A 111,758-nucleotide genomic window follows, 5' to 3' on the forward strand; every position below is an offset into this window, starting at 1 on the left:
GTGCGCGTACAGCAGGTACGCCGCCCGGTGCAGCCCGACCGCCGTCTTGCCGGTGCCCGGCGCGCCCTGGACGCAGATCGAGGCGTCCAGGTCGGCGCGTACGAGGTCGTCCTGCTCCGGCTGGATGGTGGCCACGATGTCGCGCATGGGGCCGACGCGGGGGCGTTCGATCTCGGCGGCCAGAATGCGCGACCTGCCTTCCTCGCCCTGCTCGAGCCGTTCGTCCTCGAAGCTCGTCAGCGTCGTCCCCGACCAGCCGAAGCGGCGGCGCACCGCGACGCCCTGCGGGTCACGGGCGCTGGCCCGGTAGAACGCCCGCGCGACCGGCGCGCGCCAGTCGATCACCACGGGCGGGCCTCCGTGCTCGCCGGTGATGTGCCGCCTGCCGATGTGGTAGGCGCGCCCGCCGTGCTCGGCAGAGCCCTGGCCGAAGTCCAGCCGGCCGAAGAACGGCGGCCCGTCGGGCTCCTCGCTCAGCTCCTTGGCCAGGCTCTTCAGGTGGCGTCCCAGCCGCTCGGCGCTGTAGCGGTCGCCGGCCACGGTCTCACCGACGATCACGTTGTCGCGCGCGCCTTCGAGCATCCTGCGCAGACCGGCCTTGCAGCGTTCGACGTACTGCCTCTCGTCGTCGAGCGTGCCCACTCGCACCTCCCTCGGAAAGTGTTAACTCGGTTAAGAGATTAACCAGGTTAATACTTTTGCTAGGGTGTGCTCATGACGGGACTACGGGAGCTCCAGCGGCAGCGCGTCCACGAGGCCATCTCGGCGGCGGCCATCACGCTCTTCCTGGAGCGCGGCTTCGACGAGGTGCCCGTGACGGAGATCGCGGCGGCGGCGGGGGTGTCGAAGCCGACGCTGTTCAAGTACTTCCCGACCAAGGAAGACCTCGTGCTGCACCGGATCGCCGACCACCAGGGCGAGGCCGCCCGCGTCGTGCGGCGGCGAAAGCCGGGGGAGCGGCCGCTGGAGGCGCTGCGCCGCCACTTTCTCGACGGGCTCGCCAGGCATGACCCCGTCACGGGGCTCAGCGACGACCCGGAGGTGCTGGCCTACAACCGGATGGTGTTCTCCACGCCCAGCCTGGCCGCCCGGCTGTTCCAGCACATGTCGCTGGACGAGCGGGCCCTGGCCGAGGCGCTCGCGGAGACGACCGACGACCTGACCGCCGATCTGGTCGCCGGGCAGGTGCTGGCCGCCCAGCGGGTGCTGGCCCGGCGCAACGTGGACCTGCTGGCGGAGGGGCGGCCGCTGGCGGAGGTGGAGCAGGAGGCGGTGCGGGCGGCCGAGCGTGCCTTCTCGCTCCTTTCCGCCGGCGGGTGAACTTCCCGTTTCTCGCCTCGCGAACATCTCGTTTAGGCAGCTGAGAAGGGGTGTAATTCATACGGTGACAACCGCTTGACCAATTGCAGAAAGCTGCAATTTGGGGCATTGCGGGGCGGGCTTTGCTCAAGGGAGTGACAGTGAGACGACGCTTCACGCTCATGACCGGTCACAGAATGACACCGAAAGGTGACGTAACGTGACGGACGTGCTGACCTTTGCCTGGGGGCGGCTGCGGGCCGTGCTGCCGGAGCGCGAGGCGCTGGCCGCCATGTGCCGCCGTCCCCGCCAGGATCTGCTCGCCGGGCTCACGGTGGCGGTCGTCGCACTGCCGCTGGCCCTCGGGTTCGGCGTGTCCTCGGGGCTCGGCGCCGCGTCCGGGCTGGCCACGGCCGTGGTCGCCGGGTCGCTGGCGGCCCTGCTCGGCGGCTCCAACTTCCAGGTGTCGGGCACGAGCGGCGCCATGACGGTGATGCTCATGCCGATCATGGACACCCACGGCGCCACCGGTGTCCTCACCGTCGGCGTGCTGGCCGGGCTGCTGCTCGTCGTGCTCGCGCTGACCGGCGCCGGCCGCTGCATGGCCCTGGTCCCCGCCCCGGTCGTGGCGGGGTTCACCGTCGGCATCGCCTGCGTGATCGGCCTGCAGCAGGTGCCCCACGCGCTCGGCGTCGAGCCGGACGGCAGCCACAAGGTTGCGATCGTGGCCTGGCACGCCGTCCTCGACTTCCTCAGCCGGCCGCACTGGTGGGCCATGCTCGTCGCCGTCGCGGTGGCCGCGGCGGTGCTGGTGGCCGCGCGCGTGCGGCCGAGCCTGCCCTTCGCGCTGCTCGCCGTGGCCGCCGCCACCGTGGTCGCCGAGCTGACCGGGCTGCCGCTGGCCAGGATCGGCGACCTGCCGTCCGGCCTGCCCGCGCCGTCGCTGGGGTTCCTGGACCCGGGCGCGCTGCCGTCCCTGATCGCCCCCGCCGTCGCGGTGGCCGCCCTGGCCGCGCTGGAGTCGCTGCTGTCGGCCTCCGTCGCCGACGGGCTGAGCGGCGGGCACCGGCACGACCCCGACAGGGAGCTGTTCGGCCAGGGCGTGGCCAACCTCGTCACCCCGCTGTTCGGCGGCATGCCCGGCACGGGCGCCATCGTGCGCACTGCGGTCAACGTCCGCTCCGGCGCCCAGTCCCGGCTGGCCGCGCTGGCCCACGCGGCGATCCTGGCCGCGATCGTCTACACCGCCGCCGGGCTGGTCGCCAGGATCCCGCTGGCCGCGCTGGCCGGGGTGCTGCTGGCCACGTCGGTGCGCATGGTGGAGGTCGACACGGTCAGGGGCATGTTCAGGTCCACCCGGGGCGACGCCGCGGTGCTGGTGCTGACGGCCGTCGCCACGCTGACGCTCGACACGGTGCTCGCCGTCATCCTCGGCCTGGTGGTGGCGGGGGCGCTCGCCGTGCGCGCCATGGCACGCAACGCGCGCCTCGACGCCGAGCCGCTCCGCCACGACCTGCAGCCCCATCACACGGAGGACGAGCACGCGCGGCTCGCCGAGCACATCGTCACCTACCGCCTGGCGGGGCCGCTGTTCTTCGCCGGGGCCCACCGGTTGCTGATGGAGCTGTCGGAGGTGACGGACGTGTCCGTGGTGGTGCTGCGCATGTCCCGCGTCACCACCATCGACGCCAGCGGCGCGCTGGTCCTGGGTAACGCGATCGAACGGCTCGAGCGGCGCGGCATCAGCGTGTACGTCTCGGGCATCCCGGACCGCCACCACCAGCCGCTGAAGGCCCTCGGGGTGCTGGCCCGGCTCGACCGGGCGGGGCAGGTGTTCGCCACGACCGACGAGGCCATCGCCGCCGCCCGCGACCGTCTCCACAACACCGGCGTGCTTCCCCACCTCGCCGGCTGACCCACCGCCCGCTCAGCCCGATCGCCACGACTCCACCCGCCCGCCCACCTCGTCCGCCAACGGCGGCGGTCTTCCCTCGCCTCCCCAGCCGGCAGGCGGTGGGACGGGTGTGGTCCTCAGGACAGGGGGCGGGGGGCGGGCAGGCGGAGGCGGTCGACGGCGTCGCGGCGCGTCTTCTCCGGGCGGCGGTCATAGCGGGCCGTCGTGGCGGGGGAGGAGTGGCCGACCAGGGCTTGGGCCGTGGCCAGGTCCACCCCGGCGTCCAGCAGCTCGCCGATGAACGTGCGCCGGAAGTCGTGCGCGGTACGCCGGGACGCCCCCGCCTCGGCCAGGCGGCGGGCCAGGATGTCGGCGACGCCCTGCCCGGTCAGCCCCACAGGCCGCCCGTCGCGCATCCGCAGCCGGCCCGCCTTGCTGATCGGGCTGAACAGCGCCCCAGGCGAGTCCCCCCGGATCGCCAGCCACCGCTCCACCAGCCCGATCGCGTCGGTGGTGAGATAGACGAGGCGCTCCTTGTCGCGCTTGCCGCGCACCCGCAGCGACCGGCTGCCCGGGTCGTAGTCGGCCAGCGACAGGCCCCCGAGCTCGGCGCGCCGGCAGCCGGTGGAGTAGAGGACGGCGATCAGCGCCGCGTCCCGCACTCCCGCCGGCGAGTCGTCGCAGGCCGACAGGGCCGCCCCGACCACCTCGGGTGGCACGTGGTGCCCGGTTGGCAGGCGGCTCTGGCGTACCGGGGCCAGGTCGGAGGCGCGGGCGAAGTCCTCGGCGCTGGTCTGGCCCAGCCGCCACGCCTCCTTCAGCACGCGCCGCAGCGCCACCAGGTGCTTGTTCACGTAGGCCGCCGACCAGCCCTGGTCCGTGAGCATCGTACGGATGCGGACCGTGTGCTCGTAGCGCAGCAAATGCCACGGCTGGCCCGCGCCCATGGCGCTCTCGTCGCCGGTGAGCAGCCGGGCCAGCCGGTCGAGGCAGCCGCGCATCGTGCGGCGCGACTCGGGGCTGGTGAGGGAGTCGAGATAGACGTGGTACGGGTCGCGCGCCGGCTCGACCGGCGGCGCCGGCACCTCGGGGACGGCGGGCAGGCTCACCTCGCCGATCTTACGGCCCGCACCGCCGCCGGGCCGCCGTGGCTATCGGGACCAGGTCACCAAGAATCCGGACCTCGAGCGCGCGAGATCTGTGTCGCCGGCGGCCCACTGGCGACACTTGGCGCATGAACCGATCTTCTGCGCCTCCCCGCGCGCTGCCGGCCATCGCCCATCGCTGGCCCACCCTGCTCGGGCTGAGCTTCGCCACCTTGAGCCTCCTGGACTTCGAGGACGGCCGCAGCCTGGGCTTCGTCGTCTTCCTGGCAGCGCTCATCTACCTCGGTACGGCAGTGCTCGGCAAGCCAGGCACGGTCTGGGCCCTGTTCGTCATCAGCACCGTGGCGTGGGTGGCGCTGGACAAGCTCGGGATCGATCCCTGGCCCAGCCTGATCGGCGGCGCGATCTCCCTCATCGTCCTCGGACTGGCGGGCGGGCTGTTGCGCCAGCCGTTGCTGACGGCGGCGCAGGTCCCGGGCATGCTGGTCTTCGGCGGGGCGGCGGTGCTGGCGCTGACCCTGTCGCCCCAGACCGGCGGCTTCCTGGTCGCGGCGGCGCTGATCGGCCACGGCGTACAGGACGTGCTCGTCTGGCGGGCCAAGCAGGTGGTGGCGCGGTCGATGGCGGAGTTCTGCATGGTCCTCGACTTCCTGCTCGGCGCGGGGATCCTGGTGCTGAGCCTTTGACCCGATCAGAAGGGGCCGGTGAGCTCGCCCAGCTTGTCGGTCAGCTCCAGGTTCGCCGAGTAGTCGACCGGCACCGCGATCACCGACACCACGTCGTCCGCCAGCGCCTTGCGCAGCGTCGGCAGCAGCTCGTCCGCGCCGGTGATCCGGTAGCCGCGCGCCCCGAAGCTCTCCGCGTACTTCACGAAGTCCGGGTTGCCGAACGCGACATTGGAGTCGCGCCCCAGCTCCAGATCCATCTTCCACTTGATCAGCCCGTACGCGCCGTCCACCCACACCAGCACCACGAACGGGATCCGCTCCCGTACGGCGGTCTCCAGCTCCTGCGAGTTCATCAGGAAGGCGCCGTCACCCGTGGCCGCCAGCACCTTGCGGTGCGGGAAGGCCAGCTTGGCCGCCAGCGCGCCCGGCACCGAGAAGCCCATGGACGACAGGCCGTTGGAGACCAGCATCGTGTTCGGCTCGTACGTCGGGTACATGCGGGCCATCCACATCTTCACCGCCCCCGTGTCCGCCAGCACGATGTCCTCGCGCCCCATCGCCTCGCGGATGTCGGCCACCACCCGGCGCGGCGACAGCGGGAAGGCGCCCTCCGACCGCCCCTGCTCCAGCTCCTCACGCACCATGCGGCGGATCTTCTCCCCGGTGCCGTTGATCTCGAAGCGCCGGTGCACGGCGTCACCGAGCGCGTGCAGCGACCGCGAGATGTCCCCCTGAACGCCGACCGCCACCGGGTAGTGGTCGTCCACCTCGGCCGGGAACTGGTGAATATGGATGATCTTCTTGTCCCGCGCCGGGTTGATCTTGACCGGGTCGAACTCCTGGAGCTCGTACCCCACGCTGATCAGCACGTCCGCCTCGTCGAACCCGAAGTTCACGTAGTCGTGCCGCATGAAGCCCACCGCGCCCAGCGCGTGGCGGTGGTCGTCGGGGAAGACGCCCTTGCCGTTGAACGTGGTCGCCACCGGCAGCCCGAGCCGCTCCGAGAACCGCACCAGCGCCTGCGCGGCACCGGCGCGCGTGGCGCCGTGCCCGGCCAGCACGATCGGCCGGCGCGCGGCGGCCAGCACGTCGGCCGCGCGGGCGATCTGGGCGGGCGAGGGGTCCTGGGGGCGTACCACGTTGAGGGGGAGCGGGCGCAGGCCGGCGGGCACCGGCGCCGACTCGACGTCCTCGGGGATGGCGAGGTAAACGGCGCCTGGACGTTCGGTCTGCGCGGTCTTGAACGCCTTGCGGATCATCTCGGGCAGCGCCTGCGGCGACGGCACGAGCTCCGCCCATTTGGTGATCGGCCTGAACATCGACACCAGGTCCACCACCTGGTGCGACTCCTTGTAGATGCGGTCGAGCCCGACCTGCGCGGTGATCGCCACCACGGGGGTGCTGTTGGTGGTGGCGTCGGCCACGCCGAGCTGCAGGTTGATCGCGCCCGGGCCGAGCGTGGCCGAGGCCACCCCCGCCTTGCCGGTCAGCCTGCCGTAGATCTCGGCCATGAACGCCGCGGCCTGCTCGTGGCGTACGAGGACGTAGCGGATGGAGGAGTCCTGGAGCGCGTCGACGAAGTGGATGTTCTCCTCACCGGGGATGCCGAAGACGTACTCGACGCCTTCCGCCTCCAGTGCCTGCACGATGAGCCGGGCCGCGTCGGCCTGCGGGGACATGGGACACGCCTTCTTTCATGTACGACTGCTTTCCAGCAAGCGCGCGGAGGCCGGTGTTCATTCCGCGCAGGCCTGGAGAAGGGCGGGTTCGACGAGCTCACCGCCGGCGCCCTCGCCCGAACGCCACCGGCAGCGTCACCATCACCGCGCGGCCGAGCCTGCTGACCCCGCCAGGGCCGCTCACCGTCCAGGCCGGCTCCGACTCAGGGACAGAAAGGGGCGCGACGAGCGGCATGGCTGATCGATTCAGCACCCACGACGTTGAGGAGCGTTGCGGCTCTGCGGACCCGCGGCATGATCACGTTGCGGTGGACCGGTTCCGCGGTACCGGCTGTTGCCGCAGGTCAGACTCTGCGTCGTCGGGCTCGCCCGAATTGCCGGGCTGGTAGCCCTCGGCCTGCAGGCTGAACAGTCGCTCGTACACGCCACCTGAGGCCATGAGCTGGTCGTGTGTGCCCTCTTCTGCAACCCTTCCGTCAGCCAGCACCACGATGTGATCGGCGGTGCGGACCGTTCCCAGGCGATGGGAGATCAGCAGGCTGGTCTGGCCGTGCCGGTGCTCACGTAGCCGGATGTGGATCTCATGCTCTGCCTCGGCGTCCAAGCCGGAACTCGGCTCATCCAGGATCATCAGCTCGCGCCCTTCCCGCAAAAGCCCGCGGGCGAGTGCCAGCCGCTGCCACTGCCCTTCGGACAGCAGAACTCCGGTTTCGGAGTTTTCCGCGGCGCTGAGATGGGTGCGGCTCAGCATGGTGTCGTAGCTGAGAGGCAGCTCGGCGAGCCTGCGGTGGATGCCGGCGTTTCGCGCCGCCTTCTCGATGCTGGGTCGATCGCCCAGTGCCCGGACGTCGCCGATGGCGATGTTCTCGGCGGCGGTCAAGTCGTAGCACATGTAGTCCTGGAAGACGGCGCAGATCCGGGTGCGCAGTTCGTCCACCGGAACATCACGGATGTCGACTCCGTCCCAAAGGATCGCGCCTCGTTCGGGATCGTAGAAGCGGCACAGCAGCTTGACCAAGGTGCTCTTACCCGCTCCGTTGGCTCCCACCAGCCCAATTGCCTGGCCGTGTGGAATGAACAGGTCGATGCCGCGCAGCGCCCAGGGATGATCCGGGCTGTAGCGGAACCAGACGTCACGGAACCTGATGCCTTGGCTGAGAACAGGCAGCGGCAGAGGCTGGGCAGGAGACTTGAGGTCCGGTTCGCTGCTGACGATGTCTCGGTAATAGCCGAACAGCAGCAAGGCATGGTGTGCCGTAGCGATCTCGGAAACCATGTTTGTCGAGGAGGCCTGGGTGCCGGCCACTGCGGCGATGAACAGCGCGATGTCGCCTGCTGTCAGCTTTCCCTGGCCGGCTGCGTGGATGGCCAGAAGCAAGCCTCCGCCCGCGACCGTGGCGCTGAGCCAGCTCAACGTGCTTTGGATGACAAGTTCCCGCCGATCCATACGTCGTTTCGCCGCATTCGCCGCCTGCCGTTCGGCCGACATTCGCTTCCGCAGAAATGCGCCGGCCCCGAACAGCCGGACTTCCTTGGCCGCGTCAACGTTGCTCAGCAACCAGCCGTAAAACAGTTCCCGTCGCTCGGTGGGACTCACCGACCACAACATCCTTGCCCGGCTTCGACTGAGCGAGATCTCGGCGAGCAGAATCGGGATCATGGAGAGGAGAAGCGCGCCGGTGACGGCTGGGTCCAGCACGGCAAGAGAGGCGATGAATCCACCGGTCGTCAGAGCTCCGGCGGTGACTCCGAGCAGGCCGTCGAACAACTGGCCAGAGGTTCTGGCGGCGGCTTGTTCAGCGAGCCGCAGCCGGTCGAGAAAGCGCGGATCCTCGAATCGTCCGAGACCGGGAAACCCCCCGACCGCGGTGTAGAGCCGGTCCTGAGCCAGCAGGGCGGTCCTGCGCTCCATCTCTCCCCGGAGATACTGAACCGCCTGCGGCAGCAGTGCGGTGATCAGCCCGACGATCGCGAGGCCGGCTCCGAGCCAGTAGAGGCCCGGGCCGAACACCGACCCGCCAAGCCGGTCCAGGATGAGTTTGATCAGCCAGGCGGTGGCGACCGGGAGAGCGGCCATGAGGATGACGAGCAGCCCATACAGTGCCAGGTGAAACGGCGCGGCCCGGGAAGCCAGGCCTAATGCGACAACGGCTATGCGAATCATGATGGTCCAAGAGGAGGCCGGGGCAGGCTCTGCCGAGATCTGCCCCGGCTTGGGCGTCAACATCAGGCCTGGTTGCTCGTCAGGCGGTTGTGCAGTCGTCGCCGAAGACTTGGCAGCCGCAGTAGCACCAGACGTCCTGCCCGCTCTTGTAGCAGCACCTTCTCTTCCGCTTGGCGCAGCATGCTCCGATACCTCTGTCGCAGTTGGCGGATGTGCATGCGGCGGCCTGGCCGACGACCCTCGGGACGATAAGTCCGAGCAGTCGATCGCCTAGAGAGCTGATTACTCTTACCATTCCACTCCTTTCCTTTTCGTGGGGGACGCTGGATTGCGGCAAGGACATTGGGGCTGGTTTGTCAGCAGCCGATTGCGCAATCCCCGCAGCCAGTTCGGCAGCCGCAGTAGCACCAGACGTCCTGCCCGCTCTTGTAGCAGCACCTTCTCGTCCGCTTGGCGCAGCATGCTCCGATACCTCTGTCGCAGTTGGCGGATGTGCATGCGGCGGCCTGGCCGACGACCCTCGGGACGATAAGTCCGAGCAGTCGATCGCCTAGAGAGCTGATTACTCTTACCATTCCATTCCTTCCTTTTCGTAGGGGACAGTGGATTGCGGCAAGGGTCGTGCGTGCGCGTTCACGCATCGCTATAGACGGGAAACGTGTCGGGCGTTCGATCGTTCTTGGCGAAAGGCCCGGATGTGTATGACGACTCCCAGGACGTCGCGGCCCGGTACGCTTCCGTAGGCGCGTGAGTCGATGCTGTTGATCGCGTTGTCCCCCAGGACGAAAAGCCGGCCGGCGGGCACGATGGCTTCCCGGGGCACGTCGGGGGCATAGGTCAGCCCCTCCGGCACCGGTTCTCCGGGCAGCGCTGCGGCTCGCTTGATGACCCAATGCCGTCCCCGCAGGCCCACGGACTCGGATCGGCCGGGGCCACCACGTGAGTCAGGCGGTTCAAGGACGACGATGTCTCCGGCGCGGATCTGCTCCAAGCCCTTCCTGCGGACGACGAGCTGGTCGCCCGGGCGGAGAAGGGGAGCCATGCTGTCACCCTCGACCGTGACGATCACGAACTGGGCTCGTAGCATCATCACGGCGAGAATCAGAAGGAGGCCGGTGCCTGCCGCGGTGATGATCGCCTGAGTCAGCATGATGGGAATCCGTTGCGCTGCTAGAGGCCGGTTGCGGCGTGATGGCGGTTATCGGCTGGTGCGCCGGAAGGCTTCGGCAGGTCGGCGACCCTTCCCGCCGTGGCCGTGACGGCCCGATCCTCGCTCACCACGCAGAATGCGGGGAAGGCGCGTACGGCGAATGCCGCCATCGCCGGGCCTTTGTCGGTCTCTCGGATGACTCGCGCACCCGTTGCCAGTTGCTGAGCCTTCACCTCCGCCGCCTCGTCGTCGTCTTCGTCGGCGATGACGAAGGCCCAAACGTCGGCCTGGCCGTCCGGCAATTCGGCGGCATAGCGGAGGTATTCGGGAATCTCTTCCTCGCATGCGTCGCACCCTGGCATGAAGAATCCGACCACGGTGGGTCCGCGTTGAGCGCTCAAAGACACGTGCCGGCCGTCAATGGTCGACGCCGAGTAGGGTGGTGGAGACGCCCCCACCGGCAGGGTCATGTCCTTGAAGGGAATCGGCGCTCCCGCACCCTGTGCGAGCAGCTGAGTATGCTCCCGCAAACGCCCGATGACGCCGACGGTGAGCACCAGATCGATGAAACACAGCAGACCGACCGCCACTATTGCGGCGACGACGTAGGGCATCTCCATCCTCCTCAGTTGGTCGGCGGCACGCCCCGGGCGGCGAGGCCGGCCGGAGCGGGCAGCCCTGTGCGGGCTGCCGCGGTGAGCAGGCCGTTGCGCACCAGATGGGACACGCCGAGCTGACGGCGAAACACCGGCAAGCGGCCCGCACTTTCGCGTCGCAACGCCATGAAAATGTATGCAGTAAAGGAAAGTAACCGTGCCACGGCAATGGCGAAACCGCCGCTTGCCGCCAGCTGCCGACGTGATCGTTGAATTCGGCGAGTGGGCAAAATCAATTCGCCAGATCAAAGCGAATATGGTCTGAGTGGATCACGAACATTGTTTGCGGCTCCATCACATCGGGTCAAGGCCTTATGCTGTACGAACTTGTACGAAAAAGCGGGAGGTGCACGTTCTGCGCGCCGGAGGCGTTGCGGATGGTGTGGCTCCTGGAGTTCCAGTCAGATCTGTCACATGCTCATGTCCATGGGCTGGCAATGTGATGGTGCTGAGCGAGGAAATCCCGGGTGGTGCGCGTGCGGAAGCCGCTGATGGCCGTGGCGAACTGAGCGGCTAATCGCACGTTCAGCTCGGACAAGATGACCGGCCGGCTGAGGCGGAGTCCGGTGAGCGCATCGTGGCAACCCTGATCCGGCTCCCCTGCGGCGACGCGGGCAAGCGCCAGCTCGAGCCAGCGCCAAGTGGCGCAGCGCACGTAGTGAGCATCATGGTGAGCGTCCGCAACATGTACAGCCCGCTCGGCATGATCGAGGGCCTTGTCGTGTTCGCCGAGGGCAGCCCACCCCTCGGAGAGGGTGCAATGCATGGTGGACTCGGTGAACCACATGAGCCAGGGCGGGTCATTGTCGTCGTACCCGCGCTCCAGCGCGGTCACGGCGCGGCCCATCGCCCGCTCGAAACCGCGGCGATCGTGAAGTCGAGCGTTCGCGTAAGCTTCCCGGGCCGCACAGGCGGCCCGGACCCGTGCGGATCCGAGGCCCTTGGCGAGCTGGCAGGCGCGCTCGGCCGCCTGCGCCGCGTGGCGTAGATCATCGGACGCGGCATCGAAGCGGACCGGGACGAACGCCAAATCCATCAGGACGCAAACCTGCACGTCGACCGAGCCGGCGCTCTCGGCCAGTTCCAGGGCTCGCTCGTAGAATCGCAGCGCGGCCGGCAATCGTCCGGCATCAAAGCAGCTGAACGCGGTGCCTGCGGCGTCATAAGCCAAAGCGGCAAGGAGCCGCCGGCGATCATCCAGAGAGCCATCCCCGGTGGTGAGAAAACGGCTGGCGCGCTCATGATTGCTCAGCATCTGATCGACGACGGCATGCCCGCCGTACCTATCACCGATCGACTGAAACACGCCGGTCACAGCCCTGAGACGATTGACACCGCCCTGCCCCAGCCGTCCGTGGGTGCCTGCCGACCGCTCATCTTCCCGCATGGCGGGCCACGACACCCGCCCGGCGCGCGGCACAGCGGCCTCCATCGACAAGCGGCGCAGCGCCTCCACCCATGCTGACACCGATTGTTGATCGATGCCGCACGCCCCGACAAACGCCGCAACCAGCCGCTCCCGCGGCAAGGTCTTGCGGCCCAAAGCCGACGACAGCGTGGTGTACGGCAGCGAATCACCCGCAGCGCGGGCACGCGCTTCCAGGTCCCGATAGGTCAGGCCCGCCCACGCTTTGAGCTCACGCAGTTTCACCACGAACTCCGCCGCCGACCTGGCCACCGACGGATCAGGGGGCCCTGCCTCCGGCCTGTGGGCCGTCGAGATGATCACAATCACCATCCAGCCGTCAACTACATGATCACTCCGAACCGCCTCTCCGGCGATCAGGGAGTATCCGACGATGCGGGTGCGGCGTTGGTCGCAGGCGGCGTCGCGGACCGCTCCCCGCCGGCGGCCTGTGCCACCAGGATCGTGGCGGCCAGATTGTTTGGCAGCCCTTATCGGGCAGGCAAACAATGCCGAGGTCCCGCTCGCACGCGGTCGTGCGGATCGACGCTCGTCGCGCGCAGGTCGAGGTGATCGTTCTGGCCGATGGGCGTGAGCAGCGGCCCGGGCGTGCCAGGTCCTCGACATGCGTCCCTCGTGGCGGGGCGCTCCTCCTGCTCTGGGGCTGACGGTCCGCAGACGGCCCACGGCGACCGTGGGTGACCATCGCCGCACCTCGAACGGGGTAGTTCTGTGAGACGCCCTCTCTCATGTACGACTTCGTCCGCTGCAGGCACCGGAGGGCCGCCGTTCATTCCGGCGGACGGAGGGTAAGTGAACAACGGCTCCCCGGACTGATCCCGCACCACGAGGGGACCGGAAGATGGTGGAGCGACCTTTTCGTCTGACGCTTCTGGGCGGCTTCCGGCTGCTGGCCGGAGGCGAGCAGCTCGCGGTCTCCAGCGGGTCGGAACGCCTGCTCGCGTTCCTCGCCATCAGCCGCAGGACGGTTCCCCGCAGCATGATGGCGACCACGCTCTGGCCCGACGCGCCGGAGAAGCGCGCGCAGGCCAACCTGCGTTCCGCGCTGGCCCGACTCGACGACGCCGGGCGGCGGATGCTCGAGGTCGGAGCGAGCGAGATAGGGCTGTGCCCGGAGACCGGCGTGGACTTCGAAGAGGCCCGGTCGCTGGCGCGGCGCCTGCTCGACCCCGCCGCCGAGCTCGAGGAGCCCGAGGTCAGCGCGCAGTCCGTCGAGGTGCTGTCCGACGGCCTGCTGCCCGGCTGGTACGAGGAATGGGTCCTCGCCGCCGCGGACGAGTGGCACCAGTTGCGGCTGCACGCACTGGAGGCGCTGTCGGGGATCTTCGTCCGGCAGGGGCGGTTCGCCGAGGCGGTGACGGCCGCGAACGTGGCCGCGCATGCCGAGCCCCTGCGGGAAAGCGCGTGCGCCGCGCTCATCGAGGCCCACCTCGCGGAGGGTAACCAGGCGGAGGCTCTGCGCCACTTCCAGCTCTACGAGCGAAATCTCCACACCGAGCTCGGCCTCCAGCCGACTCCCCGATTGCGCGACCTGGTCGCGGGTCTGCGGCCGGCGCGCGGCCGCTGAGCCGGCCCCGGTGACGCCACCGTCACGCCGCCATCACGGCGCGGTGACACGGGTCCGGCCAATCTGGGTGGTGACCGGAAGGGAGACCAGGATGCGCATCAAGACGAGCCTGATGCTGGCTGGTCCAGCGCTTATCACCGCTGTCACACTCGGACCGGTCGCGGCCTCACCGGCCTCGGCCGCCCAGACCCTCGCAGAGACGACCGTGATCGGCGCGCAGACGAGCACGCACGTCGCAGGCCAGCCCCCGCGGGAGCGGCAGCGGCAGCGGCAGTACAACCGGGGAAGGGAGACCGGTTACACCGAGGGTCGGGCCGCCTGCTCGGCCAACAAGCCGTACAACCTCAAGTTCACAGGTAGCGACGACTACCAGATGGGCTTCGCGGACGGTTACAACTCGGGCTTCAACAGCTGCACCGCGCCCAGGTGACCTCCCGCCCCTAGACGGGGCCTCACCCTGCCGCCGCCGGGTGTGGCCCTGAACGGGACCCCACCCAGCCGCCGCCGGGTGGGGTCCCACCTTGCTCAGGCCAATTGGGCCACGCCGTCGAGCAGCCGGTCCACGTCGGAGCGGTCGTTGTAGTGGACCAGGCCCGCTCGGACCGCCCCGCCCGAGTCGCGGATGCCGAGCGCGCCGGTCAGCTCCCAGGCGTAGTTGTGGCCGTTCCAGACGTTCACCCCCAGCCCGGCCAGGTGCTCGGCCACCTGGCGCGGGGTGTGACCGGCCACGTTGAAGTAGGCCGTGGCGGTCCGCCTGGCCGGCTTGCCGTACACCGTGACGTGCGGCATCGTCTCCAGCCCTTCGATCAGCACCGCGAACAGCCCCAGCTCGTGCTCCTCCACCGCGGTCATCGAGGCCAGCAGGCGCTCGCGGCGGGTGCCCGTGCCGGGCACCATGGCGGCCAGGTGGTCCACCGCCGCCGTCACCCCGGCCAGGTCGGCGAAGGCCGCCGTCCCCGTCTCGAACCGCTCCGGCACCGTGTCAGGAGAGGAGGCCAGCTTGTCCGGCCTGATCGTCTCCAGCAGCGCCGGATCGGCCACGACCGCGCCGATGTGCGGCCCCGACCACTTGTACGCGCTCGTGGCGTAGAAGTCGGCGCCGAGCGCGCGCATGTCCACCGGACCGTGCGGGGTGGCGTGCACGCCGTCCACGTACATCAGCGCGCCCGCCCGGTGCGCCAGCTCGGCGATGGCGGGCACGTCGGGGCGGGTGCCGAGGATGTTGCTGGCCGCCGTCACCGCGACCACCCGGGTACGTTCGCCGATCAGCTCCGCGTACTGCTCGACCGGCAGCTCCCCGGTGACCGGGTCCACCTCGGCCCAGCGGACGGTGGCGCCGGTCTGCGTCCACGGGCGCACGTTCGCGTCGTGGTCGAGCCTGGAGACGACCACCTCGTCGCCCGGGCCCGCGATGGCCCTGGCCAGCCGGTACGTCAGGGTGGTCATGTTCGGGCCGAGTATCACGCCGTCCGGTTGGCCGCCGACCAGGTCGGCCACGGCGGCGCGGCAGCCCGCCACGATGGCGTCGGAGCGGTGGCTGGCGGGGAAGGCGCCGCCGACGTTGCCGAGGCCGGTCCGGTAGGCGGCGGAGATGGCGTCCATCACCGATTGAGGGGTCTGGGTGCCGGCCGCGCCGTCGAGGTAGGCGAAGCCGTCGGCCAGCGCCGGGTAGGACGAACGCACCGATTCGGTGGGGAAAGGCATGATATGTAAATGCTCACCCTCGGGGACCTCAACCGGGCCACTTTGGCCCGTCAGCACCTTCTCGACCGGCACAAGGGCGACGTGGCGGACGTCGTGCACCGGCTGGTGGGGCTGCAGGCGCAGGAGCCGCGGCCCCCGTACCTCGGCGTGTGGTCCAGGCTGGCGGGCTTCGCGCGTGACGACCTGCACGCGGCGCTGCACGCGCGCACGCTCGTGCGGGCCACCATGTGGCGGGCCACGCTGCACCTGGTGACGGCCGCGGACTTCGCCGTGTTCCGGCCGGTGGTGGCACCCATGCTGGCCGCCGCGGCGCGCCGCTTCGAGGGGATCGACTTCGACGCCGTCGTGGCCGCCGCCGACCGGCTGCTGGCCGCGGGGCCGATGACCTTCAACGAGCTGCGGCCCCGGCTGCTGGAGGAGTTCCCCGGCGGGTACGACCGGGCGCTCGGGTACGCCGTACGCATGCTCACCCCGCTGATCATGGTGCCGACCGAGGACCGGTGGAGCTTCCCGCGCGAGTCCGCCTTCGGCCTGCCCGGCATCGACCTCGAACCCGCCGGCGTGGAGACGCTGATCGAGCGCTACCTCGCCGCGTTCGGCCCGGCCACGCCCGCCGACGTGCAGACCTGGTCCGGGCTGCGCGGCCTCAAGCGGATCATGTCCGGCATGGACCTGGAAAGGCTCACTGACTTCACCGGCAGGGAGCTGTACGACCTGCCGGACGCGCCCAGGCCGGGCGGCGACGTGCCCGCGCCCGTGCGGTTCCTGCCCGACTTCGACACGCTGATCCTGGGCCACGCCGACCGGACCCGCGTGCTGGCCGAGGAGTACAAGGGCCTGGTCGCCACCAAGAACCTCCGGATCAAGGCGGTCTACCTGGTGGACGGCTTCGCGGCCGGGACGTGGCAGATCAAGCGCACGGGCAAGCGGGCCAAGCTGCTCATCAGCCCGTTCACCTCGACCTCGCCGGACCTGCTCGAGGAGGAGGGGCTGCGGCTGCTGGCCTTCGCCGAGCCCGACGCGGCCCCGTCCCTCGAGGTCGTGGACGGATCCTGATCGGTCGAGCCGCGCAATGCGGAAGCTTTCTTGCCGCATTGGTTCGTACGCTGCTCGTATGATCCTCAACCGCCGGGTCCTCGCCCGTACCACCCTCGACCGCCAGCTCCTGCTCCGCCGCTCGCCGCTGTCCCCGCTGGAGGCCATCGAGCGCCTGGTCGCCGTGCAGGGACAGGAGATCGACGCGCCGTACATCGGGCTGTGGTCGCGGCTGGCCTCCTTCACCCAGTCCGACCTGTCCGCGCTGCTGTACGGGAAGCAGGTGGTGCGGGGGTCGTTGCTGCGCGGGACCCAGCATCTGGCGGCGGCCGAGGATTACCTGTGGATCCGGCCGCTGGTGCAGGTGGTGCTCTCACGCAGCAGGCAGGCGGCGTTCGGACGGGTGATGCGGGACGTCGACCTGGACGAGCTGACCGGGCTCGCCCGCAAGCACCTGGCCGGGCGCACGCTCACCCGGCCGCAGCTGCGCGACCTGCTGCGCGAGCGGTGGCCCTCGGTGGATCCGACGGGGCTGGCGTGGTCGGCGCAGGCGCTGGTGCCAGTCGTGCACACGCCGCCGAACGGCATCTGGGGCACAGGCGGGGCCACGCCGTTCACGCTGGCCGAGGAGTGGCTCGGGCGGCCGCTGGAGGGGGCGCCGTCCGTGGAGCGGCTGGTGGTGCGGTACCTGGCGGCGTTCGGGCCGGCGAGCGTCATGGACGTGCAGATGTGGTCGGGGTTGACGCGGCTGCGGTCCGTGGTGGAGTCGATGCCGTTTTTACGGAAATTTCATGACACCGAGGGTCGTGTCCTTTATGACCTGCCTGATGCTCCGCTCGCCGCCGAGGACGTGCCCGCGCCCGTACGCTTCCTGCCCTGGTTCGACAACCTCATCGTCGCCTTCCACGACCGCGGCCGCCTGATGACCCCCGAACAGCGCAAGACGATCTGCGTGGGAGCCGTCATCTACCCCACCTTCCTCGTCGACGGAACTGTCGGTGGCATGTGGGACCTTAAGAACGGCGCGCTGACGATCGAGCCCTTCCACCCGCTGTCCGACGGCGTGATGGTGGAGCTGTCGGCAGAGGCGGCGCGCCTGATGGCGTTCGCGGGTGTCGAGGAAGGGAGCATCACATGGCTACCGCCCAGGAGCTCTACGACGACCTGATCATGGAGCACCTCGCCCGGCCCGAGGTGAGCCTGGGGCGCATGTTCCACGCCGAGGGCCTCAAGGTCAACGGCAAGGTTTTCGCGTTCTTCTCCGAAGCCAAGGGCGGAGTGGTGCTCAAGCTCCCGGCCGCTCGGGCGGGGGAGCTGGTGGGGGAGGGCACGGCCGAGGTGATGGTGATGGGGGCGCGGCGGATGCGGGAGTGGGTGGCGCTGCCGGTGCCGGACGAGGCCGTCTGGCGCCGCCTGATGGCCGAGGCGGCCGACTATGTGGAGTCGTTACCCCGCTGACAGGCCCGCCCGGCGCCGCACGACCGGCTCACCGACACGGCCCGCCGTCTGCCGACCGGGCCCGTGTGCCTGGCCTGTTGCCGCTGATGGGCGCGGCAACGTGGTGACCCTGTGCTGGGCGGCTGGTGGGTGCGGCAGCGTGGTGGCCCCGTGCTGGGCGGCTGGTGGGCGCGGGCGGCGTAATCGTCGTCGCGGCGAATCGCCATCCCCGGTCGAAGCCACGTTCCAGGAACTGTTGGGTAGCGTGGTCAGGGGAGGCCCGCCTGGTCTCCTGTGTTTTCCGTCCCTCGAAACAGACCCAAGGTGGCGATGGCCCGAGTCCCCATGTTCCAGGTCCGGCCCACGTTCATACGTCGTGTGTCCAAAGCGAGCGAGGAGAGTGTTTTGTCCGAAGCAGCAGAGGTTCTCGAACTCGACGACAACGTCGCCGACAGTGGCACGGCCGTCGGCGCCGACTCGGTCAAGGCGTACCTGAAGGAGATCGGGCGCGTGCCGCTGCTCACCGCCGAGCAGGAGATCGAGCTGGCCAAGCGCATCGAGGCCGGGCTGTTCGCCAGGGAGCGGCTCGACACCGAGCCGGGCCTGCCCGCCGAGCTGCGCACCGATCTGGAGTGGGTCGCCGACGACGGTGAGCTGGCCAAGCGCCGCATGCTGGAGGCCAACCTGCGGCTGGTCGTCTCCATCGCCAAGCGCTACACCGGCCGCGGCATGCTCTTCCTCGACCTGATCCAGGAGGGCAACCTGGGCCTGATCCGGACGATCGAGAAGTTCGACTACCGGCTCGGCTACAAGTTCTCCACGTACGCGACGTGGTGGATCAAGCAGGCCATCACCAGGGCCATGGCCGACCAGGCCCGGACGATCCGCATCCCCGTGCACATGGTGGAGCTCATCAACAAGGTGGCGCGGGTGGAGCGCCGGCTGCAGAGCGATCTCGGGCGCGAGCCCACGCCGGAGGAGATCGCCAAGGAGACCGAGCTCGACGTCGACAGGGTCATCGAGGTCCAGGGCTACGGCCGCGAGCCGATCTCGCTGAGCATGCCGCTGGGCGAGGAAGGCGACAGCGAGTTCGGCGACCTCATCGAGGACACCGAGGCCGTCTCCCCGGCGGACGCGGTCTCCTTCACCCTGCTCCAGCAGCAGCTGCACGCCCTGCTCGACCAGCTCTCCGAGCGCGAGGCGGGCGTGATCAGCATGCGCTACGGCCTGGCCGACGGCAAGCCGAGGACGCTCGACGAGATCGGCCGCGTCTACGGCGTCACCCGCGAGCGCATCCGGCAGATCGAGGCCAAGACCATGTCCAAGCTCCGCCACCCGTCCCGCTCCCTGGCCCTGCGCGACTACCTGAGCTGACCCCGCCAGTCTGAAAGGCTGCGCAAACGGAGACTCAAGACTGTGGCCATGGGCAGGTGGAGGGCCCCAGGCGATGTCTAGATTCCCAGACGTGAAACGCTCCCGTTCGAGCCTCGTCCACCAGGTCGGCTACGCGGTCAAGCACCCGGACAAGATCGCGCCCCACCTCCGGCGGCTGGCACGCGACGCGTGGTTCCGGCTGCGTACGCGTGACCACATCTCCTACTACCGTGCCGTCATGAAGTCCGACACCGCGCGCGATCCCGAGGGCGCGGTCGGCTCGCACAACCACAAACGGTGGCTGGCGCTGGGCCGCATGCAGTTCGACTACCTGGTCGGGCACGGGCTCAAGCCCGAATGCCGGATGCTGGAGATCGGGTGCGGCAACCTGCGTGCCGGGCGGCTGTTCATCGACTACCTGCACACCGGCAACTACTACGGCATCGACATCTCGCCCGACATCCTCATGGCCGCCCAGGACACGATCGTCCAGCACGGGCTGCACGACAAGCTGCCCCATCTCACGCCCGTACGCGATCTGCGGTTCGCGTTCCTGCCCGACGAGCACTTCGACGTCGTGCACGCGCACAGCGTGTTCTCCCACTCGCCGCTGCACGTCATCGAGGAATGTCTCGCTCACGTGGGGCGGGTGATGAAGCCGGACGCGTGGTTCGACTTCACCTTCGACCGGACCGAGGGGAAGGAGCACCAGGTGCTGCGGGAGGACTTCTACTACCGCACCGAGACCCTCGTGGCCCTGGCCGGCAGGCACGGGCTGCGGGCGACGTTCATGGACGACTGGGAGCAGGGGCCGCACAAGCAGTCGAAGATCCGCGTCACCAGGCTCAGCTGACCGAGGCCCAGAAAGCCGCAAGCCGGGCCGCGCCCGCCGCCGGGTCCTGGAGCATCCACCAGTGTCCGAGGCCCGGCAGGTCGGCCACCGCGGCGCCCGCCCTGGCCGCGCTCTCCCGCGCCAGATCCCGCGCCGCGAACGGGTCGTCCGAGGGGGCCAGGACCAGCCCGGGCACGGGGATGTCCGCGAAGGCAGGCGACCACTCCTCGGCGACGTGCACGGCCGATCGGTAGAGGGCCAGGATGCTCTCCGCCATCACCTGGTCCACGGCGGACGCCATCGGCAGGGCGTGCTCGTGCGGCACGCCGAAGCCCTCGTACGCCTTGGCCTGCTCCGCCACCGGCGCGGCCAGGAGCTGCTCGAAGAACGCCTCCCCGGCCCCCGGCGTCTGCCAGGCTCTGGCCAGGTCGTGCCACTCGAAGCCGGGATGGCCGATGCCGGCGGCGTCGCTCGCCCACGAACGCACGAGACCGGGCCGGGTGCTCACCAGGCGCACCACCAGACCGCCGCCCCAGTCGTGGCCGACCAGGTCGATCTCGTCGCCGGCCATCGACTCGAGCTCGCCGGCCAGCCACGCGACGTACTCCTCCTTCGTGGAGCTGAAACCGTCGGGTCTGGGGCAGCCGAAGCCGGGCAGCGCGAGGGCGCGCACGTCCTGGCGGCTCAGCGCCGCGCGCAGGGGATCCCAGACGGCGGCCGTCTCGGGGACGCCGTGGACCAGCACCAGGGTCATTCCCTGACCCTACGCCGTGAATATCCGAATGCGTACGGCGGAGCCTGCCTCTAATGTGTCGGGAGTGAGAGACGTACGGACGCTGCCCAAGGCCCACCTGCACGTTCACCTGGAGAGCACCGTACGGCCCGAGACCGTGCGCGAGCTGGGCGGCACGTCCGAGCGGGCGGAGGTCTTCGGGACCTTCAGGGAGTTCGCCGACGAGCGGGCGCGGGTGCGTTCGCTGCTGCGCACGGCAGAGCACTTCCGGCGGATCGCGGTGGAGTTCTGCGAGGACGAGGCCGCCCAGGGCACCCGCTACGTGGAGGTGACCTTCACCGCCGCCTCCCACGGTGAGCGGGTGGGGGAGCCGGAGATGCCGCTGGAGGCGGTGCTCGACGGGCTGGCCGAGGGCGAGGCCAGGTTCGGGATCGAGTGCCGGGTGCTGCTCGACCACTCCAGGCGGCGGCCGGTGGAGCGGCTGTGGCGGACGCTCAAGCTGGCCGCCCGCTACGACCGGGTGATCGGCCTGGGGCTGGCCGGTGACGAGGCCTACCCGCTGGCGCCGTTCGCGGAGGTCTTCGAGGCGGCCAGGGACGCCGGGCTGCACCTGGTGCATCACGCGGGCGAGGCAGCCGGCGCCGCCAGCATCCGCGAGGCGCTCGACCTCGGGCACTCCGAGCGGCTCGGGCACGGCATCCGGGTGCTGGACGACGCCGCGCTGGTGGCCGAGGTGCGCGAGCGCGGGATCCCGCTGGAGGTCTGCCCCACCTCCAACGTCCTGCTCGGCCTCGTCCCCTCGCTGCCCGAGCACCCGCTGCCCCGGCTGCGGGAGGCGGGGCTGGCGGTCACGATCAACACGGACGGGGAGACGGAGCTGGCCGGCGAGTACACCCGGCTGCGGGAGGTGTTCGGGTACGGGGACGCCGAGCTGGCGGAGCTGGCCCGGGCCTCGATCGACGCGTCGTTCGCTGCCGAGAGGCTCAAGGCGGAGCTCAGGGCGCAGGTGGACGCCTGGCTCGCCACCCCGTGACCGGCGCCCCGCCCCCGGACGACGTCATCGCGGCCTACGGTGCCGCGGGCGAGCCGGTCGACCTCGGCGGGGCGTGGCGGGTCGGCCCGCTGGTCTTCAAGCCGGTGGAGTTCCTGCCCGAGACGTTGTGGCGGGCCGAGGTGCTCGACGCGCTGCCCGGCTCGTCCCGGTTCCGGATCGCCCGCCCCGTGCGGGCGCGGGACGGCGCGTGGGTGACGCGGGGCTGGGAGGCATGCCGGTTCGTCCCCGGCGAGCCGGACGTCCGGCGGCCGGATGACGTGCTGCGGGCCGGCGCGGCCTTCCACGAGGCGGTCAGCGGGCTGGAGCGGCCGGCGTACCTGGACCTGCGTGACAACCCGTGGTCCCACGGCGATCACGTCGCGTGGGAGGAGCTCCCCGTCCGGGCCGGCCGCGAGGCGCTGGAGCTGCTGGAGTCGCTGCTGCGGGTCCGCCGCCCGGTCGAGCCGACGTCGCAGGCCGTGCACGGGGATCTACTGGGAAACGTCCTGTTCGCGGACGGCCTGCCACCGGCGATCATCGACTGGCCCGTCTACTGGCGGCCGCCGTCCTGGGCGGCGGCGGTCGCGGTCGCCGACGCGCTGTGCTGGTACGGCGCGTCGCCCGCGCTGGCCGCCCGCTGGTCGCATCTGCCGGAGTGGGGTCAGATGCTGGTGCGCGCGCTCATCTACCGGATCGTCACGCACGACGCGGGGACCTGGGCTTGCGAGCACGTCGCCGCGTACCGGCGGGCGATCGGGGTCGTGGTCTCTCACACGGAGGTTGGTCATGGCTGACCGGCTGCCCGAGCCCGTCCTGGCCGATGTCCTGGGACGGCCGGGCGGCGTGGTGGTGACGTGTCGCGGCGAGCCCGTCAGCGGCGGCACGGGGGCGGCGACCGGGGCCGTGCGCAGGCTGTCCGGCGTGGCCCGGTGCGGCGGCAGGAGGAGCTGCTCGCGGAGTTGGCGCGGCTGCCGGTCGTCCTGACGCACGGTGACTTCTCGGCCGGGAACCTGGTGGCCTCGGCCGGCATGACCACGGTGCTCGACTGGGCCACGCTCGGCGCCGCTCCCGTCGGGGCGGACCTGGCGGCGCTGGCGCTGAGCACGTTCGTGGATCCGGTGGAGGACTACCTGGCCGGGGCGGGCGGGCGGTTCGAGCGGGCGGACGTCGAGCTGGGCTACCGCGCCACGCTCGCGCTGACGGGAGCCGGGCGGGTGCACTGGATGTTGTCGCGCGGCATGCGGCTGCCCAATGGATATGAGGACTTCATCCTGTCCCGGGCACCGTGACCGTTGACGCGCACGTCACGGCTTGGGACGGGTGGTGCTGGCCCGGACGACGAGGGTGGTGGCAAGCTCTATGCGCGTCCCCGCCGGGCCCCTCGGATGGGTCAGCTCCTCCGAGATGAGCCGGACCGCTTCGTTGGCCATGTCGTCGAGCGGCTGGCGGACGGTGGTGAGCGGCGGCGACATCATCTCGCACAACATCGAGTCGTCGAACCCCACGACCGACAGCTCGTCGGGCACCCGGATCCCGCGCTCGGTCGCCGCCTGGTAGACCCCCGCGGCCTGCAGGTCCGACCCGGCGAAGACGGCGGTCGGCCGGTCGGGGCGGTCGAGCAGGTCGGCCCCGAACTCCCTGCCGCCCGAGATGAGGAAGTCGCCGTAACGGGTCAGCGCGGGATCGGGGTCGATCCCGAACGTACGGTGCGCCGCGAGGTAACCCTCGTACCGGTCGAGCGTGCACTGCGTGTCGAGCGGCCCGCCGATGAAGCCGATCCTCGTGTGCCCCAGCTCCAGCAGGTGGGTGGTGGCCATGACGCCACCCGACCAGTTCGTGGCGCCGACGGTGGAGATGCGCGGGTCGCGCTGGCCCACCGGGTCGAGCAGCACCAGGGGGACGTGCAGCAGCTCCTCGATGGCCGCGATCTCCTCCTGGTTGGCCCGCGACAGCACCAGCACGATCCCGTCGGTGCTGCGCTTGCGCACGATCCCGATCCAGCGCCGCAGGTCGAAGTCGGCCCGGGCGGAGGAGGTCACCACGAGCGAGAACCCCCACCGCGACGCCGCCTGCTCCGCCCCCTTGATGAGCACCTGGGCCCACGGCGAGCCGAGCCCGTCGATGAGCAGGTCGACGAGGCCGACCCGGGGAGTGCTCGGCGGGCGCGGGGCCTCGTACCCGAAGGCCCTGACCGCCTCGAGCACTTTGTCCCTGGTGGCGGCCGAGACGTGCTTCTTCCCGCTCAGCACTTTGGAGACCGTCGGAACGGACACTCCGGCGGCGGCCGCGACGTCGGCCAGCGTTGCTCGAGCCACAGGGCCTCCCAGACAACTTTCGGAAACTGCTGGAAACCGCAGGTCTCCCCGCTGACCTGGAGCATGGTGCTGCCCGATCAGTGCTGTTGACATCTCTGCGGGCCCGAGCCTAGCGTAACGACTCGGCAATGTCACGGTAATCTTTCGGAAAGTGTGTCAGCAACTTTCCGATCCACAATCGCCGATCGAGGGTGTATGGAACGGGTCGAGGAACTGCTCGCGGACATGTCGCTCGACGAGAAACTTGCTCAGCTCGTGGGCGTGTGGCTGAACGTCAACCGCGAGGAGGGCGTCGTCGCGCCACTGCAGGACTCGATGCAGGGCGAGGACGTCGAGTTCGAGGGCTTCGCCCGCCACGGTCTGGGCCACATCACCCGCCACTACGGCACCAGGCCCGTCGACCCGGAGTGGGCGAGCACGGCGCTGGCCGCGCGGCAGCGCTGGCTCCGTGACCACACCCGGCTCGGCATCCCCGCGCTCGCGCATGAGGAGTGCCTGACCGGGCTGGCGGCCTGGCGGGCCACGACGTACCCGGTGCCGCCGGCGTGGGGCGCGTCGTTCGACCCCGACCTGGTGGAGCGGATGGGCGCCAGGATCGGGGCGAGCATGCGGGCGCTCGGCGTGCACCAGGGCCTCGCCCCGGTGCTCGACGTCATCCGCGACCAGCGCTGGGGGCGGGTCGAGGAGTGCGTCTCCGAGGACCCGTACGAGGTCGCGACCATCGGCGCGGCCTACGTGTGCGGCGTGCAGTCCGCGGGCGTGATCGCCACGCTGAAGCACTTCGTCGGCTACTCCAACTCCCGCGCCGGCCGCAACCTCGCCCCCGTGCACGCCGGCGCCCGCGAGGTGGCCGACACGCTGCTGTTCCCGTTCGAGGTCGCGGTCAAGGACGCGCGGGCGGGCTCGGTCATGAACTCCTACGCCGAGATCGACGGCATCCCGATCGCCGCCGACCCGTACTACCTCACCCGGATCCTCCGGGACGAATGGGGCTTCGAGGGCACGGTCGTCGCCGACTACTTCGCGGTCGCCTTCCTGCACACCCTGCACGCCGTGGCCTCCGGCGCCGAGGACGCGGCCGTGCAGGCGCTCACCGCGGGCATCGACGTCGAGCTGCCCACCGGGGTGGCGTACCTGGAGCCGCTGAAGCAGGCGGTCACCGAAGGCAGGATCGACGAGGCCCTCGTCGACCGGGCGCTGCGCCGCGTGCTGCGCCAGAAGGCCCAGCTCGGCCTGCTGGCCGACGGCTACGAGCCCGAGCCGTCGGGGCCGGTGGACCTCGACGACCCCGAGTCCCGCGACCTGGCCCGGCGCCTGGCCGAGGAGTCGGTCGTGCTGCTCACGAACGACGGCGTGCTCCCGCTCGGCGACGTCGCGGGCAGGACCGTCGCCGTGCTCGGCCCGAACGCCGACAGCGTCACCGCCCTGTTCGGCTGCTACTCGTTCGTCAACCACGTGCTGCCGCACTTCCCCGAGGTCGAGTCCGGCATCGCCGCGCCCACGCTCCTCGACGCGCTGCGCGAGGAGCTGCCCGGCGCGACGATCCGGGTGGAGCGGGGCACGGGCGTGGACGACGGCGACCGTACGGGCATCGCCGCGGCCGCGCGACTGGCGCAGGAGTCGGATCTCGCGATCCTCGTGCTCGGCGACCGCTCCGGGCTGTTCGGGCGCGGCACGTCCGGCGAGGGCTGCGACGTGGAGAGCCTCGACCTGCCGGGTGCGCAGCAGGAGCTGGCCGACGCCGTCATCGCCACGGGCACGCCGACCGTGGTGGTGCTCATGACCGGCCGCGCCTACGCCGTGCCGGGCCTGCTCAGGGACGCCGCCGCTGTCGTGCAGGCGTACTTCCCCGGCGAGGAGGGCGCGGGCGCCATCGCCCGCGTGCTGACCGGCGCCGTGAACCCCTCAGGCCGCCTCCCCATGAGCATGCCCCGCACGAGCGCCGGCCAGCCCTACAGCTACCTGCACCCCAGGCTCGGCGCGGCCGGTTCCGTCAGCAACATCGACCCCGCCCCCGCGCTCAGCTTCGGGCATGGGCTGAGCTACACGAGCTTCGCCTACGAGGACCTGACCGTCGCCGAGACGGCCGAGACGGCGGGCTCGATCTGCTGCTCGGTCGTCGTGCGCAACACCGGCGAGCGTGCCGGCGCGGAGGTGGTCCAGGTGTACGCCTCCGACAAGGTCGCCTCGGTCACCAGGCCCGTCGCCCAGCTCGTCGGGTACGCCCGGGTCGAGCTGGCCCCCGGCGAGAGCGCGAAGGTCGGCTTCGACGTGCCGACGAGGCTGCTCGCCTTCACCGGCCGGGACGGGCGGCGCGTCGTCGAGCCCGGCGAGATCGGCCTGTCGGTGCGCCGCTCCGTCGCGGAACCGATCGCTGAGCAGTCCGTGGAGCTGACCGGCCCCCTGTATGAGATCACCGGCTCCGAGCGGCGCCTGACCGCCGTGTCCGTCGAGCCGGGGAAGGACGCCTGATGGCCGGTGGACTCTGCCTCACGATCCTTCCATCCCTACAGGAGCTATGAAATGTCTCGCTTGGACGCTTTCAGGAACCGCCTCGGGGGCTTCGCCTTCGGCGGCGACTACAACCCGGAACAATGGGACCCCGCAGTATGGCGTGAGGACGTCCGGCTCATGCGCGAGGCCGGCGTCAACGTCGTCTCCCTCGGCGTGTTCGCGTGGGCGTCGCTGGAGCCGGAGCCGGGCAAGTACGAGTTCGGCTGGATGGACGAGATCATGGATCTCCTCCACGAGAACGGCATCAGCGTCAACCTTGCCACCCCCACCGCGGCGCCGCCCGTCTGGCTCACGCAGCTGCATCCCGAGGTGTTCCCGGTCATGGCCGACGGCGAGCGCTTCGGCTTCGGCAACCGGCTGCACTACGACCCGTCGTCGCCGATCTACCGCGAGTACGCCGCCGGCATCACCACCAAGCTCGCCGAGCGCTACTCGTTCCACCCGGCGCTGGCGATGTGGCACATTTCCAACGAGTACGGGCCCACGGCGTACAACGAGGCCGCCTCGGTGAACTTCCGGCGCTGGCTGCAGCGCCGCTACGGCGACCTGGAGACCCTGAACGAGGCGTGGTACACCCGCTTCTGGAGCCAGCGCTACACCGACTGGGACCAGATCGAGGTGCCGCACATCCCGCGCACCTGGATGAACCCGGCCCGCAGGCTGGACTTCAAGCGGTTCACCTCCGACGCCCTCCTCGAGTGCTACATCGCCGAACGCGACATCGTCCGCTCCTTCCGCGACGACATCCCGGTGCTGACCAACTTCATGCGCTTCTTCAAGCACGCCGACTACTGGAAGTGGGCGCCCGAGGAGGACGCGGTCGCGCTCGACATCTACCCCAACCCCGCCGACGCCGACTCGCACGTCTCGGCGGCCTTCCAGTACGACCTGTTCCGCTCGCTCAAGGGCGGGCAGCCGTGGCTGCTGATGGAGCAGGCGGCCAGCGCGGTCAGCCAGTGGCCGCTCAACATCGTCAAGGAGCCCGGGCGGATGCGGCTCGGCTCGCTCCAGGCGGTGTCGCGGGCGGCGGACTCGGTGATGTTCTTCCAGTGGCGGGCCAGCCGCGGCGGGCAGGAGCGCTTCCACTCGGCGATGCTGCCGCACTCCGGGCCGGACTCGCGCACGTTCAGGGAGGTCGTGGACCTCGGACGGGAGCTGCAGCAGCTCGCCCCCGTGGCCGGGACGACCTCGCGCGCCGAGATCGCGGTCCTCTTCGACTGGGACGGCTGGTGGGGGCTGGAGGAGACCGCGGGGCTGCCGCGCCAGGACTTCAGCTATCCCGACACGGTCATGCGGCACTACACGCCGCTGTGGTCGGGGCACTTCCCGGTGGACGTGGTGTCCTCCGGGTCCTCGCTGGAGGGGTACAAGGTGCTGGTGGTGCCGAACGCGTACCTGATCGACGACGAGGGCGTGCGGCGGATCACCGAGTTCGCCCGCGACGGCGGGACGGTGATCATGTCGTTCTTCTCCGGCGTGGTCGACGACTGCAACCGGGTGCGGCCCGACGGCTACCCGGGGGCGTTCCGGCAGCTCATCGGGGCCAAGATCGACGAGTACTGGCCGGCCAGGCCGCACGAGGTCTTCTCCGTGGAGTTCGCGGACGGGCGGCGGGCGACCTCGACCTGGTGGCGCGACGACCTCCACCTGGAGACCGGCACGGCCCTGGCCACGTACGGGGACGGCCTGCTGGCCGGACGGGCGGCCGTGGTGGAGAACCGCTTCGGCGCGGGGCGGGTCGTGTACTTCGCCACGCTGCTGGAGCAGGCGGCCTTCGACGCCGAGCTGGTCGCGGCCGTGGAGGCGGCCGGCGTCCGCTCGCCCTTCCCCGGGGTGCCCGCCCACGTGGAGTGCGCCGTGCGGGGGGACGCGGAGCACGAGTACGTGTTCCTGCTCAACCACAGCGGGGAGGAGGGCGCGTCCGTGCCCTTCGACGGGGAGGGGACCGACCTGCTCATGGGCGAGCCCGTGTCGGGCTCGGTCGATCTGGCGCCCCTCGCAGCCGCGGTGATCCGGCGCGCCCGCGCCTGATCGAGGGTCGAGCCCCTTCGTCACCGGACCGCGAGCCTGAGCTCGCGGTCTGGACCGTACGCCATCGCGTCATGCGGAGGCCGTGCCGCTCTCGCCCCCCTGGTCCAGCAGGGCGTTGATCATCTCCTGGAGCCGGGTGCGTCCGACGGTGCCGAGTGCGCCGGTCAGGGCTTGGGCGAGCTTGTCGAACGGGTCGTCCATCGGCAACTCCTTCACCTTCTCGGCCAGTTCCGCCACGCTCCACAGCCCGTCCTTGTGGATGTGGTCGCCGAGGGACCAGCCGTGGTTGACCGCGACCGTCCCGCCCCGCACCGACAGCACCTGGCCGGTGAGCGGGCAGGCCGCGCCGGCCAGGTAGGCGGCGACAGGCGCACAGGCAGCCGGGTCCAGCGGGTCGAACCGGCCCGCCGGTGGTTCCTGACTCATGCCGGGAACGGCGAGGGTGAGGCGGGTGCGGGCCATCGAGGGCGAGATGCAGTTGACCCGCACGCCGTACCGGCCGAGTTCGAGGGCTGCCACGGTGGTCAGCGCCGCGACCCCGGCGTTGCCCGCCGCGTAGGAGACCTGCGCGGGCAGCGGGTTGAGCAGTCCGGAGCCGGAGGAGGTGTTGACGACGGCGCGGTCGGCGTGGACTCCTGCGTGGAACCGGTCGCGCCAGTGGCGGGCCGCCCAGTGCGTCACCGCGAAGGTGCCCTTGAGCTTGACGGCCACGACGTCGTCGAAGTCCTCCTCCGACAGGTCGGCCAGGCCCATGTTCCGTTCGATGGTCGCGTTGTTGACCACCACGTGCAGGTCGCCGAAGGACTGTAGGGCCGTCTCCACCATGCGGCGGGCGCCGTTCCAGTCGGCGACGCTGTCGGTGCTGGCCACGGCCTGCCCGCCGCGGTCAGTGATCTCCTCGACGACCTTCGCGGCCACGCCGGCGTCGCCGCCCGTGCCGTCGATGGCGACGCCGGGGTCGTTGACGACGACTTTGGCGCCTTCGGCGGCGAAGAACAACGCCTCCTCGCGCCCGATGCCGCGCCCTGCTCCGGTGATGAGGACGACGCGTCCGTCCAGACTTCCCATGTGATCATCCTTCATTAGATGCAGTCTCTGTAGCAATTCATAGTATGCATCAATGCGGAAGATGAAATAAACTGCCCTGCGTGATGGAGAAACACGGATTGCGGGAGCGCAAGAAGCAGCGCACCCGGCAGGCACTGATCGAGGCGGCGGTTCGCCTGTTCGAGGACAAGGGCTACGACCACGTGACCGTGGCGGAGATCGCCGACGCCGCGGAGGTGTCCCCCCGCACCTTCTTCCTCCATTTCCCGGCCAAGGAGGACGTGCTCCTGGCCAACGCCGACGTGCGCATCGACCTGGCGCTGCAGGCGATCGCCGAGCGCCGCCCCGAGGAACGGCTGCCCGAAGTGCTGGTGCGGGCGATGGACCAGATGATCGCCGACACCTGGGGCAGCGACCTCCCCAGCGGACTCGCGGCACTTCGGGCACGGCTGGCGGCCTCGGTGCCCGCGCTGCAGGCCCGGTTGCTGCAGCGATACCTCACCGCGCAGACCGAACTGGCGCAGGCGCTGCAGCGGGCATTCCCCGACAGACTCGACACGATCACCGCCTCCGCCCTGGTCGGCGCGATGGTGGGCGCGATCAGCGCATCCGCACTGACCGCGCTGCAGCGCGGCGACGCACCCGACGAGGTACGGAACGCCATGCGGCAGGCCATGGCCCTGGTGGCGCAATCCGTCACCGGGTGAGCGCATTTGCGTCAACACTGGTCACAACTCGGACAAACGTTTTCTTGGAGTGCCATGTTGTACGGGCGTCAGGCGGAGCAGGCCGTCATCGGCGGGTTGCTGGAGGGCCGGTGTGGCGCTCTGGTGGTGCGTGGTGAGGCGGGCATCGGCAAGTCGGCTCTCCTGGAGTCCTGCGCGGCGGGTGCGCGGGCGCGGGTGCTGCGGGTGACCGGTGTGGAGTCGGAGGCGGATCTGCCGTTCGCCGCCTTGCACCTGCTGCTGCGCCCGGTCGTCGAGCACATAGAGGCGCTGCCGCTGCAGCAGGCGGAGGCGTTGCGTGGCGCGCTCGGTCTGGGCGGCGACACTCGGGGAGATCGCTTCCTTGTCGGGCTTGCGACGCTCAGCCTGCTGGTGGAGCTGGCGGCGGCGGGCCCGGTGGTGTGCCTGGTCGACGACGCGCAGTGGCTGGACGGCGAGTCGGCCGATGCGCTGCTGTTTGCCGCACGCCGCCTGCAGGCCGAGCCCGTCGCTGTCCTGTTCGCCGCGCGGGAGGGCGACGGGACCTTCCCCGCGAGAGGGTTGCCGGAGTTGCGGCTGGGCGGGCTGGACATCGAGGCCGCACGGAAGCTTCTCGCCGCGCAGGCGGCGGACCTGCCGCCGGCCGTGCGCGATCAGTTGGTGGCCGAGGCCGGGGGTAACCCGCTGGCGCTGGTCGAGCTGCCCCGCATGCTCACCGCCGGGCAGCGCAGGGGCGCGCTGGTCCCGTTGTCCTTCTCCCTCGGTACGGCGCAGCCGGTGACGGACAGGGTGCTGACCGGGTTCCGCGATCGGATCGCGGCACTGCCCGACGCCACCCGCTCCTGCCTGCTGGTGGCGGCTCTCGATCACCACGACGAACTGAACGTGCTCGCGCGAGCGGTCGGCCTGCTCGGCGCCGCGCTGGCTGACTTCGCCGCAGCCGAGCGCGCGGGCCTGGTGCGGGTGGGCTTGGGGGGCGTGGCCTTCCACCACCCGCTGGTGCGTACCGCGGTGCTGCTGGCCTGCGACATCGCCGCCCGGATGGCCGCGCACCGGGCGCTGGCCGCCACAGTCGACGACGACCGGCGTGCCTGGCACCTGGCCGCCGTCACCCTGCAGCCCGACGAGGAGGTGGCCCAGAAGCTGGAGAGCCTGGCGCTGCGCGCGCGGCAGCGCGGCGGGCAGACGGCGGTGTCGGCGGCCTACGCGCGGGCGGCCGAGCTGTCTGCCGAGCCCGGCCAGGCCGTACGCCGGTGGACGGCCGCGGCCGAGGCCGCGGCGGAGGCGGGCCTGTGGCAGCGTGCGGGTGACCTGGTGGGCAGGGCGCGCCACCAGATCGGGACGACGACGCCGACCGGCGCCGTCCTGGCGGAGCTCGCCTACGTGCGCGCGAAGCTGGAGATCGAGGCAGGCCGGCCTTTGGAGGGCGTTCGCCTGCTGCATGAGGGTGCCGAGGCGGCCGATGACCTGCCCGCCAGGCTGTCGCTGCTCAGCCTGGCGGGCTATTACACCTGGGCCAGTGCCGCCCACCCCGACCAGCTCGCGCTGGCCCGCCGTTCCGAGGAACTGTGCCCGGAGGGTGAGGGGTGGGCCGCGGTGGTGCGGAACTTCAACCGCGCCTTCCGCCTGATTCTCGAGGGCGATGCGGTGGCCTCGTTCACCTACCGGATGCCGGATCAGGCCGAGCGCATACCGTTCGAGCTGCGCTTCATCATCGCCTACCAGAGCATGGTCCGGGCCGACCTCGACGGCATGCTGGAGGGCTCGGCGCGGCTAGTCGAGGACTACCGGGCGGAGGGACGTCTGGCACGCATGCCCCAGGCCATGACGGTCTTCACCATCGCTCAGCTTCTCCTCGGACACCACCGGTCCGCGCGAGCCACGGTGGCCGCGGGTCTGGCCCTGGCCGCCGACGTCGGCCAGCCGCAGTGGCGCAGCTACCTGGCGGGCGTGCACGCCTGGCTGTCGGCGGTCGCCGGGGCAGAGGAGGAATGCGCGGCGTTGGCCGAGCAGGCTGTCCGGGACGCCGACCACCGCAGGTGGATGCCGGGAGCCTGCTGGGCCGAGTACGCCCTCGCGGCTCTGGACTTCGGGCTGGGCCGCTACGAAGCGATGCTCGACCGGGTGGACCGGGCCATGGCCGGTCCCACCGGCCATGCCTTCCTGTGGCGGTATGCCTGGCCGGACTACATCGAGGCCGCCGTTCGGGTGGGGGATCCGCAGCGCGCTCGGGAGCGGCTGAAACTCTACGCGGAATGGGCCGGGGTCACAGGTCGGGCCAGGCCGCTTGCCGTACTGCATCGGGTGCGTGCGCTGCTGGCCCCGGGCAGCGCGGCCGGTGAGCTGTATGAGCGGGCGCTGGCTCTCCATGGCGAGGGCGAGCAGCCCTTCGACGAGGCACGCACCCGCCTGGTCTACGGGGAGTGGCTGCGCCGTCACAAGCGGCGCGCCGAGGCACGCACCCAGCTCCAGGCGGCCATGGAGGCCTTCGACCGGCTCGGCGCGGTTCCCTGGTCTGACCGTGCCACCGCCGAGCTGCGCGCCACCGGGCTCTCCCTACCGGACCGCTCCCGTGCCGGAGGTCCACTGGACGTGCTGACCCCACAGGAGCTCCAGGTGGTACGGCTGGCCGTCACCGGCGCCTCCAACCGCGAGATCGGCGCGCAACTCTTCCTGAGCCCGCGCACGGTCGCCTCCCACCTGTACAAGGCCTTCCCGAAGCTAGGCGTCTCCTCGCGCGCCGAGCTGACCAGGCTCCCAGGACTGACCTGAGGGCAGGTCACACCCGGCGGTAGATGATCGGCTGCGCGGCGACGCCGTTGGCCTTGAAGTTGGCCAGCACGAAACTGCGGAAGGTCGGCCGGAAGATCAGGCTGGGCAGGAAGGCGCGCCAGTTCGGCCAGCTCGCGTGGTTGACGAGCCCGTAATCGGTGGGTTCGCCCTCCAGCGGCTGCATCAGCGCGGAGTTGGGCAGCGCGGTCTTGGCCTGGAACCACCCGGCGGTGTACTCCCACACCTTCAGCAGGGTCTCGCGGTCGTCGGCGTAGAAGTAGTTGAACAGGAAGCAATGGTCCTGGCTGTGATCCACGTCCCCGAGCCGTCCAGCGTTGCTTGCGACGATCTCGTGGGTGCGGCGCGCCGCGGCGCCCAGGGTCTCGGCAACCTCCTTGTACGCGGTGCTCTCGCGCAATGCCAGGGCTGCCTCCACCGACGCGGTGCGGATCAGCACGACGACGTCATAACGCGCCGGCCAGATCCCTCTGGCGGCCAGCAGTTCATCGCCCTCGCCCGGCGTGCGCAGGATGGCGCGGAACACGTTCGCCTCGCGCGCCTCGATCCCCGCGGCCAGCGCCTTGAGATGGGAGGGCAGCTGTGCGGGAGTGGAGGCGAAGTGGCCGCGCCAGGAGCCGACCTCACCGGCCAGCATGAGGAAACCGTCACCGGTCGGGGGCAACCCACGGGCCTTGATCGCCAGATGATCATTGATCAGCTTCATGCCGCCGACGCTAGCCCGGGGCCTTCGCGGATCGCCTCCGTCACTTGACTGATGTGACGGAGACGCCCATCAGTCACCTGGTGACCACCGTGCTGAAGGTGATCACCTCCTCCCCCTGAGTGCCGGAGAGAGTGATCGACAGCTCCCATACACCGTCCATGATGAACATGTCCTCCTCGGCGACGAAGTGGCCAAGATCGGTCTGTACGGTGCCGACCGGCGGCAGAGCGTGGCCCATGCTCGGCATGGCCGCCGCCAGAGTGACCGTGTCGGCCTTGCCCGAGGTCACCCGCACCTCGACCGGATCGGCCGGCAGCACAGTGACGATGTACCGCGCGCCGGCCACCTCCACGCTCTCGGGGCCACCGCCGAACCAACGCGCAGTGACGGCGAACAACACGCCCGCCGCGACCAGGCAGACGGCCATCAGGGACCGCGCGCGCTTCATCGCTCCACCTCCACGATGAAGGGCCGGGTCACAAGCCGGCCTCCGGTGGCGTACTGAGCCCAGGCCAGGTAGCGGCCCGGTTCCGGGAGGCTGAGCGTGAAGCGCAGCGCGGAAGCGCCGGCCGCTGTCCCGTGCGCGTGCGCCAGGTGCACTCCGTCCTCGCTCCTGACGATCAGGTGGCCGGGCATGCCCAGCCATGGCTGGACGGGCCCCTCCGGGCTGATCTCGATGGTCACCGGGCTTCCGGCGGCCGGCGCGGCCGGGGTGAGGCGGGGCATGGCGGTATCCTGCGACACGGTGTCCGGCTGGGCCGCACCGAGGACCTCGAAGGCGCCGGAGACGAGCTGCCCGCCCGAATTCTGCCGCTCGATCTCGGCGTGGGCGAGGTAGCGGCCCGGTTGCGGAACGCGCAGCCGTACGGCCAGGACACCCGGCGCGGTCCGCAACGGGTGCACGTGCCGGAAGACCGCGCCATCCTGGCTGGTGACCACGAGATGCGCCGGGGCCTCGTGGTGGACGGCGAGATCGTCGACCGGCCGGCCGGTCGCGCCGTCCGCGAGCCGCAGGGTCAAGGTGAAGTCGGCGCCCGTGGCGGGCCGGGCGGGCAGCGTCGAGAAGCGGCCCTGCACATAGGGCCGGCCGGCCTCGGCGACGGGTGCCGCGCCCTCCGGCTGGGCAGCGGGCAGGTACGGCCGCAGCAGCATCACGACGACCGCGACCGCCGCGGCTGCGCTCGCGGCGCCCACGACGGGCCTGGACAGGCGGCCGGTGAGCACGCCGACCACCAACAGCACACCGACCAGCAGGAACGCGCCGTCGCTCACCATCGCCCAGGAGGCACCGCCGGGCACCAGCACCCGGAACGGGATCAACGAGACCTCGTCACCGGCACGCACGTACAGCTCGTACGGGCCTGCGTGCTCGGCCCGCAGCGTGGCCGCACCCTGGCCGATGCGCACCGAACCGGTCGACCGGCTCCCATGGGTCAGCGACCGTAACTCCACCCCGAGCTCCAGGCTCGCGGAGTGGATGGCTTGCGCGCTCACCCGCAGCGGCGCCGGCACCTGCGAGACTCCCGTGATGACGAGCGTCACGTCGCCCGCTCCGAAGGTCTGCGTGACCCGCAGATCCGCTCCCGCCTCGACGACGTGCGCCCGAGCCGGGACTGACAGCGACAACACCAGCCCCGCGACGGCCACGAGCCGGATCGCGCCCTTGATCGCCTTCATGAGCACGACGCTAGGCAGCCGGCACCGGCTCCCGCCTCTGTCAGGTGACTGATAGGCATGCTGGGCAGATCAGTCACCTGACGGAGGCGACCGGCAGTGCGCGCTGCATAGCGTTCCGGTCATGACCAAACGACCTGAACCCTACTCGGCGACCGTCATGGCGATCCTGGCCGTGGCCTTCTGCGCCTGGGCCCTGTCCACCCTTCCCCTCCAGGGCGCGGTGATCCTCGTGGTGGCCAGCGTGCTGGGCTGGAGCGGCTGGATGACCTTCAGCTACGCCCGGCCGGTGAAGTCCAGGAAGGTGATCGCCGCCTACCTGTGCGCAGTGGGCTTCCAGCTCATCCACATGGCCGAGGAGTACACCGGCGGCTTCCCCCACGAGATCGTCGAGCTGTTCGACTCGCCGCGCGACTGGCCGGAGAAGGAGTTCCTGCTGGTCTTCGTCTTCGGCTTCGGCGCGCTCTACTTCTTCGCCGGAGCCGGCGCGCTCTACCGCATCCGGGTGGCCAACTTCTTCCTGTGGTGGTACGCCCTGGGCGCGGGCCTGCTCAACGGCATCGCCCACTTCGTCTTCCCGATCCTCAAGGGCGGCTACTTCCCCGGCCTGTACACCGCCGGCGGGCATCTCATCATGAGCGCCCTGCTGATCTACCTCCTCATCAAGGAGAACCGCCAGCTCAAAGCCGAGGAGCAGCAGGTTCACGCGCTGGTCAGGTAGTGCGGGAGCGTCGGCGTGAGCCGCGCGCCGACGATCCCGAACATGCCCGGACGAGATCTCGCTCGTACCAATTTGACCTGGTGGGGAGACCCTGCGAGCTGCCCCTCGCCAGCTGATCAAGGAGCATCCTCATGCCGACCGTCATCGCGTTCAGCCACTACGGCCCCCCGGAGGTCCTGAGTCCCCTGCAGATCGACACCCCACGACCAGGCCCCGGCCAGGTGCTCGTGCGGATCCACGCGGCCGGAGTCAACCCCGTCGACTGCAAGCTTCGCCGCGGCGACTTCGCGGACGCCTTCCCCGCGCGATTCCCGCAACGCCTGGGTAACGAGTTCGCCGGCACCATCATCGCCCTCGGCCCGGACATTCCCCCCGGCAGCTCCGTCGCCGTCGGCACCGACGTGGTGGGCTCGACCACGGCCCAGGCTTACGCGGAAGTCCTGCTCGCCGACGCCGACAGCCTGGTTGTCAAACCACCGTCGGTCCCCTGGGATGTCGCCGCGGGCCTGCCCGCCGCCGGACAGACCGCCCACACCGCCCTGTCCCAGCTGGGCGTAGGCCGCGGTGACACGGTCCTCATCCACGCGGCGGCGGGCGGTGTCGGCACCTTCGCCGTCCAACTCGCACGGCAACTGGGCGCTCAGGTCATCGGCACCGCGAGCGAGAGGAACCACGACTACCTACGTGACCTCGGCGCCATCCCCACCATCTACGGTCTCGGCCTGTCCGACCGGGTCCGCGATTTGGCGCCGGAAGGCATCGACGCGGCCCTGGATCTGGTCGGAGGGCAGGCCATCACCGCCAGCCTCGCCCTGGTCCCAGATCGCCACCGCATCGGGACCACCGTCGACCAGCACGCCGTCAAGGAACATGGCGTGCAACGAGTGGGAGGCCGCTCGCTGACTGCCCTGCGCGAGGTTGTCGACCTGGCCGCGAGCGGCCGTCTGAGCCTGCCCGTCCAGACGTTTCCTCTACGCGAGGTCCCGAGGGCGCATCACCTCGTCGAGGGTGGCCATGTGCGAGGCAAGGTGGTGCTCACCGCCTGAATATCGCAGAACTGCCCTCCCGGATGAAGGTGCCGGAACGGACACGCCGCCGGGCTCGGGCGGGATTCGCACAGGTCTTGTCCGGTGGGCGTCGCCGCGCAACTGATCAGCCGTCGCCGAGTTTGAGCCGCGCCAGTTCGGCGCGGGAGGAGACGCCTAGCTTGGGGAAGGCCTTGTACAGGTGGGAGGCGACGGTGCGTGGGCTCAGAAACAGCTGCGCGCCGATCTCGCGGTTGGAGGCGCCGGTCGCGGCCAGCCGTACCACATGGAGTTCCTGCGGGGTCAGCTCTCCCAAGGTGTCGGTACGGCGGACGGGCGCGGCGCCGGTGGCGCGCAGTTCGGCGGCGGCGCGGGCTGACCAGGGAGCGGCGCCGAGTTGGTCGAAGACTTCCATGGCGGCCTGCAGCTGCGCGCGTGCCTCGGCGCGCCGCTTGTTGCGGCGCAGCCACTCGCCGTAGACCAGGCGGGTGCGTGCCTCGTCGAACGGCTGCCGGTCCTCGGCGTGGAGGGCCAGCGCCCGCTCGTACAGCATCCCGGCCTCATCGTCGGAGGCCAGCAGCGCGTGGGACCGGTGGAGCAGGGCCAGCGGTGCGGTCCGGCCCGTGGCCTCGGCGGCGTCAGCCAGGCGGTTGAGCAGGTCCAAGGCACGCTGCGGGTTCCCCACCCGGACGGCGGCCTCGATGTAGTCGGGCCAGGAATATCGCCACAGGAAGGCATGGCGTGTGGGGCCGGTCCTCGACCGGTCCACGCGGTCGAGCATCAATTCATAACGGCCCAGCCCGAGGTCGAGGATCGCCCGTGCGCACTCCGCCCAGCCGGCTCCGGGCATCCATCGGCGATGGTCGGCGTCGCGGATCGCCTGCTCGGCCAGCGCCTCGCACTCCTCCTGCGCGCCGGCGACCGCAGACAGCCAGGAATGGATGCCCGCCAGGTAACCGCGCCACATCGGCTGGCCGACGTCCGAGGCCAGGGCCAGGCCGGCGGTCACGGTGGCCCGCGCGGAGGGATGCCGGCCGCCGAGGAGCTGGGCGATGGACAGGATCACCATGGCCTGAGGCAGGCGACCCAGCCGTCCCTCCGCCCGGCATTCCTCCACCAGCGCGGTAGCTGCGTCGAGCATGCCGGCGATGTTGTCGCGGACGATCCCCTGGAACACGTGGAGGCAGCGCAGCTCGTACGGGATCTGGGCGCCCTGGCCCGACATGCCGGACAGGAGCGTGGTGGTGGCGTCGCCCTCCAGGACGTGGCGGAAGGCGTGGCTCATGGTGCGCACCACGGCGACCGCCCCCTCCCCGTCCGGGGACAGTTCTTCGGTGCGGCGGGCCAGCGTGAGCTGGTCGGGATGGGCGGCGCTGGCCCAGGTGTAGTAGCCGGCCATGGCCAGCAGCGACAGCTTGGCGGGCAGGTCGTCGGTCGCCTCGACGCCCTCGTGCAGCAGCCGGACCCCGTCCAGCGGCCGGCCCGCCTCGACCTCCAGCTTGGCGCGCACGTAGGCGAGCTCGGCCTGGACGGGCCCGGCGAGCGTGACCGTCTCGGCCTGCTGCCGCGCCTTGGTTACCAGCTCGCCCGCGCGCTGCCACAGGCCTGCCTCGATCGCGGCTTGGGCTGCGGCGGTCCACCGGCGTACGGCTCGATGGGGGTCGGCCGACAGCTCGGCCGCGCGGGCGTAGGCCGCCGACACCGCCGTCTGCCCGCCGCGGCGCAGCGCGCGCAGCGCCAGGCCCTCCAGCAGTCCCGCCACTTCCTCGTCGGGCTGCAGGGTGACGGCGGCCAGGTGCCAGGCGCGCCGGTCACCGTCGGCGGTCTCGGCCAGGGCCCGGTGTGCGGCCATTCGGGCGGCGATGTCGCAGGCGAGCAGCACCGCCGTACGCACCAGCGGATGGTGGAAGGCGACTCCCTCGGGTCCCACCCGGACCAGACCCTCGCGCTCGGCTTCGGCGAAGTCGACCAGGGAGGCTCTGAGCCGGCCGACCGCGCGTGCCAGCACGTCGAGCCCGCCGTGGTGGTCGAGGGCCGCCACCAACAGGCAGGAGCGGGTGGCGGGGGGAAGCGCCGAGACGCGGTTGCGGAAGCCCATCAGCACCCGGTCAGTCACCGGCTGCGCCGTACCGGCCGCGAAGGGCAGCGGGGCCATGGCCCCCTTGCGCTGCTCGGAGGTGAGCATGCGGGGCAGCTCGATCAGGGCGAGAGGGTTGCCCCCGGCCTCGGTCATCAGCTGGTCGCGCACGGTGGGCGGCAGGTCCGCGGCCTGCTCGGCGAGGAGCTTGCCGGCCGCCTCGGCATCCAGTTCGCGCAGCCGCAGCTCGGGCAGCCCCCTTGCGGGGAACGCGCCGTCCCGCGCGGCGAACAGGACGGCGACGGGCTCGGCGTGCAGGCGGCGTGCTGCGAACAGCAGCGCGTCGGCGGACTCGCCGTCCAACCATTGCGCGTCGTCGACCAGGCACAGCACCGGACCCGCGGCCGATAGCTCCACCAGTAGGTTGAGCGTCGCCAGCCCGACGAGGAAGCGGTCTCCCCGGGTGGCGCCGCCAAGTCCGAGCGCGCCGCGCAACGCCTCCGCCTGCTGGCGCGGCAGCGCCTCGATGTGGTCGAGAACGGGGCGAAGCAGCAGATGCAGGGCGGCGAAGGGTAGATCGGCCTCCGACTCGACCCCGGCGACCCGTAACACCTGCGCCTGGGCTCCAGCCGCGGCGCACCCTAGCAGGGCCGATTTGCCGATGCCCGCCTCTCCGCGCACGACCAGCGCGCCCGAGCGGTTTTCCAGCAACTCGGTGATGACGGATTGCTCCGCCTGACGCCCGTACAGCATGGCACTCCAAGATACGGATGTCCGCAATGTTGCACATATAGACGCTCGTGCGTCGTTCATCACACCTTCGCGGATGCCTGACCGTAGAAATCGATCTGGTCGGCGACCACCTGGTCCCGGAAGCTCGGATCGGTGTAGAAGGTGAAGTGGGTGCCGGGGTAGGTGCGGAGTTCGCCGCGTGGCGCGCGGTCGGCCAGCACCCGGGTGGTCTCCAGCGGCGTCTCCCGGTCCTGGGCGGCGACGCAGACCAGCAGCGGGCAGGTCAGGCGGGCGGCGGCCTCGGCGGGTCGGTAGCGCATCATCTGCAGAAGGCCCCTGGGCGCGACGCTGTTGCGCCAAAGCGTCTTTCCTCCGCCGGTCAGCGTCTGGATGTGCTGGTCGGCCTCGGGGGTGGCGGTGACGGCGAATTCTCCCGGCCGTCCCACCATGGGGATGTAGTAAGGCCGCAGGCCGAGCTTGCCGCGCAGCGCGTCCCAGACGATCGCGGCCAGCAGCTTCAGCGTCTCGCCGGTCGAGCGTCCCTCGACCTTCTTCGGGAAGCCGTTGAACGGGATCTGCGCCACCACGGCGGCGATCCGGCGATCGCCCGCGGCCACGGTGATGGCGTGCGCGCCGCCCAGCGAGTTGCCCCACAACAGCACCCTGCTCGGGTCGACCCGCTCGTGCGCGCGGGCGAAGGCCACAGCGGCGCTGATATCGACGAGCTGGCCGTCGATGTCGGGGACCTGGCGCGGCTCGCCGTCGCTTTCACCGAAGCTACGGTAGTCGAAGACCAGCGCCGCGAAGCCCTCGGCGGAGAAGCGTTCGGCGTAGTCGAAGAGCCGGTCCATGGTCCCGCTGAAGCCGTGGCAGAGCACCACGCATGGCACCGGTCCAGGATCGGCGGGCAGGTAGAGGTAGCCGGCGCATCGGACGCCGGCGGCGTTGAAGGACACCTTGGTTCGCATGTAGATCATCCTCATGGGCAATAGACTGACTATCGGTAAGCACCGTAGCGAAGAATCTGACCAAAGGTAAGTGGAGTCCATGACCTCTCAGCGGATCTTGGAGGCGGCGCGCGCTCTGTTCGCCGCCCGCGGCTACCGCGCCACCTCGATGCAGTCCATCGCCGACGAGGTGGGCATCACCAAGGCCGCCCTCTACTACCACTTCGAGTCCAAGGAGGAGATCCTCCGCCGGCTCACGCTGCCGCTCCTGGACGAGCTTGAGGCGGTCTTGGCCGAGGCCGAGTCTGCCGACGGCGCCGAGGAGGTGCGGTGGCGGGCCATCGAGGGCTACGTCGACGTGCACCTGCGCCACCGCCACACCCTCATCATGCTGGTCAAGGACATGACACTGCTGGTCCAGGCGCCGATCGCCGACCGCTTCCGCGCCGCGATCGCCCTGGCCAACGAGCTGGTGGCCGGTCCCGGCGGCGGGATGGAGCAGCAGGTGCGCGCCTGCCAGGTGGTCGCCGGGCTGGCCGATCCGGTGGTGCTGTTCCGCGACGCACCGGCCGAACAACTCCGCAGCCTGATCCTGGACGGCGCCAGGGCGCTGCTCGGCGAACCGGCCGTACCCCGAGCGCGCGGTCGGGCCAGGGGGCGCAATGGCGGACGACGCGCCATCCTCACCGACGAGCAGGTCGCCCAGGCGCGTTCCCTGTACGCCGAGGGCCGCAGCGGCGAGGAGATAGCCGCCCGTTTCGACGTCTCCCGTGCGACTATCTACCGCCATCTCAAAAACTAAAGATTCTGAGATTTGATTTTGAGAAGGGCTTCTTTGGCCCATGGGCCGTTGGTCGACTTCATGGCTACGACGCTAGCCGGGGCCCTCGGGGATCGCTTGAGCCATCTGACTGATGTTCACCGGTCGACCGGCATGCAGATGCCGATTACCTCCTTCGCCTGAGCCACAGCGACAGTGCCCGGCGACTCCCGCACACCGGTTTCAGCCTGGACGGCGCCGACCGGCGGCAGGACATGGCCCATGCTTGGGCCGAGGCTGTCGAAGGACGATCTCACCGCCGTGCGGCGTCACCCGTGCGGCGCTGAGGGCGACGCTGCTGGTCCAGAGTCCTGTGGGCGAGCCCCTCGATCGCAACGCCCCGAGTCCCTACTTACTTAAGCAGTTCGTGATTCCTGCATCTGGCTTCAGTCACGGTGACTGATGTGGGTCCGGGTCGCGGAGCCGTACGGTCGTGAACACCCAGGCTTGATCAAGGAATCACTCTCATGAACGTCGTCTCGCTGGCGGCGGGTCGGCCGGCCTGATGCTGGGCCTGCTTCTCGCTCGCTCTGGTGTGATCGCCTAGGTCTTCGACAAGACCTGCGCAAGGCGCTCGTCGCCGATGGCATCGAGGCCCTCCCGTGAGGCGGGCTGGTGCCGGAACGCCTGCTGTGTGCAGTACAGAAAGGGCGCGAGTTGCCCGTCGCGGTGATGCAGCGCCGAGAGCATGCGCTGTCCTTGACCCGATTAGTGGAGGAAGACATGGCACGAATCGTCGTGCAGCCGGTGGGAACGGTCGTCGGTGGGCGAGCTGACGCGTTCGACGACGACTGGAACACCGAACAGGCGCTGATCCGTCTCGACGGAACCCGTTTCTGGCCGGAGTCTCTCGCAGGGCTGGACGCCTTCTCTCACCTGGAGGTGGTGTTCCGGTTCCATCTCGTGGACCCGTCCTCCATCAACACCGCCGCCCGTCACCCCCGGGGCAACCTGGAATGGCCCAAGGTCGGCATCTTCGCTCAGCGCGGCAAGAACCGCCCGAACCTGCTGGGCGTCTCCCGCTGCCGGCTGCTTGCCGTGGACGGTCTGGACCTCCATGTCCGCGGCCTGGACGCCATCGACGGCACTCCGGTCCTGGACATCAAGCCTTACATGACCGAGTTCGGCCCACAGGGTGAAACCGTGCAGCCGGCCTGGGCGAGCGAACTGATGCGCGCCTACTACTGACCCGGAAGGGAACCCCGCATGTCGAAGACCGTGCTGGTGACCGGTGCCTCCACTGGAATCGGCCGCGCCACCGCCCTGCTGCTGGCCCGCGAGGGCTACACCGTCTACGCCGGAGTGCGCAAGGAGGCCGACGGCCACGCGCTCGGCCAAACCGTCACCCCGATAATTCTCGACGTCACCGACGCAGGCCAGATCGCCGACGCCGCCGAGCGGGTCGGCCACCTGGACGCCCTGGTCAACAACGCCGGCATCGGCGTCACCGGACCGCTCGAGTTCGTCCCCCTGGACGCGCTGCGCCGGCAGTACGAGGTCAACGTCTTCGGCCAGGTGGCCGTCACCCAGGCCATGCTGCCCAAGCTGCGCGCCTCGCGCGGGCGCGTGGTCACCGTCGGCTCGGTCGGCAGCTGGATCACCCTGCCGTTCGGCGGCCCCTTGTGCTCCTCCAAGCACGCCATCCGCTCGCTCAACGACGCCCTGCGCATGGAGCTCAAGCCGTACGGCGTGGCCGCCGTGCTCATCGAACCCGGCTCCATCCACACCGACGCGGTCGACAAGCTCGAAGACGAGGTCGAGCCCCGCCTTGCCTCCCTCGGCGAGGAAGGACAGCGCCTGTACGGCGCTGCCTACCGCACCATGACCACCGCCAGTCTCAAGGAGGAGCGCTCAGGCTCCAGCCCGGACGTGGTCGCCCGTGCCGTCCTGCACGCCCTCGCCTCGAACAGGCCCCGCTCCCGATATCCGGTGGGCAAGAAGTCTCGGCTGATGAGCACCCTCGGCCGCATCGTCCCGCAGTACACCCTCGACCGCCTGCGCCTTCGCGCGCTCGGCCTGTCCTGAACAGGAGCCCGCCTTGCCCAACCTCGCCGGCGCCGAAGCTCTCGCCGCCCTCGATCCCGTCTTCGCCCAGCTCGCCGTCGGCGCGGGCCACAACCTCTGGGGCCTGCCCCACCTGACCACACGAGAGAAGGCCTTCGTCTGCCTCACCGCCGACCTGTGCCACCCCCACCTCGACCAGCCTCTCGCCATGCATCTGCAGATGGCGCTGGCCCAGGGAGTCGACCCCGAGGCGATCCGCGAGCTCTACCGGCACCTGGCTCCCTACGTGGGCTACCCCATCGTGGTCACCGCCTTCCAACGCCTGACCGAGCTCGGGCTGCCCCCGGCCCAGGACGACAAGCCCGTCGAACCCACCCCGCTGACCGGCCCGCTCGCCCGAGCCGTACGCGCCCTGGAGGACGTGGACCCGGGCCTGGTCACCTTCACCGAGGACCAGCTCGCCCAGCGCTGGGCCCGTCCGCACCTCAGCGTCCGCGAGCGCGCGCTCGTCTGCCTGGTCGTCGACGTCTTCTACCAGACGCTCGGCCCGTCCCTGCGCCTGCACGCGGAGCTGGCCAGGTCGGCCGGTGCCACCGACGAGACCCTGCGCGACCTGCTGCGCGGGGTGGCCGAGTTCGGCATGGCGCGAGTCTGGGCAGCCGCGCAGGCGCTGCTCCCACGGTCTCGGGACTGCGCATGAATGTGGTGATAGCCGGTGGTGGTCCGGCCGGGATGATGCTCGGTCTGCTGCTGGCCCGCGCCGGGATCGAGGTCGCCGTTTGAACCGGCTGGAGCGCTGGTACGCCGAGGGCGTGCTGCTCATCAGCGACGCCGCGCACGCCCTGTCACCGGCCGGCGGCATGGGCATCAACCTCGCCATCCAGGACGCCGTCGCCGCCGGGACGCTCCTGATCGAGCCACTACGCGCCGGCAGGCTCTCCACCGCCGACCTGGCCCGGGTGCAAAAGCGCCGCCGGTGGCCGACCGTGCTGGTCCAGCGCTACCAGCAGATCCTGCACCGGGCGATGTTCGTGCCCGCCTTCTCCGGCAGAGGCGCCCGGGCGCCGCGCCCACTGGTCTTCCTCGCCAGGTACTTCTCGCCGTTCAAGAAGATCCCCTCGAAGCTGCTCGCGTCCGGCCCCCGCCCCGAGCACGCCCCGGCCTACGCCCTACGCGCGGAGCAGAGATCATGACCCCGGCGGCCCAGCCCGCACGCCTGGATCCCGCCCTGCTCAAACTCGCCGGCATCGTGGTGCTGGGCGCGCTGGCCTCGCTGCTGGACACCACGATCCTCAGCGTCGCCATCGACGGCCTCGGGCGGCGCTTCGACACGCCGCTGGCCACAGTGCAGTGGGTGGCCACCGCCTACCTGCTGGCCATGGCCATGGCGATCCCGCTCACCGGCTGGTCGGTGCAGCGGTTCGGCGCCAAAGCGATGTGGATGGCGGCGCTGACGGTCTTCGTCGTCGCATCGGTGCTGTGCGGCCTGGCCTGGTCGATCGAGAGCCTGATCGCCTTCCGGGTGCTGCAAGGGCTGGCGGGCGGCATGATCTTGCCCTTGGCGCAGACGATTCTGGCTCAAGCCGCCGGACCGTCGCGGTTCGGGCGGGTCATGGCGCTGGTGGCGATCCCGGGCCAGCTCGCGCCGATCATCGGGCCGATCCTGGGCGGCGTGCTCATCGACGGCGCCGGCTGGCGCTGGGTGTTCTTCGTCAATGTGCCGGTGGTCGCTCTAGCCTTGCTGCTCGCCTGGCACGGGATGCCGTCCGGCCGGCCGGAGGGCCGTCCGCCGCTGGACGTTCTGGGCCTCGTCCTGCTGTCACCCGGCCTGGCCGCCCTGGTGTACGGCCTCGCGCAGATCGGCGGTGAGGACGGCGCGGACGGCGGCGGCCTCGGCAGCGCCACAGCGACCATCAGCCTGGTGGCCGGGGCGGGCCTGGTCGCGGCCTTCGCCTGGCACGCCCTGCGCACCAGGGCCGCCGCCCTCCTCGATCTCCGGCTCTTCCGCCGCCGCTCGTACGCGCTCGTGGCGACCCTGACGTTCCTGTCCGGAGCCTCGATCTTCGGGCCGATGTTCCTTCTCCCGCTGTACTACCAGCAGGTCCACGGCCTGACCACCATCCAGACCGGGCTCATGCTCGCCCCTCAGGGCGTGGGCACCGCCCTGTCGCTGCTCATCGCCGGACACCTCAACGACCGCATCGGCGCCCGCCCGCTGGTCCTGGTCGGGCTGGCCGTCACCGTCGCGGCCACGATCCCGTTCACCCTGCCCGGCACCGGCGACCTGCTCCAGATCATCGCCCTGCTGGTCCGCGGCGTGGGACTGGGCACGGCGGGCGTGGCGATGATGGCCGGCGCCTACCAGGGGCTGCGTCCCGCCCAGGTTCCCGGCGCGACCGGGCTGACCAGCGTCGTCCAGCGCATCGGCGGCTCATTAGGCACCGCCGTCCTGGCCGTCGTCCTCCAGCGGGTCACCGAGGGCAACTCTGGCGGGTTGGACGGCGCATTCGGCGAAACCTTCTGGTGGACGGTCGGCTTCGCCCTCATCGCCCTCATCCCCGCATGGCTACTGCCCCGATCACGACCGGCCCCGGCCCGCCAGCCAGCCGGACGCGGTCCCGATTCCACCCCATCCGTGGACGTCACAGGGGCGTAGCGGCGAGGACGACCGCAGTATCGAGGTCGAAGGGGCAGCTCTCGATGATGACGCCGTCCTTCACGGTGGAGAGCTCGACTACCTCGGTGACCAGTTCGCGGCCAGTGGGCCCCAGCAGGCGCAGTACCGCCACTGGTCTTGTCCGCCGGCCAACCGGCGGGTCATCAGCTCTGCCCGAGTTACTTGCCCCTTGAAAAGGGCTGGTGAGCCTTGACCAACTGGCTGTCGATGTCAGCGAAGCGCGGGTTTGGGGTGCCGTGCCTTTGATAACCGCCCTCCGCTGGAGGTTGTCGGCGAAGATCCCGGGTCCTACCCAGGTTCGCGCGCCTGAGCGGTGGCGTAGCCGGGTGCGGCGCAGCCCGAACCCACAGCTCGTGAGCCGTGTCACTGACCGTACTTGTCACGGCGGGCGATGTCCGTCCGTCTCGGTGTGTGAAGACCTCGCAGATACGGAGGAAGATCATGGTCAGACTTGATGAGACACCGCCGGCTTCGGCCGAGCGGCTCGCCCGCCGGCGGCGCTGGCCGCGATGGCTGGCGGGCCTGGTCGCGCTGCTGGTGGCCGCGGTCCTGTTCATCGCGTATGTGTGGCAGCCGCCCGCCGTACAGGGTTACCGCTCGCCGTACCTGAGCCGCATCCACTCCCTGTACGCCGACACTCCCGTGGCTCGCTTCCACTACACCAAAACCGGACAAGGCGCACCGGTGGTGCTGATCGCGGGCGGCGCCCAGTGGCAGTACTCCTACCGGGACACCATCCCCGCCCTGGCCAAGAACCACACGGTCTACGCCGTCGACCTGCCGAGCCAGGGCTATACCCGGGCGGCGGAGAACTTCACCTACGCCATCCCCGCCATGGCGGACGCGATCAGAGCCTTCCTGGATGAGGTGAGCTTGACGAAGGCGTCGCTGGTCGGACACTCGTGGGGTGGTACGTGGACCCTCTCCTTCGCCGAGCGCCACCCCGACCGGGTCGACAAGCTCGTGCTCCTGGACTCGCCTGGCCTAAACAAGGAGCCGGCTTCACAGACGGCCGTGTTCGGCGTGCCGGTGGTGGGTGAGGCCGTGGTGAAGCTGATGCGCCGCGCGGATTTCGAGACCAGCCTGCGCTCGGCGTTCACTCACCAGGAACGGGTCACCGCGGAGGCGGTCGACGAGAACTGGGCATGGATGTCCAGGCCCGAACAGCGAGAAGCCTTCGTCGAGCTCGTCCGAAGCCAGGATTACGCCTCCATCGACGCGGGCTTGAGCCGGATCACCGCCAGGACGCTCATTGTCTGGGGAGGGGATGACCAGTGGCTGCCCGCTTCCTACGCCCGCGAGTACGCGGAACGCATCCCTGGCGCGGAGGTGAAGGTGATTCCGGATGCCGGGCACAACGTGCACGAAGACGATCCGGCACAGGTGATCCCCCTCCTCGCCGCGTTCCTCAGCGGCTGAGTCACGCCGGCGATCGATCCAAGTGCTTGACATGACGGCGGAGTGACCACAAAGCGGTCCGGTCAGCCGATGGCCGGCGAGGCGATGACGACGGTGACGTCGGCGGGGGAGTCGCCGGTGCGGTAGAGGTGCGGGGCGTCTCCGGCGAAGGCCAGCAGGTCGCCGGGGCCGAGAAGGCGGGCATCCGTGACGGGGCCCGCGGTGAGCTCGCCCGACGCGACCAGGAGGTGCTCGACCGTGCCGGGCGCGTGGGGGACGCCGTCCACCGCGGTGTCCGGGGGCAGCCGTAGCCGCCACAGCTCCAGGCTGTGCCCGCCGCTGATGCGGCGCAGCAGCTCACGGGTGGGGCCGTCCTCGTTCGCGGCGGTCGCCTGGAGGTGGAACGTGGTGGGGGCGCTCTCCCGCGACAGGAGGTCGGTGAGCGGGATGGCGAGCGCGACCGCGATGGCGTCGAGCGTGTCGATCGTCGGGTTGCCCGCGCCCGCCTCCAGCTGCGACAGCGTGGCCTTGCTCAGGCCGGTCCGCCGGGCCAGCTCGGCCTGGCTCATCCCGCGCTGCTGCCGTCGCCGCTGCACCTGAGCCCCGGCCGCGGCGGCGGCGCTGCTCGCGGCCCGCCGCTCCCGTGCGGTGCCTGAGTCCCGCTCGTCGGGGGTCATGCGCGTGGCCTGTGCGCGGCGTCGTACGAGACGCGGACGCGGCCCTTCTTCACCTTCACCGAGCCGATCGTCACGTGTGCCAGGTCCGCCAGGCTCCGGACGTGGGTGCCGCCGCAGGGCGCGGCGTGCGCGTCTCCCAGCCGTACGATGCGCCGCCCCGCACCGTCGTGGTCCGCGGTGACCGGCAGGTCGTCGGCCACCGCCGCCTCCACGTACTCGGTCAGCCGCGCGGCCGCCTTGTCCCGGTCATCCAGCGCGTCCTGCGGCGTGAACTCGATCCGCGCCTGGCCGGGGAAGTGCACGCTGCCGGCCATCGTCCAGCCCTCGACGCGCCCGGCCGCCTCGACGAGGTGGCCCGCCGTGTGCAGGGCCGCGTGCAGCAGGCGCAGGTCGGCGTCGATCCGGGTGCGGACGGCGTCGCCCACGGCCAGGTCGTCGAAGCCGCCGCGCACCACCACCAGCCCCGTCGCGGGATCCCGGACGGCGGCTGCCTCGCGCTCGCCGGCCCAGCCGCGGTCGGCGGGCTGGCCGCCGCCCTGGGGATGGAAGATGTTGCGCCGCACCGCGACCCACGCCGCGCCGTCGTCGTGCCGCCCCGCCGCCATCACCTCCGTGGTGAGCTCCATGAGGTACGTGTCCTCGAGATACATGGCCACCTGGTCGCTATGTTGAACCATACGTTCATCTTATCGAACGCTCAGAGGAGCCCCGCGTCGCGGACCTTCATCGCGACATGCACCCGGTTGTCGGTCCCCAGCTTGGCGAAGATCCGGGTGACGTTGGCCTTCACGGTCGCCACGCTCACGGACAGGCTCGTCGCGATCTCCGCGTTGGAGCTGCCCCTGGCCAGCTCGATCGCGACCTCCCGCTCACGCTCGGTGAGCCTGGCCAGCTCCCGCTGCGCCGCCGGCCGCTGCGCCGCGTACCTGCCGGTGGCGGCCGCGATCACCTGCTGCGCCACGCTCGGCGACAGCACCGGCTCGCCCCTGGCCACGGTGCGGACAGCCTCGATCATCTTCGGCGGCGGCGTGTCCTTCAGCAGGAAGCCGGCGGCCCCGAGCTGGAGGGCGCGCAGCACCATGTCGTCGGCGTCGAACGTGGTGAGCACCAGGATCCGGGGCGGCGCCGGGCGGCCCAGCAGCAGCTCGATGGTGGTCAGCCCGTCCTGCTGGGGCATCCGGAGGTCCATGAGCACGACGTCGGGCCTGAGGTCGCGGATCACGGTCATGGCCTGCATGCCGTCCCCGGCCTCGCCCACCAGGTCCAGGTCGGGCTCGCCGCCGAGGATGAGGCGCAGCCCGGTGCGCACCATGGGATCGTCGTCCACGATCACGACTTTGATCATGGCCTCAAGCCTCCCACGGCAGCCGGGCGTCGAGGACGAAGCGGCCGCCGTCGACGGAGTGGGTGATCGTGCCGCCCGCCATCCGGGTGCGTTCGGCCAGGCCGACCAGTCCCAGCCGGCCGCCGGGGCCCGCGGGCGCGCCGGACGGGGCGGGGTTGCTCACCCGGATGCGCAGCCCCTCGCCGGGACGCCCGCCCAGCTCGGCCTGTACGCGGCTGCCCGGCGCGTGCTTGCGCGCGTTGGTCAGCGCCTCCTGCACGATCCGGTAGGCGTGCCGCCCGATCTGGGTCGGCAGCAGTTCGCGCCCGTCGATGACGTCGTCCACCTCCACCTGCTGCCCGGCCGCCCGCACCTCCTCGAACAGCGCGTCCAGGTGGGCCAGCGTCGGCTGCGGCGCCTCCATGCCGCCGTCGCGCCGTAGCGTGCCGAGGACGGCGCGCAGCTCGTTCAGTGACTGGTGGGCGTTCTCCTGGATCGCCAGGGCGGTCTCGCGGGTCTGCTCCGCGGACAGGTCCGTACGGTAGGCCAGGCCGCCGGCGAGCATCGCCAGCAGGGAGATCCGGTGCGCGAGGACGTCGTGCATCTCCTGGGCGATCTTCAGCCGTTCCTCCAGTTGGGCCTGCTCGACCCGCTGCCGCTGCGCGGCCTGCTCCGCCTCCCGCTGCACGGCGGCCAGATCCCGGCGCCCGCGCAGGTAGAGGGCCAGGAGTGCCGCCCCGACCAGGGTGCCCACCCCGGCCACCCCGTAGGTGATGGTCATCTGGTCGGTGCCCTTCCACCTGGTCGAGCCGACCACGCACAGCCAGAACGCGAGCCCGACCGGTACCCACTGGCGCCACGTCCGGTTCATGGCCAGGGAGCCGAAGCAGGCCAGGGCGGCGCCGATGGCCGAGAAGGAGTAGACGGTCAGCACGGCGGTCGCCAGCGCGATCGGCCACGGCCACCGGCGCCGCCACCGCATCAGGACCAGCGCGAGCACGCCGAGCGCCACGTCGGTCAGCACGGACTGGACCTCGCCGGGACTCATGGGACGCCAGGGGCGCGCGATCAGCAGCAGGGAGAGGAGCAGCAGGGGCAGCGCGGCGGCCAGGTAACGCAGCGCGATGCCCAGCCTGTCGATGGGAAGTGGGTCGTACACCGTCTCAGCCTAGAGACCGTCCCGGCGGCGCCTTAGCGACCCGGGTCGATCTCCGTACCGTCCGAGGTCTACATCCGGGGCGCTGACGGTAGCCGCGGCGCGCGCATCGCTCGACCCAGGTCCGATGAAGCGGGACCGCGTTTGCGATGGACTGAGGCCGTGATCGAATTTCAGCACGTCAGCAAGGCGTACAAGGGGGTGAAGGCGCTCGACGACGTGTCCTTCACCGTACGGCCGGGCACCATCACCGGGTTTCTCGGGCCCAACGGGGCGGGCAAGTCCACCGCGCTGCGCATCCTGACCGGGCTCTGCCGCCCGACCTCCGGCACGGCGAGCGTGCTCGGGCGGCCGTACACCGAGCTGGACCGTCCTGGGTTCGAGGTGGGCACGGTGCTGGACGCGGGGGCGCAGCACCCGGGCCGCACCGGACGGGAGGTCCTCACCCTGGGCGCGATGCTGCTCGGCCTGCCCAGGTCGCGCGTGGACGAGGTCCTGGAGCTGGTGGGGCTGACCGGCAAGGAGGGCGGCCGGGCCGTGGGCGGCTACTCGCTGGGCATGCGGCAGCGGCTCGGCATCGCCCATGCCCTGCTCGGCCGGCCCCGCGCGCTCATCCTGGACGAGCCGGCCAACGGCCTCGACCCTCAGGGGATCCAGTGGATGCGCGGGCTGCTGCGCGACCTGGCCGGGGCGGGGTGCGCGGTGCTGCTCAGCTCGCACCTGCTGCACGAGGTGGAGCAGGTGGCGGACCGCATCGTGATGATCGGGCGCGGACGGGTGCTCGCGCAGGGCACGGTCGCCGAGCTGAGCGGGGGCCGCGGCCTCGAACAGACCTTCCTCGAACTGACCGCGAACGCCGACCGGAGCGCCTCATGACCAGCACCGCCACCAGGCCCGCCCCGGCGACCGCCGCCGAGGGGCACACGAGCCGTCGTTCCTTCATGACCCTGGTACGGGTCGAGACCCGCAAGCTCTTCGACACCCGCAGCAGCAAGATCCTCACCGCGATCCTGGTGACACTCGGGCTCGGGTCCGTGGCCGCCCGCGGCCTCGTCGCGGGCCCGCACTTCTTCACCCTCGCCGGGACCTCGGCGATCGCGTTCGGCACGCTGCTTCCCGTGCTCGCCATCCTCACCATGACCGGCGAGTGGAGCCACCGCACCGCGCTGACCACGTTCGCGCTCGAACCCAGGCGCGGGCGCGTGCTGGCGGCCAAGTGCCTGCCGCCGCTGGTCGCGGCCGTGCTGGCGGGCCTGCTCGGGCTGCTGGCCGCGGTCCCGGTGACCGCCGCCGTCGCCGCCGCCCAGGGGGTGCCCGCCGACTGGCAGGTCGCCCCGTACACCGTTCTCGGCTGGATCGCCGCGATGGTGATCCTGACCGCCGAGGGGCTGGCGATGGGTGTGCTGCTGCTGAACGCGCCCGCCGCGATCGTGATCTACTTTTCCACTCCCATCCTGTGGAGCGCCGTGGGCCGGCTCGGCCACGTGGGGGAGGTCCTGGCCGGCTGGCTCGACCTCAACAGCACCACCAATCCCTTGATGAACGGCGGCATGACCGGCGGCGAGCTCGCCAGGCTGGCCACGTCGGCGCTGGTCTGGATCGCCATCCCCATGGCCGTAGGCGTTCTGCGCGTCTCCAGGAAGGACATCGGCTGAGGCGCTTTACCCGCGAACGTAGATCTTTGTCCGATTCATGGGGTTTCGTTTGCCTTTGTCCATTACGTGCACATAACGTAGTAAGCGTTACCGGCGAGTGACCTGGACCTTACCTACGCGGAAGGCACCACTCGCCCGGGCTCTGGGATCCGCCTCCCGGGTCCCGCAGCGCTCCACGTAGCGACTGTACGGCTGGATGCCCGGCTACGTGCGTCCACGAGCGTACCTGCCCCCTGTCGTCGAACGAAGGACCTAGTTTACCTATGCGCGCTTGCCTGCGCCCTTTCGCCATGCTCACCGCCTCCGCGCTGACGGCCCTCGCCGTCGGTGCGCCCGCGGCGCACGCTGACGCCGACGCCGGCAGCACCACCCAGAAGGTCATGCTCAAGGGCGCGACCACGGCTTCGTACTTCTGGGACGACTCCTCCGGCCGCGCCGGCGACACCGGCCTGCCCGCCGCCGGAAAGCCCATGCAGAAGGGCTTGGTCGCCAGCCCGAGCTGGCCGCTCATGACCGAGGGCTACGTGATCTACAAGGGCAAGAAGATGCCCTTCTTCGTCGGCGACCGCGGTCCCGGCAACCCCTCCAACCGCGGCGTCATGCTCGACCTGGACGCCAAGACGTTCGCCGAGCTGACCGGCGGCACGTTCAACCCCGACACCCTGGGCGTCGACGGCGTCGGCGGCGAGGGGCACATCAAGGTCGAGTACGTCATCACCAAGTGGGGCGACGGCGTCGGCAAGAAGAACTACCCGGTCGCCTTCTCCACCGGCGCCTGGGCCGAGAACGACGCCAACCCCGTCACCAAGCAGATGTCGGTGAAGCTTCCCGCCAACTGAGCCCCCTCCGCAAAGGGCGCCCCTGACCAGGGGCGCCCTTTGCGTGTGCCGGTATGGTTGCGCACGATCTACCGCCGTGGACTTCACCTCGCTGTCATCCGCATATGTCATGATCCACGGGTTCTCATGGATCTTGGCCGAACTCGAGTTGATGATCTGTTCGCAACGTTTCAGTATGGCATCGGATGAAGACATCCGCCGATATTTCGTGACAAACACTAAATTAGCGGAGAGGTCATAAACGCGGTGATTTCCCGTTCTGATGTTGGGATTTCGGTTTTCATCACGGTGGCATACACCAAACGATAAAGTGAGCCGCGTGGGGCTGGAGAAACGCAACCGTGCTCATGTGGCGCGCCTGGAGTTGGACAAGCGGCAGAGCGCCGTCTTGGACGGTCAGGCGCACGACGCGCGCGTGCTGTGGAACCTGCTGCACGAGTTCTTCACCTTCCGGCAGGGCCGGTTCGCGTCGCTGGCTCAGTGTGATGAGGCGATCCGGGTCGCCCGCAAAGAGATCGACTGGCTGAAGGATCTGCCCGCGCAGGCGGCGCAGGCCGTGCTGAAGACCTACCGGCAGGCGTGGGCGAACTTCTTCAACGCCGACCATCCGGCCGGGCGCCCCATGTTCAAGGGCCGGTTGCGTTCCCGGATGGCCGTGGACGTCCCTCAGGGGCGGGATCTGAACATCACCCGGATCAACCGGCGGTGGGGCGCGGCCAATATTCCCAAACTTGGCCGGGTCCGCTTTCGGTGGACCAAGGATCTGCCCGGCGTCACCCGGGGTGGACCGGACGGGAAGATCACCGGGGCACGGTTGGTGAAGGAGGCCAACGGCTGGCACATCGTGTTCCGCACCCAAGCCATGCAGGCACCCCGCGCCCCGCACCAGGGGCCGCAGACCGCGATTGACCGGGGCATCGCCGTGCCGTTGGCCCTGGCCACCGGGGAGAAGATCTTCCACCGCAACCAGTGGCTGACAGACGGGGAACAGGAGCGCCTGCTGCGTCTGGAGCGCAAAGCCGCCCGCCAGAAACGAGCGGCGAAACCCGGTCAGCCCACCAGCAACCGGCTGAAAAGAACCTACGGCCAGATCGGTCGCCTGCGCGCCAAAGCCAAGCGCCGGGCCATCGCCTGGCAGCACCAGACCACAGCGAAGCTCACCGACCGGTTCTCTGTCATTGTGCTCGAAGACCTCAAGGTCAAGAACATGATGGCCGCCGCCTCCGGCACCATCGAAGCGCCGGGCAGGAACGTCGCCCAAAAACGGGGCCTGAACCGCGCCATCGCCAGCCAGGCGTGGAGGCGCACCGCCGAGTTCCTCACCTACAAGGCCACCGACAAAGGCGGTAAGGTCGTCGTTATCCCGGCACCGGGCACCAGCCAGGAATGCCACACTTGCCACACGATCACCGAGGGCTCCCGCGAGAGTCAGTCCCGGTTCGTGTGCAAGAACACAGCATGCGGGTGGATCGGCAACGCCGACGTCAACGCCGCCCGTACCCAGTTGTATCGGTATAACTCAGCCGCCGGACAGGCGGTCACTGGACGTGGAGGCCCTGCACCACTGGGGCCGGTGAAGCGTCAAGCACCTCATGGCGGGACTGCCCGCACCACCCCGCAAGGGGTGGCCGCGTAACGGCCATGAGAATCCTCCCCATTCATTCATGGGGAGGAGCACGTTAACACGGCATCGGAATGTTCACCGGCGAGGGCCTGTTCAGGCCGTTCGGCACGACCATGGTGCAGGCGACGGCCGACAGCGACCTCCTGCACGTGTTCGCCTCCGACGCGGCCAAGAACGTCGTGCTCGTCAACGTCGGCACCGAGCCGCTGGACACCACGCTCACGTTCACCGGCCTGACGGCGGGCACGGCCGCGATCTGGCAGAGCACCGCCGCCGCGTGGACCCCGCACCGCGCGGGCACGGTCACCGTCGCCGGCGGCAAGGGCACGCTCACGCTTCCCGCGGGCTCGGTCACGACCCTGGTCGTCGACCAGCAGGGCCTGTCGGCGACGTACTTCGACAACGCCGACCTGACCGCGCCCAAGCTCACCCGGATCGACCCCGGCGTGAACTTCGACTGGGGCGCGAACGCCCCCGACCCGGCCGTGTCCGCCGACACGTTCAGCGTGCGCTGGACCGGCAAGGTGATCGCGGACCGCGCGGAGACGTGCACCTTCATCACCACGAGCGACGACGGCGTCCGGCTCTGGGTGGACGGCACGCTCGTCGTGGACAACTGGAGCGACCACTCCAAGCGTGACGACAGCGGCCAGATCGCGCTGACCGCCGGAGCGCACGACATCAAGATGGAGTTCTACGACAGCGGCTACGACGCCATCGCCCAGCTCCGCTGGTCCAGCCCCACGATCACGCGCCAGACCATTCCCGCGGACAAGCTGCTCGCGAGCTGACCTGACCCTCGGCCGCTGCGGCCGGGAATGGTTCTTCCTGGCCGCAGCATGGGCCATTTACCGGATGAACGCTAAAAAAGAAGAGCTGCCCTATTAATCGGCCCGTGATCCGCCGCCCGCGCGGCGCACCTCATCGTCGACCACGAGCCTTTCATCTTCCGCGACACCGTCGCCGCGGCCCTGCTCGGCGAGCGCGCCGAGGAGCTGCTCGGCTACCACCGGATGCACGGCGACCACCTCGTGCTGTCCGGCACGCGCGCCCAGTCATCGCCCGCAGTGCCACCGTCACGAGCGCGGGCTGAAGCCTTCGGCCCGGCCCCCGGCGAGGCGGAGGCCGTCGAGTGTCAGCATGAGCAGGCGCTCGGCGCGGCCGGCGTCGGCGGCCCCCTGGGCGATGCCCGCGGCCAGCTCCACCAGGTCGGCGGCCTCGACGTCGGCCCGTACGGATCCGTCCCGCTGAGCCGGGCCGAGCACCCGCTCGGCGGCGTCGCGCAGCATCGCCCAGCAGTCCACCCCCGCCGAGGAGGGGGCGGCCACCATCATCCGCGCGCCCAGCCCTCGGTCGGTCATGGCGTGCACGACCAGCAGGCGCAGCCAGGCGACCAGCGCCTCGCCGGGCGGCATGGCCTCGGCCAGCTCGTCCGCCCGCGCGCGCAACCTGGCCAGCCGCCCCTCGGACACGGCGGCCAGCAGCGCGTCGCGAGTGGGGAAGTGCCGGTAGAGCGTCCCGGGCCCTACTCCGGCCCGCCGCGCGATCTCGTTCAGAGACGCGTCGGGCCCTTCCTCGGCGATCACGGCCATGGCCGCGGTCACCAGCAGGTCGCGGTTGCGTCGCGCGTCGGCGCGGATGGGTCGCGTCTGCACGGGGCACTCCTGACGGGTTGAAGCGGAGAGGTTCTCCACATTATAGTCTCAAGCTATCCGGAGAACCTCTCCGGAAACTCGAGGGGAGACCCATGACCAGCACGCACAAGGACGGTGGCCCGCGCCTCGGCAGGGTCGGTGTCTGGACGTTCGCCTTCGACGGACGGCCTGTGGGAGAGCTGCGCGACGCGGCCGCCGAGATCGAAGAGCTCGGCTACGGCGCCCTGTGGTTCGGCGAGGGGTTCGGGCGCGACTCGGTCAGCCAGGCGTGGCTGCTCCTGTCAGCCACCCGCCGGATCACGGTGGCGGCCGGCATCGCGAACATCGCGCTGCGCGACCCGATCTCCATGGCCGCCGCCGAGCGCGCGCTCAACGAGGCGCATCCCAGCCGGTACCTGCTGGGCCTCGGCGGGCATCGGGTGAGCGACACGCCGATCCCGATGGACGGCTACCTGATCCCCAGCCTCGGCAAGGCGGTGGACACGATGGGCGCCTACCTCGACGCTATGGACGCCATCCCGCTGAGCTCGCCTCCGCCGCCGCGCCCGCCGCACCGGATGCTGGCCGCGCTCGGCCCCAAGATGCTGGCCCTGGCGGCACGGCGCACACTGGGCGCACACACGTACTTCGTGCCCGTCGACCACACCGCGCGGGCCAGGAAGATCATGGGGCCGGACGCGCTGCTCGCGGTGGAACAGGCCGTGGTGCTCGACCACGACCTTGACCGGGCGCGCGAGGTCGCCAGGGAGCACGTGTCCGGCTACCGCGACGCCGCCCCGCACCAGATCGCCAACCTGCGGCGGCTCGGCTTCGGCGAGGACGAGATCGCGCACGGCAGCGACAGGCTGGTCGACGCGATCGTGGCCTACGGCGGCGCGGAGGAGATCGAGAAACGGGTCCGCGACCACTTCGACGCGGGCGCCGACCACGTGTGCCTGCAGGTGCTCACGGCGCGCTCCGGCGAGCTCCCGCTCGCGCAGTGGCGCGAACTGTCCCACCTGACAGCCCTGTGAGTCACGGTCGGCCCGCGCCCTACCGCAGGTCCCGGAAGTCGGCGGCGACCCCGACCAGCGAGATCAGCCCGGAGGCGAACTCCATGGCCTCGGCGTGCCCCTCCGCGAACGGCGGCTGGAAGCCCACGCCCTCCCACGCCCGCGTCTCGGGGTTCCACAGGTCGGCGCCCACCTCGAAGTCCCACCCGTAGACGCCGTAGTCGTACCAGAGCTCGTCGGCGGAGTTCCCGGCGGCCGAGTAGAGCACGTCCGTGACCGGCCCCGTCTGCTGGGGCCAGGTGACGGTGCCGCGCTCGGCGGCGATGGCCTCCTCGATCGTGCGGGCCGAGCGCAGGAAGTACGCCTCCTGCTGCGCCGTTGGCCTGGGCAGGGTGACGCGGCCGGCGAGCTTGTAGGCGCCGGGCGGCCACATGAAGTAGCCGCCGTAGCTGTGCACGTTCATGGCGAACCGGATGTTGCGGTACGTCTGCGCCAGCCACATGACGTTGCGGCTCTCGGGCTCGGAGTGCTCGCCGGGCCCCGCGTACGTGCCGCTCTGGCAGTTGGCCGAGGCGCCGGCGTACCCGTCGGACAGCGAGCCGGCGGCGTAGTTGCGGTTGACGTCCACGCCCCAGGTGTTGCGCAGCGCCGGGTCGGACTGCTGCGGCGGGCAGTGGTTCGTCATGTTCTTCCGCTGGGCGTTGAAGTCGTAGAAGCTGTAGTTCGCGCCGTCCGGGTTGACCGTCGGCACGAGGAAGACGTCGGTGCGTTCCAGCAGCGCGCGGGTGGCCTGGTCGCGGGCGTGGTTGCGCAGCAGCCGCTCGGCCGCCTCGACGACGACCAGGGGCGTCACCCACTCGCGGGCGTGCTCCTGGGCGTAGGCCAGCACGCCGGTGCGCGTGCCGTCGCGGTGCGCGCCGATGCGCAGGGCCAGCACCCGCGCGGGCGCCCGGGGCACGTCGGCCGGCGCGCGGAGGAAGTCGCTGAGCCGGGTGGGCGGCGCGGGCGCCATGACTGCGGCGCCCGGGTCCGCGCGGTAGGTCGTGGCCTTGACACCGGTGCCTCCGGTGGCGCTGATCGCGGCGGCCACCTGGGCGGCGGTGCTGATCGGCGCGCCCGAGCCGTCGGTGGCCAGGCTGACGGTGATGAGCTTGCCGTTCACGGTGACCTGCAGCGCCCTGCCGGGCGCGCCCGGGTCGGCCAGCTCGACGGCCAGGTCGTTGCCGCCGTCCGAGCCGTAGGCGTCGGAGGTGACGACGACCGCGGCGGCGGGCGGCGTGCCGATCAGGGCCTGGGCGTGCCGCCGGTATCCGTTGGTCGCGTGCGGCAGCGTGATCAGCTCGGTGAGCTTGGGGAAGCGCCGGTGCAGCGCCCTGATCCGCTCGTTGAGCTGCGCGGGCGGCATGTACTGGGTGACGAAGTCCTTCTGGTAGCCGGGTCCCGCCCGGTCCGGCCGTTCGCCGTCGGGCCACGCCTTGACCTTCGCCTCGGCCGTGCCGCCGGCGGCCGAGGTGACGGTGACCCACTGCGGCCGGCTTCCGGCCGGCACCGGGTCGCCGAACTGGTGGCCCAGGTACGCGCCCGCGTCCACGTACGCGACCATCGGCGCCCGGCGGGGCGAGCCGTCCTTGCCCTTCCACGTCACGGTGAGCGTGGCGGCCTCGCCGGCGCTGCTGGACGCCTCCACGGACAGGAAGTACCCGTGGCGGGACTTGAACCAGACCGCCCGCTCGACGACCAGCTGGTCCTTCTCCGTGGTGGCCGTCGCCTTGGGCGGGGGCGGCGTCTCCGGAGCCAGGGCCGCGCCGAGTGCCTGGTAGGCCGCGAGCTGGCTGGGCGTGACCACCGCGTCCACCTGGACGCTGCCGTCCGGCTGCGGCCGCATCCGCTCGGTGAGGTCGGCGCCCGCGCCCGCCAGCCGCTCCATCGCCGTCCGGTCCGGCACGGAGAGGGTGACCAGCGAGGCCGGCTCCGGATCGGCCGGCCCTCCGGCCGGCGCCGCGACGGACGGTGCCGAGAAGTTCGCGGCGGCGAACGTCGTGAGAACGATCAGCAAAGCGACAGCGGACGCCCGCAAGCCACGCATCGGCCCCTCCAGGGATCACCCGTATGAGGCTCAATTGAAAGCTGCCTTGATCGAACGGGCAAGGACCGCCGCCCGTCCGGCGGAAAGACGCCGGAGATGATTCAGCGGGCGTACCACGGGCGGGCGTGGTCATCGACGATCGAGGCCAGCTGCCGCAGGCGGGGCACGGAACGGGCGCGCAGCTCGGCGGCCACGTCGCCGGAGCCGACCACGTCGCTCCAGATGGCCCGCCCGGCGAGCATCCCGGAGGCCCCCGCGCGGCAGGCGGCCCGCACGGCGGCGGGGAAGTCGTCCCGCTCGACGCCCTGGGAGAGCACCACCCACGGCACCGGGATCACCTCGTCGAGCCGCGCGCACTCCTCGACCAGCCGCTCCTCGGGCGCGGCCCCGCCGAGCGGGACCTGCGCCTTGTAGAGGCTGGGCCGCAGCCCGGCCAGCTCCCGGGCGGCCTGGCGGATCGCGGCAGGCCCGTCGAAGGCGCCGCCGGCGTGAGCCGGGGGCCTGGCCACGCCTTCCAGGACGGAGAGCAGTCCCGCGCCGGCGCAGCGCCGTACGAACTCGGCGGCGATCTCCAGCCGCCGCCCGCGGTGCTCGTCGTCACGCCAGATCAGCAGCAGCTTGGCGGCCACGGCGCCGGCCCGGCGGGCGGCGGCCAGATCGACCCGCTCATCGATGGAGGTGTCCTCGACGGGACCGTCAGGGTCCTGCCGGAGGCGGTCCACGGCGACGATCAAGCCGCCGGGGACCAGGCCCTCGGCGGCCACCCGGCCGAACCCGTAGTCCTGGTCGATCAGGAAACCCGAGGCGTGCGGCCCGACCTCGCGCGCCACCGCCAGCTTGAACCCGGTCAAGGTCTCATCGCCCGCGCGCTCGCCCGTCGCCGCCGCGAACATCTGCCTGAGGCTCTCGCGCTGATCCATCGCCACCATGGCGAACCCACCGGAGGGGCGGGCCAGCAGGCCGAGCGCCGGCGCGGGGGTGGTCTGCGGACTGGTCATGAGTGCTCCGATCCGGTGGAGGCTGGTCGTCTGGGCGCACGGGCCGAGGCCAGGAAGCGCTCGTACAGGGGGAGGTAGGCGGCGGCGAGGCCGGGGTCGTGCGGCGGAACGTCGCGGGGGAGCAGGGGCACGTCGTGGAGCGAGCCGCCGGCCTGCCCGGCGATCAGCGCCGCACCGGCGCACACCGCGTCGCCGGAGCGCACCACCTCGACGGGAACGGGCGCCACCGCAGCCTTGACCCGCATCCAGAGCGGGATCCTGACCTGACCGCCGAGGACCACGAGGCGCTCGGGGACGGTGCGGGTCACGGCGGTGAGCTCGTCGAGCATCCAGCGGGCATGCAGGCAGGTGCCCTCGATGGCGGCCGCCAGCAGGTCGCCCGGTGTGTGCTCGGGCCTGAGCCCCGACACCGTCACGCGGCGGTCGCGGTCGGGCGCGGGCGCGACCCGGCCCCGCAGGTACGGCTCCACGACGATCCCCGTCGGCAGCCGCACCCCGTCCAGCAGCTCCGGCAGGGCGTCATACCCGGCCCGGCCGGCGGCCGAGGTGGCATGCTCGCCCGTCTGGGGCGGGAAGGCGGCGCGCGCCGCCTCCGGGCGCCACCAGGCCGAGCAGCCAGTCGATCATGGCGCCGCTCGTGGGGAGCCCGCCGACCACCACGGTGCGGGCGCCGTCCAGCGACGGGTCGGTCGTGATGCCGAGGGCCAGCGCGGTGCGCGGGTCCGGCCGGGTGTCCGACAGCACCATCACCGCCTCCGCCGTGCCGAGGGAGTCGGCCACGTCGCCGGGACGCCGCACCCCCGCCGCCCACGACCCCACCGCGTGGTCGTGCCCCGCGATCACCACGGGGACGCCGGCCGCCACCCCGCTCACCTGGGCGGTCAGCGGGCCGACCGGCTCCACCGCCCCGGCCGTGGGAGGCAGCTGCTCGACCCGCAGCCCCGCCAGCGCCAGCAGGTCCGCGTCGTAGGTCCTGGCCCCGGCGTCATAGGCCAGGGTGCGGGCGGCCAGCGTCTCGTGCGTCCGCAGCCGGCCCGTGAGCGCGTACGCGACGGCGTCGGGCGCGTGCGCCCACCACCGCATCGACCCCAGCACGTCCGGTGAGTTGGCCCGCAGCCACAGCCACTTGGCCAGCGGCGACTTGGGGTCGGCCCGGCGGCCGGTCAGCGCGTACAGAGCCTCGGCGTCCCGGCTCAGCCTGGCGGCCTCCCGCGTGGCGCGGGGGTCGTTCCACCACAGCAGCGGGGTGAGCGGCAGGCCGGACCCGTCCAGCGGGACGCCGGTCTCGGCCATGCCCGCGATCCCGATCGCGTCCGGCCCGCGCCCGGCCCGTCCTGCGCACTCGCCAAGCGCCCGCGACACGGCGGCGACGAGGGCGGGCAGCTCGCGCGGGGTGGCCTGGCGCACCGATGCGACGCAGGCGCCCCGCTCGTCGAAGAAGCCCACCTTGACGTGAGTGGTGCCCACGTCGATCCCTGCCAGCAGCGCTCGCCGTGCCACCTTGTCACTATAAAAGGGACGCGGTCGAGTGCCTGGTGACCGACGCCGTGCCGGATGGGTTCACGGGAGTTCGCGTGGAGATCGCCTAGTCTGCTATTGTTTCCGCACTGCTCAAGCCTCCCGGCCTTCCGCCCGGGAGGCTTTTTTCATGCCTATTGATCATTCCGTGCTCGACTTCTCCGTGCGGCTCGCGACCGGCGCCGACTACGCCACGGTGGAACGCCTCTGGCTGATGTTCCGCCACGACATGTCGGAGTTCCAAGGAGGGCTGCCCAATCCCGACGGCACGTTCAGGAGCGAACGGCTCCACTCGGCCTTCCACGACCCCGGCTGGGCGCCGTACCTCATCACCAGCGGCGACCACCCCGTGGGGCTGGCGTTCGTCCGTGCCCTGGACGGTCCGGCGCGGGTGCTGAACAGCTTCTTCGTGGTACGCGGCGCGCGCAGAGGCGGGATCGGGCTGTGCGCCATCAAGGAGATCGTCGCCCGCCACCCGGGAAACTGGGAGATCGCCTTCCAGGACGCCAACGTGGGCGCCGTGGCCTTCTGGCGGCGCGTGGCCACGGAGATCGCCGGAGACGACTGGACCGAGGAGCGCAGGCCCGTGCCGAACCTGCCCAACGACCCGCCGGACGTGTGGATCTCCTTCAAGACGGCCGTCTGAGCGGAACGGCCCCGCCCGCGCGGGCGGGCGGGGCCATCCCCGGGCTCTACCGTGCCGGGGCATAACCGGCGGGCCTGGTGGTGAACGTGCCGCGGCCCTGCGTACGGCTACGCAGCCGGGTCGCGTACCCGAACACCTCGGCCAGCGGGACCACGGCCGTGATCACCACCGTGCCGCCCCGGGCCGCCGAGCCCGAGATCCGGCCGCGCCGGGCCGCCAGGTCGCCCAGCACGCCGCCGGCCGTGTCGCCGGGCACGGTGACCGTGACCTCCACCACCGGCTCGAGCAGCTCCATCGCGCAGGCCCGCAGCGCCTCGCGCAGCGCGAGCCGCCCCGCCGTGCGGAACGCCAGGTCCGAGGAGTCCTTCGGATGGGTGGCCCCGTCGGTCAGCGTGACCCGCAGTCCGGTCACCGGGTGGCCGCCGAGCGGCCCGCCGGCCAGGGCGTCCCGGCAGCCGGCCTCGACCGCCCGCACGTACTCGCGCGGCACCCGGCCGCCGACCACGGTCGAGCCGAACTCGAAGCCGCCGCCGCCCGGCTCGCCGTCCAGCGGCGCCACGTCCAGCACGACGTGGGCGAACTGCCCCGCGCCGCCGTCCTGCTTGACGTGCCGGTACAGCAGCCCGGACACCCCGCGCACCACCGTCTCCCGCAGCGCCACCTGCGGGCGGCCCACGGCGACGGCCAGCCCGTGGTCGCGCCGGAGCTTCTCCGCCGCGATCTCCAGGTGCAGCTCGCCCATCCCGGACAGCAGCGTCTGCCCGGTCTCGGCGTCCGTGCGGACGGCCAGAGACGGATCCTCCTCGGCCAGCCGAGCCAGCGCCGAGGCCAGCCGGGCGGCGTCGATGCTCCGGCAGGCCTCGATCGCCACGGACACGACCGGCTCCGCCGCGCTCGGCGGTTCGAGCACGAGCGGCGCCTCGGGCGCGCACAGGGTGCTCCCGGTGCGGGCCGACTTCAGCCCGGCCACCGCGACGATGTCACCGGCGACCGCCTGGTCCACCTCGGCGTGCCGGTCGGCCTGCACGCGCAGGATGCGGCTGACGCGTTCGGCGCGGCCCGTGCCGGTGTCCAGCACCGTGTCCCCCTTCCGCATCGTTCCCGAGTACACGCGCACGTACGTCAGCCGCCCGGTGGCGGTCGAGCTCACCTTGAACGCCAGCGCGGCCAGCGGCGCCCGCGGGTCCGCGGCCCGTTCCGCGCCGTCCCCGCCGTGCACCGCGGGCACGTCCAGCGGCGACGGCAGGTAGGCCACCACGGCGTCGAGCAGCGGCTCGATCCCGCGGTCGCGGTACGCGGACCCGCACAGCACCACCAGGCCCTCGCCGCCACGGGTCAGGTCGCGCAGCGCGGCGGCCAGCGTCCGGTCCGAGATCGACGGCAGCGCGCAGAACTCCTCCAGCGCGTCCGCGTGCAACTCGGCCACCGACTCCTCCAGCAGCCTGCGCCGCCGCCGCGCCTCCTCCAGCAGGTCCTCGGGCACCGGTCCTTCCTGGCACGCGCCGCCCGCCCAGACGAGCGCGCGCATCCGGACCAGGTCGACGACTCCGGCGAACCGGTCCTCCTGCCCGATCGGCAGCTGGACCACCAGCGGGGCCTTGTGCAGCCGGCGGCGGATCGACTCGACCGCCGCGTCCAGGTCGGCGCCGGCCCGGTCCAGCTTGTTGACGAACGCGATGCGCGGCACGCCGTACCGGTCGGCCCGCCGCCACACGGACTCGCTCTGCGGCTCGACGCCCGCGACGGCGTCGAACACCGCGATCGCGCCGTCGAGCACCCGCAGCGAGCGCTCCACCTCGTCGGAGAAGTCGACATGGCCGGGGGTGTCGATCAGGTTGACGCGGTGCCCGTCCCAGGCGCAGCTCACCGCGGCGGCGAAGATCGTGATGCCGCGGTCGCGCTCCTGGGGGTCGAAATCGGTGACGGTCGTGCCGTCGTGCACCTCGCCGCGCTTGTACGTGGCGCCGGCGAGGTACAGCATCCGCTCGGTGACGGTGGTCTTGCCGGCGTCGACGTGGGCGAGAATGCCGAGGTTGCGTACGACGGCCAGCGGGTTGGATTGTTTCGAGAGGTGAGCACGCACAGCCCATGACCCTTTCGGGGCGTTACTGAAAAAGGGACAGCGCGATTTCCCCAGACGGGACAGCCCGGGATGGCGGGTCAGGTGTTCGTCAGGGCATCGTCCAGTGGCGGGCGCGCAGCCGGCACCGGGGCGACGGAGACACCAGGATCACCTCGTGGCGCGACGGAGGAACGACGGCAGCGGTGCTGTGGCGCACGGCCGTTCTCCTCTCCCTCGTCGATGATCATTGGCGAGTGTAGTGAAGGGAGCGCGGGCGAAGAAAGCGATTTATTTCCGCTGTGTGTGAGGTTCACCACGAGGTCGCCTGACTGCCCCCGATGAGAGACTCAGCCGTCATTTCGGCATGTCGACATAGGCGCGAGACGTTTTCATGGAAGGACGCGCGCCCATGACGATCACTCTTGACACCGGGCGGTACACGGTCGGCATGGCCACCAGCGCCGCCGACGTGCAGGCCGCGCAGCGACTCCGGCACGAGGTCTTCGCCGGCGAGATGGGGGCGCGGCTCGACAGCCCGGTCTCCGGTCTCGACGTGGACAGGTTCGACGCCTACTGCGACCACCTCCTCGTACGCGACGGCCACGAAGTCGTCGGCACCTACCGGCTGCTTCCCCCGGGGCGTACCGACCGGCTCTACTCCGACGCCGAGTTCGACCTGGCCAACCTCGCGCCGATCAGGAACGGCCTGGTGGAGGCGGGCCGCACCTGCGTGCACCCCGATCACCGGGGCGGCGCGGTGGTCGCGCTGATGTGGGCGGGCATCGCCCGGTACATGCTCTCCGGCGGCCACCAGTGGCTGGCGGGCTGCTGCTCGGTGCCGCTCGACGACCGGGGCGCGCTGGCCGCCACGGTGGTGGAGCGGGTGCCGCTCGGGCCGGAGGAGTACCGGGTCACGCCGCGCACACCGTGGCGTCCGCAGAGCGCGGCCCCTTCGGACCGGTTCGTGCCACCGGCCCTCCTGCGCGGCTACCTGCGGCTGGGGTCGTGGGTGTGCGGGGCGCCCGCGCACGACCGTGACTTCGGCACCGCGGACTTCTTCGTCCTGCTCTCGATGGCCAACGTGAACACCCGCTACCTGCGGTACTTCCTCGGAGAGTCGCTGTGAGCGCTGTCGCGACCAAGGCACCGACCTCGCCGTCGGCGCCCACCTCACCGGAGGCGCCGACTTCACCTAGCGCGCTGACCGCACTTAGCGCGCCGACCTCACAAAAGGCGCCGGACCCCGCCAGGGCGCCGGACCCCGCCAGGGCACAGGACCCCTGGCGCCCGCTCGGCCCTTGCACCACGGACACCTGCGTGGAGGCCGCGGCCGCCGTCGCCGGGTCCGTGCGCCTCGCGGCCCGGCTGGTCGCGGCGTTCGTGGTGCTGCTCGCCGGGGTGCCGATGTCCCTGGTGGGGCGGGTACGGACGGCGTGGCGGGCGGAGCTCACGATGGCCTGGGCGCGACTGCTCCTGCGCGCGCTCGGCGTCCGGCTCGAGATCATGATGCCGGGAACCAGCGCTGCGCCGAAAGCAGGTGCGGCTACCGGCAGCGGTGCGGCGCGGGAAGCGGGTGCGGTGTCCGGCAGCGGTGCGGCGCTGGCAACCTGCGCGGTGCCGGTGTCGGACGGCGGGGTGGCGTCGGAGAGGGGTGCTCTGGTCGTGGCGAACCACGTGTCCTGGCTCGACCCGCTCGTCCTCGCGGCCACGGTGCCGTCCCGGCCGCTCGCCAAGCGGGAGATCGGCGAGTGGCCCTTCATCCGCACGCTGGCCGCCGGCTCGGGCGTGCTGTTCATCGACAGGGAGCGGCTTTCAGCCCTGCCCTCGGCCGTCGCCGCGGTCGCCGACGCCCTCAGGGCGGGCGACACCGTGGTCGCCTTCCCTGAGGGCACCACCTGGTGCGGACGCGGGATGGGACGGTTCCGCCCGGCCGTGTTCCAGGCGGCGGTGGACACGGGCGCCCCGGTCCGCCCGGCCGTGCTGCGCTACCGCGAAGGGGCGGCGACCTCGACCCGCGCCTGCTACGTCGGGGACGACTCGCTGCTCGCCTCCATCGTCCGGGTGGCCGCGACCCGGGACCTGGCCGTGGAGGTCACGCTCTTCGCCCCCGTACGGCCCGCCGCGCCCGCGGGCAGGCGGCCGCAGGCACGCGCGGCCCTGGCGAGGATCTCCGAGACCCGCGTACGCGCCAACGTGCGCGAACCACACCACCACGGGGTGGGCGGGTGAGGCTGCCGCCGGGCCTGATCCGGTGTTTCAGGAGCCGCTCGTGCCGGCCGGGGCCGGGCCGGCGAGCTTGAGCGGCTCGATCCGGCCCATGATCACCAGGTAGTTGACCGCACCCACGAGGGCGATCACCCCGATCACCAGCAGCGGCACGACGAACGACCCCGTGGCGTCGACCAGCGCGCCCACCACGATCGGCGTGATGATCCCGGCGAAGTTGGACGCGAAGTTCTGGACACCGCCGATGGACCCGACGTGCCTGGAGCTGGGCGCGACGTCGGCGGGGAGCGACCAGATGCCGGTGCCCGCGACGGTGAGGCTGCCGTACGAGATCGACAGCAGGGTCAGCGCCATCCACGCCTCCGGCACCAGCGCCGCGAACATGATCACCGACCCGCCGGCCAGCCCGCCGACGATGACCGTCTTGCGTACCCGGGTGACCGAGGCGCCCCTGCGGATGGCCCGGTCGGCCAGCAAGCCGCCGGCCCAGCCGGACAGCACCGCGAACAGGCCCGGGACGGCCCCGAAGAAGCCGAGCTTGAGCAGGGAGAAACCGCGCTCGGTCACGAGGTACGTCGGGAAGAAGGTGATGAAGAAGTAGATGACGCTGTTCAGGCAGAAGAAGCCGAACATCATGCTGAGCACGGTGCGGTAGCGGAACAACGACCGCCACGGGATCCGCGTGGCCTCTTCGGCGTCGGTGTCCGCGGTGCGGGCGCCGCCGCCCTCGATGTACTCGACCTCGGCGGCGTTCGCGCCCGGGTGCTGCCGCGGGTCGCGGTAGAACTTCCACCAGATCAGCGCCCAGACGACCCCGATCGCGCCGATGACGACGAAGACGGCACGCCAGTGCAGCAGCGCGATGAGGCCGGTCACCACGGGGAGCGCGATGACCGCCCCGACCCTCGAGCCGGAGTCCCAGATGCTGGTGGCGAAGGCGCGCTCCCTGGTCGGGAACCAGGTGCCCACGACCTTGGCCGCGGTGCTGGGAGCCGGGCTCTCACCCGCGCCGAGCAGGAAACGGAGCGTGATGAGGGACCAGAAGCCGCGGGCGAGCCCGGTCATGGCGGTGAAGATCGACCACCACACCGCGGCGAGGAAGAAGGAACGCCGCGGTCCGACCTTGTCCACGTACCATCCGGCGAAGAGCTGGCAGGCGTCATAGGCCCAGAAGAAGGCGGCGAAGACCATGCCCTGCTGCGTCGCGGTCAGGTGGAAGTCCTCGCCCATGAACGGCAGCGCGACGCTGAGGCTCGCGCGGTCGAGATAGTTGATCGACAGACCGGCGAAGGCCAGCCAGATGATCATCCATCGGACCCGGGTCGTTCCTGTGCGCTGAGTGACCGGTGGGGGATGCGCTTGCGCCATTGCGACGCCTCCTTCGTGCAGGTGGAGGAGCCGCCGGTGGTGCCCTGATGAATGGCAGCGATGACCTCCGGCAGCTTTTCGGAATCATCTGATGAATATTGTGGATATGTCAAGGTTTCCGCCATATTTCCCCCATCCAACTGCCTCCTCTCGTCAGATTGATCTGATGATTGGTTGGCGGTCCGGTGGCGGGCTTCGGTGCGGGTCTTAGACTTGTCGGATGACTATCCGCGAGGCGCGCGCATCGCAGTCCGACATCGTGGTCGAGGGCATCAAGCGCATGATCATCAACGGCGTGCTGACGGCGGGATCGCGCCTTCCCGTGGAGAAGGATCTGGCCGCCCAGCTCGGCGTCTCGCGCGGCTCTCTGCGCGAAGGGGTTCGCGCGCTGGTCATCACCGGGGTGCTGGAGACCCGGCAGGGCGACGGCACGTACGTGACCGCGCTCGACCCGGGGATACTGCTGAGTCCGATCGGGTTCCTGGTCGACCTCCACCGCCCGGAGAACGTCGCCGACCTGCAGGCCGTGCGGCGCGTGCTGGAGACGGAGGCCGTGGGGCGCGCCGCGATGCGCGTCACCGAGGAGGAGCTCGACCGGGCGGGGCAGATCCTGGCGTCCATGGAGCTGCTGCTCCAGGCCGAGCCCATCGACCATGAGGCGGTCATGAACGCCGACGTCATGTTCCACCGCCTCATCGCCGCGGCGTCACGCAACACGACGCTGGAAGCGCTGATCGAGGCGCTGGCCAGCCGCACCGTGCGGGCCCGCCTGTGGCGGGCCATCAACGCGGAGCGGGCCGAGTCCGACACCCACAAGGAGCATCAGGCGATCCTCGAGGCGCTCAAGAGGCGCGATCCCGACGCCGCCCGGCTACGGATGGGGGTGCACCTGCTCGCGGTGGAGCAGTATCTTTCGGCGCATCAGGACTCCGTGACCTTGGCCCAGTAGTCGCCGCCGGGGAAGGTGAACGTCTCCAGCGTGGCGTCGTGCATCCGGGCGCTGTAGCCAGGCTGGTCCGGCAGCACGTACGCGCCGTTCTTGACGACGCACGGGTCCACGAAGTGCTCGTGCAGGTGGTCGACGTACTCCGTCACCCGGTTCTCGAGCGAGCCCGACACGGCGACGTAGTCGAAGATCGACAGATGCTGGACCAGCTCGCAGAGGCCGACGCCGCCCGCGTGCGGGCACACCGGCACGCCGAACTTCTTGGCCATCAGGTACACCGCGAGGATCTCGTTCACGCTGGCGAGCCTGGCGGAGTCGAGCTGGCAGAAGTCGATGGCCTCGGCCTGGAACATCTGCTTGAACAGGACCCGGTTCATCCCGTGCTCGCCGGTGGCCACGCCGATGGGCGCGACGGCCGAACGGACCGCGGCGTGGCCGAGGATGTCGTCGGGGCTGGTGGGCTCCTCGATCCACAGCGGCTTGAACTCCGCGAGCGCGCGTACCCACTCGATCGCCTGCGGCACGTCCCAGACCTGGTTGGCGTCGATCATCAGGTTGGCGTCGTAGCCGATCACCTCGCGGGCGATGCGCAGCCGGCGGATGTCGTCGTCGAGGTTGGCGCCGACCTTCAGCTTCACGTGCTTGTATCCGGCGTCGACGGCCTCCTGGCACAGCCGCCGCAGCTTCTCGTCGGAGTATCCGAGCCAGCCCGCGCTGGTCGTGTAGCACGGGTAGCCGGTCTGGGCCAGCTCGGCGACGCGGTCGGCGCGGGTCGGCTCCAGCTCCTTGAGCAGCGCCACCGCCTCGTCGCGGGTGAGCACGTCCGACAGGTACGACAGGTCGGCGACATCGGCCAGTTCCTCCGAGGTCATGTCGACCAGGAGCCGCCAGAGCGGCTTGCCCGCGACCCGGGCCGCCAGGTCCCACACGGCGTTCATGACCGCGGCCATGGCCAGGTGCTCGACGCCCTTCTCCGGCCCCAGCCAGCGTAGTTGCGAGTCGGACTTGAGCCTGCGGTAGACGCCGCCCAGGTCCTGCACCACGTCCTCCACCGCCAGGCCGATCAGGGGGAGGCCCCGCTGCTCGGCGGCGAGCACGCAGATGTCGTTGCCCCTGCCGATCGTGAACGTGAAGCCGAAGCCGGACAGGTCCGGATCGTCGGTCCTGATCACGACGTAGGCGGCCGAGTAGTCGCCGTCCTTGTTCATCGCGTCGGAGCCGTCCTGGCTCAATGACGTCGGGAAGCGTACGTCGTAGACGTCGACGCCGATGATTGCGGTCATTCACCTCTCCTGCCTCAGGTCGATCGTCGCCAGAATACATCTGACGACTGCTCGCCATAAACTGCCATTGCGGGGATAATTTCCCCAGATCTAGCATCTTTCATCTGATGTTTGCCGGGTACTCCTGTGTATGCTGCTGTCCGCGACACCAGAACGATGGGAGCCCGAACGGTGCTGACCGCCAACTACGTGGGGGACCGGAAGATCGAGATCCGGGAGGCCGATCCGTCGCCCCCGAAGGCCGGCCAGGTGCAGATCCAGGTCGCCTACACCGGCATCTGCGGCACGGACCTGCACATCCTCCACGGACACATGGACGCCAGAGTGAAACGGCCCGCCATCGTCGGCCACGAGATGAGCGGCGTCATCGCCGGGGTGGGCGACGGAGTGAGCGGGTGGGCCCCCGGTGATCATGTCACCGTCATGCCGCTGGACTGGGACGGCACCTGTCCCGCATGCCGCGCGGGCAACCAGCACATCTGCCAGAACCTCAACTTCGTCGGCATCGACTCTCCCGGCGCCCTCCAGGGTCTGTGGAACGTCGACGCCGATCTCCTGGTCCCCCTCCCCGCCACCCTCCGCCTGGACCACGCGGCGCTGGTCGAGCCCGTGGCGGTCGCCGTTCACGACGTACGGCGCGCCGAGCTCGCGCCGGGCGACCGCGTGGTGGTCGTCGGCGGCGGGCCCATCGGCGTGCTCATCGCCGCGGTAGCCCGGCACGAGGGCGCCGAGGTGGTGGTCGTGGAGATCGACCCGCTGCGCAGGCAGGCCGCGGCGGCCCTGGGGTTCCAGGTGCTCGACCCCTCGGCCACCGACCAGGTCGGCTGGGTCGAGGAATGGACTCAGGGAGCCGGCGCGGACGTGGCGTTCGAGGTGTCCGGCGCGGCGGCGGCGATCCTCGGCGTGACGGACCTGGTGAAGGTGCGGGGCACCGTCGTCGTGGTGGCCATCCACCCGCAGCCCAGACCGGTCAACCTGCAGCGCGTCTTCTGGCGTGAGCTGCGGCTGCTGGGCGCGCGCGTCTACCAGCGCGCCGACTTCGAGCGCGCCGTCGAGCTGCTCGCCACGGGGGTGATCCCGGCCGGCGACCTGATCACCGGGATCGTGCCGATCTCCGGGACGGCGGACGCGTTCGCGGCCCTGGAGTCGGGGCGGGCCATGAAGATCCTCGTCGACGTCTCAGGGGGTACGGCATGAGCACGGAACTTTTCGATTTGACCGGGAGCACGGCCGTCGTGACGGGCGCGCGCCGCGGCCTCGGCCTGGCCATGGCCGAGGCGCTGGCTAGGGCGGGCGCCGACATCATCGGCGTCAGCGCGGCCATGGAGCCGTCGGGCAGCGAGGTGGCGCGCCGCGTGGAAGCGGCGGGGCGGACCTTCACCCCGTTCCAGGCTGACTTTTCCGACCGGGAGGCCGTCACCGAGCTGGCCGCTCACCTCGAAGGGCTCGGCGTCGACATCCTGGTGAACAACGCGGGCACCATCGAGCGCGAGCCCGCCGCCCAGCACTCGATCAAGCTGTGGGACGAGGTCATCGAGACCAACCTCAACAGCCAGTTCGTGCTCAGCCAGGCCGTCGGCCGGTCGATGATCGAGCGCGGCCGCGGCAAGATCATCTTTGTCGCGTCGCTGCTGAGCTTCCAGGGCGGCATCAACGTGCCCGGCTACACCGCGTCCAAGTCGGCGATCGCGGGGCTGACGAAGGCGCTGGCCAACGAGTGGATGCCGAAGGGCGTGAACGTCAACGCCATCGCCCCCGGCTACATCGCCACGGACAACACGCAGGCGCTCCGGGACGACCCCGACCGCAGCAGGTCCATCCTGGAACGCATCCCGGCCGGCCGGTGGGGAGCGGCGAGCGACCTCGGCGGCGCCGCGGTGTTCCTGGCGAGCCGCGCCTCCGACTACGTCTCCGGCATCGTGCTCCCCGTGGACGGCGGCTGGCTCGCCCGCTGACCGGCCACCCGCTGACCGGCCGCCCGCTGATCGACCGCCCGCTGCGCCGCCGGCCGGTGTGCTCCCCGCCAGGCGTGCACACCGGCGCGGTGGCCGGGCATACGCCGCCGCGCCCGTGACCACGGCGGATCTGGGGCGCCCTCTGGCCGCGTGCCGCCAACGGCCTCGCGGCCACGGCGGTGTTCAGCGGATCTCGTCCGGAACCCGCAGCTCCGCGTTGTGGTAGAGCCGGTCGGCGGCGTCCGGGCTGTCCGCCGCGCAGGCGGCCGCGACCTCGTCGATCAGCTTGTCGTAGTCGGGGCCCGTCTCGCCCTGGTAAGAGGCGGTCATCCGGCCCCACTCGTCCCAAGGCAGCGTCTCCATCTTGCACAGCGCGGCCAGGTCGCGGATCGCGTTGCCCCGGATCTCGGCCACGCCCCACGCGTGCGTCGTCCCCCAGACTCCGAACGTGTCCGGATCCACCGCGCCCTCCCGGTAGAGCGTCCACGCCTCGCCGCCGGTCAGGAACTCTCCCGGCGCCAGGTCCTCTGGGCGGGCCACCAGGTCGCCGCCGAGGATCTCGCTGTCGACGCGCACCCATCGCCCCTCGCCGGCGTGCCAGTATTCGGTGATCCAGTGGTCGAGGTGCTTGCCAGGGACGAAGTAGGTGGCGAACCCGCACCGTGCCCGGGCCGGGATGCCGCCCAGGCGGAGCAGCGCGCAGCTCAGCGTGGCGAAGTGGCGGCAGGTGCCGACCACCCGCAGCCGCGCGGGGCGCGGGGTGGTGAGCGGCGCCGGGTCGAGCCGGGCCAGCGCCTCGACGATGGCGCTCGTGGGCCGCAGGTTCTTCTCCGCCATGCGCTCCTCGGGGACGGGCAGCGCGGCGGCGTCATGCGGCTGGATGACGAGCCCGGTCGCGACCCGGCAGATCTCCACCGGATCGGCGGGCAGGGCGGCGGCCAGGGCCGATTGGCCGGCGTCCAGTGTGGTGAAGGGGCCTGGGCGGGCGTAGTCGATGACCATGCCGGAGACCTTAGCCAGCGCCATCGACAAGCGGGGTGCTGCCGCTCGCCCATGCGCGCGCGGGACGCCGAGTTGACGATCATCCCCATAATACCTACTGTTTAGATAGGTATTCTGCGAGAGCGCCCCTGAGGGGACGGTGCGGCGCGTCGTGGAGACCACGGGACTGCAGGGCGGGTGGGGGAGGTGGTCGGGGTGGGTGCTGTCGCGGTGATCGGGGCCGGCCCCACGGGGACGTCGCTCGTGGAGCGGATCTGCGCCAACGCCGCGGAGCTACGCGGAGACCACGTGCTGGACGTGCACGTGGTGGACCCGTACCCGCACGGCGCGGGCCGCGTCTGGCGGGCGGACCAGCCCGAGCTGCTGTGGGCCAACTCCATGGCCGGCGACATCACGCTCTTCACCGACCGGTCGGTGCGCTGCGAGGGGCCGGTCCGGCCGGGGCCGTCGCTGGCCGAGTGGCTCGGCTGCGAGCCCGGGTTCTTCGCGCCCCGCCCGGTCCTGAGCCGCTACCTCTCCTTCGCCTTCGACCGCGCCGTACGCACCGCCCCGCGCAACGTGCGGGTACACCTGCACCGGGACACGGCGGTCGGCCTCGCCGACCTGCGCGGGGGCCAGCGGGTGGAGCTGTCCGGCGGGCGAGCGCTGGAGGTGGACGCGGTCGTGCTGGCACAGGGCCACCACGGCGTGCTGCCCTCGCCGCAGGAGGCCGTGGAGGCGGAGTTCGCCGCCCGGCACGGCCTGGCGTACCTCCCCACCGGGTACGCCGCCGACCTCGACCCGGGAGCGATCCCGGCGGGGGAGCCGGTGCTCGCGCGGGGCGCCGGGCTGGCGTTCATCGACCTGATGGTGCTGCTCACGTCGGGCCGCGGTGGCCGGTTCGTCCGGCACGACGGGGAGCTGCACTACGTGCCCGGCGGGGCGGAGCCGCGGCTGTACGTGGGATCGCGCAGGGGCGTGCCGTACCACGCCAAGGCCGGCTACCGGCTGACCGCCCCACCGCCGGGCCTGCCCAGGTTCCTCAGCCCGGACGCGCCTCCGGAGGACCTGCGGCGGGCGGTGGCCAAGGAGCTGGCGTACGCGTACTACTTCGAGCTGTTCAACGCGCACCCGTCGCGCACCCGGATCGGGTGGGAGGAGTTCGAGCCCGCCTTCGCGCGGGCCGAGTGGGGCGGGAAGGAGGTGCGCGCGCTCGTCACCAAGTCCGTCCCCAGGTTCGCCGACCGGCTGAACCTGGAGCGGCTGGAGCGGCCCTTGCAGGGGATGCGGTTCGGCGACCTGGCGGGGCTGGGGCGGTGGATGTCCGGCTACCTGGCGGCCGACCTGGAACGGCGGGCCGATCCGGCGCACAGCGCGGACCTGGCGATGATCCACGCACTGAACGCCCTGCGCGGCGTGCTGCCCGAGGACCCCTGGTTCCAGGAGCTGTTCAACTACTTCGCCAGCGGCCCGCCCGCACCCCGGCTGGAGGAGCTGCGGGCGCTGGCGCGGGCGGGGGTGGTCACCTTCCTGGGCGCGGGGACGCGGGTCACGCAGGACGATCGTGCGGGAGTGTGGCGGGCGGTCAGCGCGACCGTGCCGGGTGCGGTCGAGGCGCGAGCCCTGGTGGAGGCCCGGCTGCCGGATCCGGCCGTGGCCCGCAGCACCGACCCGCTCGTCGCCGCGCTGCACGTCCGGGGCGAGTGCCGCGAGTCGGCCGGCTGCCTGGACGTACGGCTCCCGGACCACCGCCTGGTGAACCGGGCCGGCGCCGCCCATCCCCGCCGCTTCGCCCTGGGACCGTGGACGGTGGGCGGCCGCGGCACGGCGGGCTTCGCACGGCCCGGCGCCGACGCCCCGCTCTTCCGCCACACGGATGCCCTGGCCAGGACCCTCCTGGGCCTGACGGCCGGCGCCCGCCTCCGTCCGGCGGCCTGACTCCCGCATGCGTGGCTTCTGCCCATCGGACAGACGCCGATCCGGGAGCGGCGTACCGCCACCTGTGACGTCCCCGTCAGGCCTCCTGTCACCCCCTCCTCCGAGGGACACCAGCCGAAGTGCGGTGGGAGGCCGCGTGAACGCGGGTGCCGTGGCGGCGGCGCGTTCAGCGGGTGACGTGGCCCACGCGGAAGAAGCCGTCCGGGTCGTAGGCCCGCTTGACGTCGCGCAGCCGCCCGTAGTCGGCCGCCGCGAACGCCGCCGCCGTCCTGGACGTGTCGGACAGGAAGTTCAGGAACGTGCCGCCGCCCGCGTGCGGGCGCAGGGCCTCGGCCAGCCCCGGAACCGGCGTGTCCACGATGACCGACAGCTTGGTGGCGCGGTGGCTGACGGGCCCGGCGTCCGGACCCGGGCGGCCCATCGCGCCGCCCCAGTGGCGGACCTCCACGGTCTGCGCCACCTCGGCCGCCCGCACCAGCGTGCCGATCACCTCGTCGGGCACGGTCTCGAACATGTCCATGTGCCGGTTGGGCGTGCCGCCCATGGACGTGGCCGCGTACGTGCTGGGGCGCGTCTCGTCCAGCAGCGCGGGCCCCGCCGCCTGCCACAGCGGCGCCAGCAGCCGCCTGGCCTGCGCCGCGTCGCCCGCGTGCACCACCTTGACCATGACGACGTGCCTGCCCCGGACCGGCTCGGGCGCGTCGTCGGGCATCCGCTTGAGCACGACCGCCGTGCTGATCTCGTCGGGGGCGTGCTCGATCCAGTCGCGGTACGCGCTCAGCGTCTCGCCGGCCGTCTCGATGGGGAAGTACGCGAACCCGGAGTAGACCTGCTCCACCGGGTGGAGCCGGAACTCCAGCGAGGTGACGACGCCGAACCCGCCGCCGCCCCCGCGCAGCGCCCAGAACAGCTCAGGGTGGCTGTCGGCGCTCGCCGCGACGTGGCGGCCGTCGGCCAGCAGCACCTCGGCCCGCACCACGCTGTCGGCCGCGAACCCGTGCATGCGCGCCAGCCACCCGAGCCCGCCGCCGAGCGTGTAACCGGTGACGCCGACGGACGGCGACGACCCGGACAGCGGCGCCAGCCCGAACGGCGCGGCAGCGGCGATCACCTCGCCCCACCGCGCGCCCGGCCCGACACGGGCGATCCGCCGATCCGGGTCCACTAACACCGACGCCATGGGGGACGTCCTGACGAGCACGCCGCCGTCGCACGCGGCGTGCGTGCCGTGCCCGGTCGCCTGCACCGCGAACGGCACCCCGTGCTGCCGCGCCGCCAGCAGCGCCGTGCGCAGATCCCGCACGCTGTGCGCCTCGGCCACCACGGCCGGACGGGAGTCCACCCGAGGGTTGAGCGAGCGGCGGAGCTCGTCGTATCCGGCCTCGCCCGGCAGGTGCACGGCCCCGGCGAACCCGGGAAGCGCGATCTCGTCCTGGACGATGTACGGCTGGCTCATCTTCTCGGCCCTTCTCTCCGGTGATCTGTGACCACTGTGCTGGAGGGCGCTTACGGCTCCGTTCTCATCGCCTTACCGCCGCCCTTAAGTCCTCAGGATCCTGGCAGCCGGGTCCGACAGAATCCGCCCGCCGTCGCCTTCTCCGCTACGCCGGCGGTCGTATGGCCCGCGCGGCGACGTCACCCCTGCGTGGCATCATGGAAGAATGATCATGAAGAAGCCGTCCAGCCCGCCGCTGCCAGGGCGGATGGCCCGCGCGGCGGCCGCGGGCCTGCTCGGGATGGCCGTGCTCTTCGGGATGTTCCTGGCGGCGATGGCACTGGCTCCCATCCCCGCTCTGAGCGAGGAGGCCGCGATGAGCTTGCTGGTCGCGGTGCCGGGCGCCGCGTCGTGGGCGGCGTTGCGTCTCTTCAGGGTGCGTCCCGCCTGGCCCGTCGCGATCGTGGGTGTGCTGTTCGTGGTGGCGCTGTGGTGGCCCGCTTACGAGGCCGCGTTCTTGCTCTCAGAAAGCCCTTCCATGCTCTCCTGGGTGCTCTTCGCGGCATTGCTCGGCATCACCGCGTACGCGGCGGCGGTGCTGGTCACCTCGGCTCGGCGCCGTGTGGTGTGGGGCGCGGTGCTGCTGGCGCTGCTCGCCATGATCTACTGGCTTGCCTGGCAGGCTTCCTAGTTAGGTAAGGCTAATCTAATATTCCGTGGAGAAACCCCCTAGCGAGGAGAATCCATGGCCGCTGTCCAGCGACGTACCCTGCTCGCCCTCGGCCTCGCCACCCTGATCGGCGTCAGCGCCTGCGGCGGAACGGCCGCGGCGCCCGCGACCGCGACCGCTTCCCCGTCCGCCGGCCAGAGCGCCTGGACCTGGACCGACGACCGTGGCAAGAACGTCTCCCTCCCCCGGCGGCCGCAGCGCGTGGTCGCCCAGTCGGGAGCGGCGGCCGCCCTGTGGGACTTCGGGGTACGCCCGATCGCGGTGTTCGGCCCGCACCGGCTCAAGGACGGTGGCCGGGACCCCGAGGTGGGGGAGGTGGACATCGCCAAGGTCGAGTCGATCGGGAACGTGTGGGGGGAGTTCAACGTCGAGAAGTACGCCTCGCTCCAGCCCGACCTGCTGGTGGCGGGCATGTACCAGAAGAACACCCTCTGGTACGTCCCCCAGGAGTCCGCCCCGGCGGTCGACCAGATCGCCCCGTCGGTCGGCGTGCAGCTCAGCGGCAAGCCCCTGGTCGAGATCATCGAGAAGTACGGGCAGCTGGCCGCCGCGCTCGGCGCGGACCCTAAGGCGGCGCCCGTGGTCGAGGCCAAGAACCGCTTCGACGCGGCCTCCGCCGCACTCAAGGCCGTCGCCGCCGCCAGGCCCGGCCTCAAGGTCATGGTCGTCACCGCCACTCCCGACAACCTGTACGTCGCCTACCTGCCGGACCACCCCGACATCAAGTACTGGGGAGAGCTCGGGCTGAACATCGTCTACCCGGCGAAGCCGACCGAGAGCGAGGGCGGCTTCTGGGAGGTGCTGAGCTGGGAGAACGCCGACAAGTACCAGGCGGATGTGATCCTCGTGGACGCGCGCTCGCAGTCGATGAAGATCGGGGAGATGGCGAAGAAGCCGACCTGGGCCAAGCTGCCCGCGGTCAAGGCGGGCCAGCTCTACCCGTGGCACGCGGCCGAGCGCTACAGCCACCTCGGCTACGCCAAGGTCATGGAGGAGCTCAAGGCCAACCTGGACAAGGCGCGCGACGACCTCGTCAAGTGACGGGCACGATCTCGGCGCGGGTCAGGACGCCGTCCTCGATGGTGAGCAGGCCCAGCGTGCCGTGCGGCTGGCGGCGGCGGTCGGTGGGGGAGCCGGGGTTGAAGATGCGCGGGCCGTCCTCGCCCGACTCGTCGAGCGGTATGTGGGAGTGGCCGAAGACGACCAGGTCGGCCTGCGGGAAGCGGCGCCGCATGCGGGCCATGCGCCCCTTGGCCGGCCCGCTGTCGTGGATCATGCCGATCCGCAGCCCCTCGAGGGTCAGCTCCAGGGTCTCCGGCGCCACCACGTCCGGCCCGTCGTTGTTGCCCTTCACGACGTGAACCGGCGCGTACGCGGCCAGCTCGTCCAGCACGGACGCGACGCAGACGTCACCCGCGTGCAGGATGACGTCCGCGCCCCGCAGGCGCTCGGCGACCTGGGGCGGGCACGAACGCCACCGCCTGGGCGCGTGCGTGTCCGACAGCGCGACGACTTTCACACCGTCCCCCTGCCCACTCCTCACCCGCACCCAACCGCGCCGTCGTCCGCGTACAGCTCCTTAAGCCAGGCCTGCCACAGCGGCCCCTCGTCCGGCCCGTCGAACAGCACGTGGGCGGCGATCATGGGCCCGTTGAATCCCTGGAGGAAGCGGTAGACGGCGTTGTCGGCGCGGATCCCGAGCGTCTGGGAGTTGCGCACGTAGACGACTCCTTCGACCGGCCGCTCGACCGGGCCGAACCGCACCCGGTCGCCGGGGGACGGCGGCCCGCCCAGCGCGGCGTACAGGGTCTGCCAGGCGCGCGGCCAGTCATGGACCATCGGCCCGAATGCCGTGACCGGTCTCGCCGCCCGCCCGGCGAAGTGGGAGAGGTGTTCGGCCAGCGTCGCGAAGAACAGCTCAATCCCGAGCGACATGGCCTCGAACTCGTCGTGCCAGTCGTCCCCCGGCAGGAACCCGCTGGTCACCATGCGCACGAGCGTGCTGCCCTGCCCGCGGCCCTCGACGAGGAACTCGTAGGCGACGAACCGCCCGTCGTCCGCCTTGTCGCTGCTGTGGGCGAGGCGCTGGAGCGGCTCGGCGGCGGTGACCGTGGACGGGGGCAGCTCGCCGTGGAGGAAAGCGGTGCGTACGACGCCGTCCGCCACGTCGCTGCGCCCCATGAACCACGAGTCGATGCCCGGGCCCGTCGAGATGGCCTCCCACACCTCCTCGGGTGTCGCCTCCACCACGGCCTCATGGGGGAGTTCGAACGATTGCCCCAACGCTCAGCGCTCCTTCTTCACGGCGGGGTGCACGGCGACGACCAGCCGGTGATCGCGCCCGCCCTCAGCCGATTCGTCGTGATATTTGCTGACCAGCTCGGTCACGCACTGCGCCAGCTCCTCCGCGAACGCCGCCCGGTCGGCCGCCGACGCGAAGCGCACCTCGCCGTCGATGGCGAACGTCGCCACCCGCTTCTGCGCCTTGGCGGCCCCGGTGATCAGCGTGCCGACATCGCGTACGAGCTGGGCGGCCAGCGCCAGCAGCCAGCGCGCCGACAACCGGTCGGGGGACCTGCCCGGGTCGGGCTGGACGGCGGCGAGCGCGCTCGGCGAGATGACGAAGGACGCGGCGGTGGCCTGCATCACCCGCTCGGTGACGTTGCCCTTCCTGCGCTCCTCGACCAGCTCGACCAGGCCGTGCCGCTCCAGCGTGCGCAGATGGTAGTTGACCTTCTGCCTGGCCAGCCCGACCTTGGCCGCCAGCGACGTGGCCGAGCCCGGCTCGACCAGTGCGGCCAGCAGCTTCGACCGCATGGGATCGAGCGACGCCTCGGCCGCTGCTGCGTCTTCGATCACCGCGACTTCGTGCATGGAGAAACGATGGCACCGACAAAAAACATTGTCAAGACACGCCTGATCTCTGGACGAAAGGCCGATCAGCCCGCACCGCCGGAGGTGCGCTCACGGCGGACGGGCGTGGACAAAAGCGGTGGGGCGCCGGGCGGGCGACGATCTAAGCTCGCCCCATGCAGGATCCGGACGTTCACGCCACAGCCGCCCGCCTGGCCGAGGTGCCCGGCGTGGTGGCCGTCGCCCTGGGCGGCAGCCGGGCACGCGGCACGCACCGCCCGGACTCCGACATCGACCTCGGCCTCTACTACCGGGGCCCGCTGGCCGTGGCCGACCTGCGGGCGCTGGCGCGCGAGGTGACGGGCGAGCCGACAGAGGTGACCGAGCCGGGCGGCTGGGGCCCGTGGGTGGACGGCGGCGGCTGGCTCACCGTGCGGGGATGGCGGGTGGACTGGATCTATCGTGACCTCGACCGCGTCCACCGGATCTGGCGCGACTGCCGCGAGGGCCGCTACGAGATCGGCTTCCAGCCCGGCCACCCGCTCGGTTTCTACTCCCACGCGTACGCCGGCGAGGTCGCCCTGTGCAAGATCCTCGCCGACCCCACCGGCGAGCTGGCCGCCCTGCGGGACGAGCTGTCGAAGGAGTACCCGCCGCCGCTCCGGCAGGCCCTCGTCCGAGGGCTGTGGGAAGCCGACTTCGCCCTGACCATCGCCCGGTACGGCGCCTCCGGCCAGGACCCGGCGTACGCGGCCGGGGCGCTGTTCCGCGCGATCGGCGTCGCCTGCCACGCCCTGCACGCCGCCGACGGCGCCTGGCTGATCAACGAGAAGGGCATGGTCGCCTCGGCGGCCAGGCTCCCGTCCGCCCCCGCCGATTTCGGCGAGCGCGCGCAGGCGCTGCTCGCCGAGGTCGGGCGCACCCCTGAGGAGATCGGGCACACCATCGACGAGGCCGCGCGCCTGGTGGCGGACGTACGTGTCGCCTGCGGCGCCTGAGGCGGCCGCGTCAGACCTGGTCGGCGGCCTCATCGCGGCTTTCGTGAACGTCGCCGGCGGGATGTTCGCGAGCTGACCGCCGCGCCGCCAGCTCCGCCAGGTCGCCGACGAACCAGATGTGGTTGCCGCGGTTCGACTCGAGCACCCAGTCGCGCAGCGCGGAACTGGCGGCGGTGAAGCGGGAGACGTCCCCCACGATGGCCAGCCCGATGCGGTAGTTGACGAACTTCTGCGCGAACTCACCCGCCACGCCGGTGCGCAGCGCGAAGAAGTCCTCGTGGAGCCGCTCGACCGGGACGGCCACCCAGCTCGCGCCCCTGCCGAACGCCTCGCCGAGGAGGTCCAACGCGTCGCTCGCCTCACGCAGCGGCGCGCCGTGCGGCTCGCAGACGTACACGCGGTCGTCAAGCATCCAGGAACTCCATGATCTCTCGGGGGCTTCAGTCACGTACCAGCGCGTCCACGATCCGCAGGACCTGGGCGCTCTCCTCCAGCCCGCCCAGCACGACGACCTTCAGGTGGGCGCGCTCCTCGTCGTAGACGAACTCCACGCGCAGGCCGTGCGGGCGGCCCGCCAGGGATCCCAGGACCATCGTGCTGACCCGGTCCATCTCGCCCCTGGTGATGCCGTCGATCTGGACGATGCTGGACACCTCGGCGTGGCGGGGCGTGGCGGGGGCGCCGATCGGCAGCCCGGCGAAGGCCGCGAGGTCCTCCTTGGCGATCCGGTACTGCTTGCCGACGCGCACGGCGGGCAGCCGCCCGTCCCGTACGTAGTTGCGGACGGTCTTGACGTGCAGCCCCAGCAGCCTGGCCGCCTGCTCGACGGTGTATTGCTCCATATCGCTCCCTATAGTGCCATACTTAAGGGAGTAATAGGGAATCAAGCGTGAGCGCCGACCGTGACCGGGCCGATGGTCAGACGCGGGCGGCCCTCCATCACCTCGCCCATGCGTTCCACCTGCTCGTCGAGCTCCCGCAGCTGGGCGGCGGTCAGGTCACGGAGCGGCTCCACCGTGACGTCGATCTTGTTTCCGGAGCGCCGCTGGTGCCAGACCCCGCCCACGTCCCCGTCCACGAGCAGCACCGGGAAGTTCCCCGCCTGCCCGCCGGCCAGCGCCCGCGCCGCCGCCGCGCCCGGGTAGAGGAACTCGCGCGGCCGCCCCGCCACCACGTAGGCGTCGAAGTACGGCAGCAGCCGCACGCCCCGCGGCGGATCGTCCGGCACCGCGGTGTCGCCCGCGAGCACCCACGCCCGCTCGCCCTCGAACAGCACCTCCTCCAGCTCCACGCCGCCGAACGCCTCGCGCGCCCACCGCGCGGGCCCTCCGGCCCACAGCGCGAACTGCTGGGGCGTGGCCGGCCCGTACGCCGTCAGATAGGCCCTGACCAGCTGGGCGAGCCCATCGGCCGCGGGTGGCGCGCAAGGCGCGGCGGTGTAGGTGACCTTGCGCCCTCTGGCCGGCCCGAACACGAACGCGCCCCGGTGCGCGGCCAGCGCCATCGCCTGCCGCCATCGCGGCCACATGGTCTGGAACGCGGGCATGACCAGGTCGCCGGCCCACGGCCCGGTGGCCGCGACGACCGCCTCGCTGAGCTCGTCGATCGTCATCTCGGCCCCGGTGAGCACGGTGCGGATGGCCGCCACCACCTGGTCGGTCTGCTCGGCGGTCATCCTCAGGTACGGGGGCGCCGCGTTGTGCGCGGGCGGCAGCGACGACATCGCGCTCACCCACATGGGCAGGTCGCGGGCGGGCAGCAGGTGCACGGTGCCGCGCGGGCCGTGCGTCTTGACCAGGCTGCGCTCCTCCCACAGGGCCGCGCGGACGTGGGCGCGGGTGACGCCGGGCAGCCGCAGCCCGATCGACGCCTCGGCGGCCGACATCACCTGGGCGTGCGCCCCGCACATGGCCGCCACGACCGCGTCCGGACTCGTCCCCTCCATGCCCGCGGCCAGCCCGGCGCGCTCCAGCCGCCGGGCGCTGACCTGCGGCCACGACAATTCGATCACCACGTCCTCCTCTGCTCGCGGCTCACGGTAGAGGAGAATGCGGAAGGGTTTGTACCGCATTAACCGGCATCAGGTTGAAAGCAGGCATAAAGCGATCCTTTATCCCGCCCCGCTAGTCTCACGATCCATGATCCGGCTCAGTCCCGCCCTCGGGCCGCTCACCCTCCGCCAGCGCTGGCGCAGGGCTCGGCTGCAGGCATATTCCTGGTCCCTCACCGGCGCGTACCGGCTGGGCGCGATGCATCCCGCCGTCTGGCGGCTCGTCGCCCGCGGCTACCACCCCGCGCTCGACTGGCTGGCGGCCAGGCACGCCCGGGTGGCCTGCCAGTTCGCCGCCGTGGACGTGCCCGCGTACCGGCACTTCCTGCGCGCGAACGGCGCCGAGCACGCCAGGCGCCTGGCGGACTTCCCTGAGACCACCAAGCAGAACTACGCCGCCGTGTACGACGAGGAGAGCCGCTGCCAGGAGGGGAGGCTGCACCGCCCCGGCGTGATCGTGGACGAGTCGTCGGGGTCGAGCGGCAAGCCGTACAACTGGGTACGCGGGCCACGCGAGCTCAAGGGCATCTACCGCAACGCCGCCGGGTACATCGAGCTGGTCTTCCCCGGCAAGAGGCTGTTCGTGATCAACGCGTACTCGATGGGCGCATGGGCCACCGGCACCACCACGGGCGCCGCCATGGCGCGCATCGCGATGGTCAAGAACACCGGCCCCGACCTGGAGAAGATCGCCGACACGCTGGAGCACTTCGGGCCCGGCTACGACTACGTGGTGGCCGCGTACCCGCCGTTCCTCAAGCACCTGCGCGACCGCCTCGACGAGGCGGGCTTCCCGTGGCGGGACTACCGCATCCGCGGCATGGTCGGTGGCGAGGGCATGACCGAGGCGCTGCGCGACTACCTGGAGGAGCGCTTCGAGGAGGTCCGCTCCGGCTACGGCGCCAGCGACCTGACCATCGGGATGGGGGCGGAGAGCGGGTTCAGCGTGTGGCTGCGCAAGCGCCTGGCCACCGACCAGCGCCTGCGCGACCTGCTGCTCGGCCCGGGCGAGCAGCGGCTGCCGATGATCTTCCACTACAACCCGCTGGAGACCTTCCTCGAGGTGAACGCCGAAGGCGAGCTCCTGTGCACCATCAACACCAAGAGCTGCCTGCAGCCCAAGCTCCGCTACAACGTCGGCGACGAGGCCAGGTTGCACACCCTCGCCGACGTCAAGCGGGCCCTCGGCGCCGACGAGTACGAGCGGGCGTGGACCGACGAGCGGATGAACCTGCCGCTGCTCTTCCTGTTCGGGCGCAAGGACTCGACGATCTCCTACATGGGGGCCAACCTGTATCCGCAGGACGTCGAGTACGGCCTCTACCAGGGCAATCCGTACGCGGCCGCGATCAACAGGTTCTGCCTGTCGCTGGAGGAACTACCCGGTTTGGAGTACCGCCCAGTGATCAACATCGAGCTGCGCGGCCCGGAGGTCGGCGCTGCCGATCGCGAGGAACTGGCCGAGATCTGCCGCAAGGGTGTGGTCGCCCACCTGAGTGCCGTCTCGCGCGACTTCGCCGAGTCGCTCAAGGAGGACCCGACGGCCGCCGACCTCCGGGTCAAGATCTACGACCTGGGCGAGGGGCCGTTCGCCGGGCTCACGAAGATGAAGAACGTCTATCTGGTTTGAGGCGATCGGGCGGACCCGGCCCACGGCGGCCGTTGTTACGATCCTCCGCATGCGCAACGCAGACGCCGCGGTCGGCGCGGAGGACGTGCGTCGGGTCGTCACCTTGGCCGTCGACGCTCTGAGGCGTGCGGATCCCCGGGCGTGGGAGGCCAAGGCCGGCACCCTCGACTGGACGTGCTGGGAGACGCTCGAGCATCTGGCCGATGACCTGTTCACCTACGCTGCGAGGTTCGGGCTCGCGAAGCCGCCGATGTCCACGGTGTTGCCGTTCCGGACGAGCAGTGACCGAAGCGGTGGACCGGCGAATGTCATCTTCGTCGAGCGGGCCTCGGGACCCGAGGGCCTCATGACCATCCTGGAGGCGTGTGGCGGCCTGCTCGCGTCCGTCCTGCGCGCTGCCCCCTCGACCACCGTTGCCTACCATGTCTTCGGGCCCTCGGATCCAGCGGGCTTCGCCGCGATGGCCGTTGTCGAGACTCTCGTGCACACCCATGACATCGCTCAGGGGTTGAATGTGGAGTGGTCGCCGCCAGGAGAGTTGTGCGAACGGGTACTGAAGAAGCTCTTTCCCCACGTCACCATTGATCGTGACGCGTGGGAGGTCCTGCTGTGGGCGACTGGACGCATCGCGCTCCCCGATCGCCCACGACTCACCGAGTGGCGCTGGTACGGCACGCACGGCGCGTGACTTCGAGCCAGGCGCCCTGTCATGCGCCGGGGGCCTGGTACTCCACCTCCTTCCTCGCGGCCTCGTCGATCTCCTCCGGCGTCAACAGGACAACCGTCTTCGTCCGCGCTCCACCACTCGCCGACACCTTCAACCCCACGGCGGCCGAAGCCACGTTGTCCGGCATGTCGACGATGAGGTACACGTCGTTCTCGCCGAACGCGAAGTACATCTGCTCGACCCGGCCGCCGGCGCTCGCCGCCATGCGCTCCACCGCTTGGCGCCGTCCGGTGCCTCCCTCTCGGAGCACCCCCTTGAGGCCGTCCGCCGTGTAGTTCGCCTGAATGAGGTATTTGGGCATGATTGAACCCCTTCCCGTGCTGCCGCGAATGCGGTCATGTGGACGAAGTTCTCAGCCCCGGTTGACGGTAAGCCCACTGGGAGGGCTTCATTCCGGCAACTGGCGACACGGTGCCGGTCGGCGCACCTTGGTGGCCGGAAAGTCACTATTGTTCCCATGCGGAGTCTCCGCCGCGACGGGGCCTGTCGGCCGAGCCCGACTATCTGGTGAAGGACGCATGAGGACCACCGACTTCAGCAAGGCGCCGCCGCAGGGGCGGGCGACGGCGATGTTCGTCGGCGCGACCCGCTACCGGGGGCCGCTGTCGATAGTCACGCTCACGCTGACGTGGTTCCGGATGGTCCGCGACATGAAGCGGATGCGCGGCTACTGCTGGCACAAGGTCTACTGGGAGTTCCCGTTCACGCTCGGCACGCTCGCCTTCTTCGAGGACCGCGACGCGCTGCTGCGCTTCGCCCGCTCCCGCCACCACCGCAAGCTCATGCAGTGGGTGACGGACGGCACGAAGAACGCCACCGGCGGATACATCCGGCTCTACAACGCCGAGCCCGAGGGTTACAGCAACGGCGTCTGGCGCGCGGAGGGCGGGCCGATGGCGCACATCGAGACGTTCACCCCGCTGTCCACCGAGCTGTCCAAGGGGGACGGCGAGGGGCCGCAAGTGAGGCGCGGGTGACGCTGCAGCCCGTCGAGAGCCGCCGCGACCTGCGCGACTTCCTCGCGCTGACCGACCGCGTCTACGCGGGCGAGCCCCGCTTCATCCCGCCGCTGCACGCCCAGGTACGCACGTGGCACCGCCAGGGGGTGCGCCTGTATGTGCTCAGGCGGCGCGGGCAGGTGGTCGCGCGCACCACGCTGCACACCGACGCCGCGCTGGACGCCAAGCTGGGCCGGGCCACGCAGCTGTTCGGGCTGACCGAGTTCGCGGAGGAGGCGGCGGAGGAGCTGTTCGACGGCGTCCTCGCCGCCGGTCGCGCCTCGGGGAAGGAGGCGGCGTTCGGGCCGGTGTCGCTGCTGCCCAACCAGTCGGGCGGCGTCATCACCTCGGGCTTCGGCGAACGCGGCTTCATCGACAGCGCCTGGAACCACCCGTACTATCCGGCCGCCTACGAGGCGTACGGCTTCACCCGCCGCTTCGAGTCCGACACCTGGATCTGCCCGGTGCCGGACGAGCCGGTGTTCGTGTTCGACGACGAGCGGATCGAGGCCGAGCGGCTGCGGGTGCACCGGGGCGACCGCCGGCGGATCGAGGAGCAGCTCCCCATCCTGCGCGAGCTGCTGAACGCCAGCTTCGCCCAGCTGGGCTACTACACGGAGATCTCGGCGCAGCAGCTGGCCGCGCAGACGGACGGGCTGGCGTACCTGCTGGACGAATCCCTGCTGCTGTACCTGACGAAGGCGGAGCGGCCGATCGCGTTCGTGCTCTGCTTGCCGGACATTTCGCGATTTATCGCGAAAATTCGCGGCAATCTCCACCTCCTGCACCAGCTGCGCCTGCTGGCCACCCGCTCCCGCCACCGCCGCGAGGCCGTGCTCATCGTCAAGGGCACGGTCCCGGGGGAGCAGGGCCACGGCTACATGCGGCTGCTCTCGCGCGAGCTGCACGAGGGACTGCGCCGGGGCGGGTACCAGGCGCTGCGCAGCACGTACGTGGAGCGCACCAACCCCGGCTCCGCCGCCCAGTACACCGCGATGGGCGGCCGCCCCCTGCACGGCTACACCTTCTACGAGAAGGACCTGAAGCCGTGAAAGACCAGCTGCGGCGCCTGGAGCCGGACTTCTGGCGCGCCCCCAGCGCCCACAACACCCAGCCCTGGACCCTCACCTACACGGACGGCGAGGCCGAGATCGGGTGGGACCCGTCGCGCGCCCTGCCCGTCAGCGACCCCACGGGCCGCGACCTGCGCCTGAGTCTCGGAGCGTTCATCGAGTGCTGCCTGATCGTGTGCGCAGGCGCGGGACTGTCCGTCGCCTTCCGCCCCGACCCGGGCCCCCGGCGGGCAGGCTTCCTGTACGCCGCCGCGCAGCCGTACGCCACGCCCTTCACCACGGCGGACATCCGGGCGCGCGGAACCAACCGCGGCGAGTACCACCCGGGGCGCCTGCCGGACTCCCTGGTCGCGGAGCTGACCGGGATGCGCAGGCTCGCCTGCCGCGACCTCGCGGACCTGCTGTACGCGGCCGACCTGCACCAGTTCGGGGACCGGGACGTGACGCGCGAGCTGCGCGCCTGGCTCCGCCTCACCCGGCGGCACCGCCGCTACCTGCTCGACGGCCTCACGGACCGCGCCCTGGCCCTCAGCCGGGCGGAGGCGGCCGGGCTGCGCGCGTCGCTGGCGCTCTATCCGGCGCTGCGCCGCCTGGGCCTGCCCAGGGTACTGGCGGGGGCCTCCCGGGGTCTGCTGGACTACGACGGCGACGTGCTGGTGCTGGTGGGTCCGGTCTCCGACGAGCTGGAGCTGGGCCGCGTGCTGATGCGGCACTGGCTCACGCTGTCCGGGCACGGCTACACCACACACCCGCTGAGCCAGATGATCGACTGCGAGCCGACCCGGCAGGCGCTGGCGGACCGGCTGGGCGTCGCCGACCCGCGCAGCCTGCTCCACGTGGCCCGGGTCGGCCGCCCCAAGTCGCCCGCCGCGCCGTCGGCCAGGATGCGGACCTGACCCGCACTCCCTCAGGCGAGGAACTCGGTCAGGAAGGGAGTGGGTGACGTGGATCCATGCGGTCAGCGGCGTTCCGCGGTGAGCGTGGCGCCGGGCGGGACCTGCCGGGTGGTGGCGGAGCCGTCGGGAAAGCGGGCGGTCCACCGGTACGTCACCCGGTCGGACAGGTTGGTGAGCGTGGTGGCTTGCCCGCCGTCGTGCCGGACCGCGACGCTGCCCTGCCCGATCGGGATGCCGGAGACGGCGGCCCAGCGGATCTCGGCGGGCAGCCGCGAGAGCGTGGAAAGCGCGTTGCCCGGCGCGTCCGGCCGGATGCCGAGCAGGCCCTCCACCACCTGGCTCACCAGGGTGAAGGAGACCTCCGGGTAGTCGCCGTTGAGCCCGCCCGCCACGTGCGGGGCTGTGCGGGCGTGGAAGATCTCCCGCATCCACCGCCAGGCGGTCTCCTGCCTGCCGTGCCGGAAGAAGACGTCAGGCAGGTACGTCCACGACTCGACGTTCTCCGGCCGCCCGGGACCGCTCGCCTGCGCGTCGATGTAGTCGAGGTAGGCCGGGTCGTCGCGCAGGCCCTTCAACGGCATGAACCAGCTGTTCTCCGCGCCCCACCCGGTGACCGGCCGGCCATCGAAGGTGAAGCCGCGAGCGCCGTTCCACTCCTGCTCGTAGTGGCGGCGCAGCTCCGCGGCCCGTGCCTCGAACCGCCCGCCGCCCTCGCCGCGCGCCCTGGCCAGCTCGGCCATCGCCAGATGGGCGGCATACTGCGCGGCGATGCCGTCACCGGCCACCGCCAGCGGCTCGCCGCTCAGCTCGTTGTAGCTGGCGGCGCCCTCGAAGATGCCCACCCCTCGGCTGGTCGCGGGAAGCGCGATCGCGTTCGAGCAGTAGTCGCGCAGCACGGGGTCGTGGACGTAGGCGCGCTCGCCGGTCCAGCGGTAGAGCGCCGCCACGCACTCCACCAGCTCGAAGACCGCGGGCACCTCCCTGACGAACTCGTCGGGACCGCGGTAGTCGATCGACAGGTAGGAGCCGTCGAAATTGAACGCCCACACCGGACGGTGGCCGTGCTCCTCCGTCGCCGAGGCGGCGAAGCAGCGCAGCATCGCCAGGTTGGCCTCGGCCAGGCCGAGCAGGTGGGCGCCCGCCGCCTGGTGGACGAAGTCACGGGCGTAGAACCCGCTGCGGTGCGCGTACCCGGCCCAGTAGGAGGGCAGGTAGACGCCCTCACCGGTGCCGTGCGGGCGCCGCTCGTCGACATTCACCGGCCCGCGCGTCCCGCCGGGATGCGCCCAGCGCAGCGCGCGGTCGCGCGCCCACGCGAACATCGCCACGAGCTCGTCGTGGCCGGAGTCCAACTGCATTCATGGTCCTAGGCTCGGGCGGATCACCAGCTCGCCGGGGACTATGAGCCCCGCCTGCGGGGTGACGCCGTCTTCGACGATCTGGAGGAGGCGGCTGATCAGGGCCTCGGCGATGCGGCGCAGCGGCAGCCGTACCGTCGTCAGCGCGGGCTGCAGGAACGCGGCGATCGGCAGGTCGTCGAAGGCGACCACGGCCAGCTCCGTACCGATCTCCAGCCCTTCGGCGCGCGCCGCCGTGTAGACGCCCAGCGCGAGCCAGTCGCCGCCGGCCACGATCGCGGTGGGCCGGTCGCGCCCGGCCAGCAGCTCGCGGGTGGCCGCGACGATCTCGCCTGGGTCGTCGCCCGGCGAGTACATCTGCCCGGCCAGGCCATGGCGACGCACCCCGGCCAGGAACCCGGCGCGCCGGTCGTCCATCCACGGCTGCCCGGAGGAGGAGGCCAGGAAGGCCACCCGCCGGTGCCCCCTGGCCGCCACCATGCCGACCAGCTCGATCATTGCCTGCACGCTGTCGACGTCCACCCAGGACTGCGGTTGCCCGGGCCCGGTCCTGCCGAAGGCGGCGAACGGGAAGCCCGCGCCCGTCAGATGGGCCACGCGGGGGTCGTCGCGGAGTATGTCCGACAGGAGGAAGCCGTCCACGGTCCGCGCGGCGATCAGCTCGTCGAGCGCCTGCTCCTGGCTCTGGCCTGGCCGCGGGCGCATCAGCAGGACGCGGTAGCCCGCCTCGCCCGACGCCGCCACGACCGCTTCGAGGAAGCCGCCCATCAGCGGGTTGGGATTGGCCGGGTCGTCCACCGGAGTCGGGTAGGCGATGATCCGCCTGGTGCCCGACTTCAGACTGCGTGCCGACTGGTCGGGCCGGTAGCCGAGGTTCTCGATCATCGCCGAGACCCGCTCCAGCGTTTCCGCCTTCAGCCGGTGCGGGGCGTTCAGCGCGTTGGAGATCGTCTGTCGGGACACGCCGGCCGCCCGTGCGACATCCTCGATGGTGACCCCGCGTTCGCGCGGCCGGCGTGCCGTCACTCAGTCTCTCCTCAGCTTGAGCAGGCCACCCATGGGCACCTCGACGACGCAGGCCCCGGAGTCCAGCAGGAGCGTGGCCGTGCGGACCAGGGCGCCGCCGCAGTCGTGCACCTCGACGTGCGCCGAGCCGGTGCCGTAGAGGACGACGCGCGGGTCGGGATCGGCGTTGGCGACGAGCAGTTCCCCGGACTCCGGCACGTCCACGGGCAGCGGTGCATACCGCGCGACGATCGTGGTGTGATCATCGTGGGCCCGCACGAGCGGGTAGCCGTGCTCGGGCTGCTCGGGCCGCAGCGTTCCCAGCTGGAGCGTGCCCAGGTAGCGGTGGAAGATCCCCAGCCAGAACCGGATCGCGGCGAGCTGGTCGGGGCGCTGCGCCGCCAGGTCCACTGAGATCTGCGGCACCGAGAACAGCGCGTTGATCAGGTGCACGGCCACCTGCTCGGCGGGCTCGGCGGGATGCCAGAGGATCATGTCGGAGTGCACGGCCACAGGACCAGCGGCGAGCCGCAGGTCCACGGTCCGCTGCCGGTTCTCCTGCGAGCTGAGCGGGCAGTCCGTCGCTCTGATCATGTTGGCGTACGGCCACAGCCCAGGGTTGGTGTACGGCTGGCGGTGCTCGATCAGCACGTTCGGCCTGGTACGGCGGAGCCGGGCGTCCAGATCGCGGAGCAGCCGCCTGACCCCTTCGTCCACCTCCGCACAGTCGGACCCCGCGCCGGGCACCGGGTCGCCGCCGGGGGTCGCGAAGCGGTCCACGAAGTCGATCTTCAGGCCGTCCATGCTCCACGCCTCGACCGCCTGGACGAGCCGGCCGATGAGGAACTCGCGTACCTCCGGGTAGCGCGGATCCAGCACGGCGGCGTCCATGTGGTCGAGGTATCGCAGGAATCTGCCCTCGAAGCGCTCGAAGGCGGCGTTGTGCTTGCCCACGAAGGGCAGCGCGTACCAGAGCATGTAGGCCATGCCGAGCTCGCGCACCCGAGCCACATGTGCCGAAATGTCGGGGAACGCGGCCGTGTTCGGCTCCCAGTCACCGCAGAACGCATAGCCGCGCGACCGATCGGCGGTCTGCCAGCCGTCGTCCACGATGATCGTCTCGCAGCCCAGTTCCTTGGCCAGCCGCGCCTGGAGCTCCACGGACTCGGCGGTGACCTCCTGGTGCATGCTGTACCAGGTCGAGTAGACCGGCAGCCGGGCACGGTCCGGAGTGGGTGGCAGGTTGCCCGCGTCGTCCTGCCACCAGGCCGCCACGTCGGCCACCGCCGCGGAGAACGGCCGCTCCGACAGGTCCAGCCGGATCCGCAGCCGGTCACCGTGCAGGGTGAAGACGAACTCACCGGTCTCCTCCATCACCCCGCCGGTGAAGCTCACCTGCGCCGCCGGCTCGGCCAGGCCCACCGTGCAGACGTTGGCCCCTGCCGTACCGATGAGGGAGACCACCGGCGCGCCCGCGGTCAGCCTCGACACCAGCGGCGCGTTCCAGATCGGCGGCACCCAGCGGGTGCCGCCCAAGGGCGTCCAGAACGCGCTGACGCTCACGCACGGCACCCGCCACTGCGCGGCAGTGGCCCCTGGCGCGTCGATCAGCCAGATGCGGTCAGCGACCTGCGTCACCTTCGCATCGGCCACTCCGGCCAGTGCCAGCTCGACCGTGCCGGCCCATACCGCGGTCGTCTCGCCGAGCGCGTAGGGCTCCCAGACCTGCATGCTTATCCCTTCGTGGCACCGGCCAGCAGGCCGGAGATGAACTGTTTCTGTAGGACGAGGAAAAGGACCATCATGGGCAGCGAGGAGATCGCGGTGCCCACCATGACCTGGCCGAAGTCGGTCCTGGCCAGGCCCTGCAGGGTGGCCAGCGCGACGGGCAAGGTGTACATCTCCGGCGTGCGCAGCGCGATCAGCGGCCACAGGAAGTCGTTCCACGCACCGAGGAAGAGGAAGACGGCCAGCGCCGCCAGCACCGGGCGCATGACCGGGATCACCACCCGCCACAGCACCCGCAGCTCGCCCGCGCCGTCTACCCTGGCCGCGTCGAGCAGCTCGTCCGGGATGGCCAGCAGCGACTGGCGCATCAGGAAGATGCCGAACGGCACCGACAGGCTCGGCAGGATCAGGGCGGGGAAGCTGTCGATCAACCCGATGTCGTTCATCATCTCGAAGATCGGGATGATGGTCACGCCGCCGGGGATGACCAGCGTCGACAGCAGCAGCACGAAGAAGGCGTTGCGCCCGGCGAAGGTGAACTTGGCGAAGGCGTAACCGGCCAGCAGCGAGACCACGATCGCCCCCGCGGTTTGCACGACCGCGACGAAGAGCGTGTTGCCCAGCACGTTGACCAGCCCGATCGACTCCTCCAGCTTCGCCGTGTTGGCCACCAGCTGGTCGCCGGGGTAGAACCTCGGCGGCCAGGAGAAGATGTCGGAGTTGGCGTGCGTGGCCGCCATGGCCAGCCAGTAGAACGGGCCGACGCACAGCCCGAACACCGCGGCGAGCACGAAGGTGAGCGTCCAGCCCTTCATCGTTTCTGCATCCTCATCTGCGCGATCCCGAATCCGGCCACGATCAGCGTGAGCGCGTAGGCGATCGCCGCGGCATAGCCGAAGTCGAAGTAGCGGAAGCCGTTCTGGTACAGGTACAGCGAGATCGTCAGGGTCGAGTTGTCCGGCCCGCCACCGGTCAGCACGAACGGCTCGTCGAACAGCTGCAGCGTGCCGATCGTGGACAGGACCACGGTCAGCAGCAGGATCGGCCGCAGCTGAGGCACCGTGATCGACCAGAACCTGCGGGCCGAGCCGGCGCCGTCGACCATCGCCGCCTCGTAGAGGTCCTTCGGGATGCTCTGCAGGCCGGCCAGGTAGATCACCGCGTTGTAGCCGGTGTAGTGCCAGGTGAGGGCGATGACGATGGCGATGCGGGCCCAGAACGGGCTGCCCAGCCAGTCGATCGCGTCGACGCCGAAGAGGCTGAGCAGCCAGTTGAGCAGTCCTGCGTCCTTGCGCAGGATCACCGAGAACATCACGCCGTAGGCGACCAGACCGGTCAGCGACGGCATGAAGACGCCCAGCCGCCACAGGCCGCGCAGCCGTACGAGGGGGGAGTTGAGCGCGAGCGCCAGCAGCAGCGCGAGCAGCAGCATGATCGGGACCTGCACGACCAGGATCAGCCCGGTGTTCCACAGCGAGGTCCAGAACAGCGGGTCGTTCACCAGCCGCACGTAGTTGTCCAGCCCGACGAAGGTGCGTGCCGCTCCGGCGCCGGTGGTCAGGCTGATGTACATGGCGGCCACGATCGGATAGGCCTTGAACACCATGAAGCCCAGCAGCGCGGGCAGGACCAGCAGGTACGGGATGTTCCGCTTGGTGACGAGGGAGCGCCTGCCCACCGCCACCCGCCCGGGCCGCGACAGGGTGAGTGTCATCCCGCGAGCTTCCTGTTCGTCTGCTGGGACAGCAGCGTGGCGGCCTCGGTCAGCGCCGCGGCCGGGTCGGCGCCCTTGAGCAGGACCTTCGTCTGCGCGTCACTGGCGATCTTCAGCGCCCTGGCGTAGTCGCCCGAGTAGTAGGTGGCGTCCGCGCCCTCGGTGAGCGCGTCCACGAAAGTCCTGAGCGCGGGCTGGTCGCCGAAGTAGGGCTGGGGCGCGGCGAACGCCGGGTCGGCGTAGGCCGCGGTCAGCGCGGGGAAGACGCCGCCCTCCTTGAAAACCTTGTTGATGACCTCGGGCTTGGTCAGCGCGTACTCCACGAACTTGAACGCCTCCGCCTGATGCGGGCTGGTTCCCGAGACCGACAGATGGGTGGAGTTGACGATCGCGGCGCGCTTGCCGCCCGCTGTCACCGCGGGCGGCTGCATGACTCGCCAGAGGCCCTTCTGCTCGGGACGCATCTCGGGGATGTAGCTGACCGCCCAGGCCGCCCACGGCAGCACGGCCAGCTTGCCGCCGCTGATGAGCTGCTTGGCGGCGTTCTCGCCTGAGGTGTCGGCGACGATGCCCGCGTCGTTCATCTTCTTGATGAGAGTCATCGCCTGTACGGCCGGCGCCGAGGCGAGCGTGACCTCGCCCTGCCGGTTGAAGTAGAACGCGCCCTGCTGCTGGAGCAGCGACTGGTAGAGGTCCATGTCCGCGCCGCCGGCCGCGGGCTTGTTCAGCCCGATCAGGAAGGCGCCCGTCTTCTCCTTGAGCGTCTTACCGGCCTCGATGGCGTCGTCCCAGGTCTGGATCTTCTCCGGGTCGATGCCTGCCTTCTTGAACAGGTCCGCGCGGTAGAAGAAGCCGACCGGGTTGATCTCCCAGGGCATCGCGTAGATGCCGCCGTCCTTGCCGGTCACCGTGGGCCACAGGCCCTTGGCGAAGGCGTCCTTGTACTTGTCGGCGCCCAGCTTGCGCAGGTCGGCCAGGCCGCCGGGGAATTTGTCCATATACCCGGGCAGGTAGTCGATGCCGATGTGCAGTACGTCGGCCAGGCCCTTGCCACCCGCGGCCATGCCAATGGTGATCTTGTCCCAGATGGCCGGGTTGCCGACGGCTTGAACGTCGATCTTGATGCCGGGGTGGGTCTGCTCGAAGTCCTTGGCGACGGCGGCCAGGCCGTCGGAGGCGGGCTTCCAGCTCCAGACGGTGATCTTGACTGGTCCGCTGCCCTTCTCCGGCGTCTTGCCGCCGCCACAGGCGCCCAGGGCGAGCGTGCCGGTGAGTGCGAGCGCGAGGGCGCCGCGACGGTTGATCATTTGTGTGTTTCCTTTCGGGGGGTGAGTGCTGCGCGTAGCCGGTCGGCGGTGTCGCCGGGAGTGGTGGCGTGCGGGGAGAGCCGGATCCAGCTACCGCGCAGCGTGGTGGTGAGTCCGGCGGCGCCGAGTGCGGCGTGCGTGCTCGCGGGGTCGTGGCCGGGCATCCGCACGCGGGCGATCCCGGCGGGCTCCTCGGGTACCAGGACCTCGGCGCCCGCGGTCCTGGCGGCATCCAGCAGGCTCGCCAGAGTTTGGGAGATCTGCCGGGCGATGTTCGCTTCTCCGGCGGAGAGCACCAGGTCGATGGCGGCTCCCAGCGCGGCTACGGCGGAAAGGTCGGGGTTGGTGACCGTGTGCGCGACGGCTCCTGACAGCGGCGGCATAGGGTGCCGGGCTCCGAACGGGGCATGCACGCCCGACCAGCCGCCGAGACCGGGGGCGAGGCGGTCGGCCACCCGGTCGCGGACGAGCAGCAGCGCCGCGCCCCATCCTGCCCGCAGCCACTTCTGCCCGCCGCAGGCGAGCACGTCCGCCGCCGCCACGTCCAGCGGCGCCGCACCGAGGCCCTGGATGGCGTCCACCACCAGCAGCCGATCCTCGCCCAGCACCTCCTTCAGCGCGCCCAGTGGAGCGCGATGGCCGGTCGTGGCGTCCACCGCGCTGACGGCCAGCGCCCTGACGTCGTCGTCGAGGTGCTCACGCAGGACATCAGCGGTGATCGCGGCGGAGTCGATCCAGCGTGGCCGCAGCCCGCCGCGCTCCTGGAACCGCAGCCAGGGATAGACGTTGGCGGGGAACTCGCCGCGCGGGACGAGCACCACGCCGCCGCCCAGACCCGCCGCGGCGGTGAACAGCGCGTGGCTGGTGGAGGAGACGAAGGCCACCTCGTGCGGGGAGCAGCTCAACAGGCGGGCCGCGACGGCGCGTGTCCTGCTCGCCTCCAGCTCCAGGTGGGTGAGCGCGGCGGACGGATCGCGGGCCAGCCACTCCGCGGCCTGCGCGACGGTCCGCGCGACGGCCAGGGAGGGCGGCCCGATTCTGGCGAAGTCCAGATATCCCGCCGGTTCATGGAACTGGCTCAAGTAGGCAGATTGAACGTTCAAACCAACTCCGAACAGGACTAGCCCATACAGCAGCGCGAGGTGAGCAGCGCGATGTGCGCCTTACTGCGGCATACCGTATTTGATCGTTCATATCCATGCAAGTACCCGGGCGTAGGATCTGATCCGCTTGCTCGACCTGCGGATCCGGCGCGGGCAAGGCCGACAAGCGGCGTACGCGGGTTGGGAGTGGGCGCCGAGCTCCACTTTCTGATCGTTCAACGGTCCTGGCGGTCGGCCTGCTACGGCCGCGCCGTCATAATGCCGTATTGAGGAGGAGAACTGAGCAATGTCGGCGCATCGGCCCCGTGGGGTCAGCATCATGGACGTCGCCCGTGCGGCAGGAGTGTCTCGGCAGACCGTCTCCAACGCGATCAACGCTCCGCACAAGCTGCGCGCCGACACCCTCGAACGGGTCTCCACGCTGATCAAGGAGATGGGCTACCGTGCCGACCAATCGGCGCGTAGCCTGCGGTCCGGCACGCGCCAGGTCATCGCCTACATCACCCCCGAGACCGACCCGGCCAACCCCAACGCCCTCATGAGCGGGTTTCTCGAGGCCATGGTGGCCGCCGCCGGCGATGCCGGTTACCGCATCCTGCTGGTGCGCCCGCGCCCCGGCCAGAGCGAGGCGCAGGCGCTGGAAGACATCATCGCCGCCCGAACCGCCGACGCCTTCCTGCTCTCGGACGTGGTGGACGACGACCGGCGCGTGGACTACCTGACCGAAGCGGACTTCCCCTTCGCCGTGTTCGGGCGTACCAGGCCCGGAGCGCCCCAGGCCTGGGTGGACGTCGACTCGGTCCAAGCGATGATCGACATGGTCGGCCTCCTGGCCTCCCACGGACACCGGCAGGTCGCGTTCCTGGGCACGTCGGCGGAACTGCCCTGGCTGCGGCACAGGGCGGCGGGATTCCGCAGCGGGAAGCGCCGCTTCGGCATGGTCGGCCCCGAGGCCTACGTCGATGGCCCGGACGAGGTGGTGGCGGTGGCGCGTGGTCTGCTGGACCGGCTGCCCCGCCCCTCGGCCCTGGTCCTCGACGACGACTGGCTGGCGCCTGGCGCCTACGCCGCCGCCCAGGCGGAAGGGCTGACCGTCGGCGTTGACGTCGCGGTGACCGGCTTCAACGACATGCCCTACACCCGGCTACTCCAGCCGCCGCTGACCACCGTCCGGCTGCCGTTGCGGCGCATCGCGGATGCCCTGGTCAATCGGCTCCTTCAGGCCATCGAGGAGGGAGTCCCGCCGGAAGCCGGGCTCCTGCTCGCCGGTGAGCCGGTGCTCCGCCCGAGCGTGCCTTCCGTCCGGTAGCTCCCTGTCCACGCCTCTCCACGGCGGACGTTCAGTGACGCAGGGAATATGAACGTTCACAAACTTGGCTCTTGTCAAGAATAACGCCGCATGACATTTTACATTCCACACAGTTAAGTGGCTGGCCAAGGCATGGAGGCCTGGCCCCACCAAACCCCCCAGGAGCGGTGATGCGGATCGCCACGTCGTTACTTTTCGCTGCCTCGATCGCATTGACAGCACAGAGCCTGGTCGCTGTGCCCGCCATCGCGGCAGCCCACGCCTCCACCCCGACCCACAAGGTCGTGGACCCCGCGCCGGTGCGAGACCTCGGCGGCGCACCCGACCACACGCAGCACAAGCCCTTGCCGATCGACGAGCGGCCTCCGCTACCCGCGTCGAACGACGAGGCACGCCGAGACTACGACGCCCCCGACACACTGAAGACCGAGAAGAGGCCGTCGCTGCGTCACAAGGCCGCAGCCGCCGCGGAGTGTGTGATCTCGGAATTCACCGGCAAGACCGGCGCGGCCCTGATCGCCGCGATCAAGGCAGCGGACACCGCCTGCATCAACAAGCTCTTCGCGTTGACCGGTGGCGATGCGGGCGCGGCCTTCGGTGAATCGAAGATGGTCATCGTCGCCGATGCCTACCGGGCCAACGCCGCCACCTACCCCGGCGAGAACAGCACCTCGACCACGCAGCTCGTCCTCTACCTCCGTGCGGGCTACTACGTGCAGTGGTATCACCCCGACGATGTCGGCCCGTACGGCGACGCGTTGAAGAACGCGATCAAGCCCGCGCTCGAGGCGTTCTTCGCCAACAGCCACTCAGGTGACGTCAGTGACGCCAACGGGGAGACCCTCAGCGAGTCGATCATCCTGATCGACAGCGCCCGGCAGAACGCCGACTTCCTCCCGGTCGTGAAACGCTTTCTCAACGCGTTCGACAAGCCGTACCTCGAGCTGTGGTGGATGCGCAACGCGGTCAACTCGGTGTTCACCGTGCTGTTCCGCGGTCACCAATTGCCGGAGTTCGTCTCGGCCGTGCAGGCCGACAACAGCGTGCTCGGCACCTTGCACGCCTTCGCCGCCAAGCACCTCGACCTGCTCGGCACGGAATCCGCCTTCCTCACCGTCAACGCGGGCCGGGAGCTCGGCCGCTTCCTCCAGCACGCCTCCCTGCTGCCCAGCGTGAAGCCGCAGGTCATTTCGCTCCTCAAGCAGACCTCGATCACCGGACCGACCGTGCGCCTGTGGGTGGGCCTGGCCGAGATGGCCGACGCCTACGACAAGGCCAAGTGCGTCGATTACGGCGTCTGTGACCTGCGGAAACGGGTGAAAGGGGCAGTTTTGCCCGTCGCCCACACCTGCGGCGCGACCCTGCGCATCGTGGGTCAGGAGATCAGCTCAGAGCAGCTCGCCGGGGCCTGCACCAGCATGCAGAACCAGGACGCCTTCTTCCACGGCCTGGTCAAGGACCCGGGCCCGGTCGCGAACGACAACAACACCACACTCGAGGTGGTCGTCTTCAACTCCTCCACCGACTACCAGACCTACGCCGGCGTGATCTACGGGATCGACACGAACAACGGTGGCATGTACCTCGAGGGTGACCCCGGCGCGGCGGGTAACCAGCCCAGGTTCATCGCCTACGAGGCCGAGTGGAAACGGCCCGCGTTCGAGATCTGGAACCTCAACCACGAGTACACCCACTACCTCGACGGCCGGTTCGACATGTTCGGCGACTTCGCCGAGGGGATGAAGACACCGACCGTCTGGTGGGTCGAGGGAGTGGCCGAGTATGTCTCGTACTCCTACCGCAAGCTCGACAACACCAACGCCGCCGCCGAGGCGGGCAAGCATACCTACCCGCTGAGCGCCATGTTCGACACGGTGTATGGGGACGGCCAGACGCGCATCTACTCCTGGGGCTACCTCGCGGTGCGCTACATGTTCGAGAAGAATCCCGCCGAGGTGTCGACCCTGCTCGGGCACTACCGCAAGGGGGAATGGGACACCGCGCGGGCCTTCCTGAAGTCCCTGAACCACAACTCCGAGTTCGGCACCTGGCTCAACGAATGCGCCGCGGGCGCGTGCGGCGGCGAACAGGACCCCTCGACGCCGTGTGCCGCTCAGGACACCAGGGCCATGGGACGCGACTGCACCCGCAGTGACATTGCCGGCACCAAAGACGGCTACGCCTACTTCTACATCAGGATTCCCGAAGGGGTGAAGCAGCTCAAGATCACCTCAACCGGCGGGACCGGCGACGCCGACCTCTACTTCAACAAGAGCGGCTGGGCCACGACCCAGGCCCACCAGAGCCGATCCACCAATCCCGGCAACAACGAGACCCTGACGGTAACCGACCTCGCGCCGGGCACCGACAACTTCATCAGCCTGCACGGCGTCTCCGACTTCAGCGGCATCCGGCTCACCACCGAATACTGACACCTCCACACGGCGCCTCCCCTGGCCTGGGGAGGCGCCGTCATGCGCCGGCTCCGCGATCAGAAGCCTCCTCGGGACCGACCTCGGCGAGCGGGGATGGGCTCGCGGCGGTGCAGAGGCAGAGCCGATACAACCGTCCGCGCCGGAGGGACGGTGACCGGCGACCGCAGTGCGGTCGTTCGCGCGCACTGGGCGGGAGGGTGCCGGGCACGGGCGTGCCGGCTGCGGTCGCGCTGCTCGCCGGCCTCGCGGGTGGGGGTTCTACAGCCCGAGGTCGGACAGACCCGGATGCTGGTCGGGCCGGCGGCCCAGCGGCCAGTGGTACTTGCGCTGCTCCTCGGCGATGGGCAGGTCGTTGATGCTCGCGTGGCGCACGCGCATGAGCCCGTTGTCGTCGAACTCCCAGTTCTCGTTGCCGTAGGCGCGGTACCACTGGCCGGAGTCGTCGTGGTACTCGTAGGCGAACCGCACCGCGATGCGGTTGCCGTCGAATGCCCACAACTCCTTGATGAGGCGGTAGTCCAGTTCCCGGTTCCACTTGCGGGTCAGGAACTTCACGATCTCGTCGCGGCCGGTGACGAACTCCGCGCGGTTGCGCCAGCGCGAGTCGGGTGTGTAGGCGAGGGCGACCTTCTCGGGGTCGCGGGTGTTCCAGCCGTCTTCGGCCAGGCGGACCTTGGTGATCGCCGTTTCCCGCGTGAACGGCGGGAACGGGGGACGCTGCTCGGACATGACGCACTCCTCTGGGAAGCCGTACGACAGCGAGAACGATCGTTCTCGTGATATGCCTTGATACTATGAGAACGCTGGTTCTCATGCAAAAGGGGCAGAAACGTGGACACCGATCTGGCACGCGAGCGCATCCTGGACGCCGCCGAAGACCTCTTCTACGCCCGAGGTGTCCAAGCTGTCGGCATGGACGTGATCCGCGACGCCTCGGGCGTCACGCTGCGGCGCCTCTATCAGCTGTTCCCCTCCAAGGGCGACCTCGTTGAGGCCTACCTGACCCGCAGGGACACCCGCTGGCTCCAAAGCCTTGCCACCCATGTCGACACAGCCGCGCAAACCCCGCAGGAGCGGCTGCTCGCCGTCTTCGACTGGCTGGAGGACTGGTTCACCCAGCCCGACTTTCACGGGTGTGCCTTCGTCAACTCCTTCGGCGAGTTGGGTGGCACATCACCCCAGGTCGTTGCTGTGGCCCGCCTCCACAAGGACACCTTCCACGCCTACCTACGGGACCTGGCGACAGCCGCGGGAGCAGCAGCAGACACCGGCACCCAGATCGCCCTGCTGGCCGAGGGAGCCATGACCACCGCCGCCATCTCAGGCACGCCCGCAGCGGCCCGCCACGCCAAGCAGGCGGCGCAGCTTCTGCTGACGCTCGACACACGCCATGACAACACCGACCTTCCCCTCGCAGCGGGGAGTCACAGCCGCCTTCACCGTGCGGGAAGGTGACGGTGCGGGACGGTCGACGGGGCCAGCCTGCTCCTGCCCTGCTCCTGCTTCCATGGTTTTGTTGCTCAAAGGCGAGCATGCCGGCCTGAATCATCACGGTCGGATCGCCGCGCTCGGCCTCGAAGTGCCACTCCGCAGCGGCGGCGATCCTGCCGTCACCAGGCGGTGCTACGGCATGTCGGTGATCGCACCGTCCAGGCTGGAGCGCTTGAGATCCAGCGTGCTCAGGTCGCATCCGCGCAGGTCGACGCCGGCCAGGTCACACTCACGGAACGAAGTGTGGTCGAGGATCGCACCGGTGAAGACCGCGCCGGTCAAGGTCGCCGGCTGGATCATCGCACTGCCCAGCCGAGTGAAGGCGATGGTCGCGTTGACCAACTCGCTGTAGCCGAACCCCGCCCGGGTAAGGTCGACGCCGGCCAGATTGGCACCGGTCAAGTCGGCACCGGAAAAGATGGCGCCGCGTGCGGAGACTCGCGACAGATCCGCGCCGGCGAGGTTGGCACCCGCGAGGACCATCTTGTCGAGGTCCAATCCGTGCAGATCGGCGCCGGAAAGATCGAGTTCCTCCTCCGCGTTGTCTGCGCGCCACTGATTGAAGGCGAACGGCCCCTGCCTCAGGATCCCGATAACCTTCGCCGTTCCCGTTCCCGTTCCCGTTGCGGTTGCCGTTGCCATGCCGACCTCTCCGTCGAGAGGCCCCACCCGCTCAGGACCGTCGGTGGTGCAGGCGACGTGCGCGTCGAGGGCGGCGACGCCCTCCCTCGCGATGGCGAGTTCTGCGGCGAGTTTCTCATCGTACGGATACATCTCCGCCATCGCCTCCGTCATCGCGAGGCGTGTGCTCAGCAGTTTCAGCGCGTTGTCCCGATCGCCGTCGCTCTTGGCCAGGTCGGCGAGGCGTTGGAAGGCCAGGCCGGCCTCCAGGGCCGTTTCCGGGCTCGTATTCGCCTGGAAGAGCCGGGTACGGATCGCAGAGCACTCGGCCCAGGTCTCGTATTGCTTGTCCTTGTGCTCCGGCAGGTCGAGCGCGCGGTACACCTCGCCGAGGTGCTGCAACGAGTTGGCGAGCCGCTGGTCTGCTTCGACAAAGGTCGGGTGCTCGGCCGCGAGCTCGTGGTAGATGTCCACGGCGACCGTGAGCACGGCCTCGGCCGCCACCAGCTGGCCGTCGGCGAACCGGGCCTGGCCGCAGGTGTCGTGCGCGGCGCCGAGGCAGAACCTGGCCTCGTCGCGCTGCGGATGGATGGCGGCCCACTCCTTGACGGCGGACAGCGATCGTTCGGCCACCTGTCGTGCGGCGCGCGGGAAGTTGTGCCGGATCAACATGGCGACCAGCTGGTCGCGGATGGGACGGTGGTGGCCGTTGCCTGCCGGCACGTGCGGCGCGATCTCTCCCAGGAGCGCCATCCCCGCGTACTCGAATTCTGTCTCCAGGCTCTCGATGACGGCGAGGACGAAGTGCGTCAGGTCGCCCATCCCCTGGACTGCTAACAGGTGCCGGCAGACCGCGACGTAGTCGTCGAACGTGCCGTCGTCATGTGTCCGGCTGTAGTGCATGTTCATGGCGCGTTCGTGACGGTCGGCGATCGCCGGGCCTTGGTGCGGCGCCAGCATCTCCGCGATCCAGCGGTCGGCGAAGTAGACGGCGTCCCCGTCCCACCCCTCCCACACGTTGAGCAGTCCGAGCTCGGCGAGCCGGGTTGCGGTGGCCTCCATGCTTTTGAGCGCCGCCCGCTTGGGCTTCGGGCGCTGCCTGCGGTCCGGATCGCGGGTGTCGCAGGCGACGGCCAGGTCGTATGCGGTGACGGGGACGGTGGAGATCGCGGCCTGGAGCAGGGTCTCTCGCTGTTGCCCTGTCAGCTCGGCCATGATGAGGTCGAGCGGTACGGCCCCCGGTGTCACGGCCGCGAGCCGCGCCCCCACACCATCGGGGTTCGCGGACAGCCAGGCGTCGACCAGTTGCAGGGACCGTGGATGCGCCGCGGTCGAGCGGACCACTCGCTCGCGGGTGGCCGGATCCACTGTGGACAGGAAAGGCAGTCCGGCTGCCAGCTCGGTACCCGCGGCGAGGTCCAAAGGGTCGAGCCGCAAGACACCGAGCCGGTTGTCCGTGGTCGACGGCGGCAGCGGTGTCCTGCTGGTCACCAGCACCCGGCCCCGATCGGCGGCCTGGCACAGTCGGTCGAACGCCTCGCCGAAGCCGGGATCCAGGTAGCCCGTGCCGTCGAGGTTCTGGCTCAGGTCGTCGAAGAGCAGGACAAGGGGAAAGCTCTCCAGGAGCCGGCAGGTCGTGTCGAACATGGCATCGTCCGACGGAGCCAGGCCGAGGGTCCCCATCATGCGCGCTTGTTCCGGGGAGAGCTCCTCTCCCCAACCTAAGAAGGCCTCTGTGACACCTCGGAACAGCGTTTTCGGAGACCATCTGCCCACCACGGCGGCTACTCCCCAGCCCTCGGCCTGAAGCCGCCCGAGCACCTGGCGAGCCAGGGCGCTCTTGCCCACCCCCGCCCCGCCGGTGATCACAAGCCCGGCCGGACCTGCGGCCAGCATGGTCAGCGCGGCCCGCACATCCGGCTCTCTGACGAGGCCAGGCGATCCGAGCCGTCGCACCTCCGGGCTCATGTTCGCTTCCACATTCACAACCGTCCTCCAGCAGGCACGACGAATTTGACACCGATCAAGCCCCGAATTCGGGTGAGCCTACTTGATCGTCAGCGATCTCTGAGGCGATCGCTGAAATGAGCCAGTTGAGGGGCTGAGGCCGCTTGCCGGTGAGGAGGAGGCACAGCTCGGGCAGGAACTCGGCGCGGCCGTCTACCGTCGCCGGGGTCGAGGTGGGCCTGTCTCAGACGGAACTGGCCGAGCGGCTGTTACGCGTGCAGGACAACCGGTGCTGCCCAGCAGAACGCCCATCGGCGGCCTGTTGGGCATCGGCTTCGCCGTCCATCCAGAGAGCAGGCGCGATCTGGTCATGGTCGTCTCCTACGGCGGCCACGGGCTCTTCGACGCGGTCACCGGCGAGAAGATCGCCCGGGATCGTGATCCCGACCCCGACACCAGCACACCCGACGCCTCCCCGGACCTCACGTGCCCCGGTCTCGGGCCAATCGCAGGCACCCAGGTGCACATTGCCGGCCTCTTCGGTGGCGGCCTCCACAGCACCACCCCGGACGGCTTGGCCCTCGATGTCGTCAGCCCCGAATGGCCCAACGACCGCGTCCTGCTTTCCGCGGGCGGCGACAAATACAAGGACCCACCGGGAGAAGGCTGGTGGCACCTCTTCCACTCCAACTACTCCACATTCCGCGCCGCCGGATTCTCGCCCTCGGGCCGTACCCTCGCAGTCGCCACCAGTAGCGACCTCACCCTCTGGACTCGGCCCTGGCCTCACTCGATCGTCCTCGGCGCCAGGCTCCCGCCAACAACGGCTGGGAACCGCCACCTATAGATGGAGGTCACAGACGAGCGAGCTCCCACAACCTCACGGTGACAAGAAGCCTGCCTTTGCGAGAACTATCGTGCCTTGGCTCAACAACGCCGCTCCACCGACGAACGGGACGGACACCTATGTTCCGGAATCTACGCTGTAAAGGCCAGCGGATCGTACCGCGGCGAGGTACGCGTGGATGGCGTCGCGGTTGCGGGAGAGGCAGTCGATGCGTTGCTGGATGCGACTCGCCTCCGCCTCCAGGAGCTCGGCCAGCTCCGGCGTCAGGCACTGCGGGTGCAGGTGGATCTCGTCGGGCTCGTTGAGGAACGGGAGGATCCGCCGGATGATCTCCGTGGTCAGGCCGGAGTCGAGCAGCCCGCGGATCTGCTGGACGCGGTACACCGCCGACTCGGGATACCGGCGATAGCCGTTGTCGGCGCGGCCGGGGTGCAGGAGGTCCTGCTCCTCGTAGTAGCGGAGCATGCGGGTGGGCACGCCCGTGCGCCGCGACAGTTCCCCGATCTTCATGGCGGCCTCCCGGCTTGCATTCACATTGATGTGAAGGTTTCAGCATATTCGGCATGTCTGGTGCGACGATCACCGGCGCGGTCCGCGTCGGGCGGATGCCATGGTCAGGGCTGCTGGCGCTGTTCTCGGCGGCGTTCACAGCGGTGATGACCGAGCTGCTGCCCGCGGGGCTGCTGCCGCGGATGGCGCAGGCGCTGGAGGTGCCTGAAGGGCGGGCCGGGTTCCTGGTGACGGCGTACGCGGTGGCGTCCACCCTGTCGGCGATCCCGGTGACGGCGCTGCTGCGCGGGCTGCCGCGGCGGCCCATACTGGTTTCCGCTTTGGCGGGGTTCGCCCTGTTCAACGCGGTGACCGGGGTCTCGTCGTCTTACGCGGTGACGTTCGGGGCGCGGGTGCTGGCCGGGGTCATGGGCGGGGTCCTGTGGGCGATGCTGGTCGGCTACGCGGCGCGGATGGTGCCGGTCGAGCGGCGGGGGCGGGCGATCGCCATCGTCTCGGCGGGGATCACGGTGGCGTTGTGCGCCGGGATTCCGGCCGGTGCGGCGCTGGCGTCGGCCTTCGGGTGGCGTGCGGCCTTCCTGGGCCTGTCCGTTGTGGCGGTCGTGCTGGTGGGGTGGGTGCTGCGGAAGGTGCCGGGCTTCCCCGGCGAGGCGGCCGCCGCCCGGGTGCCGCTGCGGCGGGTGGCGGTCCTTCCTGGAGTCCGGACGATCCTCGGAGTGACGGCGCTGGTGCTCGTGGGGCATCAAGCGATGTACACGTACCTGGTGCCGTTCGTGGCCTTCGCCGGTTTCGGCGGGACGAGTCTCGTGCTGCTCGTGTTCGGGGCCGGGACCGTGGTGGGGATCTGGATCACCGGGGCCGTGATCGATCGGTTCGCGCGGGTGACGCTCCTGGCCGTGCTGGGTGTGGTCGCGGGGGCCATGGCGGCGCTGGCCCTCTCCGGAGGGCTGGGCTGGGCGTTGCTCGCGGCCGTGGGGCTGTGGGGGGCGGCCTTCGGGGGCGTGCCCACGTTGCTGCAGACGGCGCTGGTGGACGCCTCGGGCGCGGGGAACGCGGATGTGGCGACGTCCATGCAGACCACCGTGTACAACGCGGGCATCGCGGCCGGGTCGCTGGCCGGCGGGGTGGTGCTGGAGGGCGCGGGGGCGGGTGCGCTGCCGTGGACCTCGCTTCCGCTGGTGGCGGCGGCCCTGGCGATCGTGGTCGCGGCGCGCCGCCACGCGTTCCCCGCCCGCCGATCTTAGTGTTCCGCAGGCCGTCTGAAGAGGGGCCGACAGCTCAGGAAGCCGCCGCCTCGTGGTCCTGCTCGAGAGCGACGCCCTCTAGCATGGCCGACCGCGTCACGAGCCGGGGCAGTTCAGGACCTCCTTGCCGGCGATCGGGAGAGGCCTGTGCGCACGCCTGGCCCGCAGCCGGCATCGCGGCCAGTGCCGAGACCGCGTTCTCGTAGATCTGCTCACCCTCGTACTTGTCCATCAGGTCGGCAACGCGGGACGGGGCCTCCCCGCGCGCCTTGTCCCACTCAGCGCCGACCAGACGGTTCGCCTCGGCTCCAAGGTCATTCCCGGGCCACGGGGACACCAGTTCCACGGCGTGCTGAAGCGCCATCTGGGCGCCCACGGCGACGCACGCGGCGATCGAACGGACGGACTTGGCTCTAGGAAATGGCGACGACCCGCGCGAGAGGCCAGGAGGCCGAGTTGACGAAGATCGCGGACCTTAATACCCTTTTACTAATCTAATAGGAAAAGGGTACTGCGGTGATCAAGCTTCGCCTCGACCCAAGCTCTGGTGTGGCGACATATCTGCAACTGGTGCATCAGGTCAAACACGCCTTGCGGCTCGGTGTGCTCATGCCGGGCGATCGGCTGCCGACGATCAAAGAGGTCGTCAGCGACCTCGCGATCAACCCGAACACCGTGGCCAAGGCCTACCGCGAACTGGAACACGAGGGCCTCGTCGTCGGCCGGCCCGGGTTGGGCACGTTTGTGCGGCGGTCCCTGGGTGGCGGATCCACGGCCGATCACACCCGGCTCCGCCGCGACCTCGCCCAGTGGGTGCGCGGCTGCCGTGAAGCGGGGCTCGACCAAGGAGATATGGAGGCGCTGTTTGCCTCGGTGCTCGCCGACTCCGTCCAGGAGGGAATCGCATGACAGCGGATCGGACAGTGAGGATGTTCGGCGGCGGAGCCGGTGAGCTCACCGCCCCCGCAAAGAGCCCGACCGCTCTGGAGGCCATGAGGCTCGCCAAGCGGTATCGGGGCACATGGGCGTTGCGTGACTGCACTGTGTCCGTCCCCGCCGGCCGGGTCATCGCACTCGTCGGACCAAATGGCGCGGGCAAATCCACGTTCCTGCATCTGGTCGCCGGCCTGATCGCCCCCACCCGTGGCAGCGTGCGTGTCTTCGGCGAACCGGTCGGGCAAAGGGCGGCAGCCCTCGCGCGAGTGGCGTTCCTGGCCCAGGACAAACCCCTCTACGACGGCTTCACCGTCGCTGAGATGCTCCGCTTCGGACACCATCTCAATCCGGGGTGGGACGACGCCCTCGCCCGGCAGCGGCTGGCGGAACTGGACATCCCGTTGAACCGCAAGGTCGGCAAGCTTTCCGGAGGTCAGCAGGCACAGGTCGCGCTGACCATCGCCGTGGCCAAGCGACCGGATCTGCTGGTCATGGACGAGCCGCTGGCCAACCTCGACCCAGTGGCTCGGCACGATGTCATGCGCTCCCTGATGGCGGCGGTGGCCGAGACGCAGATGACCGTTGTGCTGTCCTCCCACGTGGTGTCCGACTTGACCAACGCCTGCGACTGGCTGGTGGTGCTCAACCGCGGCGAGGTCCAGATCAGCGGCGAGGTCGACGAGTTGCTCGCCGCCCACCGGATGCTGTCCGGTCCGACTGAGCTCGCCGACGGGATGGCGGCCCGGATGCCGGTGATCAGCGACAGCCGCAGGGAACGGCAGGCCGACCTGCTGGTCCGCACCGGTCCGGGAACGCCGTTGCACGACCCGCGATGGAGAGCATCCGGCGTGAGCCTGGAGGAGTTGGTGCTGGCCTACCTGCGCCGCCCCGACACCACGGCGCTGCCTCGTCCGACCCTGACCACTACCTGATCGCTAAGGAGACATGGAAGTTGTTGTGGCTTACCTGGCGGCAGCACCGCATGCAGGTGCTCCTCACCACGGCGCTGCTGGCCGTCCTCGGCGTGGTTCTGCTCATCAGCGCTCTGGGCGCGGCCAAGTTCGCCGCCCAGAACGCTCCGGCCGCCGACTGCGTGGCGGACACGCCCGCGTGCAGCGCTTATCTCGCGGAGATGAACGACCGCATGCGGTCGGTGGGTGAACTCCTCAGCTGGTTGCCGCTGCTGGCCCCGGCGATGATCGGCGCTTTCTGGGGTGCTCCGCTGCTGGCCCGGGAGTTCGAGCAGGGCACGCACCAGCTGACCTGGACCCAGTCGGTGACGCGGCGGCGCTGGTTGGCGGCCAAGATCGTCGGGCTCGGTGCCGCGGTCACGCTCGGCGGGCTGGTGCTGGCCGGCATCGTGGAGCCGTGGCTGGCCGCCTTCGACGTCCCCCCTACAACGTTGACCGCTTCGACATGAGTTGGTTCCGCGTTGTCGGCATCATGCCGGCGGCGTGGTGGCTGGCCGCGTTCGTGCTCGGCATGGCCACGGGCGCACTGTTCCGGCGGACCCTGCCGGCGATGGCGGTGACCCTGGCGGTGTGCGCGTCAGCATTCTTCGGACTCCTCAGGGCGCCAGCCTTCTACGCGACACCAGAGCGAGTCGTGCAGGCCACGGTCATGGACGAGCCCGAACCGGATGACTCCCTGCACGTGACGAGCTACTGGATCGACGGAAGCGGCGCGAAGTACACCGCTCAGGACAGAGAGCTCGCGCTCGCCGGCCCCTGCGGGACGGACGAGACGACCAAGAAGTACGCCAAGTGCTCCTTCAGCCACGGCTATCGACAGGTGGCCGAGTTTCACCCCGCGGACAGGTTCTGGCAGTTCCAATGGACCGAGGCGGGAATCCTGCTCATCCCCGCTCTCTCGTTGGGCGGCCTCGCCGTCCGGCGCACCCTTCGGCCCCGCATCTGAAACCAGTTATCGCCTCATCACGGTGACGGGAGGGCCTGGCGCAGGACCGTCACCGCCTCCTGCGAGGCGTCCAGTAGAGGGCGAGCAGTGGATCATGCAGGACCGAGAGCAACGAGTTCGTGTGGCGGCGGTAGCCACTTTTTTGTGGGTACTTGTCGACCGGGCCGGCGCGGCCTGAAGCTTGGTCGTGCGGGCCGAAGGGCCCGCACATCCAGATGAGATGGGGAGGTTGGCGGTGTCTCAGGAAGCTGCTTCGGACGACTCGGCCAGCTTCTCCAGGCGGCGATGGCCCCAATCGGAAAGCGGTGCCAGCGCTTCGGAGAGTTCACGGCCGAACGAGGTCAGCGAGTACACGGTCTTCAGCGGCCGTACGTCGTGCACCTCCCGGTGGACCAGCCCGTCGGTCTCCATCTCCCGCAGCGTCTGAGTCAGCACCTTCTCGGTGAGGCCCGGCAGCCGTCGGCGTAGCTCGCCGGGGCGGTGCGGACCGGATTCCAGAAGCCAGAGCAATATCGTCTTCCACTTGCCGTCGATCACGGCGATCGCGGCGGTCACTCCGCACACGTTCGGGTCCTGGGCGCGGCTGCGCGTCATCGTCATCCCCATTCATCACCGTTTACTAATTGTCGAGGAGTTGAGGCATGACCTCGCACACTGAACAGTCTGCCGTCACCGTGCTCGGCCTGGGGCCGATGGGCCGGGCCCTGGCCGGCGCCTTCTTGGATGCCGGCCTGCGGACCACGGTCTGGAACCGGACGCCGGGAAGGGATCGGGAGTTGGTCCAGCGGGGCGCTGTCGGCGCTTCATCGCCCGAGGAGGCGGTCAGTGCGAGCAGGTTGACCGTGGTCTGCGTGGTGAACTACGACGCGGTTGACGGCATTGTGCGGCGCGGTGCGGTCACCGACGCGCTCAAGGGGCGCACGGCCGTGAACCTGACCGCTGACACCCCCGAGCGGGCCCGGGGCACTGCGGCCTGGGCGGCCGAGCATGGCATCGGGTACCTGGACGGTGCGATCATGACTCCAACC

At 70.6% G+C, this 111,758-nt stretch carries 109 protein-coding genes and 1 pseudogene (2 of these 110 cut by a window edge); 58 read left to right on the plus strand and 52 right to left on the minus strand.

Translation table 11 applies throughout. The features are described 5' to 3' along the window. A protein-coding gene (locus tag ACIBVN_RS29500; RefSeq protein WP_397141805.1) for a HelD family protein crosses the window boundary here: on the minus strand, positions 1–642 show its 5' portion. It extends 1,332 nt beyond the left edge of the window; the window shows 642 of its 1,974 coding nt (coding positions 1–642); it begins with the start codon at positions 640–642; the stop codon falls past the left edge of the window. Positions 643–714: 72 nt separating this feature from the next. On the opposite strand from ACIBVN_RS29500, the gene ACIBVN_RS29505 reads away from it, so the two are divergent. Together ACIBVN_RS29505 and ACIBVN_RS29510 are read left to right on the plus strand one after the other, a co-directional pair. Continuing rightward, positions 715–1,320 carry a TetR family transcriptional regulator gene (locus ACIBVN_RS29505; RefSeq protein WP_397141807.1) on the plus strand — a complete coding sequence of 202 codons (606 nt, stop codon included), beginning with the start codon at positions 715–717 and terminating at the stop codon, positions 1,318–1,320. Between the two features lie 199 nt (positions 1,321–1,519). Beyond that, complete coding sequence (locus tag ACIBVN_RS29510; RefSeq protein ID WP_397141809.1) at positions 1,520–3,214, plus strand: SulP family inorganic anion transporter; 1,695 nt, start codon at positions 1,520–1,522, stop codon at positions 3,212–3,214. Positions 3,215–3,330: 116 nt separating this feature from the next. Here the strand turns inward: ACIBVN_RS29510 and ACIBVN_RS29515 are convergent, their stop codons facing one another. Next, positions 3,331–4,302, minus strand: coding sequence for a tyrosine-type recombinase/integrase (locus ACIBVN_RS29515; protein WP_397141811.1), 972 nt, complete (start codon positions 4,300–4,302; stop codon positions 3,331–3,333). Positions 4,303–4,427: 125 nt separating this feature from the next. Between ACIBVN_RS29515 and ACIBVN_RS29520 the strand changes: the two genes are divergently transcribed. Continuing rightward, positions 4,428–4,985, plus strand: a complete 558-nt coding sequence (locus tag ACIBVN_RS29520; RefSeq protein WP_397141813.1) for a hypothetical protein — start codon at positions 4,428–4,430, stop codon at positions 4,983–4,985. 5 nt (positions 4,986–4,990) lie between these two features. On the opposite strand, the gene ACIBVN_RS29525 is transcribed toward ACIBVN_RS29520, so the two are convergent. The 6 genes from ACIBVN_RS29525 to ACIBVN_RS29550 form a co-directional block, all read right to left on the minus strand. Further along, on the minus strand, positions 4,991–6,646 hold the full coding sequence (locus tag ACIBVN_RS29525) for an acetolactate synthase large subunit (protein WP_397141815.1): 1,656 nt from the start codon (positions 6,644–6,646) through the stop codon (positions 4,991–4,993). Positions 6,647–6,944: 298 nt separating this feature from the next. Beyond that, positions 6,945–8,873 (minus strand): ABC transporter ATP-binding protein, encoded by a 1,929-nt coding sequence (locus tag ACIBVN_RS29530; RefSeq protein WP_397141818.1) that lies wholly within the window; start codon positions 8,871–8,873, stop codon positions 6,945–6,947. Positions 8,874–9,453: 580 nt separating this feature from the next. Next, positions 9,454–9,960, minus strand: a complete 507-nt coding sequence (gene lepB / locus ACIBVN_RS29535) for a signal peptidase I (RefSeq protein ID WP_397141820.1) — start codon at positions 9,958–9,960, stop codon at positions 9,454–9,456. A 20-nt stretch (positions 9,961–9,980) separates the two neighbouring features. Beyond that, complete coding sequence (locus tag ACIBVN_RS29540) at positions 9,981–10,574, minus strand: TlpA family protein disulfide reductase (RefSeq protein WP_397141822.1); 594 nt, start codon at positions 10,572–10,574, stop codon at positions 9,981–9,983. A gap of 11 nt (positions 10,575–10,585) precedes the next feature. After that, on the minus strand, positions 10,586–10,714 hold the full coding sequence (locus tag ACIBVN_RS29545) for a hypothetical protein (protein WP_397141824.1): 129 nt from the start codon (positions 10,712–10,714) through the stop codon (positions 10,586–10,588). A gap of 320 nt (positions 10,715–11,034) precedes the next feature. Then, on the minus strand, positions 11,035–12,354 hold the full coding sequence (locus tag ACIBVN_RS29550) for a hypothetical protein (protein WP_397141826.1): 1,320 nt from the start codon (positions 12,352–12,354) through the stop codon (positions 11,035–11,037). A gap of 529 nt (positions 12,355–12,883) precedes the next feature. Here ACIBVN_RS29550 and ACIBVN_RS29555 point away from each other — a divergent pair. Together ACIBVN_RS29555 and ACIBVN_RS29560 are read left to right on the plus strand one after the other, a co-directional pair. Beyond that, entirely contained in the window at positions 12,884–13,609 is a 726-nt protein-coding gene (locus ACIBVN_RS29555) for a BTAD domain-containing putative transcriptional regulator (RefSeq protein WP_397141828.1), read from the plus strand. A 91-nt stretch (positions 13,610–13,700) separates the two neighbouring features. Then, positions 13,701–14,039, plus strand: a complete 339-nt coding sequence (locus ACIBVN_RS29560; RefSeq protein ID WP_397141830.1) for a hypothetical protein — start codon at positions 13,701–13,703, stop codon at positions 14,037–14,039. Between the two features lie 95 nt (positions 14,040–14,134). Here ACIBVN_RS29560 and ACIBVN_RS29565 read toward each other — a convergent pair whose 3' ends face one another. Next, positions 14,135–15,313, minus strand: coding sequence for a cysteine desulfurase-like protein (locus tag ACIBVN_RS29565; RefSeq protein ID WP_397141832.1), 1,179 nt, complete (start codon positions 15,311–15,313; stop codon positions 14,135–14,137). A gap of 9 nt (positions 15,314–15,322) precedes the next feature. Here ACIBVN_RS29565 and ACIBVN_RS29570 point away from each other — a divergent pair, with 9 nt between their 5' ends. The 5 genes and pseudogenes from ACIBVN_RS29570 to ACIBVN_RS29590 all read left to right on the plus strand — a co-directional run bounded on the left by ACIBVN_RS29570 (position 15,323) and on the right by ACIBVN_RS29590 (position 20,012). After that, a complete protein-coding gene (locus ACIBVN_RS29570) occupies positions 15,323–16,369 on the plus strand; it encodes a winged helix DNA-binding domain-containing protein (protein ID WP_397141834.1) in 1,047 nt (348 codons plus the stop codon). A gap of 58 nt (positions 16,370–16,427) precedes the next feature. Next, the gene (locus ACIBVN_RS29575; protein ID WP_397141836.1) at positions 16,428–17,516 is read left to right on the plus strand and encodes a winged helix DNA-binding domain-containing protein; all 1,089 of its coding nucleotides are present in this window, start codon (positions 16,428–16,430) and stop codon (positions 17,514–17,516) included. After that, complete coding sequence (locus ACIBVN_RS29580; protein WP_397141838.1) at positions 17,483–17,806, plus strand: hypothetical protein; 324 nt, start codon at positions 17,483–17,485, stop codon at positions 17,804–17,806. The genes ACIBVN_RS29575 and ACIBVN_RS29580 overlap by 34 nt, the downstream gene beginning before the upstream one ends. Before the next feature lie 447 nt (positions 17,807–18,253). Beyond that, positions 18,254–19,159 (plus strand): annotated as a pseudogene (locus ACIBVN_RS29585) (RNA polymerase sigma factor); the annotation flags it as partial. Positions 19,160–19,232: 73 nt separating this feature from the next. Further along, complete coding sequence (locus ACIBVN_RS29590; RefSeq protein WP_397141840.1) at positions 19,233–20,012, plus strand: class I SAM-dependent methyltransferase; 780 nt, start codon at positions 19,233–19,235, stop codon at positions 20,010–20,012. Here ACIBVN_RS29590 and ACIBVN_RS29595 read toward each other — a convergent pair. Next, entirely contained in the window at positions 20,005–20,745 is a 741-nt protein-coding gene (locus ACIBVN_RS29595; RefSeq protein ID WP_397141842.1) for an alpha/beta fold hydrolase, read from the minus strand. The two genes, ACIBVN_RS29590 and ACIBVN_RS29595, sit on opposite strands and share 8 nt — an antisense overlap. A gap of 64 nt (positions 20,746–20,809) precedes the next feature. On the opposite strand from ACIBVN_RS29595, the gene add reads away from it, so the two are divergent. Genes add through ACIBVN_RS29610 form a run of 3 tightly spaced genes read left to right on the plus strand, consistent with a single transcriptional unit; the run spans position 20,810 to position 23,046 of the window. Further along, positions 20,810–21,757, plus strand: coding sequence for an adenosine deaminase (add, locus tag ACIBVN_RS29600; protein WP_397141844.1), 948 nt, complete (start codon positions 20,810–20,812; stop codon positions 21,755–21,757). Next, a complete protein-coding gene (locus tag ACIBVN_RS29605; protein ID WP_397141846.1) occupies positions 21,754–22,551 on the plus strand; it encodes a TIGR02569 family protein in 798 nt (265 codons plus the stop codon). The genes add and ACIBVN_RS29605 overlap by 4 nt, the downstream gene beginning before the upstream one ends. Positions 22,552–22,611: 60 nt before the next feature. Continuing rightward, complete coding sequence (locus ACIBVN_RS29610; RefSeq protein WP_397141848.1) at positions 22,612–23,046, plus strand: phosphotransferase family protein; 435 nt, start codon at positions 22,612–22,614, stop codon at positions 23,044–23,046. Between the two features lie 15 nt (positions 23,047–23,061). Here ACIBVN_RS29610 and ACIBVN_RS29615 read toward each other — a convergent pair whose 3' ends face one another. Continuing rightward, a complete protein-coding gene (locus tag ACIBVN_RS29615) occupies positions 23,062–24,072 on the minus strand; it encodes a LacI family DNA-binding transcriptional regulator (protein WP_397141850.1) in 1,011 nt (336 codons plus the stop codon). 195 nt (positions 24,073–24,267) lie between these two features. On the opposite strand from ACIBVN_RS29615, the gene ACIBVN_RS29620 reads away from it, so the two are divergent. Continuing rightward, positions 24,268–26,544 carry a beta-glucosidase gene (locus ACIBVN_RS29620; RefSeq protein WP_397141852.1) on the plus strand — a complete coding sequence of 759 codons (2,277 nt, stop codon included), beginning with the start codon at positions 24,268–24,270 and terminating at the stop codon, positions 26,542–26,544. 51 nt (positions 26,545–26,595) lie between these two features. Further along, positions 26,596–28,617, plus strand: coding sequence for a beta-galactosidase (locus ACIBVN_RS29625; RefSeq protein WP_397141854.1), 2,022 nt, complete (start codon positions 26,596–26,598; stop codon positions 28,615–28,617). A gap of 69 nt (positions 28,618–28,686) precedes the next feature. On the opposite strand, the gene ACIBVN_RS29630 is transcribed toward ACIBVN_RS29625, so the two are convergent. Further along, positions 28,687–29,685: an SDR family NAD(P)-dependent oxidoreductase gene (locus ACIBVN_RS29630; RefSeq protein WP_397141856.1), complete on the minus strand. Its 999-nt coding sequence runs from the start codon at positions 29,683–29,685 to the stop codon at positions 28,687–28,689. Between the two features lie 83 nt (positions 29,686–29,768). On the opposite strand from ACIBVN_RS29630, the gene ACIBVN_RS29635 reads away from it, so the two are divergent. Beyond that, a complete protein-coding gene (locus tag ACIBVN_RS29635) occupies positions 29,769–30,371 on the plus strand; it encodes a TetR/AcrR family transcriptional regulator (protein ID WP_397142063.1) in 603 nt (200 codons plus the stop codon). A gap of 54 nt (positions 30,372–30,425) precedes the next feature. Next, positions 30,426–33,140: an ATP-binding protein gene (locus ACIBVN_RS29640; RefSeq protein ID WP_397141858.1), complete on the plus strand. Its 2,715-nt coding sequence runs from the start codon at positions 30,426–30,428 to the stop codon at positions 33,138–33,140. Positions 33,141–33,147: 7 nt separating this feature from the next. Here ACIBVN_RS29640 and ACIBVN_RS29645 read toward each other — a convergent pair whose 3' ends face one another. The 3 genes from ACIBVN_RS29645 to ACIBVN_RS29655 form a co-directional block, all read right to left on the minus strand. Beyond that, a complete protein-coding gene (locus tag ACIBVN_RS29645; protein ID WP_397141860.1) occupies positions 33,148–33,864 on the minus strand; it encodes a hypothetical protein in 717 nt (238 codons plus the stop codon). A gap of 73 nt (positions 33,865–33,937) precedes the next feature. Further along, positions 33,938–34,312 (minus strand): hypothetical protein, encoded by a 375-nt coding sequence (locus tag ACIBVN_RS29650; RefSeq protein ID WP_397141862.1) that lies wholly within the window; start codon positions 34,310–34,312, stop codon positions 33,938–33,940. Continuing rightward, positions 34,309–35,541 carry a hypothetical protein gene (locus ACIBVN_RS29655; RefSeq protein ID WP_397141864.1) on the minus strand — a complete coding sequence of 411 codons (1,233 nt, stop codon included), beginning with the start codon at positions 35,539–35,541 and terminating at the stop codon, positions 34,309–34,311. The genes ACIBVN_RS29650 and ACIBVN_RS29655 overlap by 4 nt, the downstream gene beginning before the upstream one ends. A gap of 121 nt (positions 35,542–35,662) precedes the next feature. Between ACIBVN_RS29655 and ACIBVN_RS29660 the strand changes: the two genes are divergently transcribed. Then, positions 35,663–36,259, plus strand: coding sequence for an HXXEE domain-containing protein (locus ACIBVN_RS29660; RefSeq protein WP_397141866.1), 597 nt, complete (start codon positions 35,663–35,665; stop codon positions 36,257–36,259). 131 nt (positions 36,260–36,390) lie between these two features. Next, complete coding sequence (locus ACIBVN_RS29665; RefSeq protein ID WP_397141868.1) at positions 36,391–37,305, plus strand: NADP-dependent oxidoreductase; 915 nt, start codon at positions 36,391–36,393, stop codon at positions 37,303–37,305. A gap of 106 nt (positions 37,306–37,411) precedes the next feature. Here the strand turns inward: ACIBVN_RS29665 and ACIBVN_RS29670 are convergent, their stop codons facing one another. Beyond that, positions 37,412–40,114, minus strand: coding sequence for a LuxR C-terminal-related transcriptional regulator (locus ACIBVN_RS29670; protein WP_397141870.1), 2,703 nt, complete (start codon positions 40,112–40,114; stop codon positions 37,412–37,414). A gap of 59 nt (positions 40,115–40,173) precedes the next feature. Continuing rightward, positions 40,174–41,061 (minus strand): alpha/beta hydrolase, encoded by an 888-nt coding sequence (locus ACIBVN_RS29675; protein ID WP_397141872.1) that lies wholly within the window; start codon positions 41,059–41,061, stop codon positions 40,174–40,176. Positions 41,062–41,140: 79 nt separating this feature from the next. On the opposite strand from ACIBVN_RS29675, the gene ACIBVN_RS29680 reads away from it, so the two are divergent. From ACIBVN_RS29680 to ACIBVN_RS29710, 7 genes are all read left to right on the plus strand, one after another. Continuing rightward, positions 41,141–41,842 carry a TetR family transcriptional regulator gene (locus ACIBVN_RS29680; RefSeq protein ID WP_397141874.1) on the plus strand — a complete coding sequence of 234 codons (702 nt, stop codon included), beginning with the start codon at positions 41,141–41,143 and terminating at the stop codon, positions 41,840–41,842. Between the two features lie 633 nt (positions 41,843–42,475). Next, positions 42,476–43,048, plus strand: a complete 573-nt coding sequence (locus ACIBVN_RS29685) for an SAM-dependent methyltransferase (RefSeq protein WP_397141876.1) — start codon at positions 42,476–42,478, stop codon at positions 43,046–43,048. Between the two features lie 18 nt (positions 43,049–43,066). Further along, on the plus strand, positions 43,067–43,885 hold the full coding sequence (locus ACIBVN_RS29690; protein WP_397141878.1) for an SDR family oxidoreductase: 819 nt from the start codon (positions 43,067–43,069) through the stop codon (positions 43,883–43,885). Positions 43,886–43,898: 13 nt separating this feature from the next. After that, positions 43,899–44,564: a carboxymuconolactone decarboxylase family protein gene (locus tag ACIBVN_RS29695; protein ID WP_397141880.1), complete on the plus strand. Its 666-nt coding sequence runs from the start codon at positions 43,899–43,901 to the stop codon at positions 44,562–44,564. A gap of 35 nt (positions 44,565–44,599) precedes the next feature. Beyond that, complete coding sequence (locus ACIBVN_RS29700; protein ID WP_397142065.1) at positions 44,600–44,647, plus strand: hypothetical protein; 48 nt, start codon at positions 44,600–44,602, stop codon at positions 44,645–44,647. Next, positions 44,644–45,057 carry an FAD-dependent monooxygenase gene (locus ACIBVN_RS29705; protein ID WP_397141882.1) on the plus strand — a complete coding sequence of 138 codons (414 nt, stop codon included), beginning with the start codon at positions 44,644–44,646 and terminating at the stop codon, positions 45,055–45,057. Before ACIBVN_RS29700 ends, ACIBVN_RS29705 begins: the two co-directional genes overlap by 4 nt. After that, entirely contained in the window at positions 45,054–46,520 is a 1,467-nt protein-coding gene (locus tag ACIBVN_RS29710) for an MDR family MFS transporter (RefSeq protein ID WP_397141884.1), read from the plus strand. Before ACIBVN_RS29705 ends, ACIBVN_RS29710 begins: the two co-directional genes overlap by 4 nt. On the opposite strand, the gene ACIBVN_RS29715 is transcribed toward ACIBVN_RS29710, so the two are convergent. After that, positions 46,507–46,653, minus strand: a complete 147-nt coding sequence (locus ACIBVN_RS29715; RefSeq protein WP_397141886.1) for a hypothetical protein — start codon at positions 46,651–46,653, stop codon at positions 46,507–46,509. The genes ACIBVN_RS29710 and ACIBVN_RS29715 overlap by 14 nt on opposite strands. Before the next feature lie 329 nt (positions 46,654–46,982). On the opposite strand from ACIBVN_RS29715, the gene ACIBVN_RS29720 reads away from it, so the two are divergent. Beyond that, the gene (locus ACIBVN_RS29720; RefSeq protein WP_397141888.1) at positions 46,983–47,960 is read left to right on the plus strand and encodes an alpha/beta fold hydrolase; all 978 of its coding nucleotides are present in this window, start codon (positions 46,983–46,985) and stop codon (positions 47,958–47,960) included. A gap of 62 nt (positions 47,961–48,022) precedes the next feature. On the opposite strand, the gene ACIBVN_RS29725 is transcribed toward ACIBVN_RS29720, so the two are convergent. Genes ACIBVN_RS29725 through ACIBVN_RS29740 form a run of 4 tightly spaced genes read right to left on the minus strand, consistent with a single transcriptional unit; the run spans position 48,023 to position 51,099 of the window. Continuing rightward, positions 48,023–48,616, minus strand: coding sequence for a helix-turn-helix domain-containing protein (locus ACIBVN_RS29725; protein WP_397141890.1), 594 nt, complete (start codon positions 48,614–48,616; stop codon positions 48,023–48,025). Next, positions 48,613–49,293: a hypothetical protein gene (locus ACIBVN_RS29730; protein ID WP_397141892.1), complete on the minus strand. Its 681-nt coding sequence runs from the start codon at positions 49,291–49,293 to the stop codon at positions 48,613–48,615. The genes ACIBVN_RS29725 and ACIBVN_RS29730 overlap by 4 nt, the downstream gene beginning before the upstream one ends. 20 nt (positions 49,294–49,313) lie before the next feature. After that, complete coding sequence (locus ACIBVN_RS29735) at positions 49,314–49,961, minus strand: response regulator (RefSeq protein ID WP_397141894.1); 648 nt, start codon at positions 49,959–49,961, stop codon at positions 49,314–49,316. Positions 49,962–49,965: 4 nt separating this feature from the next. Further along, positions 49,966–51,099, minus strand: coding sequence for a sensor histidine kinase (locus tag ACIBVN_RS29740; RefSeq protein WP_397141896.1), 1,134 nt, complete (start codon positions 51,097–51,099; stop codon positions 49,966–49,968). A 159-nt stretch (positions 51,100–51,258) separates the two neighbouring features. On the opposite strand from ACIBVN_RS29740, the gene ACIBVN_RS29745 reads away from it, so the two are divergent. The 5 genes from ACIBVN_RS29745 to ACIBVN_RS29765 all read left to right on the plus strand — a co-directional run bounded on the left by ACIBVN_RS29745 (position 51,259) and on the right by ACIBVN_RS29765 (position 56,005). Beyond that, positions 51,259–51,972 carry an ABC transporter ATP-binding protein gene (locus ACIBVN_RS29745; protein WP_397141898.1) on the plus strand — a complete coding sequence of 238 codons (714 nt, stop codon included), beginning with the start codon at positions 51,259–51,261 and terminating at the stop codon, positions 51,970–51,972. Then, positions 51,969–52,751: a hypothetical protein gene (locus ACIBVN_RS29750; RefSeq protein ID WP_397141900.1), complete on the plus strand. Its 783-nt coding sequence runs from the start codon at positions 51,969–51,971 to the stop codon at positions 52,749–52,751. Before ACIBVN_RS29745 ends, ACIBVN_RS29750 begins: the two co-directional genes overlap by 4 nt. Before the next feature lie 290 nt (positions 52,752–53,041). Then, positions 53,042–53,590, plus strand: coding sequence for a hypothetical protein (locus ACIBVN_RS29755; RefSeq protein ID WP_397141902.1), 549 nt, complete (start codon positions 53,042–53,044; stop codon positions 53,588–53,590). 319 nt (positions 53,591–53,909) lie between these two features. Next, complete coding sequence (locus ACIBVN_RS29760) at positions 53,910–55,226, plus strand: RNA-guided endonuclease InsQ/TnpB family protein (RefSeq protein ID WP_397141904.1); 1,317 nt, start codon at positions 53,910–53,912, stop codon at positions 55,224–55,226. 59 nt (positions 55,227–55,285) lie between these two features. After that, positions 55,286–56,005 carry a PA14 domain-containing protein gene (locus ACIBVN_RS29765; protein WP_397141906.1) on the plus strand — a complete coding sequence of 240 codons (720 nt, stop codon included), beginning with the start codon at positions 55,286–55,288 and terminating at the stop codon, positions 56,003–56,005. Positions 56,006–56,098: 93 nt separating this feature from the next. Here ACIBVN_RS29765 and ACIBVN_RS29770 read toward each other — a convergent pair whose 3' ends face one another. Beyond that, positions 56,099–56,233: a hypothetical protein gene (locus tag ACIBVN_RS29770; RefSeq protein WP_397141908.1), complete on the minus strand. Its 135-nt coding sequence runs from the start codon at positions 56,231–56,233 to the stop codon at positions 56,099–56,101. A 57-nt stretch (positions 56,234–56,290) separates the two neighbouring features. Beyond that, a complete protein-coding gene (locus ACIBVN_RS29775; RefSeq protein ID WP_397141910.1) occupies positions 56,291–56,869 on the minus strand; it encodes a TetR/AcrR family transcriptional regulator in 579 nt (192 codons plus the stop codon). Positions 56,870–56,961: 92 nt separating this feature from the next. On the opposite strand from ACIBVN_RS29775, the gene ACIBVN_RS29780 reads away from it, so the two are divergent. Continuing rightward, positions 56,962–57,882, plus strand: coding sequence for a TIGR03620 family F420-dependent LLM class oxidoreductase (locus ACIBVN_RS29780; protein ID WP_397141912.1), 921 nt, complete (start codon positions 56,962–56,964; stop codon positions 57,880–57,882). Positions 57,883–57,901: 19 nt separating this feature from the next. Here the strand turns inward: ACIBVN_RS29780 and ACIBVN_RS29785 are convergent, their stop codons facing one another. The 4 genes from ACIBVN_RS29785 to ACIBVN_RS29800 form a co-directional block, all read right to left on the minus strand. Further along, positions 57,902–59,917 (minus strand): M14 family metallopeptidase, encoded by a 2,016-nt coding sequence (locus ACIBVN_RS29785; RefSeq protein WP_397141914.1) that lies wholly within the window; start codon positions 59,915–59,917, stop codon positions 57,902–57,904. A 131-nt stretch (positions 59,918–60,048) separates the two neighbouring features. Then, a complete protein-coding gene (locus tag ACIBVN_RS29790; RefSeq protein WP_397141916.1) occupies positions 60,049–60,945 on the minus strand; it encodes a hypothetical protein in 897 nt (298 codons plus the stop codon). Beyond that, positions 60,942–61,439: an FGGY-family carbohydrate kinase gene (locus ACIBVN_RS29795; protein WP_397141918.1), complete on the minus strand. Its 498-nt coding sequence runs from the start codon at positions 61,437–61,439 to the stop codon at positions 60,942–60,944. Before ACIBVN_RS29795 ends, ACIBVN_RS29790 begins: the two co-directional genes overlap by 4 nt. Positions 61,440–61,464: 25 nt before the next feature. After that, positions 61,465–62,445 (minus strand): L-fuculokinase, encoded by a 981-nt coding sequence (locus ACIBVN_RS29800; RefSeq protein ID WP_397141920.1) that lies wholly within the window; start codon positions 62,443–62,445, stop codon positions 61,465–61,467. Positions 62,446–62,593: 148 nt separating this feature from the next. Between ACIBVN_RS29800 and ACIBVN_RS29805 the strand changes: the two genes are divergently transcribed. Next, the gene (locus ACIBVN_RS29805; RefSeq protein WP_397141922.1) at positions 62,594–63,109 is read left to right on the plus strand and encodes a GNAT family N-acetyltransferase; all 516 of its coding nucleotides are present in this window, start codon (positions 62,594–62,596) and stop codon (positions 63,107–63,109) included. Positions 63,110–63,155: 46 nt separating this feature from the next. Here the strand turns inward: ACIBVN_RS29805 and fusA are convergent, their stop codons facing one another. Then, on the minus strand, positions 63,156–65,192 hold the full coding sequence (gene fusA / locus ACIBVN_RS29810) for an elongation factor G (protein WP_397141924.1): 2,037 nt from the start codon (positions 65,190–65,192) through the stop codon (positions 63,156–63,158). Positions 65,193–65,580: 388 nt separating this feature from the next. Between fusA and ACIBVN_RS29815 the strand changes: the two genes are divergently transcribed. Beyond that, positions 65,581–66,297 carry a GNAT family N-acetyltransferase gene (locus ACIBVN_RS29815; protein WP_397141926.1) on the plus strand — a complete coding sequence of 239 codons (717 nt, stop codon included), beginning with the start codon at positions 65,581–65,583 and terminating at the stop codon, positions 66,295–66,297. Beyond that, complete coding sequence (locus ACIBVN_RS29820) at positions 66,294–67,400, plus strand: 1-acyl-sn-glycerol-3-phosphate acyltransferase (protein ID WP_397141928.1); 1,107 nt, start codon at positions 66,294–66,296, stop codon at positions 67,398–67,400. The genes ACIBVN_RS29815 and ACIBVN_RS29820 overlap by 4 nt, the downstream gene beginning before the upstream one ends. A gap of 27 nt (positions 67,401–67,427) precedes the next feature. On the opposite strand, the gene ACIBVN_RS29825 is transcribed toward ACIBVN_RS29820, so the two are convergent. After that, positions 67,428–68,705 (minus strand): MFS transporter, encoded by a 1,278-nt coding sequence (locus ACIBVN_RS29825; RefSeq protein ID WP_397141930.1) that lies wholly within the window; start codon positions 68,703–68,705, stop codon positions 67,428–67,430. A gap of 280 nt (positions 68,706–68,985) precedes the next feature. On the opposite strand from ACIBVN_RS29825, the gene ACIBVN_RS29830 reads away from it, so the two are divergent. Then, positions 68,986–69,714 (plus strand): FadR/GntR family transcriptional regulator, encoded by a 729-nt coding sequence (locus tag ACIBVN_RS29830; RefSeq protein ID WP_397141932.1) that lies wholly within the window; start codon positions 68,986–68,988, stop codon positions 69,712–69,714. Here the strand turns inward: ACIBVN_RS29830 and ACIBVN_RS29835 are convergent. Next, complete coding sequence (locus ACIBVN_RS29835) at positions 69,687–70,994, minus strand: L-fuconate dehydratase (protein WP_397141934.1); 1,308 nt, start codon at positions 70,992–70,994, stop codon at positions 69,687–69,689. The genes ACIBVN_RS29830 and ACIBVN_RS29835 overlap by 28 nt on opposite strands. 156 nt (positions 70,995–71,150) lie before the next feature. Here ACIBVN_RS29835 and ACIBVN_RS29840 point away from each other — a divergent pair, with 156 nt between their 5' ends. Continuing rightward, positions 71,151–72,191: a zinc-binding dehydrogenase gene (locus tag ACIBVN_RS29840; RefSeq protein ID WP_397141936.1), complete on the plus strand. Its 1,041-nt coding sequence runs from the start codon at positions 71,151–71,153 to the stop codon at positions 72,189–72,191. Further along, positions 72,188–72,949: a 2-dehydro-3-deoxy-D-gluconate 5-dehydrogenase KduD gene (kduD, locus tag ACIBVN_RS29845; RefSeq protein WP_397141938.1), complete on the plus strand. Its 762-nt coding sequence runs from the start codon at positions 72,188–72,190 to the stop codon at positions 72,947–72,949. The genes ACIBVN_RS29840 and kduD overlap by 4 nt, the downstream gene beginning before the upstream one ends. A 183-nt stretch (positions 72,950–73,132) precedes the next feature. Here the strand turns inward: kduD and ACIBVN_RS29850 are convergent, their stop codons facing one another. Beyond that, positions 73,133–73,975 (minus strand): transglutaminase-like domain-containing protein, encoded by an 843-nt coding sequence (locus ACIBVN_RS29850; protein WP_397141940.1) that lies wholly within the window; start codon positions 73,973–73,975, stop codon positions 73,133–73,135. A gap of 171 nt (positions 73,976–74,146) precedes the next feature. On the opposite strand from ACIBVN_RS29850, the gene ACIBVN_RS29855 reads away from it, so the two are divergent. Further along, positions 74,147–75,868, plus strand: a complete 1,722-nt coding sequence (locus ACIBVN_RS29855) for an FAD/NAD(P)-binding protein (RefSeq protein WP_397141942.1) — start codon at positions 74,147–74,149, stop codon at positions 75,866–75,868. 166 nt (positions 75,869–76,034) lie between these two features. On the opposite strand, the gene ACIBVN_RS29860 is transcribed toward ACIBVN_RS29855, so the two are convergent. Continuing rightward, positions 76,035–77,324 (minus strand): FAD-binding oxidoreductase, encoded by a 1,290-nt coding sequence (locus ACIBVN_RS29860; RefSeq protein WP_397141944.1) that lies wholly within the window; start codon positions 77,322–77,324, stop codon positions 76,035–76,037. A 205-nt stretch (positions 77,325–77,529) separates the two neighbouring features. On the opposite strand from ACIBVN_RS29860, the gene ACIBVN_RS29865 reads away from it, so the two are divergent. Then, positions 77,530–77,994, plus strand: coding sequence for a hypothetical protein (locus tag ACIBVN_RS29865; protein WP_397141946.1), 465 nt, complete (start codon positions 77,530–77,532; stop codon positions 77,992–77,994). A gap of 54 nt (positions 77,995–78,048) precedes the next feature. Further along, positions 78,049–79,074, plus strand: a complete 1,026-nt coding sequence (locus tag ACIBVN_RS29870) for an ABC transporter substrate-binding protein (RefSeq protein WP_397141948.1) — start codon at positions 78,049–78,051, stop codon at positions 79,072–79,074. On the opposite strand, the gene ACIBVN_RS29875 is transcribed toward ACIBVN_RS29870, so the two are convergent. From ACIBVN_RS29875 to ACIBVN_RS29885, 3 genes are read right to left on the minus strand one after another with little or no spacing between them, the layout of a single operon-like run. Further along, positions 79,067–79,552, minus strand: coding sequence for a metallophosphoesterase family protein (locus ACIBVN_RS29875; protein WP_397141950.1), 486 nt, complete (start codon positions 79,550–79,552; stop codon positions 79,067–79,069). The two genes, ACIBVN_RS29870 and ACIBVN_RS29875, sit on opposite strands and share 8 nt — an antisense overlap. A 20-nt stretch (positions 79,553–79,572) precedes the next feature. Next, on the minus strand, positions 79,573–80,316 hold the full coding sequence (locus ACIBVN_RS29880) for an SRPBCC domain-containing protein (protein WP_397141952.1): 744 nt from the start codon (positions 80,314–80,316) through the stop codon (positions 79,573–79,575). A gap of 3 nt (positions 80,317–80,319) precedes the next feature. Continuing rightward, complete coding sequence (locus ACIBVN_RS29885; protein WP_397141954.1) at positions 80,320–80,907, minus strand: ArsR/SmtB family transcription factor; 588 nt, start codon at positions 80,905–80,907, stop codon at positions 80,320–80,322. Positions 80,908–81,062: 155 nt separating this feature from the next. On the opposite strand from ACIBVN_RS29885, the gene ACIBVN_RS29890 reads away from it, so the two are divergent. Next, a complete protein-coding gene (locus tag ACIBVN_RS29890; protein WP_397141956.1) occupies positions 81,063–81,884 on the plus strand; it encodes a nucleotidyltransferase domain-containing protein in 822 nt (273 codons plus the stop codon). A gap of 10 nt (positions 81,885–81,894) precedes the next feature. Here ACIBVN_RS29890 and ACIBVN_RS29895 read toward each other — a convergent pair whose 3' ends face one another. Genes ACIBVN_RS29895 through ACIBVN_RS29905 form a run of 3 tightly spaced genes read right to left on the minus strand, consistent with a single transcriptional unit; the run spans position 81,895 to position 83,895 of the window. After that, positions 81,895–82,296, minus strand: a complete 402-nt coding sequence (locus ACIBVN_RS29895) for a DUF4180 domain-containing protein (protein WP_397141958.1) — start codon at positions 82,294–82,296, stop codon at positions 81,895–81,897. A gap of 28 nt (positions 82,297–82,324) precedes the next feature. Further along, the gene (locus tag ACIBVN_RS29900) at positions 82,325–82,726 is read right to left on the minus strand and encodes a helix-turn-helix domain-containing protein (RefSeq protein WP_397141960.1); all 402 of its coding nucleotides are present in this window, start codon (positions 82,724–82,726) and stop codon (positions 82,325–82,327) included. Positions 82,727–82,767: 41 nt separating this feature from the next. Continuing rightward, entirely contained in the window at positions 82,768–83,895 is a 1,128-nt protein-coding gene (locus ACIBVN_RS29905) for a winged helix DNA-binding domain-containing protein (protein ID WP_397141962.1), read from the minus strand. A 127-nt stretch (positions 83,896–84,022) separates the two neighbouring features. Here ACIBVN_RS29905 and ACIBVN_RS29910 point away from each other — a divergent pair, with 127 nt between their 5' ends. Both ACIBVN_RS29910 and ACIBVN_RS29915 read left to right on the plus strand, forming a co-directional pair. Beyond that, positions 84,023–85,564 carry a phenylacetate--CoA ligase family protein gene (locus tag ACIBVN_RS29910; RefSeq protein ID WP_397141964.1) on the plus strand — a complete coding sequence of 514 codons (1,542 nt, stop codon included), beginning with the start codon at positions 84,023–84,025 and terminating at the stop codon, positions 85,562–85,564. Positions 85,565–85,613: 49 nt separating this feature from the next. Further along, positions 85,614–86,252, plus strand: a complete 639-nt coding sequence (locus ACIBVN_RS29915; protein WP_397141966.1) for a maleylpyruvate isomerase N-terminal domain-containing protein — start codon at positions 85,614–85,616, stop codon at positions 86,250–86,252. A gap of 19 nt (positions 86,253–86,271) precedes the next feature. Here ACIBVN_RS29915 and ACIBVN_RS29920 read toward each other — a convergent pair whose 3' ends face one another. Then, positions 86,272–86,592 carry a GYD domain-containing protein gene (locus ACIBVN_RS29920; protein ID WP_397141968.1) on the minus strand — a complete coding sequence of 107 codons (321 nt, stop codon included), beginning with the start codon at positions 86,590–86,592 and terminating at the stop codon, positions 86,272–86,274. Positions 86,593–86,809: 217 nt separating this feature from the next. Here ACIBVN_RS29920 and ACIBVN_RS29925 point away from each other — a divergent pair, with 217 nt between their 5' ends. Genes ACIBVN_RS29925 through ACIBVN_RS29935 form a run of 3 tightly spaced genes read left to right on the plus strand, consistent with a single transcriptional unit; the run spans position 86,810 to position 89,258 of the window. Next, the gene (locus tag ACIBVN_RS29925) at positions 86,810–87,268 is read left to right on the plus strand and encodes a DUF4188 domain-containing protein (protein WP_397141970.1); all 459 of its coding nucleotides are present in this window, start codon (positions 86,810–86,812) and stop codon (positions 87,266–87,268) included. Further along, positions 87,265–88,341: a hypothetical protein gene (locus ACIBVN_RS29930; protein WP_397141972.1), complete on the plus strand. Its 1,077-nt coding sequence runs from the start codon at positions 87,265–87,267 to the stop codon at positions 88,339–88,341. Before ACIBVN_RS29925 ends, ACIBVN_RS29930 begins: the two co-directional genes overlap by 4 nt. Then, positions 88,338–89,258 carry a hypothetical protein gene (locus ACIBVN_RS29935; protein ID WP_397141974.1) on the plus strand — a complete coding sequence of 307 codons (921 nt, stop codon included), beginning with the start codon at positions 88,338–88,340 and terminating at the stop codon, positions 89,256–89,258. Before ACIBVN_RS29930 ends, ACIBVN_RS29935 begins: the two co-directional genes overlap by 4 nt. Positions 89,259–89,320: 62 nt before the next feature. Here the strand turns inward: ACIBVN_RS29935 and ACIBVN_RS29940 are convergent, their stop codons facing one another. The 7 genes from ACIBVN_RS29940 to ACIBVN_RS29970 are packed head-to-tail and all read right to left on the minus strand — an operon-like array spanning position 89,321 to position 97,452. After that, positions 89,321–90,616 (minus strand): hypothetical protein, encoded by a 1,296-nt coding sequence (locus ACIBVN_RS29940; protein WP_397141976.1) that lies wholly within the window; start codon positions 90,614–90,616, stop codon positions 89,321–89,323. Beyond that, positions 90,617–91,642 carry a LacI family DNA-binding transcriptional regulator gene (locus tag ACIBVN_RS29945; RefSeq protein WP_397141978.1) on the minus strand — a complete coding sequence of 342 codons (1,026 nt, stop codon included), beginning with the start codon at positions 91,640–91,642 and terminating at the stop codon, positions 90,617–90,619. Beyond that, positions 91,643–93,352 (minus strand): glycoside hydrolase family 36 protein, encoded by a 1,710-nt coding sequence (locus ACIBVN_RS29950; RefSeq protein ID WP_397141980.1) that lies wholly within the window; start codon positions 93,350–93,352, stop codon positions 91,643–91,645. 2 nt (positions 93,353–93,354) lie between these two features. Further along, positions 93,355–94,164 carry a carbohydrate ABC transporter permease gene (locus tag ACIBVN_RS29955; protein ID WP_349454404.1) on the minus strand — a complete coding sequence of 270 codons (810 nt, stop codon included), beginning with the start codon at positions 94,162–94,164 and terminating at the stop codon, positions 93,355–93,357. Further along, complete coding sequence (locus ACIBVN_RS29960) at positions 94,161–95,063, minus strand: carbohydrate ABC transporter permease (protein ID WP_397141983.1); 903 nt, start codon at positions 95,061–95,063, stop codon at positions 94,161–94,163. The genes ACIBVN_RS29955 and ACIBVN_RS29960 overlap by 4 nt, the downstream gene beginning before the upstream one ends. Next, a complete protein-coding gene (locus ACIBVN_RS29965; RefSeq protein WP_397141985.1) occupies positions 95,060–96,370 on the minus strand; it encodes an ABC transporter substrate-binding protein in 1,311 nt (436 codons plus the stop codon). The genes ACIBVN_RS29960 and ACIBVN_RS29965 overlap by 4 nt, the downstream gene beginning before the upstream one ends. Next, complete coding sequence (locus tag ACIBVN_RS29970) at positions 96,367–97,452, minus strand: aminotransferase class V-fold PLP-dependent enzyme (protein WP_397141987.1); 1,086 nt, start codon at positions 97,450–97,452, stop codon at positions 96,367–96,369. The genes ACIBVN_RS29965 and ACIBVN_RS29970 overlap by 4 nt, the downstream gene beginning before the upstream one ends. A gap of 340 nt (positions 97,453–97,792) precedes the next feature. Between ACIBVN_RS29970 and ACIBVN_RS29975 the strand changes: the two genes are divergently transcribed. Then, positions 97,793–98,782: a LacI family DNA-binding transcriptional regulator gene (locus ACIBVN_RS29975; protein WP_397141989.1), complete on the plus strand. Its 990-nt coding sequence runs from the start codon at positions 97,793–97,795 to the stop codon at positions 98,780–98,782. Between the two features lie 170 nt (positions 98,783–98,952). Next, the gene (locus tag ACIBVN_RS29980) at positions 98,953–101,214 is read left to right on the plus strand and encodes a M9 family metallopeptidase (protein ID WP_397141991.1); all 2,262 of its coding nucleotides are present in this window, start codon (positions 98,953–98,955) and stop codon (positions 101,212–101,214) included. A 261-nt stretch (positions 101,215–101,475) separates the two neighbouring features. Here the strand turns inward: ACIBVN_RS29980 and ACIBVN_RS29985 are convergent, their stop codons facing one another. Beyond that, the gene (locus ACIBVN_RS29985; protein WP_397141993.1) at positions 101,476–101,946 is read right to left on the minus strand and encodes a DUF1348 family protein; all 471 of its coding nucleotides are present in this window, start codon (positions 101,944–101,946) and stop codon (positions 101,476–101,478) included. Positions 101,947–102,048: 102 nt separating this feature from the next. On the opposite strand from ACIBVN_RS29985, the gene ACIBVN_RS29990 reads away from it, so the two are divergent. Beyond that, complete coding sequence (locus tag ACIBVN_RS29990) at positions 102,049–102,672, plus strand: TetR/AcrR family transcriptional regulator (protein WP_397141995.1); 624 nt, start codon at positions 102,049–102,051, stop codon at positions 102,670–102,672. 168 nt (positions 102,673–102,840) lie between these two features. Here ACIBVN_RS29990 and ACIBVN_RS29995 read toward each other — a convergent pair whose 3' ends face one another. Continuing rightward, positions 102,841–105,297 carry a pentapeptide repeat-containing protein gene (locus tag ACIBVN_RS29995; protein WP_397141997.1) on the minus strand — a complete coding sequence of 819 codons (2,457 nt, stop codon included), beginning with the start codon at positions 105,295–105,297 and terminating at the stop codon, positions 102,841–102,843. Between the two features lie 268 nt (positions 105,298–105,565). Between ACIBVN_RS29995 and ACIBVN_RS30000 the strand changes: the two genes are divergently transcribed. Beyond that, complete coding sequence (locus ACIBVN_RS30000; protein ID WP_397141999.1) at positions 105,566–106,123, plus strand: hypothetical protein; 558 nt, start codon at positions 105,566–105,568, stop codon at positions 106,121–106,123. A 117-nt stretch (positions 106,124–106,240) separates the two neighbouring features. Here ACIBVN_RS30000 and ACIBVN_RS30005 read toward each other — a convergent pair whose 3' ends face one another. Further along, positions 106,241–106,633: a MerR family transcriptional regulator gene (locus ACIBVN_RS30005; protein WP_397142001.1), complete on the minus strand. Its 393-nt coding sequence runs from the start codon at positions 106,631–106,633 to the stop codon at positions 106,241–106,243. 53 nt (positions 106,634–106,686) lie between these two features. Between ACIBVN_RS30005 and ACIBVN_RS30010 the strand changes: the two genes are divergently transcribed. Beyond that, a complete protein-coding gene (locus ACIBVN_RS30010) occupies positions 106,687–107,877 on the plus strand; it encodes an MFS transporter (protein WP_397142003.1) in 1,191 nt (396 codons plus the stop codon). 34 nt (positions 107,878–107,911) lie between these two features. Here the strand turns inward: ACIBVN_RS30010 and ACIBVN_RS30015 are convergent, their stop codons facing one another. Further along, positions 107,912–108,241, minus strand: coding sequence for a hypothetical protein (locus ACIBVN_RS30015; RefSeq protein ID WP_397142005.1), 330 nt, complete (start codon positions 108,239–108,241; stop codon positions 107,912–107,914). Positions 108,242–108,393: 152 nt separating this feature from the next. Here ACIBVN_RS30015 and ACIBVN_RS30020 point away from each other — a divergent pair, with 152 nt between their 5' ends. The 4 genes from ACIBVN_RS30020 to ACIBVN_RS30035 are packed head-to-tail and all read left to right on the plus strand — an operon-like array spanning position 108,394 to position 110,730. Beyond that, on the plus strand, positions 108,394–108,786 hold the full coding sequence (locus ACIBVN_RS30020) for a GntR family transcriptional regulator (protein WP_397142007.1): 393 nt from the start codon (positions 108,394–108,396) through the stop codon (positions 108,784–108,786). Beyond that, entirely contained in the window at positions 108,783–109,745 is a 963-nt protein-coding gene (locus ACIBVN_RS30025) for an ABC transporter ATP-binding protein (RefSeq protein WP_397142009.1), read from the plus strand. The genes ACIBVN_RS30020 and ACIBVN_RS30025 overlap by 4 nt, the downstream gene beginning before the upstream one ends. A gap of 20 nt (positions 109,746–109,765) precedes the next feature. Next, entirely contained in the window at positions 109,766–110,233 is a 468-nt protein-coding gene (locus ACIBVN_RS30030; RefSeq protein ID WP_397142011.1) for a hypothetical protein, read from the plus strand. Continuing rightward, entirely contained in the window at positions 110,230–110,730 is a 501-nt protein-coding gene (locus tag ACIBVN_RS30035; protein WP_397142013.1) for a hypothetical protein, read from the plus strand. The genes ACIBVN_RS30030 and ACIBVN_RS30035 overlap by 4 nt, the downstream gene beginning before the upstream one ends. A 240-nt stretch (positions 110,731–110,970) precedes the next feature. Here the strand turns inward: ACIBVN_RS30035 and ACIBVN_RS30040 are convergent, their stop codons facing one another. Next, entirely contained in the window at positions 110,971–111,285 is a 315-nt protein-coding gene (locus ACIBVN_RS30040) for a winged helix-turn-helix transcriptional regulator (protein WP_397142015.1), read from the minus strand. An 86-nt stretch (positions 111,286–111,371) separates the two neighbouring features. Between ACIBVN_RS30040 and ACIBVN_RS30045 the strand changes: the two genes are divergently transcribed. Next, a protein-coding gene (locus ACIBVN_RS30045; protein ID WP_397142017.1) for an NAD(P)-dependent oxidoreductase crosses the window boundary here: on the plus strand, positions 111,372–111,758 show its start. It continues 504 nt past the right edge of the window; the window shows 387 of its 891 coding nt (coding positions 1–387); it begins with the start codon at positions 111,372–111,374; its stop codon lies beyond the right edge, outside the window.

This window comes from Nonomuraea sp. NPDC049400 (assembly GCF_044466425.1).
GTDB lineage: Bacteria > Actinomycetota > Actinomycetes > Streptosporangiales > Streptosporangiaceae > Nonomuraea.

Coding starts and splice junctions, on each gene's coding strand:
- ACIBVN_RS29505 (WP_397141807.1), top strand. CDS start 715: ATGACGGGACTACGGGAGCTCCAGCGGCAGCGCGTCCACGAGGCCATC.
- ACIBVN_RS29520 (WP_397141813.1), top strand. CDS start 4,428: ATGAACCGATCTTCTGCGCCTCCCCGCGCGCTGCCGGCCATCGCCCAT.
- ACIBVN_RS29525 (WP_397141815.1), bottom strand. CDS start 6,646: ATGTCCCCGCAGGCCGACGCGGCCCGGCTCATCGTGCAGGCACTGGAG.
- ACIBVN_RS29530 (WP_397141818.1), bottom strand. CDS start 8,873: ATGTTGACGCCCAAGCCGGGGCAGATCTCGGCAGAGCCTGCCCCGGCC.
- lepB (WP_397141820.1), bottom strand. CDS start 9,960: ATGCTGACTCAGGCGATCATCACCGCGGCAGGCACCGGCCTCCTTCTG.
- ACIBVN_RS29540 (WP_397141822.1), bottom strand. CDS start 10,574: ATGCCCTACGTCGTCGCCGCAATAGTGGCGGTCGGTCTGCTGTGTTTC.
- ACIBVN_RS29550 (WP_397141826.1), bottom strand. CDS start 12,354: ATGGTGATTGTGATCATCTCGACGGCCCACAGGCCGGAGGCAGGGCCC.
- ACIBVN_RS29555 (WP_397141828.1), top strand. CDS start 12,884: ATGGTGGAGCGACCTTTTCGTCTGACGCTTCTGGGCGGCTTCCGGCTG.
- ACIBVN_RS29560 (WP_397141830.1), top strand. CDS start 13,701: ATGCGCATCAAGACGAGCCTGATGCTGGCTGGTCCAGCGCTTATCACC.
- ACIBVN_RS29565 (WP_397141832.1), bottom strand. CDS start 15,313: ATGCCTTTCCCCACCGAATCGGTGCGTTCGTCCTACCCGGCGCTGGCC.
- ACIBVN_RS29570 (WP_397141834.1), top strand. CDS start 15,323: ATGCTCACCCTCGGGGACCTCAACCGGGCCACTTTGGCCCGTCAGCAC.
- ACIBVN_RS29575 (WP_397141836.1), top strand. CDS start 16,428: ATGATCCTCAACCGCCGGGTCCTCGCCCGTACCACCCTCGACCGCCAG.
- ACIBVN_RS29580 (WP_397141838.1), top strand. CDS start 17,483: ATGGCTACCGCCCAGGAGCTCTACGACGACCTGATCATGGAGCACCTC.
- ACIBVN_RS29590 (WP_397141840.1), top strand. CDS start 19,233: ATGTCTAGATTCCCAGACGTGAAACGCTCCCGTTCGAGCCTCGTCCAC.
- ACIBVN_RS29595 (WP_397141842.1), bottom strand. CDS start 20,745: ATGACCCTGGTGCTGGTCCACGGCGTCCCCGAGACGGCCGCCGTCTGG.
- ACIBVN_RS29620 (WP_397141852.1), top strand. CDS start 24,268: ATGGAACGGGTCGAGGAACTGCTCGCGGACATGTCGCTCGACGAGAAA.
- ACIBVN_RS29625 (WP_397141854.1), top strand. CDS start 26,596: ATGTCTCGCTTGGACGCTTTCAGGAACCGCCTCGGGGGCTTCGCCTTC.
- ACIBVN_RS29630 (WP_397141856.1), bottom strand. CDS start 29,685: ATGGGAAGTCTGGACGGACGCGTCGTCCTCATCACCGGAGCAGGGCGC.
- ACIBVN_RS29635 (WP_397142063.1), top strand. CDS start 29,769: ATGGAGAAACACGGATTGCGGGAGCGCAAGAAGCAGCGCACCCGGCAG.
- ACIBVN_RS29640 (WP_397141858.1), top strand. CDS start 30,426: ATGTTGTACGGGCGTCAGGCGGAGCAGGCCGTCATCGGCGGGTTGCTG.
- ACIBVN_RS29645 (WP_397141860.1), bottom strand. CDS start 33,864: ATGAAGCTGATCAATGATCATCTGGCGATCAAGGCCCGTGGGTTGCCC.
- ACIBVN_RS29650 (WP_397141862.1), bottom strand. CDS start 34,312: ATGAAGCGCGCGCGGTCCCTGATGGCCGTCTGCCTGGTCGCGGCGGGC.
- ACIBVN_RS29655 (WP_397141864.1), bottom strand. CDS start 35,541: ATGAAGGCGATCAAGGGCGCGATCCGGCTCGTGGCCGTCGCGGGGCTG.
- ACIBVN_RS29660 (WP_397141866.1), top strand. CDS start 35,663: ATGACCAAACGACCTGAACCCTACTCGGCGACCGTCATGGCGATCCTG.
- ACIBVN_RS29665 (WP_397141868.1), top strand. CDS start 36,391: ATGCCGACCGTCATCGCGTTCAGCCACTACGGCCCCCCGGAGGTCCTG.
- ACIBVN_RS29670 (WP_397141870.1), bottom strand. CDS start 40,114: ATGCTGTACGGGCGTCAGGCGGAGCAATCCGTCATCACCGAGTTGCTG.
- ACIBVN_RS29675 (WP_397141872.1), bottom strand. CDS start 41,061: ATGCGAACCAAGGTGTCCTTCAACGCCGCCGGCGTCCGATGCGCCGGC.
- ACIBVN_RS29680 (WP_397141874.1), top strand. CDS start 41,141: ATGACCTCTCAGCGGATCTTGGAGGCGGCGCGCGCTCTGTTCGCCGCC.
- ACIBVN_RS29690 (WP_397141878.1), top strand. CDS start 43,067: ATGTCGAAGACCGTGCTGGTGACCGGTGCCTCCACTGGAATCGGCCGC.
- ACIBVN_RS29710 (WP_397141884.1), top strand. CDS start 45,054: ATGACCCCGGCGGCCCAGCCCGCACGCCTGGATCCCGCCCTGCTCAAA.
- ACIBVN_RS29720 (WP_397141888.1), top strand. CDS start 46,983: ATGGTCAGACTTGATGAGACACCGCCGGCTTCGGCCGAGCGGCTCGCC.
- ACIBVN_RS29725 (WP_397141890.1), bottom strand. CDS start 48,616: ATGACCCCCGACGAGCGGGACTCAGGCACCGCACGGGAGCGGCGGGCC.
- ACIBVN_RS29730 (WP_397141892.1), bottom strand. CDS start 49,293: ATGGTTCAACATAGCGACCAGGTGGCCATGTATCTCGAGGACACGTAC.
- ACIBVN_RS29735 (WP_397141894.1), bottom strand. CDS start 49,961: ATGATCAAAGTCGTGATCGTGGACGACGATCCCATGGTGCGCACCGGG.
- ACIBVN_RS29750 (WP_397141900.1), top strand. CDS start 51,969: ATGACCAGCACCGCCACCAGGCCCGCCCCGGCGACCGCCGCCGAGGGG.
- ACIBVN_RS29755 (WP_397141902.1), top strand. CDS start 53,042: ATGCTCACCGCCTCCGCGCTGACGGCCCTCGCCGTCGGTGCGCCCGCG.
- ACIBVN_RS29765 (WP_397141906.1), top strand. CDS start 55,286: ATGTTCACCGGCGAGGGCCTGTTCAGGCCGTTCGGCACGACCATGGTG.
- ACIBVN_RS29780 (WP_397141912.1), top strand. CDS start 56,962: ATGACCAGCACGCACAAGGACGGTGGCCCGCGCCTCGGCAGGGTCGGT.
- ACIBVN_RS29790 (WP_397141916.1), bottom strand. CDS start 60,945: ATGACCAGTCCGCAGACCACCCCCGCGCCGGCGCTCGGCCTGCTGGCC.
- ACIBVN_RS29805 (WP_397141922.1), top strand. CDS start 62,594: ATGCCTATTGATCATTCCGTGCTCGACTTCTCCGTGCGGCTCGCGACC.
- ACIBVN_RS29815 (WP_397141926.1), top strand. CDS start 65,581: ATGACGATCACTCTTGACACCGGGCGGTACACGGTCGGCATGGCCACC.
- ACIBVN_RS29825 (WP_397141930.1), bottom strand. CDS start 68,705: ATGATCATCTGGCTGGCCTTCGCCGGTCTGTCGATCAACTATCTCGAC.
- ACIBVN_RS29830 (WP_397141932.1), top strand. CDS start 68,986: ATGACTATCCGCGAGGCGCGCGCATCGCAGTCCGACATCGTGGTCGAG.
- ACIBVN_RS29835 (WP_397141934.1), bottom strand. CDS start 70,994: ATGACCGCAATCATCGGCGTCGACGTCTACGACGTACGCTTCCCGACG.
- ACIBVN_RS29840 (WP_397141936.1), top strand. CDS start 71,151: ATGGGAGCCCGAACGGTGCTGACCGCCAACTACGTGGGGGACCGGAAG.
- kduD (WP_397141938.1), top strand. CDS start 72,188: ATGAGCACGGAACTTTTCGATTTGACCGGGAGCACGGCCGTCGTGACG.
- ACIBVN_RS29850 (WP_397141940.1), bottom strand. CDS start 73,975: ATGGCGCTGGCTAAGGTCTCCGGCATGGTCATCGACTACGCCCGCCCA.
- ACIBVN_RS29860 (WP_397141944.1), bottom strand. CDS start 77,324: ATGAGCCAGCCGTACATCGTCCAGGACGAGATCGCGCTTCCCGGGTTC.
- ACIBVN_RS29865 (WP_397141946.1), top strand. CDS start 77,530: ATGATCATGAAGAAGCCGTCCAGCCCGCCGCTGCCAGGGCGGATGGCC.
- ACIBVN_RS29870 (WP_397141948.1), top strand. CDS start 78,049: ATGGCCGCTGTCCAGCGACGTACCCTGCTCGCCCTCGGCCTCGCCACC.
- ACIBVN_RS29885 (WP_397141954.1), bottom strand. CDS start 80,907: ATGCACGAAGTCGCGGTGATCGAAGACGCAGCAGCGGCCGAGGCGTCG.
- ACIBVN_RS29890 (WP_397141956.1), top strand. CDS start 81,063: ATGCAGGATCCGGACGTTCACGCCACAGCCGCCCGCCTGGCCGAGGTG.
- ACIBVN_RS29895 (WP_397141958.1), bottom strand. CDS start 82,296: ATGCTTGACGACCGCGTGTACGTCTGCGAGCCGCACGGCGCGCCGCTG.
- ACIBVN_RS29900 (WP_397141960.1), bottom strand. CDS start 82,726: ATGGAGCAATACACCGTCGAGCAGGCGGCCAGGCTGCTGGGGCTGCAC.
- ACIBVN_RS29910 (WP_397141964.1), top strand. CDS start 84,023: ATGATCCGGCTCAGTCCCGCCCTCGGGCCGCTCACCCTCCGCCAGCGC.
- ACIBVN_RS29915 (WP_397141966.1), top strand. CDS start 85,614: ATGCGCAACGCAGACGCCGCGGTCGGCGCGGAGGACGTGCGTCGGGTC.
- ACIBVN_RS29920 (WP_397141968.1), bottom strand. CDS start 86,592: ATGCCCAAATACCTCATTCAGGCGAACTACACGGCGGACGGCCTCAAG.
- ACIBVN_RS29925 (WP_397141970.1), top strand. CDS start 86,810: ATGAGGACCACCGACTTCAGCAAGGCGCCGCCGCAGGGGCGGGCGACG.
- ACIBVN_RS29940 (WP_397141976.1), bottom strand. CDS start 90,616: ATGCAGTTGGACTCCGGCCACGACGAGCTCGTGGCGATGTTCGCGTGG.
- ACIBVN_RS29950 (WP_397141980.1), bottom strand. CDS start 93,352: ATGCAGGTCTGGGAGCCCTACGCGCTCGGCGAGACGACCGCGGTATGG.
- ACIBVN_RS29955 (WP_349454404.1), bottom strand. CDS start 94,164: ATGAAGGGCTGGACGCTCACCTTCGTGCTCGCCGCGGTGTTCGGGCTG.
- ACIBVN_RS29960 (WP_397141983.1), bottom strand. CDS start 95,063: ATGACACTCACCCTGTCGCGGCCCGGGCGGGTGGCGGTGGGCAGGCGC.
- ACIBVN_RS29965 (WP_397141985.1), bottom strand. CDS start 96,370: ATGATCAACCGTCGCGGCGCCCTCGCGCTCGCACTCACCGGCACGCTC.
- ACIBVN_RS29975 (WP_397141989.1), top strand. CDS start 97,793: ATGGACGTCGCCCGTGCGGCAGGAGTGTCTCGGCAGACCGTCTCCAAC.
- ACIBVN_RS29980 (WP_397141991.1), top strand. CDS start 98,953: ATGCGGATCGCCACGTCGTTACTTTTCGCTGCCTCGATCGCATTGACA.
- ACIBVN_RS29985 (WP_397141993.1), bottom strand. CDS start 101,946: ATGTCCGAGCAGCGTCCCCCGTTCCCGCCGTTCACGCGGGAAACGGCG.
- ACIBVN_RS29995 (WP_397141997.1), bottom strand. CDS start 105,297: ATGAGCCCGGAGGTGCGACGGCTCGGATCGCCTGGCCTCGTCAGAGAG.
- ACIBVN_RS30005 (WP_397142001.1), bottom strand. CDS start 106,633: ATGAAGATCGGGGAACTGTCGCGGCGCACGGGCGTGCCCACCCGCATG.
- ACIBVN_RS30010 (WP_397142003.1), top strand. CDS start 106,687: ATGTCTGGTGCGACGATCACCGGCGCGGTCCGCGTCGGGCGGATGCCA.
- ACIBVN_RS30015 (WP_397142005.1), bottom strand. CDS start 108,241: ATGGCGCTTCAGCACGCCGTGGAACTGGTGTCCCCGTGGCCCGGGAAT.
- ACIBVN_RS30025 (WP_397142009.1), top strand. CDS start 108,783: ATGACAGCGGATCGGACAGTGAGGATGTTCGGCGGCGGAGCCGGTGAG.
- ACIBVN_RS30035 (WP_397142013.1), top strand. CDS start 110,230: ATGAGTTGGTTCCGCGTTGTCGGCATCATGCCGGCGGCGTGGTGGCTG.